The 111612-nt window shown below is 60.0% G+C and carries 108 protein-coding genes (2 of these 108 running past the window's edge); 63 read left to right on the top strand and 45 right to left on the bottom strand.

The annotated features are described in order from the left end of the window. Positions 1–662, bottom strand: partial view of a DMT family transporter gene (locus tag PSH86_RS17515; RefSeq protein ID WP_305483844.1) — the 5' portion only. The gene continues 295 nt to the left of window position 1, outside the view; the window shows 662 of its 957 coding nt (coding positions 1–662); its start codon is at positions 660–662; its stop codon lies beyond the left edge, outside the window. Positions 663–736: 74 nt separating this feature from the next. Here PSH86_RS17515 and PSH86_RS17510 point away from each other — a divergent pair, with 74 nt between their 5' ends. Then, on the top strand, positions 737–1591 hold the full coding sequence (locus tag PSH86_RS17510) for a LysR family transcriptional regulator (RefSeq protein WP_109753076.1): 855 nt from the start codon (positions 737–739) through the stop codon (positions 1589–1591). Positions 1592–1634: 43 nt separating this feature from the next. On the opposite strand, the gene PSH86_RS17505 is transcribed toward PSH86_RS17510, so the two are convergent. Beyond that, on the bottom strand, positions 1635–3341 hold the full coding sequence (locus PSH86_RS17505; RefSeq protein ID WP_305490371.1) for an amidase: 1707 nt from the start codon (positions 3339–3341) through the stop codon (positions 1635–1637). A 244-nt stretch (positions 3342–3585) separates the two neighbouring features. On the opposite strand from PSH86_RS17505, the gene PSH86_RS17500 reads away from it, so the two are divergent. Genes PSH86_RS17500 through PSH86_RS17470 form a run of 7 tightly spaced genes read left to right on the top strand, consistent with a single transcriptional unit; the run spans position 3586 to position 9880 of the window. After that, positions 3586–4263, top strand: a complete 678-nt coding sequence (locus PSH86_RS17500) for a thermostable hemolysin (protein WP_109753075.1) — start codon at positions 3586–3588, stop codon at positions 4261–4263. Then, entirely contained in the window at positions 4253–5734 is a 1482-nt protein-coding gene (locus PSH86_RS17495) for an AMP-binding protein (RefSeq protein WP_305483843.1), read from the top strand. Before PSH86_RS17500 ends, PSH86_RS17495 begins: the two co-directional genes overlap by 11 nt. Then, entirely contained in the window at positions 5731–6405 is a 675-nt protein-coding gene (locus PSH86_RS17490) for a TenA family transcriptional regulator (protein WP_305483842.1), read from the top strand. The genes PSH86_RS17495 and PSH86_RS17490 overlap by 4 nt, the downstream gene beginning before the upstream one ends. Further along, a complete protein-coding gene (locus PSH86_RS17485) occupies positions 6392–7201 on the top strand; it encodes an SDR family oxidoreductase (RefSeq protein ID WP_163858338.1) in 810 nt (269 codons plus the stop codon). The genes PSH86_RS17490 and PSH86_RS17485 overlap by 14 nt, the downstream gene beginning before the upstream one ends. Then, on the top strand, positions 7198–7842 hold the full coding sequence (locus PSH86_RS17480; protein ID WP_305483841.1) for a tetratricopeptide repeat protein: 645 nt from the start codon (positions 7198–7200) through the stop codon (positions 7840–7842). Before PSH86_RS17485 ends, PSH86_RS17480 begins: the two co-directional genes overlap by 4 nt. An 11-nt stretch (positions 7843–7853) precedes the next feature. Continuing rightward, the gene (locus PSH86_RS17475; protein ID WP_305483840.1) at positions 7854–8516 is read left to right on the top strand and encodes a response regulator; all 663 of its coding nucleotides are present in this window, start codon (positions 7854–7856) and stop codon (positions 8514–8516) included. Further along, complete coding sequence (locus PSH86_RS17470; protein WP_116832602.1) at positions 8513–9880, top strand: ATP-binding protein; 1368 nt, start codon at positions 8513–8515, stop codon at positions 9878–9880. The genes PSH86_RS17475 and PSH86_RS17470 overlap by 4 nt, the downstream gene beginning before the upstream one ends. A 20-nt stretch (positions 9881–9900) precedes the next feature. On the opposite strand, the gene PSH86_RS17465 is transcribed toward PSH86_RS17470, so the two are convergent. From PSH86_RS17465 to PSH86_RS17455, 3 genes are all read right to left on the bottom strand, one after another. Then, on the bottom strand, positions 9901–10320 hold the full coding sequence (locus PSH86_RS17465; protein ID WP_305483839.1) for a YeeE/YedE family protein: 420 nt from the start codon (positions 10318–10320) through the stop codon (positions 9901–9903). 2 nt (positions 10321–10322) lie between these two features. Continuing rightward, complete coding sequence (locus PSH86_RS17460; protein WP_109753067.1) at positions 10323–10757, bottom strand: YeeE/YedE family protein; 435 nt, start codon at positions 10755–10757, stop codon at positions 10323–10325. Between the two features lie 251 nt (positions 10758–11008). Continuing rightward, entirely contained in the window at positions 11009–11932 is a 924-nt protein-coding gene (locus tag PSH86_RS17455; protein ID WP_305483838.1) for a universal stress protein, read from the bottom strand. A gap of 418 nt (positions 11933–12350) precedes the next feature. Here PSH86_RS17455 and PSH86_RS17450 point away from each other — a divergent pair, with 418 nt between their 5' ends. Next, positions 12351–13262 carry a universal stress protein gene (locus PSH86_RS17450; protein WP_116832600.1) on the top strand — a complete coding sequence of 304 codons (912 nt, stop codon included), beginning with the start codon at positions 12351–12353 and terminating at the stop codon, positions 13260–13262. A 56-nt stretch (positions 13263–13318) separates the two neighbouring features. Here PSH86_RS17450 and PSH86_RS17445 read toward each other — a convergent pair whose 3' ends face one another. Further along, the gene (locus tag PSH86_RS17445; protein ID WP_176687702.1) at positions 13319–13882 is read right to left on the bottom strand and encodes a GNAT family N-acetyltransferase; all 564 of its coding nucleotides are present in this window, start codon (positions 13880–13882) and stop codon (positions 13319–13321) included. Positions 13883–14220: 338 nt separating this feature from the next. Here PSH86_RS17445 and PSH86_RS17440 point away from each other — a divergent pair, with 338 nt between their 5' ends. Beyond that, a complete protein-coding gene (locus PSH86_RS17440) occupies positions 14221–14925 on the top strand; it encodes a phosphoribosyltransferase (RefSeq protein ID WP_109753064.1) in 705 nt (234 codons plus the stop codon). 179 nt (positions 14926–15104) lie between these two features. Then, positions 15105–15872, top strand: a complete 768-nt coding sequence (locus PSH86_RS17435) for an EAL domain-containing protein (RefSeq protein WP_305483837.1) — start codon at positions 15105–15107, stop codon at positions 15870–15872. 96 nt (positions 15873–15968) lie between these two features. Here the strand turns inward: PSH86_RS17435 and PSH86_RS17430 are convergent, their stop codons facing one another. Next, on the bottom strand, positions 15969–17312 hold the full coding sequence (locus tag PSH86_RS17430; RefSeq protein ID WP_305483835.1) for an OprD family porin: 1344 nt from the start codon (positions 17310–17312) through the stop codon (positions 15969–15971). A 36-nt stretch (positions 17313–17348) separates the two neighbouring features. Continuing rightward, positions 17349–17771: an AraC family transcriptional regulator gene (locus tag PSH86_RS17425; RefSeq protein WP_305483833.1), complete on the bottom strand. Its 423-nt coding sequence runs from the start codon at positions 17769–17771 to the stop codon at positions 17349–17351. Between the two features lie 274 nt (positions 17772–18045). Between PSH86_RS17425 and PSH86_RS17420 the strand changes: the two genes are divergently transcribed. The 7 genes from PSH86_RS17420 to PSH86_RS17390 all read left to right on the top strand — a co-directional run bounded on the left by PSH86_RS17420 (position 18046) and on the right by PSH86_RS17390 (position 25819). Continuing rightward, positions 18046–19035, top strand: coding sequence for an MBL fold metallo-hydrolase (locus tag PSH86_RS17420; protein ID WP_305483831.1), 990 nt, complete (start codon positions 18046–18048; stop codon positions 19033–19035). Between the two features lie 293 nt (positions 19036–19328). Beyond that, positions 19329–20060, top strand: coding sequence for a GntR family transcriptional regulator (locus PSH86_RS17415; protein ID WP_109753059.1), 732 nt, complete (start codon positions 19329–19331; stop codon positions 20058–20060). A 132-nt stretch (positions 20061–20192) separates the two neighbouring features. Beyond that, on the top strand, positions 20193–21482 hold the full coding sequence (locus tag PSH86_RS17410) for an MFS transporter (protein WP_305483828.1): 1290 nt from the start codon (positions 20193–20195) through the stop codon (positions 21480–21482). 28 nt (positions 21483–21510) lie between these two features. Further along, the gene (locus PSH86_RS17405; protein ID WP_305483827.1) at positions 21511–22341 is read left to right on the top strand and encodes an amidohydrolase; all 831 of its coding nucleotides are present in this window, start codon (positions 21511–21513) and stop codon (positions 22339–22341) included. 193 nt (positions 22342–22534) lie between these two features. Further along, the gene (locus tag PSH86_RS17400) at positions 22535–24718 is read left to right on the top strand and encodes a PAS domain S-box protein (RefSeq protein WP_305483825.1); all 2184 of its coding nucleotides are present in this window, start codon (positions 22535–22537) and stop codon (positions 24716–24718) included. Then, positions 24715–25116 (top strand): response regulator, encoded by a 402-nt coding sequence (locus tag PSH86_RS17395; RefSeq protein ID WP_305483823.1) that lies wholly within the window; start codon positions 24715–24717, stop codon positions 25114–25116. Before PSH86_RS17400 ends, PSH86_RS17395 begins: the two co-directional genes overlap by 4 nt. 259 nt (positions 25117–25375) lie before the next feature. Then, complete coding sequence (locus PSH86_RS17390) at positions 25376–25819, top strand: HIT family protein (RefSeq protein ID WP_109753053.1); 444 nt, start codon at positions 25376–25378, stop codon at positions 25817–25819. A 23-nt stretch (positions 25820–25842) separates the two neighbouring features. On the opposite strand, the gene PSH86_RS17385 is transcribed toward PSH86_RS17390, so the two are convergent. Next, entirely contained in the window at positions 25843–26700 is an 858-nt protein-coding gene (locus tag PSH86_RS17385; protein ID WP_109753052.1) for a LysR substrate-binding domain-containing protein, read from the bottom strand. A 242-nt stretch (positions 26701–26942) separates the two neighbouring features. Between PSH86_RS17385 and PSH86_RS17380 the strand changes: the two genes are divergently transcribed. The 9 genes from PSH86_RS17380 to metC are packed head-to-tail and all read left to right on the top strand — an operon-like array spanning position 26943 to position 37099. After that, positions 26943–27785 (top strand): transporter substrate-binding domain-containing protein, encoded by an 843-nt coding sequence (locus tag PSH86_RS17380; protein WP_116832592.1) that lies wholly within the window; start codon positions 26943–26945, stop codon positions 27783–27785. Positions 27786–27839: 54 nt separating this feature from the next. After that, positions 27840–28691 (top strand): transporter substrate-binding domain-containing protein, encoded by an 852-nt coding sequence (locus PSH86_RS17375; RefSeq protein WP_116832591.1) that lies wholly within the window; start codon positions 27840–27842, stop codon positions 28689–28691. Then, positions 28688–30112, top strand: coding sequence for an FAD-binding oxidoreductase (locus tag PSH86_RS17370; RefSeq protein WP_109753049.1), 1425 nt, complete (start codon positions 28688–28690; stop codon positions 30110–30112). Before PSH86_RS17375 ends, PSH86_RS17370 begins: the two co-directional genes overlap by 4 nt. Next, a complete protein-coding gene (locus PSH86_RS17365) occupies positions 30109–31320 on the top strand; it encodes an aminotransferase class I/II-fold pyridoxal phosphate-dependent enzyme (RefSeq protein WP_109753048.1) in 1212 nt (403 codons plus the stop codon). Before PSH86_RS17370 ends, PSH86_RS17365 begins: the two co-directional genes overlap by 4 nt. Beyond that, a complete protein-coding gene (locus tag PSH86_RS17360; RefSeq protein WP_305483817.1) occupies positions 31317–32051 on the top strand; it encodes an amino acid ABC transporter permease in 735 nt (244 codons plus the stop codon). The genes PSH86_RS17365 and PSH86_RS17360 overlap by 4 nt, the downstream gene beginning before the upstream one ends. Further along, positions 32041–32829: an amino acid ABC transporter permease gene (locus PSH86_RS17355; RefSeq protein ID WP_305483816.1), complete on the top strand. Its 789-nt coding sequence runs from the start codon at positions 32041–32043 to the stop codon at positions 32827–32829. Before PSH86_RS17360 ends, PSH86_RS17355 begins: the two co-directional genes overlap by 11 nt. Next, positions 32816–33652 carry an amino acid ABC transporter ATP-binding protein gene (locus PSH86_RS17350; RefSeq protein WP_109753045.1) on the top strand — a complete coding sequence of 279 codons (837 nt, stop codon included), beginning with the start codon at positions 32816–32818 and terminating at the stop codon, positions 33650–33652. The genes PSH86_RS17355 and PSH86_RS17350 overlap by 14 nt, the downstream gene beginning before the upstream one ends. A gap of 30 nt (positions 33653–33682) precedes the next feature. Further along, positions 33683–34282 (top strand): cysteine dioxygenase, encoded by a 600-nt coding sequence (locus PSH86_RS17345; RefSeq protein ID WP_025569695.1) that lies wholly within the window; start codon positions 33683–33685, stop codon positions 34280–34282. Positions 34283–34327: 45 nt separating this feature from the next. Further along, positions 34328–37099, top strand: coding sequence for a cystathionine beta-lyase (gene metC / locus PSH86_RS17340; RefSeq protein WP_305483813.1), 2772 nt, complete (start codon positions 34328–34330; stop codon positions 37097–37099). 60 nt (positions 37100–37159) lie between these two features. Here the strand turns inward: metC and PSH86_RS17335 are convergent, their stop codons facing one another. The 5 genes from PSH86_RS17335 to PSH86_RS17315 all read right to left on the bottom strand — a co-directional run bounded on the left by PSH86_RS17335 (position 37160) and on the right by PSH86_RS17315 (position 42289). Beyond that, the gene (locus PSH86_RS17335) at positions 37160–37879 is read right to left on the bottom strand and encodes a sulfotransferase domain-containing protein (RefSeq protein ID WP_109753043.1); all 720 of its coding nucleotides are present in this window, start codon (positions 37877–37879) and stop codon (positions 37160–37162) included. After that, the gene (locus PSH86_RS17330; RefSeq protein ID WP_305483810.1) at positions 37872–38831 is read right to left on the bottom strand and encodes a hypothetical protein; all 960 of its coding nucleotides are present in this window, start codon (positions 38829–38831) and stop codon (positions 37872–37874) included. Before PSH86_RS17330 ends, PSH86_RS17335 begins: the two co-directional genes overlap by 8 nt. A gap of 3 nt (positions 38832–38834) precedes the next feature. Continuing rightward, positions 38835–39746 (bottom strand): hypothetical protein, encoded by a 912-nt coding sequence (locus PSH86_RS17325; protein WP_109753041.1) that lies wholly within the window; start codon positions 39744–39746, stop codon positions 38835–38837. Positions 39747–39859: 113 nt separating this feature from the next. Continuing rightward, a complete protein-coding gene (locus PSH86_RS17320; RefSeq protein ID WP_109753040.1) occupies positions 39860–41143 on the bottom strand; it encodes a hypothetical protein in 1284 nt (427 codons plus the stop codon). Between the two features lie 54 nt (positions 41144–41197). After that, positions 41198–42289: a hypothetical protein gene (locus PSH86_RS17315; RefSeq protein WP_305483808.1), complete on the bottom strand. Its 1092-nt coding sequence runs from the start codon at positions 42287–42289 to the stop codon at positions 41198–41200. 770 nt (positions 42290–43059) lie between these two features. On the opposite strand from PSH86_RS17315, the gene PSH86_RS17310 reads away from it, so the two are divergent. Next, positions 43060–43578, top strand: a complete 519-nt coding sequence (locus tag PSH86_RS17310) for a hypothetical protein (protein ID WP_109753038.1) — start codon at positions 43060–43062, stop codon at positions 43576–43578. A gap of 22 nt (positions 43579–43600) precedes the next feature. Here PSH86_RS17310 and PSH86_RS17305 read toward each other — a convergent pair whose 3' ends face one another. After that, entirely contained in the window at positions 43601–44392 is a 792-nt protein-coding gene (locus PSH86_RS17305; protein ID WP_305483805.1) for a helix-turn-helix transcriptional regulator, read from the bottom strand. Between the two features lie 138 nt (positions 44393–44530). On the opposite strand from PSH86_RS17305, the gene PSH86_RS17300 reads away from it, so the two are divergent. Together PSH86_RS17300 and tssI are read left to right on the top strand one after the other, a co-directional pair. Continuing rightward, complete coding sequence (locus PSH86_RS17300) at positions 44531–45634, top strand: polyamine ABC transporter substrate-binding protein (RefSeq protein ID WP_305483803.1); 1104 nt, start codon at positions 44531–44533, stop codon at positions 45632–45634. Positions 45635–45782: 148 nt separating this feature from the next. After that, the gene (tssI, locus tag PSH86_RS17295; protein WP_305483801.1) at positions 45783–47111 is read left to right on the top strand and encodes a type VI secretion system tip protein TssI/VgrG; all 1329 of its coding nucleotides are present in this window, start codon (positions 45783–45785) and stop codon (positions 47109–47111) included. A gap of 222 nt (positions 47112–47333) precedes the next feature. Here tssI and PSH86_RS17290 read toward each other — a convergent pair whose 3' ends face one another. After that, positions 47334–48302 carry an AraC family transcriptional regulator gene (locus PSH86_RS17290; protein WP_025569590.1) on the bottom strand — a complete coding sequence of 323 codons (969 nt, stop codon included), beginning with the start codon at positions 48300–48302 and terminating at the stop codon, positions 47334–47336. A gap of 101 nt (positions 48303–48403) precedes the next feature. Between PSH86_RS17290 and PSH86_RS17285 the strand changes: the two genes are divergently transcribed. Further along, on the top strand, positions 48404–49654 hold the full coding sequence (locus tag PSH86_RS17285) for an MFS transporter (RefSeq protein WP_305483798.1): 1251 nt from the start codon (positions 48404–48406) through the stop codon (positions 49652–49654). Between the two features lie 63 nt (positions 49655–49717). Here PSH86_RS17285 and PSH86_RS17280 read toward each other — a convergent pair whose 3' ends face one another. Then, on the bottom strand, positions 49718–50059 hold the full coding sequence (locus PSH86_RS17280; RefSeq protein WP_305483796.1) for a helix-turn-helix domain-containing protein: 342 nt from the start codon (positions 50057–50059) through the stop codon (positions 49718–49720). A 73-nt stretch (positions 50060–50132) separates the two neighbouring features. Between PSH86_RS17280 and PSH86_RS17275 the strand changes: the two genes are divergently transcribed. Further along, complete coding sequence (locus PSH86_RS17275; RefSeq protein ID WP_025569596.1) at positions 50133–50702, top strand: carboxymuconolactone decarboxylase family protein; 570 nt, start codon at positions 50133–50135, stop codon at positions 50700–50702. Positions 50703–50766: 64 nt separating this feature from the next. Continuing rightward, the gene (locus PSH86_RS17270) at positions 50767–51303 is read left to right on the top strand and encodes a dihydrofolate reductase family protein (RefSeq protein ID WP_163858362.1); all 537 of its coding nucleotides are present in this window, start codon (positions 50767–50769) and stop codon (positions 51301–51303) included. Positions 51304–51312: 9 nt separating this feature from the next. Here the strand turns inward: PSH86_RS17270 and PSH86_RS17265 are convergent, their stop codons facing one another. The 8 genes from PSH86_RS17265 to PSH86_RS17230 form a co-directional block, all read right to left on the bottom strand. Further along, on the bottom strand, positions 51313–53079 hold the full coding sequence (locus PSH86_RS17265; protein ID WP_305483793.1) for a S8/S53 family peptidase: 1767 nt from the start codon (positions 53077–53079) through the stop codon (positions 51313–51315). Positions 53080–53176: 97 nt separating this feature from the next. Continuing rightward, positions 53177–53743 (bottom strand): hypothetical protein, encoded by a 567-nt coding sequence (locus PSH86_RS17260; RefSeq protein ID WP_163858366.1) that lies wholly within the window; start codon positions 53741–53743, stop codon positions 53177–53179. Between the two features lie 38 nt (positions 53744–53781). Beyond that, positions 53782–54075 carry a hypothetical protein gene (locus PSH86_RS17255; protein ID WP_163858367.1) on the bottom strand — a complete coding sequence of 98 codons (294 nt, stop codon included), beginning with the start codon at positions 54073–54075 and terminating at the stop codon, positions 53782–53784. A 47-nt stretch (positions 54076–54122) separates the two neighbouring features. Next, a complete protein-coding gene (gene arsH / locus PSH86_RS17250) occupies positions 54123–54857 on the bottom strand; it encodes an arsenical resistance protein ArsH (protein ID WP_176687718.1) in 735 nt (244 codons plus the stop codon). A gap of 296 nt (positions 54858–55153) precedes the next feature. Beyond that, positions 55154–55315, bottom strand: coding sequence for a DUF2986 domain-containing protein (locus tag PSH86_RS17245; RefSeq protein ID WP_163858372.1), 162 nt, complete (start codon positions 55313–55315; stop codon positions 55154–55156). A 35-nt stretch (positions 55316–55350) separates the two neighbouring features. After that, positions 55351–56274 (bottom strand): hypothetical protein, encoded by a 924-nt coding sequence (locus PSH86_RS17240; RefSeq protein WP_163858374.1) that lies wholly within the window; start codon positions 56272–56274, stop codon positions 55351–55353. Between the two features lie 154 nt (positions 56275–56428). Beyond that, a complete protein-coding gene (locus tag PSH86_RS17235) occupies positions 56429–57895 on the bottom strand; it encodes an FAD-binding oxidoreductase (protein ID WP_305483792.1) in 1467 nt (488 codons plus the stop codon). Continuing rightward, positions 57892–58509 carry a YebB family permuted papain-like enzyme gene (locus PSH86_RS17230; protein ID WP_233459518.1) on the bottom strand — a complete coding sequence of 206 codons (618 nt, stop codon included), beginning with the start codon at positions 58507–58509 and terminating at the stop codon, positions 57892–57894. The genes PSH86_RS17235 and PSH86_RS17230 overlap by 4 nt, the downstream gene beginning before the upstream one ends. A gap of 113 nt (positions 58510–58622) precedes the next feature. On the opposite strand from PSH86_RS17230, the gene PSH86_RS17225 reads away from it, so the two are divergent. Beyond that, the gene (locus tag PSH86_RS17225) at positions 58623–59357 is read left to right on the top strand and encodes a helix-turn-helix transcriptional regulator (RefSeq protein WP_163858376.1); all 735 of its coding nucleotides are present in this window, start codon (positions 58623–58625) and stop codon (positions 59355–59357) included. Positions 59358–59397: 40 nt separating this feature from the next. Here the strand turns inward: PSH86_RS17225 and PSH86_RS17220 are convergent, their stop codons facing one another. Together PSH86_RS17220 and PSH86_RS17215 are read right to left on the bottom strand one after the other, a co-directional pair. Continuing rightward, positions 59398–60426 carry an alpha/beta hydrolase gene (locus PSH86_RS17220; protein ID WP_109753014.1) on the bottom strand — a complete coding sequence of 343 codons (1029 nt, stop codon included), beginning with the start codon at positions 60424–60426 and terminating at the stop codon, positions 59398–59400. A 25-nt stretch (positions 60427–60451) separates the two neighbouring features. Then, positions 60452–60934, bottom strand: a complete 483-nt coding sequence (locus PSH86_RS17215) for a cyclophilin-like fold protein (protein ID WP_370873680.1) — start codon at positions 60932–60934, stop codon at positions 60452–60454. 89 nt (positions 60935–61023) lie between these two features. Here PSH86_RS17215 and PSH86_RS17210 point away from each other — a divergent pair, with 89 nt between their 5' ends. From PSH86_RS17210 to PSH86_RS17190, 5 genes are all read left to right on the top strand, one after another. Next, positions 61024–61917, top strand: coding sequence for a LysR family transcriptional regulator (locus PSH86_RS17210; RefSeq protein WP_109753012.1), 894 nt, complete (start codon positions 61024–61026; stop codon positions 61915–61917). A gap of 306 nt (positions 61918–62223) precedes the next feature. After that, positions 62224–62706: a formate dehydrogenase subunit gamma gene (locus PSH86_RS17205; protein WP_109753011.1), complete on the top strand. Its 483-nt coding sequence runs from the start codon at positions 62224–62226 to the stop codon at positions 62704–62706. After that, positions 62700–64259 (top strand): NADH-quinone oxidoreductase subunit NuoF, encoded by a 1560-nt coding sequence (locus tag PSH86_RS17200; RefSeq protein ID WP_305483791.1) that lies wholly within the window; start codon positions 62700–62702, stop codon positions 64257–64259. The genes PSH86_RS17205 and PSH86_RS17200 overlap by 7 nt, the downstream gene beginning before the upstream one ends. Beyond that, complete coding sequence (gene fdhF, locus PSH86_RS17195) at positions 64256–67132, top strand: formate dehydrogenase subunit alpha (RefSeq protein WP_305483790.1); 2877 nt, start codon at positions 64256–64258, stop codon at positions 67130–67132. Before PSH86_RS17200 ends, fdhF begins: the two co-directional genes overlap by 4 nt. Further along, a complete protein-coding gene (locus tag PSH86_RS17190; RefSeq protein ID WP_109753008.1) occupies positions 67129–67350 on the top strand; it encodes a formate dehydrogenase subunit delta in 222 nt (73 codons plus the stop codon). Before fdhF ends, PSH86_RS17190 begins: the two co-directional genes overlap by 4 nt. 92 nt (positions 67351–67442) lie before the next feature. On the opposite strand, the gene PSH86_RS17185 is transcribed toward PSH86_RS17190, so the two are convergent. The 4 genes from PSH86_RS17185 to gcvA form a co-directional block, all read right to left on the bottom strand. Further along, on the bottom strand, positions 67443–67973 hold the full coding sequence (locus PSH86_RS17185) for an AidA/PixA family protein (RefSeq protein WP_163858383.1): 531 nt from the start codon (positions 67971–67973) through the stop codon (positions 67443–67445). A gap of 272 nt (positions 67974–68245) precedes the next feature. After that, a complete protein-coding gene (locus tag PSH86_RS17180; protein WP_305483789.1) occupies positions 68246–68764 on the bottom strand; it encodes a cysteine hydrolase family protein in 519 nt (172 codons plus the stop codon). Positions 68765–69470: 706 nt separating this feature from the next. Continuing rightward, complete coding sequence (locus tag PSH86_RS17175; RefSeq protein WP_163858387.1) at positions 69471–69932, bottom strand: GNAT family N-acetyltransferase; 462 nt, start codon at positions 69930–69932, stop codon at positions 69471–69473. A 31-nt stretch (positions 69933–69963) separates the two neighbouring features. Beyond that, a complete protein-coding gene (gene gcvA / locus PSH86_RS17170) occupies positions 69964–70884 on the bottom strand; it encodes a transcriptional regulator GcvA (RefSeq protein ID WP_305483788.1) in 921 nt (306 codons plus the stop codon). Between the two features lie 106 nt (positions 70885–70990). Here gcvA and PSH86_RS17165 point away from each other — a divergent pair, with 106 nt between their 5' ends. Then, entirely contained in the window at positions 70991–71599 is a 609-nt protein-coding gene (locus tag PSH86_RS17165; protein WP_163858391.1) for a LysE family translocator, read from the top strand. A gap of 10 nt (positions 71600–71609) precedes the next feature. On the opposite strand, the gene PSH86_RS17160 is transcribed toward PSH86_RS17165, so the two are convergent. From PSH86_RS17160 to xylA, 4 genes are all read right to left on the bottom strand, one after another. Then, positions 71610–72746: a sugar ABC transporter permease gene (locus tag PSH86_RS17160; protein ID WP_109753002.1), complete on the bottom strand. Its 1137-nt coding sequence runs from the start codon at positions 72744–72746 to the stop codon at positions 71610–71612. Continuing rightward, entirely contained in the window at positions 72747–74303 is a 1557-nt protein-coding gene (gene xylG / locus PSH86_RS17155) for a D-xylose ABC transporter ATP-binding protein (protein WP_109753001.1), read from the bottom strand. Positions 74304–74487: 184 nt separating this feature from the next. Further along, on the bottom strand, positions 74488–75489 hold the full coding sequence (gene xylF / locus PSH86_RS17150; RefSeq protein WP_116832573.1) for a D-xylose ABC transporter substrate-binding protein: 1002 nt from the start codon (positions 75487–75489) through the stop codon (positions 74488–74490). Positions 75490–75637: 148 nt separating this feature from the next. Next, complete coding sequence (xylA, locus tag PSH86_RS17145) at positions 75638–76954, bottom strand: xylose isomerase (protein WP_249015110.1); 1317 nt, start codon at positions 76952–76954, stop codon at positions 75638–75640. Between the two features lie 154 nt (positions 76955–77108). Between xylA and PSH86_RS17140 the strand changes: the two genes are divergently transcribed. The 3 genes from PSH86_RS17140 (at position 77109) to PSH86_RS17130 (ending at position 80165) form a co-directional block, all read left to right on the top strand. Continuing rightward, the gene (locus PSH86_RS17140) at positions 77109–78296 is read left to right on the top strand and encodes a XylR family transcriptional regulator (protein ID WP_305483787.1); all 1188 of its coding nucleotides are present in this window, start codon (positions 77109–77111) and stop codon (positions 78294–78296) included. A 243-nt stretch (positions 78297–78539) separates the two neighbouring features. Then, positions 78540–79667: a saccharopine dehydrogenase family protein gene (locus tag PSH86_RS17135; protein WP_109752997.1), complete on the top strand. Its 1128-nt coding sequence runs from the start codon at positions 78540–78542 to the stop codon at positions 79665–79667. A 3-nt stretch (positions 79668–79670) separates the two neighbouring features. Beyond that, on the top strand, positions 79671–80165 hold the full coding sequence (locus tag PSH86_RS17130) for a DUF2269 domain-containing protein (protein ID WP_109752996.1): 495 nt from the start codon (positions 79671–79673) through the stop codon (positions 80163–80165). Here PSH86_RS17130 and PSH86_RS17125 read toward each other — a convergent pair. Then, the gene (locus tag PSH86_RS17125) at positions 80162–80647 is read right to left on the bottom strand and encodes a thiol-disulfide oxidoreductase DCC family protein (protein WP_109752995.1); all 486 of its coding nucleotides are present in this window, start codon (positions 80645–80647) and stop codon (positions 80162–80164) included. The two genes, PSH86_RS17130 and PSH86_RS17125, sit on opposite strands and share 4 nt — an antisense overlap. Positions 80648–80759: 112 nt before the next feature. On the opposite strand from PSH86_RS17125, the gene PSH86_RS17120 reads away from it, so the two are divergent. Continuing rightward, positions 80760–81638, top strand: coding sequence for a hypothetical protein (locus tag PSH86_RS17120; RefSeq protein WP_305483786.1), 879 nt, complete (start codon positions 80760–80762; stop codon positions 81636–81638). On the opposite strand, the gene PSH86_RS17115 is transcribed toward PSH86_RS17120, so the two are convergent. Beyond that, positions 81635–81871: a hypothetical protein gene (locus PSH86_RS17115; RefSeq protein WP_163858401.1), complete on the bottom strand. Its 237-nt coding sequence runs from the start codon at positions 81869–81871 to the stop codon at positions 81635–81637. The two genes, PSH86_RS17120 and PSH86_RS17115, sit on opposite strands and share 4 nt — an antisense overlap. A gap of 150 nt (positions 81872–82021) precedes the next feature. Here PSH86_RS17115 and PSH86_RS17110 point away from each other — a divergent pair, with 150 nt between their 5' ends. After that, the gene (locus PSH86_RS17110; protein WP_305490370.1) at positions 82022–82363 is read left to right on the top strand and encodes a hypothetical protein; all 342 of its coding nucleotides are present in this window, start codon (positions 82022–82024) and stop codon (positions 82361–82363) included. A 105-nt stretch (positions 82364–82468) separates the two neighbouring features. Here PSH86_RS17110 and PSH86_RS17105 read toward each other — a convergent pair whose 3' ends face one another. After that, entirely contained in the window at positions 82469–83371 is a 903-nt protein-coding gene (locus PSH86_RS17105; protein WP_305483785.1) for a LysR family transcriptional regulator, read from the bottom strand. Between the two features lie 92 nt (positions 83372–83463). Here PSH86_RS17105 and PSH86_RS17100 point away from each other — a divergent pair, with 92 nt between their 5' ends. The 4 genes from PSH86_RS17100 to PSH86_RS17085 all read left to right on the top strand — a co-directional run bounded on the left by PSH86_RS17100 (position 83464) and on the right by PSH86_RS17085 (position 87143). After that, complete coding sequence (locus tag PSH86_RS17100; RefSeq protein WP_370873817.1) at positions 83464–84471, top strand: aldo/keto reductase; 1008 nt, start codon at positions 83464–83466, stop codon at positions 84469–84471. A 108-nt stretch (positions 84472–84579) separates the two neighbouring features. Then, positions 84580–85374, top strand: coding sequence for a DeoR/GlpR family DNA-binding transcription regulator (locus PSH86_RS17095; protein ID WP_109752991.1), 795 nt, complete (start codon positions 84580–84582; stop codon positions 85372–85374). 131 nt (positions 85375–85505) lie between these two features. Beyond that, on the top strand, positions 85506–86432 hold the full coding sequence (locus PSH86_RS17090; RefSeq protein WP_305483783.1) for a Gfo/Idh/MocA family protein: 927 nt from the start codon (positions 85506–85508) through the stop codon (positions 86430–86432). Positions 86433–86447: 15 nt separating this feature from the next. Beyond that, positions 86448–87143 carry a tRNA (adenine(22)-N(1))-methyltransferase TrmK gene (locus PSH86_RS17085; RefSeq protein ID WP_305483782.1) on the top strand — a complete coding sequence of 232 codons (696 nt, stop codon included), beginning with the start codon at positions 86448–86450 and terminating at the stop codon, positions 87141–87143. Positions 87144–87319: 176 nt separating this feature from the next. On the opposite strand, the gene PSH86_RS17080 is transcribed toward PSH86_RS17085, so the two are convergent. The 4 genes from PSH86_RS17080 to PSH86_RS17065 form a co-directional block, all read right to left on the bottom strand. Further along, on the bottom strand, positions 87320–87697 hold the full coding sequence (locus PSH86_RS17080; RefSeq protein ID WP_116832565.1) for a hypothetical protein: 378 nt from the start codon (positions 87695–87697) through the stop codon (positions 87320–87322). Between the two features lie 57 nt (positions 87698–87754). Then, a complete protein-coding gene (locus PSH86_RS17075) occupies positions 87755–88480 on the bottom strand; it encodes a CPBP family intramembrane glutamic endopeptidase (RefSeq protein WP_305483781.1) in 726 nt (241 codons plus the stop codon). A 90-nt stretch (positions 88481–88570) separates the two neighbouring features. Further along, complete coding sequence (locus PSH86_RS17070; protein ID WP_109752986.1) at positions 88571–89341, bottom strand: class I SAM-dependent methyltransferase; 771 nt, start codon at positions 89339–89341, stop codon at positions 88571–88573. A 333-nt stretch (positions 89342–89674) separates the two neighbouring features. Next, complete coding sequence (locus PSH86_RS17065) at positions 89675–90919, bottom strand: acyl-CoA dehydrogenase family protein (RefSeq protein ID WP_176687732.1); 1245 nt, start codon at positions 90917–90919, stop codon at positions 89675–89677. A 377-nt stretch (positions 90920–91296) separates the two neighbouring features. On the opposite strand from PSH86_RS17065, the gene msuE reads away from it, so the two are divergent. The 7 genes from msuE (at position 91297) to PSH86_RS17030 (ending at position 98394) form a co-directional block, all read left to right on the top strand. Next, the gene (gene msuE / locus PSH86_RS17060; RefSeq protein ID WP_109752984.1) at positions 91297–91860 is read left to right on the top strand and encodes an FMN reductase; all 564 of its coding nucleotides are present in this window, start codon (positions 91297–91299) and stop codon (positions 91858–91860) included. A 39-nt stretch (positions 91861–91899) separates the two neighbouring features. Next, entirely contained in the window at positions 91900–92997 is a 1098-nt protein-coding gene (sfnG, locus tag PSH86_RS17055; RefSeq protein WP_305483780.1) for a dimethylsulfone monooxygenase SfnG, read from the top strand. Positions 92998–93011: 14 nt separating this feature from the next. Then, positions 93012–94172, top strand: a complete 1161-nt coding sequence (locus PSH86_RS17050) for an AMP-binding protein (protein ID WP_176687733.1) — start codon at positions 93012–93014, stop codon at positions 94170–94172. A gap of 13 nt (positions 94173–94185) precedes the next feature. Then, a complete protein-coding gene (locus PSH86_RS17045; protein WP_109752981.1) occupies positions 94186–94968 on the top strand; it encodes an ABC transporter ATP-binding protein in 783 nt (260 codons plus the stop codon). 67 nt (positions 94969–95035) lie between these two features. Then, positions 95036–95917, top strand: a complete 882-nt coding sequence (locus PSH86_RS17040) for a branched-chain amino acid ABC transporter permease (protein ID WP_109752980.1) — start codon at positions 95036–95038, stop codon at positions 95915–95917. Positions 95918–95928: 11 nt separating this feature from the next. After that, positions 95929–96996 carry a branched-chain amino acid ABC transporter permease gene (locus tag PSH86_RS17035; RefSeq protein ID WP_116832562.1) on the top strand — a complete coding sequence of 356 codons (1068 nt, stop codon included), beginning with the start codon at positions 95929–95931 and terminating at the stop codon, positions 96994–96996. Positions 96997–97068: 72 nt separating this feature from the next. After that, a complete protein-coding gene (locus tag PSH86_RS17030) occupies positions 97069–98394 on the top strand; it encodes an ABC transporter substrate-binding protein (RefSeq protein ID WP_109752978.1) in 1326 nt (441 codons plus the stop codon). A 62-nt stretch (positions 98395–98456) separates the two neighbouring features. Here the strand turns inward: PSH86_RS17030 and PSH86_RS17025 are convergent, their stop codons facing one another. Further along, entirely contained in the window at positions 98457–99560 is a 1104-nt protein-coding gene (locus PSH86_RS17025) for a sigma-54-dependent Fis family transcriptional regulator (RefSeq protein ID WP_109752977.1), read from the bottom strand. A 309-nt stretch (positions 99561–99869) separates the two neighbouring features. On the opposite strand from PSH86_RS17025, the gene PSH86_RS17020 reads away from it, so the two are divergent. The 3 genes from PSH86_RS17020 to PSH86_RS17010 all read left to right on the top strand — a co-directional run bounded on the left by PSH86_RS17020 (position 99870) and on the right by PSH86_RS17010 (position 103727). Further along, positions 99870–101129: a serine hydrolase gene (locus PSH86_RS17020; protein ID WP_305483779.1), complete on the top strand. Its 1260-nt coding sequence runs from the start codon at positions 99870–99872 to the stop codon at positions 101127–101129. Positions 101130–101246: 117 nt separating this feature from the next. Next, positions 101247–102584, top strand: coding sequence for an alginate export family protein (locus PSH86_RS17015; RefSeq protein ID WP_305483778.1), 1338 nt, complete (start codon positions 101247–101249; stop codon positions 102582–102584). Between the two features lie 39 nt (positions 102585–102623). After that, positions 102624–103727: a polyamine ABC transporter substrate-binding protein gene (locus tag PSH86_RS17010; protein ID WP_305483777.1), complete on the top strand. Its 1104-nt coding sequence runs from the start codon at positions 102624–102626 to the stop codon at positions 103725–103727. A gap of 51 nt (positions 103728–103778) precedes the next feature. Here the strand turns inward: PSH86_RS17010 and PSH86_RS17005 are convergent, their stop codons facing one another. Beyond that, entirely contained in the window at positions 103779–104390 is a 612-nt protein-coding gene (locus tag PSH86_RS17005) for a TetR/AcrR family transcriptional regulator (RefSeq protein WP_109752973.1), read from the bottom strand. Between the two features lie 521 nt (positions 104391–104911). Between PSH86_RS17005 and gabP the strand changes: the two genes are divergently transcribed. The 4 genes from gabP to PSH86_RS16985 all read left to right on the top strand — a co-directional run bounded on the left by gabP (position 104912) and on the right by PSH86_RS16985 (position 111057). Continuing rightward, positions 104912–106312, top strand: a complete 1401-nt coding sequence (gabP, locus tag PSH86_RS17000) for a GABA permease (protein ID WP_116832559.1) — start codon at positions 104912–104914, stop codon at positions 106310–106312. Positions 106313–106620: 308 nt separating this feature from the next. Further along, the gene (locus PSH86_RS16995; RefSeq protein WP_109752970.1) at positions 106621–108342 is read left to right on the top strand and encodes a type I secretion system permease/ATPase; all 1722 of its coding nucleotides are present in this window, start codon (positions 106621–106623) and stop codon (positions 108340–108342) included. Further along, entirely contained in the window at positions 108335–109705 is a 1371-nt protein-coding gene (locus PSH86_RS16990; protein ID WP_109752969.1) for an HlyD family type I secretion periplasmic adaptor subunit, read from the top strand. The genes PSH86_RS16995 and PSH86_RS16990 overlap by 8 nt, the downstream gene beginning before the upstream one ends. A gap of 2 nt (positions 109706–109707) precedes the next feature. Beyond that, entirely contained in the window at positions 109708–111057 is a 1350-nt protein-coding gene (locus tag PSH86_RS16985) for a TolC family outer membrane protein (RefSeq protein ID WP_249015100.1), read from the top strand. 539 nt (positions 111058–111596) lie between these two features. Here PSH86_RS16985 and PSH86_RS16980 read toward each other — a convergent pair. Further along, on the bottom strand, positions 111597–111612 hold the 3' end of the coding sequence (locus PSH86_RS16980; protein ID WP_305483776.1) for a putative Ig domain-containing protein. The gene runs 5597 nt beyond the window's last position; 16 of the gene's 5613 nt are visible here — the last part of the coding sequence; its start codon lies off the right edge, out of view — the gene reads right to left on this strand; its stop codon occupies positions 111597–111599.

The raw sequence follows: 111612 nt of genomic DNA, 5'->3' as shown, positions 1-111612 counted from the left end.
AGGCTGCTATGGGCGCCCTCGACCAGGGCGAAGGCAAGGCCTGACACGCAACATTGCAACCACAGGTTGGGCAGCAGGCCCAGTGATTGTTCGGCGGTCAGATCCTTCTGCCACAGGGTCGCGACGGCGAGCGAGAGCATGCCAAGCAGCGGCAGCCCATAGGCCCACAACGGCGCGTTGCCCCACGCCAGCGCGCCCTGGGTCACCAGCATGGCACCGAGCAGACCGATGAGCAGGCCGACCCAGACCTGCCAGGCCAGTCGCTGTCTGAGCACGCCCGCAGCCAGCAGCGCCAGGCCCAGAGGCAATAGGTCGGCGACCAGTGCGGCCAGGCCCGCCGGTACACCCAGGGCAATGCCTTGGGTGATACCGGCCAGGTAGCCCGCCATCGCCAGCAAGCCGATGCCGGCATTTTTCAACAGCACCACACCTGAGGTTCGGCGTAGCTCCCTGGCGACGAAGGGGAACAGGACAAGTGTGACCACCACGCAACGCCAGAACACCACCAGCAGTGCTGGCGCGTAATCGATGGAAAAGCGCGCGCCGATGAAACCGGAGCTCCATGACAGAAGCAATGCGGCCTCGAGTAACGGCAATGGAATCAGCCAATACCAGGCGGGCCTGGGCAGGGACGTGCATGTCATCGATTTATTCGGGTTCATGACCACAGGCTACGAAACCCGGCTAATCTAATAAATCAAAATGTAATGCATCAGTCATTCACGAAGATTGAATCATGACGGCCATACTCGATATCGACTTGATACGGACTTTTCATGCGGTGGCGCGGATCGGGAAATTCAGTGCGGCGGCAGAACAACTGCACAAAAGCCCGGCGGCGGTCAGCGTGCATATCCAGCGCTTGGAAGCGGTCGCTGGCGGGCGGTTGCTCAATCGGGACAATCAGTCGGTATCCCTCACCGCGTTGGGCAAGCGTTTGCTCGTGGCGACCACGGAACTGCTGAGCACCCATGACCGGGTGCTGGCCGACCTGCACGGAACCCGTTTGGCCGGACGCATCACTTTGGGGGTGCCGGATGAATACGCAGACCATGTCATCCGCGACATCCTCCCGACGTTCGCCGCCGCGTGGCCTAACGTGGTGCTGGAGCTCAAGACCGCGCCAAGCTACGCGCTACGTGACCTGGTGCAGCGCGGCAAGCTCCAGGCAGCGGTCGTCGCGCAGCCGAAGGGGCCGTTGAGCGCAGAGGCGCAAGTGCTGGTTTCCACCACGCCGGTCTGGGTCGGTCCGGTCCACACGACGGTGGCCTCGATGGAGCCGCTGCCGCTGGCCGTGCATGCGGCGCAATGCCCTTATCGGCAAGCGATGATGGAGGCCCTGAGGCAAAGCGGCCGCAGGATCCGAGTCGTCCTGGAAAGCCCCTCCACCCAGGCCGTCAAGGCGTGCGTGGAGGCCGGGCTGGCGATCAGCCTGATAGACCGTGCGCGGGTGACGGATGCCATGCGGATCCTCGAAGACCTGCCGGTTATCGCGGAGCATGAGGTGGTGTTCATGCGCTCCCTGGCGTCACACGAGGATGAAGCCGTGAGCCTGCTATCTCGTGCGATGCAACAGTATTTTCGACTGTAGACCGGTGTGGGGGGCTGCACAGCAGCCCTCCACAATGAACGGATCAAGCCGACAACGGCGGCGTCCGAGGCGGGACCAGGCGTTTGGAGCCCGTCGCTTCAAACGCCGAAGCCAGTTGCAACAGCCTCGAATCATCATAGGCACGGCCAGCAAACGTCAGCCCGACGGGCATGCCGATGTCCGCCATGACGCCCATCGGCACGGTGACCGTGGGCACGCCCAGGTGGCGGATGGCGAGGTTGCCGTTGGCGACCCAGATCCCGTTGCTCCAGGCGATATCGGCAGACGTCGGGTTGACGTCCGCATCCGCCGGCCCGACATCGGCCACGGTTGGGAAGATCACCGCGTCCAGGCCCAGCCGCTGCATCCACTCTTCCAGATCGATTCGACGCGTCTCTTCAAGCCCGCGCAAGCCGTCGGGCAGGGAAGGGATCTGGTCCCAGGGCGTAATGCCCCGTTGGGCCATCTTCACGTATTCATCCATGCCGGCGGCCAGATCGTCTTCCCGGTTGGGCAGGGTGCCCGGGTCGTGGGGGAAGATTTTCGGGCCGTCGACGTCGGCCAGGCGATTCAACTTCGGATCACCGTTGGCCCGCAGGAAGTCATCGAATGCCCAGGCCGACAGGTCCCACAATTCGTGGTGCAGGAACTCCTTGGAAACCAGGCCGCGAGTGAATACCGTCGGTGCGCCGGGACGATCGCCCTCGCAGTTGGATACCAGGGGGAAATCCACCTCGACCACTTCGGCACCGCAGGCCTCAAGGGCCTTGCGCGCTTGCTCCCAGAGGTCGATCACCGAAGGCCGGGTGACGATCCGCTGCCCCGTCGGGCCGCCAATGCCGGGAGTTGGGGCCGTGCCCGCTTCAGGATCGGCGTTGATGTACATCCGAGGCACGCCGAACCGAACGCCTGACAGCGCGGCTGGGCTGCTGGCAAGGCTCGGATACGAGACAGGACGAACCGAGGCGACGCTCGGAATCGGCACCCAGGGTTGCAGGCGCCACAGGTCGCCACGGGTGTCCGGGTCATCGGCTACCACCACGTCCAGCACTTCGAGCAGGTCGGCCATGGTCCTGGCGAAGGGCACGACGACGTCCATCGTCGGCGTCAGCGGCCAGTTGCCACGCACCGAGATCACGCCGCGCGACGGCGTATACGCACACAAGCCATTGTTCGACGCCGGACCGCGTCCGCTCGACCAGGTTTCTTCAGCAAGGCCGAACGCCGCGAAACTGGCGGCGGTTGCCGTACCCGCACCATTGGAGGAACCCGAGGCAAAGGGCGCGGTGAGGTAGTTACCGTTGTATGGGCTCTCGGCACGGCCATAGACCCCGCGCTGCATGCCGCCGTTCGCCATGGGCGGCATGTTGGTCTTGCCCAGGCAGATGGCCCCGGCGGCGCGCAGCCGCTCGATGGTGAACGCATCGCGATAGGCAACCAGGTCCTTGAACGCCGGGCTGCCGGACGCCGCAGTGAGCCCCTTGACCAGGTAACTGTCCTTGGCCGTATAGGGAATGCCGTCAAGCGGACCCAGGGTCTGGCCGTTGGCCCGACGGGCATCGCTGGCCTGGGCCTCCTTCAATGCGTCGGGGTTGCGAACTACCACCGCGTTGAGGGCCGTGGGCGTGTCGGGGCCGTCGTAGGCATCGATCCTGGCGAGGTAGGCCTGGACAAGCGCCACCGCCGTCGTCTGGCCCGACTCCAGCGCAGCGCGCAATTGGGCAATGGAGGCTTCGGTGATTTCGATCATGTTGTTAGCGCCGCGGCAGAGGGATGGCGGGGTGTTCGGGTCCATTGAAGTTGCTCCTGACACTTCAGGTCATCTCAAAGTGGATATTTATCGGTCTTTGCCACTGTACTACGGAATAACAATAAGGGGCAGCTCAGATTTGGCAGGGCTGTTTCTTCAACGAGCGCAAATTTGTCACCTTCAGACTTCGTTAAGAAACGGCCCCGATACTTTCTCCCAATAGCCCGAGGGAGAACCTTGACCCATGCCCGATTTCGACTGGAACATCCACTTGCCGCTGGCCTTTGGCGACGCCGGCCCACCAGTGCGCCACTTGCACCGGGCCCTGCCGGGACAACCTCGGCGAGCTGAGTTCGAAGCGTTCATCCAGCAGCGTTTTCGCCAGGTCCATGGCGCCGATATTCGTCACTTCATGCCGGAGCTGTTTGGCCTCGACGATGTCCACGGCACGCTCTGCGCAGCGGCTGGGGTGCGCCGGGCCGCACAGGGGCCGCTGTTCCTCGAACGTTACCTGGACAGTTCCATCGAGCCTTTGATCAGCGCCGCCGCCGAGCGTCCGGTGGACCGTGCCGGCATCGTCGAGGTGGGCAACCTGGCTGCCAACGACACGGGAAGCGCCCGACTGAGCATCATTGCGATCACTTATCTGTTGGCCATGGGCGGCCTGGAGTGGGTCGCGTTCACCGGCAACATCGGCCTGGTCAACAGCTTCCATCGCCTGGGGCTCAAGCCTGTAACCCTGTGCCCGGCCGACCCGCAGCGTCTCGGCGAGGATCGCCACCTCTGGGGCCGCTACTACGAGAGCCAGCCATGGGTTCATGTCGGGAATATCCGCGCCGGTTTCATTCATCTGCGCAATACCGGCCTGTTCAATCGCCTGGGATTGCCGACGGACCTTGGAGAAACCAGCCATGTCGCCTGAGATGGAACGATTCAAGCGCACCCTGCGCGGTCACGCTGAACGCAGGGGCCATGTCGTGGCGCTGTGGGGCGACGGCTCGCAGCTCGACTACGCAACGCTTTATTCCGAAGTGGTGTACCGCCAGCAACGTCTGCGCGATGAACACATCAGCGTTGTCGCCCTGGCCCTGGACAACGGTATCGAACTGATGCTCTGGGACCTTGCCGCACTGTTCGAAGGGCTGACCTGCGTCATCCTGCCCGGTTTTTTCAGCCAGGCTCAACGTCGGCACTGCCTGGAACAGAGTCAGGCCGAGCGGGTGATTGCCGAGCCTGCGTTCGAAGCGGAGCTGCAAGCCGCCGGATACCAGCACGGCGGTGAATTCTGGCGGCGGCACTTCGACGGGACAAGCCGCCTGCCGGCGGGCACCGCCAAGCTGACGTTCACCTCCGGTACCACCGGCACCCCGAAAGGCGTTTGCCTGAGCGCCGACAGCCTGTTGCGGGTAGCCCGTGAACTGGAGCAGGCCAGCCAACCGGTCGAGGTCCGGCATCACCTGGCATTGCTGCCCCTGGCGATTCTGCTGGAGAACCTTGGCTGCTACGCGGCGTTGTATGCCGGAGCCAGGCTGAGCCTGCCCAGCCAGAAGACCCTCGGCATCCAGGGTGTCAGCGGGGTCGACCCCACGCGCCTGCTGGGGTGCCTGGCCGAGCGTCGGGCGCACAGCCTGATCCTGGTTCCGCAACTGCTGTTGATGCTGGTCACGGCCGCCGAACAGAAGATGTTCAACCCGCACATCGTGCGATTCGCCGCCGTTGGCGGGGCACGGGTGTCCCACGATCTGTTGCAACGGGCCCAGCGGGTTGGCCTGCCGGTGTTTGAAGGCTATGGGCTGTCGGAGTGCGCCTCGGTGGTCTGTCTCAATCGGCCCCAGGCTCATCGCGCTGGCAGTGTCGGCCAGCCTCTGCCCCATGTGGAGGTCCGCCTGGCCGATGACGGCGAAGTCATGATCAAGGGCTCGACCCTGCTGGGTTACCTGGGTGAGCCCCTGCACACCAGCGAGTGGTGGCCCAGCGGTGACCTGGGTGAATTCGACGAAGACGGTTTTCTTTACCTGCGCGGTCGCAAGAAGCACCAGTTCGTGACCAGTTTCGGTCGCAACGTGAACCCCGAATGGGTTGAAGCCGAACTCACCCAGGGCGGTGATATCGCCCAGGCCTTCGTTTATGGCGAAGCCTTGCCCCATAACCATGCGCTGCTCTGGCCCGCCCGCGCCGATTGCACTGATCAAACCCTGGAACTGGCCGTGGCCAAGGCCAACGACACGTTGCCCGATTACGCCCGAGTCCATCGCTGGACGCGCCTGGATCAACCCTTCAGCGCTGCCAACGGCATGCTCACCGCCAATGGCCGGCCACGCCGGGATGCCATTGTCGAGCATTACCGGGCGCAGCTCACTTCATCTGTCTTGTCCGAGGAGTCCCCGTCATGAGTTTTTTTGACACGTTGCAAGAAGTCACCCAGCAAGAGCGCCAGACCCTGTTCAATCTGCCGATCATCCGTGATGCCCTCGACGGCCAGGTCAGCCTGGCCAGTTACCGGGGATTCCTGATCCAGGCGTATTACCACGTGCGCCATACGGTGCCGTTGATGATGGCGTGCGGGGCGCGCCTGCCAGCGCAACTGGAGTGGCTGCGCAAGGCCGTGTGCGAATACATCGACGAAGAGTACGGCCACGAGCAATGGGTGCTGGATGACATCGCCGTGTGCGGTGGCGATAAGGATGCGGTGCGCAACGGCCAGCCATCGTTGCCCATCGAGCTGATGGTCAGTTACCTCTATGACTTGATTGCCCGGGGCAACCCGGTGGGCCTGTTCGGCATGGTCAATGTGCTCGAGGGCACCAGTATCGCCCTGGCGACCCATGCCGCCGACAGTATCCGCCAGCGCCTGGAACTGCCGCCCACGGCGTTCAGCTACCTCAGCTCCCATGGTTCGCTGGACATCGAGCATATGCAGACCTATCGCGGCTTGATGAACCGATTGGACGATCCGGCGGACCAGGCTGCGGTGATCCACGCCTCCAAGGTGGTGTACCGGTTGTACACCGACATGTTCCGGGGTTTGCCTCGTGACGGGGAGCATGAACATGCGCCTGTGTGATGCGCGTGTCGTGCTGACGGGGGCCAGCGGCGGAATCGGCCAGGCCATCGCCGCCGCCTTGTGCGCCAGTGGTGCGCGGGTGCTGGCCGTGGCCAGGCATCGTGAAGCCTTGCAGCCCTTGCTGGAGCGCTACCCGCAGCATTTGTTCTGGGTCGGTGCCGACCTGACCTTCCTGGCCGACCGACGCAAGGTACTGGTCGCCGCCGAGGCCCAGGGTGGCATCAACCTGCTGATCAATGCCGCTGGCGTGAACCACTTCGCGATGCTCGAACAACTCGACGACAGTGAAATCAACGCCATGCTGGCGTTGAACATCAGCGCGCCGATCTGCCTGACCAAACTGTTTTTGCCGCTGCTCAAGCAGGCCGACAGCGCGATGGTGGTCAACGTCGGTTCGACCTATGGATCAATCGGCTACCCGGGCTATGCCAGCTACTGCGCGAGCAAGTTTGCCTTGCGCGGTTTTTCCGAAGCCTTGCGCCGGGAACTGGCCGACACCCGTGTCGGGGTGCTCTACGTGGCGCCCCGGGCCACCCGTACCGCGATGAACAGCCCGGCGGCCGATGCGCTCAACCAGGCGCTCAAGGCCAACGTCGACGACCCGCAAACCGTGGCGACCGCAGTGGTCCACGCCATCGTCGGTGACCGTCGCGAACTCTACCTGGGTTGGCCCGAACGCTTTTTCGTCGGCCTCAACAGCCTGCTGCCCAACCTGGTGGACCGAGGCCTGCGCAAGCAGTTGCCGCTGGTCCGCCGCCTCAGTCACAAACCCGAAAACGAGCACCTCAAGCCATGAAGCAAATCCTCGCTTGCCTATTGATCGGCACTTTGAGCCAAAGCGTCTGGGCGTTGGAGGCTGCCGACCAGCAACGCCTGGGCGACATCCAGCAGAACTGGGCACACATTCAATACGAGTTGCCCGAGGGCCAACGGGCCGAGGCGTTCGAAAAACTCGCGACCCAGGCCGCGACGTTCAAGCAGGAGCGCCAGTCGCTGGCCGAAGCCTGGATCTGGTCTGGCATCGTCAACAGCAGTTGGGCCGGGGCCAAGGGCGGGCTCGGTGCGCTGGGCAAGGTCAAGGAAGCCAAGGGCGACCTGGAAAAAGCCCTGGCCCTGGACGCCAAGGCCCTGCAAGGGTCGGCTTACACCAGTCTTGGCGCACTCTACGACCGGGTGCCGGGCTGGCCCCTGGGTTTCGGCGATTCGGACAAGGCCGAGCAGTTGCTCAAGCAGGCCTTGCAACTCAACCCGAACGGCATTGACAGCCTGTACTTTTGGGGGGATCACCTCTACCGTCAAAAACGTTACAGCGAAGCCAGGGCGGCGTTGCAAAAAGCCTTGCAGGCAGCGCCGCGGCCGGGTCGGGAAACGGCTGATGCCGGGCGCCGCAAGGAGATCGACGCTTTGCTGGTGGATGTAAACAAGCAACTGAACTGACAGGAGCGGGTGTGCGTTTATTACTGATCGAAGATGACGTGGCCTTGGGCGAAGGCATCCACCAGGCCCTGAGTCGTGAAGGCTATACCGTCGACTGGTTGCAGGACGGCAGCAGCGCCTTGCATTCGCTGCTCAGTGAAACCTTCGACCTGGCGGTACTCGACCTGGGTTTGCCACGGATGGACGGCCTGCAAGTGTTGCGGCGCTTGCGTGACAGTGGCTCCAACCTGCCGGTGCTGATTCTTACCGCCCGGGATGCCACCGAGGATCGCATTGCCGGGTTGGACGCCGGGGCCGACGATTATCTGATCAAGCCCTTCGATCTGGCGGAACTCAAGGCCCGGCTAAGGGCCTTGTTGCGCCGTAGCGCCGGCCGCGCCCAGGCGTTGATCGAACATGCCGGCATCAGCCTGAACCCCGGCACCCAGCAAGTCAGTTACCAGGGCAAACCGGTGGCCCTGACGCCCAAGGAGTATCAGTTGCTCCATGAACTGCTCTCGCCGCCGGGCCGCGTCATGACCCGCGATCATCTGATGCAGTTGCTCTACGGCTGGAACGAGGAGGCCGAGAGCAACACACTGGAAGTGCACATCCATCACCTGCGCAAGAAGTTCTCCACCGACCTGATCCGCACCATTCGCGGTGTCGGTTACCTGGTGGAGGAGCATCGATGAGTTCGATCCGGCGTCGCACCCTCACGTTGATTCTCGGCCTGCTGTTCCTTGGCCTGTTGATCATCACCGTATTCAACCTGCATGACAGCAACCACGAAATCGCCGAGGTCTACGATGCCCAGTTGGCGCAGAATGCCCGGTTGTTGCAGGGCGTGATGCGCATGCCGATGGCGAGCAAGGAGCATGCCGAGCTGTATCAGGCATTCAATTCGGCGTTGGGGCAGGCGGTGCCGAAAGTCGACGGCCATCCCTATGAAAGCAAGATCGCCTTTCAAGTCTGGAATTCACAAGGTTCGGTGCTGGTGCATACGTCCAGTGCGCCGTCTTTTACCTCGCCGCCGAGTGCGCCCGGTTTCAGTGAGATCGTGGACCAGAAGAACCGTAAATGGCGGGCATTCGTCCTGGACGATGCGCAATATGGCTTGAAGATCTGGGTGGGTGAGCGCGACGACGTGCGTGCCGACCTGGTCGACCGGATTGTCCGTCACACCGTCGTGCCCAACCTGATCGGCAGCGTTCTGCTGGCCGCGGTGATCTGGCTGGCCATCGGTTGGGGGCTCAAGCCCCTGGTCGATATGGCGGCCAAGTTGCGCGCCAGGCATCCCGGCTCACTTGAACCCCTGCAAATGATGCCGCTTCCTACCGAGCTTGAGCCCATGCAGGCGGCACTCAACCGTGTATTGGCGCAGATCCAGGAGGTGATGGGTCGTGAGCGGCGTTTCATCGCCGACGCCGCCCACGAGATGCGCACGCCCCTGGCGGTGCTGCGGGTGCATGCGCAGAACCTGATGGAGGCGGGGAGCGAGCAAAGCCGGCGCGAGTCCTTGGAACACCTGATCGCCGGGGTCGATCGCACCACGCGCCTGGTCAATCAACTGCTCACCATGGCGCGGCTTGAACCGCAGACAGGCGTTCCGACGCCTGCGGTCATCGACCTGCCGGCCACGGTTCGTGCGAGCCTGGTTCAACTGACTCCCTGGTTGCTGAGCAAGGGACTCGAGCCGGTGCTGGATGTCAGCGAGAATATCGGCCCGGTTCGCATCGACCCGGTGGCCATCGACATTGCCTTGAACAACCTGGTGACCAACGCGGCCAATTTTTCTCCGGCCAACGGCACGATCACCGTACGGCTGGCCAGGAAGGGCGACCACTACGAGCTGTCAGTCGAAGACCAGGGGCCGGGTATCGACGAGGCCGAGCGTGAGCGGCTCTTCGAGCGGTTCTACAGCCGTGGCAACGATCAGGGGGCCGGGTTGGGGCTGACGATCGTACGCACTATCGCCGAGCGCCTGGGTGGTCAGATCCGGCTGGAGAATCGGGCCGAAGGCGGGTTGTGCGCGACCTTGGAGATTTGTCGCTTTTAGCACCTATCAACGATTTTGCCTCAGTGGCCCCGTCGGTTTTCCAATACCGTGAACAGCATCATGCCGGCCAGCATGGCCAAGGCGAATACGATGGCTTGCCAGTGACCGGTCAGCAGCATGGCCACGGCGGGGCCTGGGCAGATGCCGGCGATGCCCCAGCCGATGCCGAACACCAGGCCGCCGCCGATCAGGCGTCGGTCCAGTTCACGCTTGGCCGGTAATTGCATGGGACTTCCCAGCAACGAGTGGCTGCGCTGGCGTGCCCAGGTCAGCGGGACAATGGCGGTGCCAATCGCGCCGATCATCACCAGGGCCAGGGAAGGGTCCCAGGCACCGGCCAAGTCCAGGAACGCCAATACCTTTCTCGGGTTGGTCATGCCCGCCAGGAGCAGGCCGAAACCGAACAGCAGGCCGGCCATGAACGCCGTGAGTTTGAGCATGTTCAGCCCCCCAGCAAGTGACGCAGGACAAACACTGTGACGAAGCCGCTGAACATGAAGCAGGCGGTGGCTACCATGGAGCGCGGCGAAAGCCGCGATAGGCCGCACACGCCATGACCACTCGTGCAGCCTGAACCGTAGCGGGTGCCGACGCCGACCAACAGGCCCGCGAGGATGAGACCCAACACGCCGCTCTGGAATTCGATCGGTGGAAGGCTGGCAAACACCCCCCATAAAAGTGGCGCGACCAGCAGGCCAAGGAGAAACAGCGCTTTCTCACTGATGCCCTCGCCACCCCGTTGCAGGAGGCTGCCAATCAAGCCGCTGACGCCCGCGATGCGCCCATTGGCGACGACGAACAGACTGGCCGCCAGGCCGATCAGCATGCCGCCTGCAAGGGCGGACCATGGCGTGAAGTTGAGCCAGTCGATGTTCATGGCGCTTCTCAGGCAAAAAGTGATTGAGGCCGAGCGATTCGGGCATGTACCGGGAGGATAGCCGACAATGCATTTGAGCACTGGGGGCTACAGGCTTGTTCCCGATGCGGGTGCGGCAGGCAAGGGCTCGGACAAGCGCAGTCGAATCCTTGCGCAGGCAACGCGTGCCAAGCCTCGGCGAATGTGGTGCCCGAGCGTCTCATCGAGCAAGGAGTCCCATGCCCGCGGGTCAGTCATTGCCGATCACGCCCTCAGCCGACCTGCTGCGGTGCGACCACCCACACGCTGCAGGGCATCTTGTACAGCAGGCCTTCCACGGTACTGCCGATCAGCTTGTCCAAGCTGCCGTAGCGCACGCGCCCCATGACAATGACATCAATGTCATGGGATGCGGCGTAGCTGGCCAACACCTTGGCCGGGTCTCCCATGATCATGCGCCGTTGGTCCGGGGCGATGCCGTTGCGTTCGGCCAGTGCATCGAAGGCCGCGCCCTGGGATTCGTAGAGCTGGCGGGCCAGGGTCGAGGAGAAGAACAGCGAGCCGTTGCCATAACCGTATTCGGCGGCGGTAATGGACGAGAGGTCATAGGCGTAGATGACTTCCAGCGTCGCGTCGCAACTGGTGGCCAGCTTGTTGGCTTCGCTCAGGATCCGTTCATTGAGGCCTTCGTAACGCCCGTCCTGATGAAACGGATCGATGGCCGCCAGGATCTTGCGCGGACGAGCGTGGACGACCTTGTTGACGAAGTGCAGGGGAACTTCGCATTCGCGCAGCAGATGCACGTCCAGCGGTGTGAACATCAATCGGGAAAACCAGGACTCAGGATCCACCGACTTGATCAGCGCATCCATGGGCGCTTCCTTGAGGTGGACCAGGATCTCCTGCAAGGGGCGCTCGACCCACGTTACTTCTGTCGTGACCTCGATACCGAGTTTGCGCAGCGGCCTGGCCTGTTCCTCCAGCCAGTGCCGATGGCGCTCAATGTAGCCCAGGCGCATCTGCTCCAGTGCTTGCTCGTTGACCAGGCCGGCCGTGGCCAGGCCTTCGAGGTAGTCAAACGCGACAATATGCAGCGCGGCGCCTTCGGCCTTGGCCAGCGCGGCCGCCCGGTCGAACGCCGGGCTGTGTTCCATCAGTGGCGAGACGACCAGCATCAAGCGTGATTGCGTAGACATGACAAACCTCTCGGGCAAGGACCTGTTGGCACCGGGCGAGTGTTCGCGCGGCGTGGTGTCTGTCATTGATCATGAGCGCCACGGCGCCTGGTAACTTGATTTGCATCAAACACACTTCAAAGCGTGCATCGAAGGCCGCGGCGGCGAGTCAATCGCGCTATGTTTGAGTATGAACAGTCGCCTCAGGTCATGAGCGCAACCGGCTCTGGCCCCTGGATCAGTGGTGGGCGAAGTTTCGCCGGGTATGTGATCCCCGGCCAGGTGCTGGCAACGTTGGCGATGTGGGCGGGGCTGTTGCTCCCCTGTTTGTCAGCCTGAATGATGGCCGTTTGATGAAGATCAAGTCCTGTCCCTGGCAGGCGTCCATTCTGGAACCCTCAATCCTTTAAGTGGCTGTCGCCACGTGCCGAGGTGTTCCATGTCCCAGACTCAACGTTTGTTGCTATTGGCCCCTGACGCCATGATCCGTACGCCGGCGTTCGACCGCGCCACCGAGTTGGCCCTGGCGCTGGACCTGCCCCTGCACATTGTGGCGATCGACTACCTGGAGCTGCTCTCGGTGGCCGGCCTTTTCGCCCCGGAGCAGGTCAGGCTAGCGCGTGAGGGCTACCTGGAAACCCATCGCCATTGGCTCTGGCAACAGGCCGAACTGGCGCGCCGGCACGGCGTCGAGGTGACCTGTGAGGTAGTTTGGAGCAAGGATGCCTTTCAAGCCTTGCAGCAATACGTCAAGGAGATGCCGATGGCCTTGATCATCAAGGATGCGCAGCCGGAACCGGCGATGAAACGGGTTTTCTTCACGCCCCTGGACTGGCGTTTGCTGCGTGACTGTCCCGTGCCGGTGCATCTGGTCACGGACTCCCGTCACCCCCGGCCTCGGCGGGTCCTGGCGATTGTCGACGTGCTGCGCAGCGAAGAGCAGGACCTGGTGTTCAACGACCGGATCGTCGACGCCGCCGTCAAACTGGCTGAACAATGCAACGCCCAGGTCGAGTTGCTGCACGCCTTCGATTGGACGGCCGTCTACGCCGCAGATATGGGCATTGGTGCGCTCCCTCTCGCCACCGGGCTCTACGAAACATTGGGCCAGGCGCAGCATGAGGTGTTCGAATCCCTGGCCGAGCGGCATGGCGTCTCGCCACAGCAGCGCCACTTCATCGAAGGGGCGCCGCTGAACAGCATTTGCACGTTCGCCGCCGATCACCAGGTTGATGTCATCGTCATGGGTACCACGGCGCATCGTGGCCTGGACAGGCGCCTGGGCACCACCGCCGAACTCCTGCTGCAACGGGCGCCTTGCAGCGTATTGGCGATCAAGCCGCAAGCATGATGGGATCAACACTGGCGCGAAGCCGTACCAAGGCCTCGCGCCAGCGTACTGGTTAGCTAGATGTAGAGGCGGTGAATGACCTGGCGGGGGTCGTCGGGATCGCTGTGGGTTTCAAAACCCAGGCTGTGGGCCAGGTCCCGCATCGGGGCATTACTGGCGGCGTCGACGGAGTACATCTGGCGCAAGTCGTTTTTACGCGCGGCGTCGATCAGATGTTCCATCAACAGCGTTCCCAGCCCCAGATGCTGCCAGGGGTCGGCGACCGTCACCGCGCACTCGCATTCGTGTTCCTGGGTCACGCAATAGCGGCTGACCCCGATCTCGATCAACTCGCCGTTGTCATGGACCAGGGCGATGTAGGCCATGCGCGTCTTGCAGTCGACTTCCATCAACTGATCGAGCAGTGCCGCGCCTGGTTCGTTGATCTGGGCCAGGAAGCGCATGTGCCGGGACTCCGGCGACAGGCGCATGATGAAGTCGTACTCGCGCTGGCGGTCCTGTTCCCGAAGCGGTCTGATCAGCACATGCCGGCCGTCCTTGAGTGCCTGGATCCAGTGCTTGCCGCTGATGCTGGCATACAGGGCAGCGGCGCGTTCGTTGTGGTCTTTGACAGTGAGCATGGTGCGATCCTCCCTCGGATGTGCACGTGCGGTGCGGTAAAAAGCTAGGTAATCGGTACTGTTCTACGCCCGCCACGGCGAACGATTCTGATCTGGATCAGTGCCTGGGTATCCGTCCGTCGATTGGCCCGCGCTTGATTCCGATCAAACCGCTTGAGCGCTTACGCTCGACTTCACCGCCCGTCAGGCCAATGGGCAGGCACAGTTCAAGTGCGCTGCAATTGCAAGCGCAGCAGGCACGCTCCTCCAAGACTCTTGAGATAAAGGGGGGGGGCAGGGGAACCTGAGGATGTGTTCGCAACGAAACGACAGGCACCATCGCCTGGGGAGGCTTTCCAATGACTCAGAGTCCCTCATTGCAAACGGTCTTGAAGAACCGATGCGCCGCAGGACAAGGGCTGGTGGAACATTTGCTCAAATACGCTCAGAGGCCTGAGGTGATCATCCTGGCCTTGCCTCGCGGTGGAGTTCCGGTGGCTTACGAGGTGGCCACTGCCCTGCGGGTCGATCTGGACCTGATGCTGGTACGCAAGCTGGGCGTGCCGTCCAGGCCTGAATTTGCCATGGGCGCCATTGCCGGCGGCGGCATACAAATCCTGAATGACGATGCGCTTCGTGCTCATTCGATCGATCAAGCCAGTTTTGACGCCGTTGTCGCGCGGGAGACCCAGGAGCTGTCGCGGCGTGAGCAGGCGTATCGGGGCACTCGTCCATCTATGCAGCTCAAGGACCGAGTGGTGATCCTGATCGACGATGGCCTGGCGACCGGGGCTTCGATGATGGCGGCGATCCACGCGGTGCGAATGCAAGCCCCTTCGCGCATCGTCGTCGCCGTGCCGGTTGGTCCGCTTGAAACGGTGGAGGCGCTGCGCAGCGAAGTGAATGAGGTGATTTGCCCGCTTATGCCTGACTGGATGGGTTCAATTGGCTATTGGTATGAGGACTTTTCGCAGACCTCGGATGAAGTCGTTGTCGATTTGTTGGCGCGAGCCTGGCAGCGAGAGGCCCATGACCGCCATTCCAGCCGCTCGCCAGTTCCATAAAGGAGGCCCCTCGAAGAAGTTGCAGTGCCGCCGCTGGGCGCTTGATCGGTAAGAGCGGGGCAAAGTCTTCAGGGGGCAGGGTCTGCCTTTCCAATAGGCCCATGTTCATTCAGTGAGGATGGCTACACTTCTGTGCAGCGGCAAAGACATGCCATTACCACCACGGAAGACTGATCACGATGAAAGGCTCTGCGTTCCAATCACTCGGTTGCGCCGAGTGCCGTAACCATGAGGCGCTGGGATTTGATTTCACCATGGCCTTCCAGCCGATCTTCAATGTCCGAACGCGCGCGGTGTTTGCCTATGAGGCGTTGGTCAGGGGCGTCAATGGCGAGTCGGCAGGCTACATTCTGGGGTTGGTGAACGACGGCAACCGCTACCGATTCGATCAGGCATGTCGCGTGAAGGCCATCGAAGAAGCGGCAAGATTAGGCATTCTGGACATCCCCGATTGCTTGCTGAGCATTAACTTTCTGCCCAACGCGGTGTACCGGCCCGAGACCTGTATCCGGGCCACCCTGGAAGCTGCGCGCCTGACAAATTTCCCGCGGGACAGGCTCATGTTCGAAGTCACCGAAGGCGAAAGGGTGGACGACCCGGATCATCTCAAAGCCATTTTCGCGGAGTATGAGCGTCAAGGCTTCACGACTGCCATTGACGATTTCGGTTCTGGCTATTCGGGCCTTAACTTGCTGGCCATGTTCCAGCCCCAGGTGCTGAAGATTGATATGGCGTTGACCCGCACTATCGATCAAGACCCCGTCAAGCAAGCGATCGTTGAAGGCATCATCCTGGTCGCCAGGCGCCTGGGGATTCTGGTTATCGCCGAAGGTGTCGAGACCCGTGCGGAAAGCTCGACGCTATCAGGCATGGGGGTTGAACTGATGCAGGGGTATCTGTTCGCACGGCCTGAGGTCGGACGGCTTTCGGCTGGCAGCTTTGATTAGTTTTTTTGCGATTCCAAGGATATCAGTTGTCAGAAAGCACCATTGGAAGGCAACAGGACGCCGCCGCACTACAGCAGTTCTTCCACAGCGCTAACGTCAGAACGGCCCCAGCTTGAGCGGGTACTCAATGACGATATACAGCCGGTCGATGTCATCGCCGCCCTGGCTGCTGTTGGCGCGATGGGTGACATGGGACAGTTGCAACGACAGGTCCTTGGCCGGGCCTGACTGCACGATGTAGTGCAGGTCCAGATCGCGCTCCCAATGGCGTCCGCCGTCCCCCTGTTGTGGACGGTAGTCGCCGGTGTCGCTATCGAACGGGTTGTAGGCACCGCCTTGGGGGGCATGGCTGCCATCGATCCCGCGTCCAGTCACATAGCGGGCCATGAAGCGCAGGCCGGGGATGCCCAAGGTGCCCAGGTCAAGGTCGTAGCGCGCTTGCCATGAGCGCTCGCCGGGGCCGTTGAAGTCGGCATATTTGATCGAGTTGGCCAGGTAGATGGAGTCGCCGCCGACGAAATCGAAGGGCGTGTCGCCGTTGATTTTCTGATAGGCCAGGGTGAACGCCTGGGCATTGAGCCGGTATTTGCCGCTCAGGCTATAGGCGGTGGTGTCGATAGTCCCGGCGACGGCTTTGCCATAGTCGCGGGTGTGGTAGAGGTTGCCGTCGAGGAACAGCTCGCCAAGCGTAGTGTGCAGGTTGGCGTAGTACTGGCGCCAGGTATCGCTCAGTTCGGAGGCATAGAGCGCACCGCCGAGGGCTTGGCCGGTGAGCAAGTCGGCGCCGATGAAATCGATGGCGCCGTGGCGCGTCGTTGCGCCATAGCCGGAAAAATCGCCCTTGCTGGTCGAGGCGTCCTGATTCTTGAACGCGCTGAAGTGACCCGCTTGCAGGTTCACCCCTTCGAACTCGCGGCTGGAGAGCAGCAGGCCGCTGGCGTATTCCGGTTGCAGGCGCTTGTCTGCGGTGTCGAATACCGGACTTTCCACGGTCATTTCGCCGACCGCCAGGGTGGTGCGAGAGGTGTTGAATTTCAGCGCGCCACCCGCGCTGGAATACTGGTCTTCGCTTCGCCCATCCTCATCCAAGGGCAATAATCCCGTTCCGGAGTGTCCCTTGCCGCCGTCCAGTTTCAGACCCAGGAATGCGTGGGCATTGATGCCTACGCCGATCGTACCGGGAGTGAAGCCGGACTCGAACGAAGCGATGAGGCCTTGGGCCCATTCCTGTTTGTAGCTTTTGCCAGCTGGGGCTTGGGTGCGATAGTCATTGTTGAGGTAGAAGTTGCGGCTGAGGATTTCAAGCCTTGCCCCGTCCAGAAAGCCAGGTGCGCTTTGTGCGGGTTCTGCCGCCATCGCCGACGCGGTGCTGCCTGTGAGCACGGCGAGCAGCCAGAACGGTTTCAAGGTAGCGGTTGAGTATTGTGGTGCAGGCAACATGCTTCGTTTCCGTGTGAGATGGGCGGGCGAAGGGGGCTACGCACAGCCAGGTGTGTAGGGTTGAGCACGCAATTGCCGGCAACGCCAGGCAAATGGATTGATGCCTTCGCTGTGGGTGAAGATGTGGCAAAAGTGCGCCTGATCGCAGAACCCGCATTCCAGGCTGATTTGCGTCAGGGTCAGGTCGGTCTCTCGGATCAGTTGTTTGGCCCGGGCGATGCGCTGGCTACGGATCCAGGCCTGAGGGGACTGACCGGTGCTGCACTTGAAGGCTCGGGAAAAATGACTGCGGGACAGGGCGCAGGCCTTGGCCAGTTCAGCGATTTCCAGGGTGTCGCTCAGGCCGTCGAGAATCATTTTCTTGACCAGGCTTTCGCGCCAGGGAGACAAGCCACCAGTAGTGGATTTGCGCGTTGGATTGATGGGCGCCTTGACGGTGGTGTGCGATGGATGAGCCATGACTAAGATTCCGTGTCAGTGGGAAATGCCCGGCGCACCGTACGGTGGGCTGGCAGCTTCCCGCTTGAGAAAACAGGTCTGAGCAGAGGGCGTCATTCTTGGACGCGGAGCGCGGGCATGCGAGTTAAACGTTGTTAATTGCGTTCGGGTGCGGCGCCGAGCGCGCACTCATTCAGCACATGGCTGCAATTTTTGCGCTGTGAGGCGAGTGCATGATGACCTTCTCCGGCTGGCGTATGGGTGGCCGTTCTTCCGACTCGATCAAGGTGAAGGTATGAAGCATTCTCTGGTGTGCGCACTGCGCGGAGCGGGCCTGGCATTGGCGCTGACATCGTTGGACGCCCTGGCCCAGGCGCCGCTGCAGGCCACTCAAGTTCCCGGTTATTACCGCCTGGCGGTGGGCGACTACGAAGTGACGGCGCTGTTCGACGGCTACAACGATCTGTCGCCCAAGCTGCTCGAAGGCCTGAGCCAAAGCCAGATCCGCGCCTTGCTCGCCCGTCGCTCGATTGAAACACCGGGAGTGCAGACCGCGTTCAATGCTTTTCTGGTCAATACCGGTCAGCAACTGATCCTGGTGGACACCGGTGCCGGTCAGTGCATCGGCGCCACGGCTGGAATGCTCTCGGCGAACATGCAGGCCGCCGGTTATCGTCCGGAGCAGGTCGATGCCATCCTGCTTACTCATTTGCATCTGGATCACGTGTGCGGGCTGGTCGACGACAAGCAGCAACCGCTGTTCGCCAACGCTACGGTCTATGCGGCGAAGGCAGAAGCCGATTACTGGCTCGATCCCCAGGCGATGGCCAAGGCACCCGCCGGTGCCCGGGAGTTCTTCAAGATCGCTCAGGATTCCACCGCGCCTTATGTGGCAGCCGGCCGCTTCAAGACCTTCGCCTGCGGCCAGTCACCGCTGCCCGGTGTCGATGCCGTGCTGGAGCCAGGGCACACGCCGGGTAGCACCACGTACCGCTTTACCTCCCAAGGCCAGAGCATCCTGTTCATGGGCGACCTGGTGCATAACCTGGCGGTGCAGTTCGAGCATCCCGAGGTATCGATTCGTTTCGATGTCGACAATAAACGGGCGATCAAGAGCCGGGCCAAGGTGTTCAACGAGGCAGCCACCGCCAAGACCTGGGTGGCGGCAGCACATCTGCCGTTTCCAGGCATGGGGCATATCAGTGCAGTGGGCGGGCACTTCCAGTGGGTGCCGGTCGAGTATGGGCCTTATCAACGGGCAGCCAAGGTGCCGATGATCGAATGAAATCCGATTGCTTGCGCCGATAAAACAGGCCTTGCTTCACTGCCGGAACAATAATCGATCTTCAACACCCGAGAGTCGGCGTCAGCGTGTTTCGACCTGAGCCCTGACGTCGACCCAATGTCGGTAATTAACCCCCACCCAACCTGACTACCACTCGCCACCGTGACGGGTAGAGCAGAGTGCTGGCCATTTGTCAGCCAGCTAGCCCGCGCATTCTTGACAATCCATCTACTTGGGCAAATACTCGCGTCCATATTCATATATATGACTAGATAACAAGGTGAATAAGGTCGATGAAAGCTCTCTCCAGCGATGTCCGTCTGCCGCTCTATCAACGTTTGCGCGACCAATTGGCCGAGCAGATCGCCAATAATCGCTGGCGCCCGGGGGAGGCGATCCCGACTGAGGCTGCGTTGTCGGCGGAGTATCAATTGTCCACCGGTACTGTGCGCAAGGCTGTCGATGCGCTGGTCAGCGAGGGCATCCTGGAGCGTCAGCAAGGGCGCGGTACTTTCATTCGTCGACCGCAGTTCCAGTCGTCGCTGTTCCGTTTTTTCCGCTTTCAAAGTGCATCGGGCGAACGTCGGGTTCCCGAGAGCCGCATCCTGTCCGTGGAGCCGGTGGCCGCGCCTTCGGCGGTGGCCCAGGCGTTGGGGCTGCCGGTGGATGCACCGGTCATCCGCATTGTGCGGGTGCGTCTGCTGGAGGTGAAACCGGTGCTCGCCGAGGAAATCTGGCTGCCCCGTAGCCGCTTCCAACCCTTGCTCGAGATCGACCTGAGTCAACAGGGCCCGCTGCTCTATCCCATCTACGAAGAAACCTGTGGCCAGGTCGTCGCCTATGCCGAAGAAACCCTTACCGCCGAATCGGTGAATGAGGTGCACGCAAGATTGCTGCAGGTGCCGGTCAACAGCCCTGTGGTGGTGATCGAACGCCTGGCACGTGACTACGCCGGCAATCCCCTGGAGTGGCGACGCTCTCGCGGGCATGCCGAGCACTTCCGCTACAGCGTGGAAATTCGCTGACGCGGCCCGGCTAGGGGCGTCCAGCGGCGAGTGGGTCGCCGCTGTCTTTATCGTTTTGTTTGCCATGACTGGCCCTGTAGCGGCGCGGTTCGCTCTCGGCTGCCTTTCGTTCCACTTATAAGGATAAGAAGCATGTTCAGTTGGTATCGCCAAGTCACTGCGCGGGAGCGCAAAACGTTTTGGGCCTGTTTCGGCGGATGGTCGCTCGACGCCTTGGAAGTACAGATGTTCGGCCTGGCGATACCGGCGCTGATCGCCGCGTTCGCCCTGACCAAGGGCGATGCCGGGTTGGTCAGCGGCGTGACCCTGGTCACTTCGGCCCTGGGCGGTTGGGTCGGTGGGACGCTGTCGGACCGCTACGGTCGGGTGCGCACGTTGCAATGGATGATCTTGTGGTTTTCGTTCTTCACCTTCCTGTCGGCGTTCGTCACCGGCTTCCACTCGTTGTTGATCGTCAAGGCGCTGCAGGGCTTCGGGATCGGCGGGGAGTGGGCCGCCGGTGCGGTATTGATGGCCGAGACCATCAATCCCAAATACCGCGGCAAGGTCATGGGCACCGTACAAAGCGCTTGGGCGGTGGGTTGGGGGCTGGCGGTCGGCGTCTTCACGCTGATCTACTCCCTCGTGCCGCAGGACATGGCCTGGCGGGTGATGTTCGTCGTGGGCCTGCTGCCGTCGTTCCTGATCATCTGGGTGCGGCGCAACGTTGAAGAGCCCGACAGTTTCCAGCGCCTGAAAAAAGACAACGTCATTCCCCAGCGTTTCTTCAAATCCCTGGCCGGTATCTTTCGTCCCGAATTGATCCGTGTGACCTTGTTTGGCGGGTTGCTGGGGCTGGGTGCGCACGGCGGTTACCACGCCGTGATGACCTGGCTGCCGACTTTCCTCAAGACCGAACGCAACCTGTCGGTGCTCAACTCCGGCGGCTACCTGGCGGTGATCATCTTCGCCTTCTGGTGCGGCTGCGTGGTCAGTGGCTTGTTGATCGATCGCATTGGTCGTCGGAAAAACATCGTGTTGTTCGCGCTGTGCTGTGTGGTCACCGTGCAGTGCTATGTGTTCCTGCCGTTGACCAACACCCAGATGCTGTTCCTGGGGTTCCCGCTCGGCTTCTTCGCGGCCGGTATTCCGGCGAGCCTCGGGGCGTTTTTCAACGAATTGTACCCGGCGGATGTGCGCGGCGCCGGCGTGGGGTTCTGCTACAACTTCGGCCGGGTGCTCTCGGCGGTGTTCCCGTTCCTGGTCGGCCACATGAGCGATTCCATGTCCTTGGGCTCGGCCATTGGCATCGACGCCGGGATCGCCTACGGCGTGGCGGTGATCGCGGCGCTGTGCCTGCCGGAAACCCGTGGCCGCAGCCTGGAAGCCACTGTTGCATCTGCGCCTGTGGTTGAGCGTGACAGCCAGGGCGCCCGGGCCTGATTTTCCTTATTGTCGATAGATGAGCCTCATGCCTGATACCTGTACTAAACCGATCACCGGCATTGACTGCCACGCCCACGTGTTCAGCCGCGAGCTGGAGCTGGCCGCTGTCCGGCGCTACACACCTGACTATGACGCCACGCTCGCTCAATACCTGAGCCACCTGCACGCCCATGGCTTGAGCCATGGCGTGTTGGTGCAGCCGAGCTTTCTCGGCACCGATAACCGCTACCTGCTCGCTGCGCTACGGCAAGCACCGGAGCAGTTGCGTGGCGTCGTGGTTCTGGAGCGGGACGTCAGCCGCGCCGTGCTGGACGACATGGCCCGGCTGGGCGTGGTCGGTGTTCGCTTGAACCTGATGGGCAAAGCCTTGCCTGATTTTCGCGACGTCGCCTGGAACGGTTTTTTGGGTCACCTCGCGGAGCTGGATTGGCATGTCGAGTTGCATGCGAACCTGGCGGACTTGCCGGGGCTGATCGGTCAGCTGTTACCGTTTGGCATCCGTTTGGTGGTCGATCACTTCGGTCGCCCGGATGCGCGTGTGGGGCTGGATCAACCTGGCTTTGCCCAATTGATGGAGCTTGGGCGAGGCGGGCAGGTCTGGATGAAGGTGTCCGGCATCTATCGACTGGGCGCAACGGCCCCGCAGAACCTTGAATTCGCTCGCGCCTCGTTGACGTTGCTGGAACAATCTTTCGGTCCCGAGCGCCTGGTGTGGGGCAGCGACTGGCCGCACACGCAGCATGAAGAAAGTGTCGGCTTTGAAACGGTCATGGGGCAGTTGCGCGCATTGCAGTGTTCGGCGTCACTGATGCATGCGTTAATGGTTCAGGCCCCCCAGGCATTATTCAGGTTTTGAGGTGCAAGGCCTGTGACGTCGAGTTTTCCTGAACTCGCCCGGTGAATAGGGATCTAGACTCCATTGAAGCCCTGTGAGCAGTAGCCGTATCCGTCTCTAGAAGGATTTGCGCGCTGGAAGCATCGGCCCAGGCTATGGCGGCCGGGGCGCTGGACAGCGAGGGCGTTTCAGCCAGGCGGTTTGAGGAAGACTGATGTCGAACATTGAAGAGCTACCCATGGAAGCGTGCACGGCAAGCGAGTATGAAAGCTTGATCGCGATGGGGACGAGCGCGCTCGATGCCATTCCTGGTGCGGTGTACCTGTGCGATCGCCAGGGTTGGCTCGTGCGGTACAACAGTGAGGCGGCCGAGCTGTGGGGAAGGGCGCCAGTACTCGGAGAGAATGGCGCCCGTTTCTGCGGTGCCTATCGTCTGTTCCTGACCGACGGTACGCCGCTGCCATTCGAACACTGCCCGACCGCCTTGGCGCTCAATACCGGCATAGCCTCGCGCAACCAGGAAGTGCTCATCCAGCGCCCGGATGGCTCGCGCTTCGTGGCGCTGATGAACATCCGCGCCCTCAGGGATCGGCGCGGCGTCGTCCAAGGGGTGATCAATTGCTTCCAGGACGTCTCGGCGCATCACGCCATGGCCGAGGAGCTGCGGCGCAAGAGTGCCGACTTGGAAGACTTTTTCGAAAACAGCGCCGTGGGCCTGCATATCGTCAGTGGCGAGGGCATCATCCTGCGCGCCAACAAGGCGGAGCTGGCGCTGCTGGGTTATCCGGCGCAAGAATACATCGGGCGGCACATCACCGAGTTTCATGTCGACGAACCGGTTATCGGCGACATCCTCACCAAACTGGGCAGTGGCGATTGCCTGGAGAGCTATCCGGCGCGCCTGAGGGCGAAAGATGGCTCGATCAAGCATGTCACGATCACCTCGAACGGGCGCTTCGAGGACGGAAAGCTCTTCAACACCCGTTGTTTCACCATTGACAGAAGCTGCGTCCATGCGGCCGAGGCGGCACGCCAGGAAAGCGATGAGCGGCTTTCGGCGACCTATGAGGCGGTGACGATCGGGATTTCCGAGGTCGATATCGATGGTCGCTTGCTCCGGGTGAACGATGCCCTGTGCAACATGCTGGGGCGGTCGCGCGAAGAGCTCCTGTCGATGACGTTTCTGGACTACACCCACCCGGACTGTATTCAGCAGGATGCCGGGTTGTACGCCCGCCAGGTGGCCGGTGAGCTGGAGAACTACGTGCTACGCAAACGCGCCCTGAAGCCCGATGGCGAAGTGGTTTACCTCGACATCCACAGCTCGTCAGTGAGGGACGCCAACGGTACGTTTCGTTATGGCGTGCGGGTGTTGCAGGACGTCACGCTGGCGCGGCGGATGGAAAACCAGGTCCGCGAAAGCGAACGGCACATGCGCAATCTGCTCGAAGCCTTGCCTGCCGCGGTGTACACCACCGACGCCGAGGGGCGCATCACGTTCTTCAATCGCGCCGCCGTCGAGTTGTCGGGGCGCACGCCGCAGTTGGGCGAGATGTGGTGTGTGACCTGGAAACTGTTCAATACGGACGGCAGCGCACTTCCCCACGATCAATGCCCGATGGCGGTGGCGCTGAAGGAAAACCGGCCGATACGCGGCGTCGAGGCGGTTGCGCAGCGGCCGGATGGCAGCCATGTACCGTTCACGCCGTTTCCCACGCCGTTGCATGACGCCGATGGAAATCTGGTGGGCGCCATCAACATGCTGGTCGATATTTCCGAACGCAAACAGGCGGAAAACCGGCAGAAGACGCTGATCGATGAGCTCAATCACCGGGTCAAGAACACCCTGGCCACGGTGCAATCCCTGGCGGCCCAGACCGCGCGCAATGCAGAGGATGCGAAAGACGGCTACAGGCGTTTCGAGGCCAGGCTCCTGGCGTTGTCGCGGGCACACGATCTCTTGACCAAGCGCCATTGGGGGCAGACTCCGCTTCACACCCTGGCCCTTGAAGTGCTGATGCCGGTCTTTGGCCATGAACCTGGCCGCGTCGTGATCGAAGGTGCTTCTGCGGACGTCGGTACCCGGGTGGCGCTCAATCTGACGATGACCCTCAATGAACTGGCGATCAACGCGCTTAAATACGGGGCCATGTCGGTCGATACGGGGACGCTTTCAGTTACCTGGCACCTGCAAGCCCAGGCAGACGGAACGCTGCTGACCCTCGACTGGCGTGAACAAGGCGGGCCGCCCGTGTCACCCCCTGGACGGGAAGGGCTGGGTTCTCGCTTGATGAAGCGCTGCATCGAGCGTGACCTGGCCGGCAAGTTCGACCTCATCTACGCTCCGCAAGGCGTTTGCTGCCGCTTTTCGTTTCTGATTGGAGTATCTGGGGCATGACCCCATTTGCTGAGGTCAGGGTGCTGGTCGTCGAGGACGAAGGCGCGATTGCCCTGTTGATCGAGGAAATGCTGGAAGAGCTCGGATGCGAGGTGGTGGCGTCAGTCGCCCGGCTCGCTGCGGCACGTGATATAGCCGGTTCGGTGCAGGTTGACCTGGCGATCCTGGACGTCAACCTGGCTGGCGAGCGTGTTTTCCCAGTGGCCGAAATTCTTCGCGGTCGCAATATTCCCTTTCTATTCAGCACCGGATACGGCGCCAGCGGGCTGTCCGCCGAATATGCCGGGTGCCCGGTTCTGCACAAACCGTTCTCACAAAGCGAGCTGCAGCAGAAAATTGCCGTTACGCTGGCGGGCGCTCGCGACAGCGACTTGGCCTTCAGCTCCGATGCCAACTGACCCGGCGCTATCGCGAGCAGGCTCGCTCCCACAGTTTTTTCGAGTACTCGCAAAAGTCGTGTCCGGCCCAAATCCCTGTGGGAGCGAGCCTGCTCGCGATAGTGGCGGCACAGCCAACATCACAGCCGACTGATGCAACACTATCGCCAGCAAGCCCAGCCCTGACTTTCAAACCGGCCTCTACGAGACGTTGCCTCTGGACTGTGCTAAATCTCTACCGGCAGCCCACCAACCGCTATTACCCATTGAAGGAGTGATCATGAGTCTCCACGGTCATTACGATCCGCAGAACATCTTTGCGCTGATCCTTCGCGGCGATGCGCCGTGCTACAAGATTTACGAAGACGCCGATGTGATGGCCTTCCTGGATATTTTTCCTCAATCGCGCGGCCATGTCCTGGTCATCCCCAAAGGCTCCCAGGCACGCAATATCCTTGAGGTCGAGCCCGCTGTCCTGGGCGCGATGATATCTGCCGTGCAGCACCTGACGCGGATCATCGTGGACGAGTTGCAGCCGGACGGGGTCCAGGTCGCGCAGTTCAATGGAGCCGTGGCCGGGCAAACGGTCTATCACATTCACATGCACATCATTCCACGCTGGGAAGGTGAGGCGCCCGGTGTGCATGGCAGGGGCAAGGCTGATCCCGCAGAGCTGGAAGCACTCCAGGCTCGTCTGGTCGAGCGCATTCGCTCAGAGGCGTGATAGCGCGCGGGGCACGGGTCGCATCAGTTGCCGTGCCCCTGGCTGTTGCGGACCAACTCATAAGCCCGGCGTACCAATGGATTGACAGTATTCGGTCGAATCCACAGGTGATAGGTCACGTCCGGTAGCCGCGGTAAACCATCGTTTTCTCCCAATACCCGCATATCCGGCCCGAGCATTTCCATGCTGCGGGGCGTGACGCCCAACCCTGCGCGGGTCGCGGCCTTGATGCCGATCAGGTTCGAGGCCAGGTAGGCCTGGCGCCAGGGGATATTGGCGCGTTCGAGCGCCTCGAGGGCATAGCGGCGATAGATGCTGGGTTCGTCCACCAGGATCAGCGGCAACGGCTCGCCGGGATTGTGAAGGTACTGGGCCGAGCAGATCCACCATACCGGCGAGGTGCGCAAGGCGAAGCCTTCGAGGCTGGGATCCTGGCGGGTGGAAATGATCATGTCGACCTTGCCGCGACGCAGGTCGTCCATCAGGAACGGGCTGCGCCCGACATCGATCTCCAGGCGCAGGCGCGGGGCCGAGCGGGCGATGTGGCTGAGGATCGGTGGCAGGATGGTGTCGGCGATGTCGTGGGGCGAACCGATGCGCAGTACACCACTGAGGCTGCTCTCTCGCAGGGAACTGAGGACGTCATCGTTGAGCGATAGCATCTGCCGCGCATGCCTCAGCAATTGCTGGCCCGCTTCCGTCAGCTGTTTTTGCCGCCCGCGCTTTTCGAACAGGCTCACCCCGACCTGTTGTTCCAGGCGTTGCATGTGCTGGGTCACCGACGATTGCGTGCGGGACAGTTGGGCGCCCGCTTCGGCGAAGCTGTGGTGGTCGACCACAGCGATGAAGGTGCGCAGTAATTCGAGATCGAGGGTCGACATGGCGATTGCTTCATATCAAGGGTGCAAACCTAAACATTACAGAATTTTATGAATTGATGGGAAGAATGTGGCTCGTGGCTTTCTGTGGGCCAATAAAATAGCGGTTATGCGTTTTTTGCCTGAAAGCCAAACCTTTGAAGTTATAACGATATTAGATATTTGAATTTCCTTTGCCTTCGGGGGATACCTAGGATGCCCACTCATCAGGCCGGGGGACGCCGGCCATTCATGAGGGGAAATCCATGTTGCTCGAGCGCTCACCCGTAAAACGATTGCTGCCTGTCATGCTGGGCGCCTTGATCTCATTGTCGGCCGTCGACAGCGTCCGGGCCGATGCCACCCTGGACAAGATCGAGCAACGCCACGAACTGGTGGTCGGCGTGCTGCTGTCCGGTGGTCCGTTCGGTGGCATCGACCCCGCCACCCAGAAACCGCGTGGCTTGAACGTCGACCTGGCCCAGGAATTGGGTCGGCAACTGGGCGCCGAGGTGCAATTGGTGCCGGTATTGCCCGCCAACCGCGTGCAGTTCCTGCAGCAGGGTAAAGTCGATGTGCTGATCGCCAATATGGAATGGACCGCCGAGCGCGGTGAAATCCTCGGGTTCGTGCCCACGCCGTTCTACCGCGTCGGTGGCACCGCGGCGGTACTCAAGGACAGTACGATCAGCCGCTGGGAAGACCTGAAGAATCAACCGGTGTGCACCTCCCAGGGCAGCAGCTATATCAAGCCGCTCACCGAGTTGGGCGTCGAGATCAAGGCCTTCAAGAGCTCCTCGGAATCACTCCTGGCGCTGCGGGGCAACAACTGCGTTGCCGCGGTGCACGACGCCACGCTGATCAATCCGCTGATTGCCGACAATGCCGAATGGCAGGGCTACCGCGCCCTGAGCCCGGAGTTGAACCCGGCACCCTCGGTGATCTGGACGCGCAAGGGCGAGAGCGATACCCAGGCCAGGCTCGATCCGATCATCAAGCAATTGCACCGCAGCGGCTGGCTGATCGAGGCCCAGACCCGTAACCGCATCACGCCGGCGTCACCGGCCTTGGTGGAGTTGCAGAAACAGTTCCAGGCCAACGGTGCCTGAGGACCGTCGCGCCTGCTTTTCTCTCCCAACGACCGACGCTCAAGGTAATCACCCATGACTTCATTTTTCACCCCTCGAACCCTGGTCAGCCTGTGCCTGGCATGCTCCATCGGATCGGCTGCCAGCCTGGCCCAGGCCGATGCCACGCTGGACCGGATCGAGCAACGTCACGCGATCAGCGTCGGGGTGATGCTCAGTGGCGCGCCCTTCGGCACGATCGACCCCAAGACTGGCGAACACCTGGGCTACAACGTCGAATTGGCCCAGGGCATCGGCAAGGCGCTGGGCGTGGAAACCCAGACCGTATCGGTCCTGGCGCCAAACCGCGTGCAATTCCTGCAACAGGGCAAAGTCGACATCCTGATCGCCAACATGCAGTTCACCGAAGAGCGCGGCGAGATTCTCGACTATGTGCCCACGCCTTATGAGGAGGTTGGTGGCGCGGCGTTGATTCGCAAGGGTTCCGGCATCAGCCAGTGGGCCGACCTCAAAGGCAAGCCAGTGTGCGTGTCCCAGGGCAGCAATTTCATCAAGCCCCTGCAGGAAACCTATGGCGCACAGATCAAGGCTTTTCGCAGCCAGTCCGAGTCGCTGTTGTCGTTGCGCGGCAATGGCTGCGTGGCCGCGGTCCATGTGAGTCCGACCCTGCATGCGCTGCTGAGTGAAGACGAATGGGCCGGCTATGAAATTCCGCTGCCGGGGGATCTGATTCCGTCGAATTCGGTGATCTGGCTGCGCAAGGGCGAGCACGATACCCAGGCGAAACTCGATGCCATCGTGCGCGACTGGCACCGCAGCGGCTGGCTGATCGAGTTGGGCGAGCGTACCGGCATGGCGCCGTCCCAGGCCCTGCGTGATCTGCATGCCAAGTACAGCAATGCCGCCCCCCTGGCCGCGCAACCATGAGCCAGTCGTTGTTTGCGGCGTTGCAGGCATTGGTGGGTGCCAGGCATGTGCAGAGCAGTGAAGAAGCCGCGCCGTACCTGACGGACAAGCAGGGCCGTTACGTCGGCCAAGTGATTGCCGCGGTACACCCGGCCAGCACCGAAGAGGTGGCGGCGGTGGTCCGGGCTTGCGTCGCGACCGATACGCCCGTGGTGGTGCAGGGCGGCAACACTGGACTGATGGGCGGCGCCACCCCGGACGCCAGCGGTCGCGCCGTGTTGCTATTGCTCGACCGAATGAATCGGGTACGTGCGGTGGACACCGACAACGACACCCTGACTGTCGAGGCGGGCTGCATCCTGCAAACTGTCCAGGAGGTTGCGCGTGCGGCCGGTCGCTTGTTCCCTCTGAGCCTCGGCGCCGAAGGCAGTTGCACCCTCGGCGGCAACCTGGGGACCAATGCCGGCGGCACCGCAGTGCTGCGCTATGGCAATACCCGCGAACTGACCCTGGGCCTGGAAGTCGTGACCGCCCAGGGTGAGATCTGGAACGGCCTGCGCGGCTTGCGCAAGGACAATACCGGCTACGATCTGCGGGACCTGTTTATCGGCAGCGAAGGCACGCTGGGCATTATCACCGCCGCGACCCTGAAGCTGTTTCCACTGCCCAAAGCCCAGGCCACCGCGCTACTGGCGTTCGACTCGTTGGAGCAGGCAGTGGCCTTGCTGTCTCACGCCCGCGCCGGTTTTGGGGCCAGCCTGACGGCCTTCGAGTTGCTCAGCGCCGGGTGCCTTGCATTGTTGCGCGAGCAGTTTCCCGACGGTCCGCGGCCATTCTCCAATGCTCACCAGCCTTGGTTCGCACTGTTGGAACTGTCCGATAACCACAGTGAAAGTCATGCACGGGAAGTCTTCGAACAGGTGCTGGGCGAGGCCTTCGAGCAACACCTGCTGGCCGATGCGCTGATCGCTGAAAACCTCGTCCAGAGCCAGGCGTTCTGGCGACTGCGGGAAAACATGAGCGATGCGCAAAAGCGCGCCGGGCGCAACATCAAGCATGACATCTCGGTGCCGATTTCCCAGGTCGCGGCATTCGTTGCCCATACCGATGCGCTGCTGCAACAGCATTTTCCCGGCGTGCGGCACTACACCTTCGGTCATCTGGGCGACGGCAACCTGCATTACAACGTTGCCCATCCGCTGGGTTCCACGGTTGACGCGCACATGGCCCATTACACCGCGCTCAGCCAACTGGTCCACGACAGCGCCCATGCCCACGGTGGCTCGATCAGCGCCGAACACGGTATCGGCCAGCGCAAGGTTAATGTGCTGGGGCGCTACAAAAGTGCGGTGGAACTGGACCTGATGCGTCGGATCAAGCAGGCGCTGGATCCGCGCAATCTGCTCAATCCGGGCAAGGTGCTGGAGGACACGCGGCCATGACGCTTTACCTGTCCAAACGCGTGCAGCGGGTCTCGCTGTCAGCCAATGCCGCCGCCAAGTCCCGGGCCACGGCCCTGCGTGAGGCCGGTCGCGACATCCTCGACCTGACCACCGGCGAGCCGGATTTCGATACGCCGGTGCACGTCAAGCAGGCCGCCTACGCCGCAATTGCGGCCGGCGCCACCAAGTACACGCCGACGCCGGGCGTAAGGGCCTTGCGTGAGGCCGTGCAACACAAGCTGCGCACGGAAAACCAGCTGGACTATCCGCTGGCATCCATCGTGATTGCCAACGGTGCGAAACAGATCATCTTCAACGCCTTCGCCGCGACGCTCGATGACGGCGACGAAGTGCTGGTACCGACGCCGTACTGGCCGTCCTTCCCGGACAGTGTGCGTTTCAATGGTGGTGAACCGGTGTTCATCGAATGCGGGCTGGACCAGGGCTGCAAGCTCACGCCGCAACAACTGGAGCAACACATCGGCGAGCGTACGCGCTGGCTGATCCTCAACAGCCCTGGCAACCCCAGTGGCGCGGTGTACAGCGAGGCCGAACTGCAAGGCCTGGCCCAGGTACTGCGGCGTCATGCCCACGTGCTGATTCTGCTGGATGAGCTCTACGAGCACATTCGTTTCGACGGCCGTCCGGTCCAGGGCTTGCTCAACGTCGCGCCCGATCTGCAAGCGCGCTGCCTGCTGGTGGGCGGGGTATCGAAAACCTATGCCATGACCGGCTGGCGCATCGGTTTCGGTGCCGGGCCGCAAGCGTTGACCGATGCCATGACGGTGGTGCAATCGCAATCCACTTCCGGGGCTTCCTCGGTCGGCCAGGCGGCGGCGTTGGCGGCGTTCGAGGGTGGGCTGGATTTCCTCGCGGAACAGGTTGCGGCTTATCGTCAACGCCGTGACGTGCTGGTGAGTAGCTTGCGCAGTGTCGAAGGCCTTGAAGTCCTCGAGCCTCAAGGTGGTTTTTTCGTATTTGTGCGCTGCGCCGGGTTGTTGGGGCGCTACCGCCCGGACGGCCAGCGTCTGGAGCACGATACCGACGTTGTCGAGTACCTGCTGGACGAGGGCGTCGCTGGCGTCGCGGGCGGTGCTTATGGCTTGTCGCCGTGGTTTCGCCTGTCCATCGCCACGGCGACCGCAACCGTTGCCGAAGCGGGCCGCCGAATTGCCCATGCTTGCGGCCGATTGAGGGGCGAGCGATGAGCCATTGGCTGGAGCAGTTCGTCCATTGGAGCGCCGGGGTCGGCCTCAACTACAACTTTTTGCTCGATGCCTATCAGCGCGGCACGCTGGAGCAGGGCGCGTTGACCACGGTGTTGTTGTGCCTGTTGACCATCGTCGGCAGCCTGCTGGCGGGCGTCGGCCTGGCGGCACTGTTGACCTCGGGCAAGCCCTGGCTCGCCAGGCCGGCGCGGGTGTTCATCGAAGTCACCCGCAATACGCCGACCCTGGTCCAGCTGTATTGCGCCTTCCTGGTGCTGAACATGCTGCTGACCGAGGCCGTCGGTGCGGCCAACCCGCTGACACCCTTCGCCTGGGTGGTGATCGTGATCTCGCTGCACAAGGGTGCGTTCCATGCCGAAGCGCTGCGGGCCGGCATCGAGGCGGTGCCTGCGGTGACCCTGGAGGCCGCCAGTTCGCTGGCCTTCGATCACCGCCAATTGTTATGGAACGTGCAACTGCCCCTGGCCCTGCGTTTTGCCTTGCCGTCGCTGATCAATAACCTGATCGACCTGGTGAAAATGACCGCCGTGGCCTCGGCCATTGCCGTGGGCGACATCACCTACGCGGCCATCATGATCTGGACCCAGAGCGATAACGTGCTGGAGCTGATGATTCTGATCCTGGGGTTTTTCGGCCTGCTGAGTTTCACCGTCAATTGCGTGGGGCGCTACCTTGAAGCGCGCCTGAGGATGCCCGGCTATGGCCATTGATTCGTCCGTCATCGTGCCGCTGACTTGGCCGCGTCGACATTTCGGCAAGGTGCTGCTGAGGATCGGAGCGCTGTCCTGGCTGGTGTATTTCGCCCCGCACAGCCCGGTGTTCAAGGCCTTGTTGCAATGGTCACCGGCCCTGGCCGCAGGCTTCGGCCAGAATATTCTCATCAGTCTGCTGGCCATTGGGCTGGGTTCTGCCGCGGGGTTGGTGGTCGGCGCCATGGTCCTGTCGCCCCTGCGCTTGCTGCGCTGGCCGGCACGGATCTGGGTGCAGGTCTTGCGCAACGCGCCGTGGCTGGTGCTGATCTATTTCACCACCTATGTGTTCCCGTTCGAGATTCGTATCGGCCACGGCTATGTCTCGTTTCCCGACTGGATCAAGGTCACCCTCGGCCTGGCGTTGCCGGCCAGTGCCAACGTCGCGGAAATCTTCCGGGGCGCGATTGCCTCGATCCCCAGTACTCAATGGGAGGCCGCGCGCTCCCTGGCGTTCACCCGTGGGCAGATTTTCCGCTCGATCATCCTGCCGCAGTGCTTCAAGCGCATGTTGCCGCCGTGGATGAACCTCTACGCGGTGATCACCATGGGCACCGCGCTGGCCTCCCTGGTGGGCGTGCATGACGTGATCGATACCGCGCAGATCGCCAGCAATACCGTGAACCTGACCGGCTTCACCGTGGTGATCTACCTGAGCCTGCTGGTGCTGTTCTTCGCCTATTGCTACCCGATTTCCCGCCTCACCCAATACCTGGAGCGACGTTATGCCTTCTACTGAAACCGTCGCCGAACCCCTGGTCAGCCTGCGCGACCTGCACCTGTCGTTCGGCAGCAACCCGGTGCTCAAGGGCATTGACCTGGATGTGCGCCGTGGCGAGGCCGTGTCGATCATCGGTCCGTCCGGCTCGGGCAAGTCGACGATCCTGCGTTGCATTACCGGCCTGTTACAGCCCCAGCGCGGCAGCATTCGCGTCGGTGCCACCGAAGTCCACACCCTGGCCCAGGAAGCCCAGCGCATCGAATTGCGCAAGCGCGTGGGGTTTGTGTTCCAGCAGTACAACCTGTTCCCGCATCTGTCGGTGCTGGAGAACCTGGTGATCGCACCGCGCAAGGTCCTGGGTCGCAATCGGGCCGACGCCGAGAAAGACGCCCGCGCCTTGCTCGCCAAGGTGCGCATGGAGCACAAGGCCGATGCCTACCCGGGGCAGCTCTCGGGCGGCCAGCAACAACGGGTGGCGATTGCCCGCGCCCTGGCGATGCGTCCGGAGCTGATTCTGTTCGATGAAGTGACCTCGGCCCTGGACCCGGAAACCGTCGGCGAGGTGTTGACGGTGATTCGCGAGCTGACCGAAGAGGGCATGACCTGCGTGCTGGTGACCCACGAAATGCGCTTCGCCGAGGAGATCAGCGATGTCGTCTATTTCACCGAGAACGGTGTGATCGTCGAGCACGGTAGCGCCGCGCGGATTTTCCAGCACCCCACCAGCGAGCGCACCCGGGAGTTTCTGCGCCATGCCTTGGGTGACCCAGGGCGGCGTCTGCCCAACGCCGATGATCCGTACCTGTTGACCAACCTGAGTCGCTACAGCCTGTCCGTTTAATTGTCTGTTCTGAACAATGGAGCCTGCCCCATGAGCGTGTTTAGCCGTCCCGATGTCATCGAAGCCTTCCTGCAGAAAGTACGCGTCATCCATCAGCGCGGGGTCGATCGTGCCGCGCTGACTGAAATCGTTGGTCTGTTGGAAGGTCTGGCCGAGCGCCGCGACCTGTTCAACTTCGAAACCTTTCCGGCGCCGGTGCCGGGGCAGGGCAGCACCGCGTTCCGCTACCGCCTCAATGACGATGGCGACACTCCGACGTTGTACCTGAACTCGCTGCTGCCGGGCAAAAGCACGATCCCTCACAACCACGAAACCTGGGCGATTATCAGTGCTATCGAGGGCCAGGAAATCAACTACGTCTACCAGCGCGACGACGAGGGGCGTGAACCGGGTTACACCACCCTGCACCTGGAAAAAGAAGTGATCGTGCAGCCCGGCACCTCGATTTCGTTCCTTGGGGAAGATCTGCATGGCATTCGGGTCGCCGGAGAGCAGCCGACCCTGCATTTCCACCTGTATGGCTTGCCGCTGGAGTCGCTCAATGGCCGTTATGGAGTCGAGGCCGATGGGCGGATTCTCAATTACAACGCCTCGCAAATGGCCCCGTCGATCAAGGCCTACGCCCACTGACGCCACCTCGTGCTCCAGTCACTCCATTTTTCCAGCGGGACTCCCATGAGCCAGACCATAACTCCCGGACAACTGCAGCAGTGGTTGTTCGATGGGCAGGAAATCGCCCTGTTTGATGTGCGCGAGCACGGCCAGTACGGCGAAGCCCATCTGTTTTTCGGGGTGAACCTGCCCTATAGCCGATTGGAGTTGGAGGCGCGGCGGCTGGCGCCCAACCCTCGGGTGCGGTTGGTGATCTATGACCAGGATGGCGCGGACCTGGCGGTGCGAGCGGCACAACGCCTGCAAGCGCTGGGCTACATCAATGTGTATAGCCTGGAGGGCGGCGCCGACGGTTGGCAGGCAGCCGGCTATCAGCTGTTTGCCGGTGTGCACGTACCGTCCAAGGCCTTTGGCGAACAGGTGGAGGCCGTCCGGCATACGCCTCACGTCAGCGCCCGTCAACTGGCGCAATGGCAGGCCCGGGGTGAGCCCTTGGTGGTACTCGACGGCCGACCGTTGGAGGAGTATCGCAAGATGACCATCCCCGGTTCGATCTGTTGCCCGAATGGCGAACTGGGCTACCGCGTGCACGACCTGGTACCGGACGAGCAGACCCCCATCGTGGTCAATTGCGCGGGTCGAACCCGCAGCATCATCGGCGCCCAGACGCTGATCGACCTGGGGCTCAAGAACCCGATCTATGCCCTGGAGAACGGTACGCAAGGCTGGTACCTGGAAGACCTGCAACTGGAGCATGGTAGCGAGCGCCGTTATGCCGACCAGGTATCGGCCGCTACATTGCCGGCGCAGCGCTTGGCGGCGGCACGACTGGCCGAACGGGCCGGCGTGCCTACCGTCGAGGCTACTCAGGTCGAGCAGTGGGCTGCGGACGCTGGGCGCAGTCTTTTTCTCTGCGACGTGCGCACCGCTGAAGAGTTTGCCGCCGGCACGCTGCCAGGAGCACAACACACGCCGGGCGGGCAGTTGATTCAATCCACCGACCTGTATGTTGGCGTACGCCAAGCGCGGGTTGTGCTGTTCGATGACGACGGCGTGCGCGCACCGATCATCGCCAGTTGGTTGCGGCAGTTGGGGCATGAGGCTTTTGTATTGTCGGGTGGGCTGAGCAGTGGCTTTGCATTACCGGTTCCAGCAGTCGTCGCGCCTGAAAAACTGCCGCTGATCAGCGTGCGGGCCTTGGCCGATGCCCTGAAGGATGACACGGTGGCATTGATCGACCTGCGCTCGAGCAGCGCCTATCGCAAAGCGCATATCGCCGGCGCGCGTTGGTCGATCCGGCCCTTGCTGGCCGCCGCGCTGGCAGATGAACGACGGCCAGTGGTGCTGGTGGCCGATGATTCCCGGCTTGCCGCCCTGGCGGCGCTGGAGCTGCCGCACACGGCAGTGCGCTGGTTGGCCGACGGCGTGGATACCTGGCGTTCGGCAGGCCTTGCATTGCAAGAGGGTGCCCAGACGCTGGCAGATGAACAGTGTATTGATTTCCTCTTCTTCACCCACGACCGCCACGCTGGAAACAAGGACGCGGCGCGCCAATACCTGGCCTGGGAAATCGGCCTGCTGGCACAGATGAGCGCAGACGAAGTCGCCAGCCTGAAGCCGCTGCAACCAGGGTCGCAAAGCGTTGTCGGTGGGCTGGATCGCACCCGCCTGGTCCAGGGCGCGCGCCCGGAAAAAGGCAGCGGTGCCCGCTCGGTCAACGTACCGGTCAGCCGCCTGAGCACGGTGCTGTTCGACAACCTGGCACAGATGCGTGACGCCCGTTCCCGGCGCGACAGCGAGCGAGTCCTGAGCTATGGCGCCCGGGGCAATCCGACGGCCTTCGCCCTGGAAGACCTCGTCACCGAATTGGAGGGCGGCTATCGCACTCGTTTGTTTGGCACTGGGTTGGCTGCCGTGGCGCAAACCTTCCTGGCCTACCTGCGACCTGGCGATCATGTACTGATCACCGATGCGGTGTACGCACCGGTACGGCGCGTGGCCCGGGACTTCCTCGAAACCTTCGGCATAGAAGTCGACTACTTCGCCCCCGACGGCAGCGACCTGCCCGGACGGCTGCAAGCCAACACCAAAATGGTCTACACCGAAGTGCCCGGTTCATTGCTGTACGAACTCTGCGACTTGCCGGCCATTGCCGCACTCTGCAAGCCGCGGGGCATCCTGCTGGCAGTGGACAATACCTGGGGTTCGGGCGTGCTGTACCGGCCACTGACATTGGGCGCCGACATCTCGATCATGGCCCTGACCAAATACTTGAGCGGCCACAGCGACGTGGTCATGGGCAGCGTTTGCACTCGGCAGGAGGCTTGGCCGGCACTGGCGGCCATGAGCGACACTTTCGGCAATACCGTCAGTCCCGACGACGCCTATCTTGTCCTGCGCGGCGCCCGCACCCTGGCGCCTCGCATGGACATGCACGAGCGACAGGCGCTGGAAGTCGCCCATTGGTTGCAGGCACAACCGCAGGTGAAGCGCGTCTTTCATCCAGCCTTGCCCGACCATCCTGGTCACGCCCTTTGGCAGCGGGATTTCAAGGGCAGCAACGGCTTGCTGTCCTTTGAGCTTCGCGAAAATGACGACACTTACCTGGAGCGATTCATCGACGCCTTGCAGGTGTTTGGGTTGGGTGCATCCTGGGGCGGGTTTGAGAGTTTGGTGACTGTCGCTGATACCAAGGACCGGCAACGTGCCGAGGATCGGGCGTTGAATCCGGTGGTGCGCTTGCATGTTGGGTTGGAGGATGTCGAGGTGTTGGTCGAGGACCTGCGGCGGGGGTTCGCACAGGCCGCTTTCGAGCCGCTCACACCCGACCGTTGAGCCTGGAAGCACTGGGGGCACAACCACACCCAGGTTGTGCGCTCCACTTGTTTGAACCTGCTAAACGCAAGCATTGCCAGATAACCTGGGCTTCAGGTTATGTAGGTTTTCATAATGCGACACGGCAACCTTCAGCTTTTTTTTGTCGAAAGAAAATGTTCTCTTTTCTATGTGTTCAGCCTTGTATTCCTGGCTACTAAGCGCTTTTTTGAGCAGTCCGGATACTTGAAAACCAGGTGGATCGTTCGGTTTTATGTATTGGTCGTACTGATCCGGGAGGGACACGCTGCCCATGGCCTTTCTGATTAAATTTATTTTATTACGGCAGTCTGCTTCATCTTCCAGGATTAAAGAAACCGAATCCATTTCCTGAAGATATTTTGTATGCATTCGCACTGTGTTGTCATAGGCTTGCGAGAGGCGTATTGCTGCCTCATCCGGGGTAACTTTAAAAGAAGCAATCCATGAGGACAAACAGTCGACAGGGTTGCGAAGAATAGTGATCAGCAGAATTTTCTTTAGGCTGAGGTTATTCGCCAAAATTTCTACTGGATCATAGGTTGCCTCCGAAGCAAGGTATGGGCCAAAGGCCTCCTTTAGCACCAGCCGTTTGCCAACAAAATCTCTAAGTGAAATTTTTGGATCAACTTTCATGTGTTCACATCTTAAAATGTGTTTTAACGGTTGAAAGATTCCTATGTAGTGAGAGGATGCGAGTGCGTTAAAGAGAAATGTGGTGCCACTTCTGCAGGGGCCAAGAATCAGCACGCAATCATACATTTAATATCTCCTTCTCAATCTGATGCGTTAAGCCCTCTAGATCAGAATAACTCCAGTCGATAGAAACAGTGCTTACCTTCTCAAGCAGCGAGGCCAGAGGGAAATCTTGTGGGGCACTAAAGCCTAGCCATTTGGGACGTTGGGGATCTATTGGAGAAAGCATCTGGCTCGCAACGATTTCCGCCGGTGATGAATCGCTTTGAATACGGGTCGGAAGAATTATTTTCTTTAGGTACACCGGTTTTTTTTGTATGCGCGATGGATCTACGTGTTCGGTAACACGTACAACTTCTTTTTTTGTGCTGCCGGGGATGACCAAGCGGATCTCTTCAAACCAACCTAGAACCTTGAATCCTTCCCCGTTTGGAATGACAGGTAATCTGTCATTGGTAAGGTAGCCCACGCCGGGTATCTGGAGAGATTGGAGCAGACTTGTTGTTTTGCCTTGGCCTTTTTCCCCGATGAAACAGAACCCGTAATCTGCGAAAGAGACAGCAGAGGCGTGGAGTATTGCTCCACCCTGGCGCTCTATCTCAGTAACAATAAGCTGTTTCAACAAGCGCTGAAAATCCTTGGCGAATGAACTGTTGTTGCGATACTCGACTTCAATGGTGTTTTTGTCTATTGAAAATAACGTTCCGGAAATGGGATTGTAGATTGTACGAGAGGTATCGGAGCTGTACTTTATAAGACCAGTACCAAAATCACTTATGGCGTTATCGGTAAGGGGGTTGAAAAAAATGATTTCTGACCAGTCAGAGAAATTGGCTTTAAAGTCAGAGGTGTTTTGGCGTAGGTTTATTTTATAATCGAAGGCGTCGTGGGGAACCTCGCTAATGGACAGGAATGGGAAAAGGTTCGTTTTATAGAGTTCTAGAAAGGCTTGTTTTTCTGTGGAAGAATCAAAGGTTACGAGAAAAATAAATTCATCATAATAGTTTAGGTATAACATGATTTACGCCACCTTGTAGTTGGATAGTTGATCGAGGTGCATATCTATGAATTGCATGAGGCAGCTGTCACTGCAATGCAGATTTTTTCCCATCAGTGGCACGCCAATAAAGTAGCTGGAGCCTCCCGGGGTTACAATGCAAACCTCGGAGTGAGTCACTTTGCAAGTGCTTTCGTTTAAATTAGACAAGGTTTGCATGATCGCCAATGCGCATGAGTAGGAAGAGCTATTGACGACAGTATGGTATCTCTGGATTTTCCACCATTTATGGATGTCATTCTCCATGAATGTGGAGTGTAACTTCTCAAAATTGCCATTGCTCACATAATCGTCCTGCTGGTTGCGAGCCTCAGAGTAAACATCTGTAGACTTGAATCCATCAAACAGAAGTTGCTGATGAGTATTGAAATAACACTGCTCGTTCAGGTTGTGTGCACCCATCACAAAATCGACATGGGGGCACTGGAATTTCAGGCGATTGAAATCATTTTGAACGCCAACACCTACGATGAAGGAGTCGAGCCTCTCCCCTAAATAGGTGCCTAATAATGTTGTTGGGTTGGTGACCAAAATTACGTTTTTATGATTCAAGAAATCCAAGTAGGGGTCAATGACTTCCTTGTTGAGTTGGTACAGATCGCTTTTTCCGCTTCCTCGACTGGTTCGTTTTCCTGCGATCAGAATAACAGTGTCGGATTTCTGAATTGCTTGTGGAGATCGACAGATTTCAAAACTGACCAGATTGTCCTGGAAACTAGCGCGGAGCTTGCATTCTTGCTCGTAGCTTTCAGCGTAAAATGCGATCGAGAATTTATTGGCTGTTTTCAGGAAAGAAACCAGTGTTTGGCCTACTTTGCCCGTGCCGCCGATGATGCAAACTTGTTTGACTGGGTATCCTTCCCTGAGTAACTTCATGTTTATCCTTTGTCACAGGCTGTAGGGATTCGAATTTTCAAACTTTACAAATGCCAAGCTGATGACGTTGTGCACGGTTCGGAGCACTCATAAAAAGTACCGTTAGAAAATGTCTACAGCGATGGCTGTAGTTGTTTTGCTTGGAAATAGTGTACGTTGGCACCTAAAAACAAGAAGCTCAACAGGTAGCAGAGCGAGTAAGTGGTTAACAAGGTGGATCCAGGCATGCTTGAGTCAGCGTACCTAAAGATATAGCCCACATAGCCTATGTAAACGACGGCGTTCATGACTATTTGAGTGATGATCGTATTGCCTAGCGCTCGGATGTGGGCTGATACGAGCATCATCAGGCTTGTGCAGCAAAACATGAAAATCAGGCTGGGGTTCAACCAGGGGTCTGCTTTATACATGTGAGCAGTAACGCCAAAAAGCTGACCGATTTCAATGCCCCATACTGCAAGGATGGCGATAGGTATAAACATGCTAAGAGCGAGGTAGCGAAAAACCATCGACGAAAGACCGGGTTTGCCATTTCTGGATACGTAGATGCTGTGAATCTGAGTAAAGGCTGAAACCGGGATTATTAATAAGGTTGTTATGCTCACGGCAATTGAAAAAATAGACACTAAGTCTTTGTCAATTAAAAATAGTTTTTTGTTTGCCATGAAAAATGCGAGTCGTTGGGACGCGAGACCAAGCCCGTTGGGGCCTCCAATTATAAAAAGGTGTCGAAGTACAGAATGATTGAAGCTGAGTTGCCAAAGCTTGAGAGTGCTGCTTTTATAGAGGTAGTAAGCCAGTTCCAAACATTCGCAGCCAAGCATGAGGTATGCAATGGTGAGCGAATAATTTTCTTTGTCGCTCAGTACGAATGCCGCGCCTGAAAAAAACATGAAAGGACAGAAGTTCATGAGTCGGGCGATGCTGCTGCTGTTGCCTTTTACGTGAGCTTCAAAATAGGCGTTAAAGAAGCTTGTAAGGATGTAGATCGAGATATAAATAAGGTACACATAGCAAAATGTCAGCGCCTTATAGTTTTTGGACAGACTGTCTATTTCACGATCGGATGTGATTGTGATCAGGTAACAAGCGGCTGCTACCAAGAATGAACAGGCAACGACCAAAAAAAAGGATGACATGAAGATATTCTGACGCGTGCGTCCTCCCTCCAGTGACAGATTTCCCACCGCCCTGAACATGAAAGTGACAACAGTCGCAGGAAATATAAATGCTGATGTGATGTAGCTGAAAAAGGCGAATTCATCGAAGTTTTTGTTTGCGACTAAAATTCCGGCAAATGCCATGCTGACAAAGGGGAAGAAACGATTTGCAGAAAACTTGATTATGCTGGAGTAGTAGAAGTTTGCATAACTTTGGTCCGTGGCAGCTGCTTTCATTTGTCGCGAATCCATTTTCAAATGATCTTGTACCGATAAGCCGCAGGCTGGTAATTATATCGCTCTATCGATTTTGTGAATTTCAAATGAGCGCGAACTGATGGCCTTGGCTGCGGCCAGTGCATCTAAATACTCAAGGCAAATGTTGTCAGGTAATTTCAGGTGCTCTCTGGCACTGTCAATAATAACGTTCACTGATTGCGCGTTGTTTATTAATGCCCAAAAAAGTGCGGCCGAGCTTGGGAGCTCTAATATCGCTTTAGACTCGATCGTGAGGTACCATCTTGACATATGAAGCATGACGCGAGCGTCCGGATTTTTCAGAATCAACGGTTCATCATTTTCTTGGTCAGTGTCGATCAGCCGGGATTCAACAAAGAAAATTTCTTCCGGCACGATATCGGCAAGGATTTTGTAATCCGTGACCATTTGATGGAATTTCTTGACAGAGTTTAAGTATTTTTTACTTTCAACTGTCGATGAAATTGGAATGGAGGAGGCGAGTTCAAGAAAACGACGGAACCCAAGATGATTCTCTCCCAGGTATCGAACTGCGTAGCGTACATGCCATTTTTCCAGGACTGATGTCGATCCGTGTATTGCCAGAAGTACACTGAGACTGTGCCTGAGTGCTTTATGCGCGCTGAAGAGTGCTGAGCGCGTGTCATCAACCAACTTGAAGCCATGCGATACCTTGAGTTCACGCTCAGCGTTGAGCAAAGCTAATTCAGCGAGCCTGGTCCTGAATGTGACGACATCAAATTCTTTTTTTATACTGTCGAATGCGGGTTCTCCACTAAGGGCAATACCGGAATACACTCTATGGCAAATTAGCATTTCATAAGCGCTAACAGACGCGAGGTTTTCACCTTTTGAAATGATGTCCATTATTCTGTGTATTTTTGAGAGCGGAATTTTCGTGAGTTCTACAGGACGCTGGAGTTCCGAAATCAAGACTTCTTCCTCTGTGCAGTTATCAAATACTGCATAGATGTCGTAATCGGAATTGGGTGTAGAGATTCCTTCCGGGATGGAACCCGATAGAAAGCTGAAAATGGGTTGCGCCGTTGAGTGGAAATAGTCGTTGACTAAGTTTTTTAAGGCGTCAAGCTCTTCAATAGAAATGTCTGCTGATGTTTGTTGCATGACATACCTCCCTGTATTACTCAGTCCCATCAGCCGAAACCATCGGTGATTTTTAATGCTTGCAAGGCTGTAGATTCTAGTGAGGTTCGTGCACTTCCATGTGCATAGGCTATCCCTGCTTTACTAGTGACTACGCCGTGGCTTATTAAGCCACGCCGCCACCGCCACCACCGCCGCCACTTTTGGTGAAGGCAGCAGATGCACTGATGGCTTTCTGCTCTTGTGCACTGAGTACACGAATTGTCGTCGTCATAGCCTAATTCCTTCTAGTAAGGTTTTGTTCGAAGCAAATTACTTCGAGCCCAAAACCTAGTCTTGGACAAAACATTTGTCAAACATTGAAATATAAAAAAGTTAAAACTTTTTTTTGAAGGATATGTGCTGGCGCGCTGGGCGATAATTATGATATGTGTCCTGGTAGTGTTACGTGGCCATCATTTGTAAATTGTATTAAATATGTAATCGGCAGGTCCGCTGATTGTTATGCCTGGTGCCTCATATGCCTTGATTTTTAAAGAATTATGACTGTTGCAATAAAGTATTTAAGGTTGTCAAATGAAAACATTGATATGCGTGATACAAATCAATGATTTCGAATTCATAGCCAAGGGTGCTCGGTGGTACATGCCAACCTCAATGCACACGGCCCCAGCGCTTTGGCGAGCAAGGTTGTGCGCCTCCCCACAAAATCTATCGACAAGTGGCTACCAAATCCCGCTCCAACCGCTACCATTGCGCGCTGACCTCCCGACACCTCGGATTTCACTTTCATGAAATTGCGCCTGCTGACCGCTGTCTTGTTTTTCACCTGTACCCTGACTCACGCCGCTGAATCAAAACCCGTTCCGAAAGCCTTGGAAGAACAGATCGGGCACCTGGTAGCACTCATCAAGGACAGCTATGCCACCGGCTATCCTGAAGCGACGCTGGTGCAGACGCTGGATACCGGCGAGGACAGCCAGGTCACTCTCGCGGTCTTCACCGTCGAGGGGTTCGGCATGGGCAACAACTACAGCCAATACCTGGCGGCCTTTACGCCCGAAGAGAACGAAGAAGGCGTGCCGCATTACAGTCTGTTGGACGTGATGCGCATCGGTGGCGACAGCTGGCGTGCCATCGACAAATTGGATGCCAAGTTGGTGAGCGACCCGACGGGTGAGCAGACCCTGATCGACATTCCCGTGATGGAGAATACCGACGACGATGCGCCGAATTTCCCAAGCAAGGCTTCCGTGATTCACCTGTCCCTGGAAGGTTCACAGTCACTGCGATTGGTGGAGAAAAGGTAAGCCTCTCAGTTCGGTCGGATTTTCAATTTGTAGCGGGAATATTCTGTTTTGGCATGAAAAATCGAGCAAACAGCTCAGATTGTGACTTGATATTCAATTTTGCGTAAATGTTGCGGCGGTGAACTTTTATGGTTTCCGCCGAGAGGGAGAGCTTTCCAGCTATTTCTTTATTGGAGAAGCCGCTGAGTAATAAGCGGAGTACGTCACTTTCGCGTGCTGTTATTTGTGTGCCAAGCTGGTTGACCGTTTCTGGCCACAAAGGCGGCTCAGTCAGAGTTTTTTCTTCGTCAATTTCAAAACCCATGCGCTGATGCATCAATGCAGTCACCCATGGCTTGATAATGTCGAGCATGGTTATTTGTTCTTGGCTAAAGCGGGCTTTGCTGCCGATGGAAATGCATAACGTCCTATCGGCGTCGAGCTGGACATTGTACTGTGCTTCATCCATGGAGATGTATTGTGCAAAATACTGATGATAATACTCGGTCTCCAGAAAATACTCCGGTGCAATATCCAATAGATGAAAGAAGCCGCTCTGTGGGTTCTCTCGGTTGGCTATATAAAATGGATCCAGTAGATAAAGCCCTTTCACATAGCGATGAGTGAATGCATCAATCTCTTCCGCATCGGCTACCTCGGGAAGACTGACGACCTGCACGTGTTGACTACTGAAAATCAATACAACCCAATTATCGATCTGGACATATTCATTTAATGTGCGGACCAGCGAGCTCCAGAATTCCGGACGGTTCAGTTGCATGATCAGCTTTCCAATCGATCGATGCCAAGCCAGGCTGTGGAGGTCAAACGGCATTTTCTACCCCTTTAGGGTTAGGGATTCTTCGGTCAAGGGTAAGTATTCGTAGGTATTTACTATTTAGTCGCACCCGGTATATTCGCTGCCAGGGTTTACGATGGCCATGAGGGCATATCGTCTTGACAAGGATGTTGCATGAGAAAGTCACATTTGCGAACCATTTTTTCGGCCACGCTTCTCTGTGTAGGGATAAGTACATCAGTGGCGGCGGTAGAGCCTGGGATGTATCTGTATAACTGGTTCGGGTTGCTCGCGCCGGAGACGCCAAAGGAGTTTGAGCAGGAAACTGGCACGAGCGTGCACATGGATGCGTTCGACAGCGCAGAAATCATGCAGAGCAAAGTCATGGCTGGGCGCACGGGATACGACGTGGTCGTGGCGACCTCCAATGTGTTGCCAAGCCTGATCCAGGCAGGAGTCCTTCAGCCTTTGGATCGTAATCAGCTGAGTAACTTTTCACATATCGACCCTGATATCTTGTCCCAACTCGCGGTCAATGATCCTGGTAATCGCTATGCTGTGCCCTATTTATGGGGTACTACCGGCATTGGCTATGACATTGACAAAGTCAAAGCGGCATTGGGTGATGATGCTCCGGTGAATAGCTGGGATCTGATCTTCAAAGAGGAAAACATCAGCAAGCTTCAGTCGTGTGGTGTGGCAATGCTTGATTCTCCCAGTGAGATCATTTCGATTGCTTTGAATTATCTGGGACTTCCTAGTAACAGCAAGAATCCGCAGGATTACCAAAAAGCTCAAGCCCTGCTGTTGAAAATCCGCCCCTACGTCCTCTATTTCGATTCGTCCAGAATCGACGCCGACCTGGCTGACGGCAATATTTGTGTCGTTGTGGGATGGGCCAATGGTGCCCTTGCTGCACAGGCCATCAACGAAAAGGCCAACACGGGGCGCAAGATTACCTACAGTCTTCCTCGCGAAGGCGCGCTGTCCTGGTCGGAGAATCTGGTACTGCTAAAAGATGCGCCCCATCCCAAGGAGGGGTTGGCGTTCATTAATTATATGTTGCGACCGGAAATTATCGCCAAGACCTCAAACCACACGCTGTACCCTAACGCCAATAAAGATGCCGCTGAATTTGTCGAGCAGAAGCTGCGAGATAATCCTTGGATTTATCCAGATAAAAAGACGATCGCTACACTCATTCCTCTTGAGCCACTGCCGTTGAAACTGGAGCGAATCCGCACGCGGATCTGGACCAAAGTGAAGAGTGGTGTGTGAGCTGACTTTTTGATGTCTGGAAAGTAAGACGTAAACACCGATATAGAGGGGCGCTGGGCTGCTGGGTTGATATCTGTTAATTCATCAGTCCGGCATTAACCAGTGTCTTCCGGTCCAATGCGCCGCCTTATGTAAAAAGAGAACAGCGATGTTCAGCCCAGTCAATCAAACGTATTTCAGTTTGACAATCGACGGTTTCGAGCACGATTTTCAAGTGCTCGCATTCACTGGAGAAGAGGCGATCAGCAGGCCTTATCTCTTCAACGTGGAGTTTGTTAGCGAACGGTCTGACCTGGATCTCGAAAATCTCTTCGACAAAGAAGCTTTTCTGGCGTTAGACGCGAAGGGTAGCGGCATTCATGGACGAATCTATCACATCGCTCAAAGCGGTCATGGCCAGCATTTGACATGTTACAGCCTGGCGCTGGTACCGCACCTGTCCTACTTGCGCCACCGCATCAGCCACAGGATCTATCAACAGTTCGCGGTGCCGAAAATCGTTGCCTTGATATTGGAGGAACACGGCATCGTGGGCGACGCCTATCGGTTTCATCTTGAGGCAACCTACCCGGAGCGTGGCGACTGTACCCAGTACGACGAAACGGATTTGCACTTTATTCAACGCTTGTGCGAAGAGGAAGGTATCCACTTTCACTTCCAGCACAGCGCTCAAGGTCATGTGTTGGTTTTTGGTGACGATCAGGCGGTTTTTCCCAGGATCGGACAGCCCACCGCCTATCGGCAAGAGCGCGACAGGATGTCCAGCGAGCCATTGATCAAGCGCATCAACCTGCGTCTGGGACAGCTCACCAGTCGTATCTCGCAGCGCAACCATGATGTCGAGCAACAGCTGGACGTTGAAGAAGATGGCAGGCTGGAGCGTTTCACAGGTCATGAGCACGGCAAACAGATACGTCTTCGTGCTATGGAGCGTCGCCATGCAGCTTATCGTCAAGCCGAAGGGCAGAGTGACCAGGCTCGGTTAGCCAGCGGCCATGTGCTTGAACTCTCAGGCCATCCACGCCAGGAGTGGAACGCCCTATGGCTACTGACTAAGGTCATCCACGAAGGCCGGCAGCCACAAGTAATGAATGAGGACGTCGCCAGTGGCAACACTGCGAACGAAGATGACGTCCATCAGGGTTACCGCAACCGCTTTATCGTTCTTCCATGGACTGTTTCCTATCGTCCGTCGTTGGCCCACAAAAAACCTCGGATGCCAAGTAACCAGACCGCTGTAGTCATCGCTCTGGAGGACGAAGAGATCCAGAATGATCGGCACTTCGCAAGGATCAAGGTCAAGTTCCCCTGGGACCGCGAGGATAGATTTGACGACAAGAGCCGTTGTTGGCTGAAGAGGGGCTCCGACTGGTGTTGTGAGATTGGGCCGCCCCGGACGGGTATGGAGGTAATGGTCACATTTCTTGAAAACGACCCCGATCAGCCGCTGGTCAGTGGGTGCTTGTGTTGTCGTTAAGGGCGTCCTGCCGCTGCTTTGCTTAGGGGCACGGTTGATACTGCTGAGCATCAGCTTTTGGGCCAGACTCCATCATTCCTACCGGCCGACTTCGGCCAGAAGCGGACGGTGGGAATCTAACCTAATGCGCCTGCTATTCCTGGTCATTGAACGAAGAGGAATAGTCTGGTTATGGGGAAAATCAAAGAGTTGGATGAGCTCACCCACCACTTCCGCTCGGCTTCAGGAAACAGCGGACTGCCTCGACTGACGACTCAATCCAGGCGTCTTGCCGGTAATGCGCTTGAATGCGCGGCTGAAAGCGGCCTGAGAGGTATAGCCCAAGCGCTGCGCCACCTCTTCAATCGGTAGTCTTTCGAGCGTCAGCCACTGGCTCGCAAGCCGCATCCGCACTTCGGTGACGTAGCGTAGCGGGGCCATGCCAATCGTCATTTGGAAACGGTCGGCGAAGACCGAGCGCGAGGTGTTGCATTGCTCCGCCAGCTGAGCAACGGTCCAGTCGCGCCCCGGTTGTTGATGCAGTGCCAGAAGTGCATTTGCCAAGCGTGGATCGCGCAATGCGGCGACCAGGCCAGAGGCATTGCCGCAGGCGCACTCCACCCAACCGCGAACGACCATGGCGGCCACCACGTCGGCCAACCGCGCGAGGATGCCGGCGAAGCCGATACGTGCGGCGCTGACCTCGCGCTCCATGGTGGTCAGGATAGGCACCAGCCCGGGGTAACGCTGGCCACCGGCATCAATCAGCATCAGGCCCGGCATCAGCCGGCCAAGGCCATGGATACTGCCCAGTTCAAACTCCATGCAGCCACTGAACAGAACGGTGGTTGGCGTGGGGCTGGCATCGGTTCCGGTATCCACCGCGCTGACGGCATCACCAAGGGGGGCGCCGTCTAGACGGTCGATGTCCTGAACAGGCACGTCCGTATGGGAAAGCAACTGATGGGCCGCGCCATGGGCGATGAAGATGGCGTTGCCGGCAGTCAGCGCATACGTTGTCCCGTCTTCCATCTGCAGCACCGCATTGCCGACCGCCAGAAAGTGGAACCAGGCATGCCCCGGTTTGGCCGCGAAGCCCAGGCCGAAGGTTGGACCGGCTTGGATACGCCGGTACTCGACGCCACGCAGGCGCATGCCGCGCAACAGCTCATTGATGAGATCCGAGGAGAGAGCAAACTGATCTGTAGGCATGGTCAGGTGTTTCGGTCAAAAAATCGAGGTTTTCGATCATAGATCATCCAGTTTCTCGCGCCTAGACTGCGAGTCGCGATTAAGATTGGGAGATCCGTGCAATGACTGACTGTGTTTGTAATGGCGTATCCGACAGCCGTCCCGGCGTCGGGCTGGATGTGGAACCTGCAACCCCCGCGTGGATGGCAGTCTTCTCGTTGGCTATGGGGGTGTTCGGATTGCTGACCGCTGAGTACCTTCCGGCCAGCCTGTTGACGCCGATGGCTACCGATCTGGGTGTGTCCGAAGCGCTGGCTGGCCAGGCGGTAACGGTGACAGCAGTGGTGGCACTGTTCGCTGGCCTGCTGGTGCCAGGCCTGACCCGCGGTATCGACCGTCGCTGGGTGCTGCTGGGTTTTTCCACGTTGATGATCGTATCCAATCTTTTGGTCGCCGTTTCCTCCAGTCTCGCGGTGCTACTGGTGATGCGTATCTTGCTGGGTATTGCCCTTGGCGGGTTCTGGAGCATGGCGGCAGCGGTGGCGATGCGCTTGGTACCGGGGGCTTTGTTGCCCCGAGCGCTCTCGATCATTTTCAGCGGCATTGCCGTCGGTACGGTGGTTGCGGTCCCGCTGGGCAGTTACCTGGGCGGGCTATATGGCTGGCGCAGCGCGTTCTTTGCCGCGGCGGCGGTAGGTGTGGTGACCCTGGCTTTCCAGTCGTTCACGCTGCCACGCCTTGCGCCGCGCACACCGGCACGCCTGCGCACTGTACTCGAGGTGTTGCAGCGCCCGGGTATCGCCATGGGTATGTTCGGTTGTGTGCTGGTGCACAGCGGCCACTTCGCGATGTTCACCTATGTTCGGCCATTCCTCGAGGGCACTACCGGCATTGGCCCGCAAGGGCTGTCGCTGATGCTGCTGGGTTTCGGTGTGGCGAACTTCGTCGGCACGTTGTTGGCCGGGTGGCTGCTTGAGCGTCGTCCACTGGCCACGCTGGTGTTGATGCCCGCGCTGGTGGGCGTTGCAGCGCTGGCGTTGGTGCTGTTGCCGGCCTCGGTGCCGGGGCAGGCGGTACTGCTGGCGATCTGGGGTCTGGCCTTTGGTGGTGTGCCAGTGGCGTGGTCGAACTGGGTCGCCAGCGCAATACCCGATCAGGCGGAAAGCGCCGGGGGCATGGTGGTGGCGTCTGTGCAGTCGGCCATCGCAACAGGCGCCGCCGCTGGCGGTGCGATGTTCAGCCTCGGTGGCAGCGCAGGCGTATTCGTAGCGGCGGCCGTGCTGATGCTGCTGGCCGCGTTGCTGATTGCGTTGCGTGTGCGAGTCCCTTCTATCCGTGGCAGTGCCCAGGCCAGGCCGGCGCTGCACCTTTGACTGGGGGCAGTCGCGTTCACTTGCCGGAGGCCAGGACCTCATTGATGCAACGAACCGGGTTGTTCAAAATGAATAGAGTTCCGGCTCCAGGCAGTCTGCCCATTTGCCCGCAAACCGGTAGAGAGGCATGAATGCCTCCGATAGCTCCAAGCCAAGTGGTGTGAGGCTGTAGCCGCTGTCGACTCTCTCGACAATGCCCGCGTCGCGCAGCTCATTGATTCTGCTTTGCAACACGGTGGGAGAGATGTCTCCCGCCGCACTTCTTAAAGCCCTGGAACTCATGGCGCCATCACGCAGTTCCCAAAGGACCCTTAGCGTCCATTTTTGTCCGAGTAAGTCCAGGAGCGCCATGATTGGCCGGCGTCCCTTGAGTATTGATGAAGCGCAGCCGTGGTTATCATTCATCGTTATTGACCTTGCTTGCTACATATTCAGTAGCGATTATCCTTGCTACATATTTGATAGCGGAGGATACGCGATGTCACGAATCAAAGCACTCAATGAACCCTACCCAGACGAAGTCAGGGCGGATTTCGACAAGATAATGGGAGTAGGGGTACCGCCTCTCGTTCTATTCTCGACCGTTGCATGCAGTGATCGCGCGTGGCGAAAATTCAAGGGAGGTTCGCTGCTCGATGGCTCTCTGCTGAAGCTTCGCCAGAGAGAACTCGTCATCAATAGGGTTTGTGCTCGCACGGAGTGTGAATACGAATGGGGGGTGCATGTGATGGCCTTCGCACAGGCCGCCGGGCTTACCAGAGAAGAGGTCGCCGGCACATTGGAATATCCCCTTCGCCCAGGGCTGTGGCGCGAGGAAGAGGCCGCTCTGCTGATCGCGATCGATGCGCTTCATGACCGAGCAGCGTTGAGCGATGAAGAGTTCTTGGCCCTCAGAAAGCATTTCGACGACGATCAGATCCTGGAAATTCTAATGCTCGCGGGCTTTTACCGTACGGTCTCCTACATTGCGAATGGCCTTTTATTGCCGCTGGAGCAAAATGCTGCGAACTTCAGTGAATATCGGAAAGGGAGGCCAGCCGAACATTGATGGGTTCTGGTCGAAGTCTCTCTCGCGTCCAACCGATATACGCGCTTTCAACAAGGAGTCCCAATTGCCCACCGCCCACGTTTTCATCGCCACCAGCCTGGATGGCTTCATCGCCCGGCCCGACGGCGACATCGACTGGCTTCTACAGCGCGACGATCCATCCGAAGACCACGGCTATTCAGACTTCATCGCCGACAAGGACGTCATCGTGATGGGGCGTGGGAGCTATGAGAAGGTACGGACCTTCGACACCTGGTTCTACGACCGGCCCGTGGTGGTGGTGTCTGAGCAGTTAGCCGATTCGCCAGTGCCCGAGGTGTTGAGGGGCAAGCTGCGTTTCTCCAGCCTGGCACCCAAGGATTTGATGACGGAGCTGGCAAGCCAAGGCGTGCAGCGCGTCTATGTGGATGGCGGACAGGTGGTGCAGTCGTTCCTGCGCGATGGCTTGGTCACCGATATGGTGATCACCACCGTTCCCGTGTTGATCGGCTCGGGGCTGCCGTTGTTCGGGGGGCTTGGGCGGGATGTGGATTTGCAACTCGTATCCAGCCGCAGCTTTCCTTCGGGGCTGGTGCAGTCCACCTACCGATTGGTCCCATGACCCGCCGACTCAGCGTACACGGTCGCGGCTTTGCACCGCCAGGTCCAGGGCCTTTTGCATATCCAACCGTGCCGAGCGGCCGACGTCTTTGTCGTTTAGCTGGTAGCGACGCTCCGACGGCAGGATGGGCGCGGTGAGGTCTTCGGCGTCCATCTGTTCGAAGTCGTGGTTGTCGCCGATGGTCATGGCGCTGCGGCGTAGCAACATGCGCAGTTGTTCGGGTTGCAGTTGCGGGTTGATGGACAGCATCGCCGCCAGCAGGCCCGCGACCATGGGGGTGGCGTAGGAGGTGCCGCAATGCACTGCGCTGTCCTGGTCGGCGCTGGTCGTCGAGGCGTGGGCGCAAGCGGCGGCGGTGATGTCGACGCGCATGTCGATGTTCGAGGAGCTGCGTTTGACCGCATAGGCCGGGTCGTCGACGCCGACGTCGGTGCGCTCGCTGCGCTGGTGCCCGCCGACCACCAGCAATTGTTCGGTGATGAAGGAGGAGGGCAGGCGGTATTCATCGCTGCCCGAGAACGAAGATCCATTGCCGGCGGAGTTCACCACGATCACGTCAGGATGTTCCTTGCGCAGCCAGAGGAAAAACTCCTCCAGTAGCTCCTCGTAACCACCCATGGCGATGCCCGAGCGCAGCAGCGAGTCGACGTCATCGCCCTTGATGTCTTTGGCGCCGACGCGGTGGATGCCCCAGCTCCAGTTCAGCACGCGCACGCCGTCTTCCACGAGGTTGACCGAGGCGGCGATATTGGCGGTGATCCCGGCATCGGAATTGCGTTCGACGATGACCTCGAAGCCACCACTGGCCTTGTCCAGGCCACGGAGGAAGCCGGTGTTACCGCTGTCGTCCCAACGTGCGGCGAGGATGCCGGCGACGGTCGTGCCGTGGTTGTCCGGCTTGTCCGCGTCGCGCGCGTAGACACAGGTGCGCGGGGGCGAGCAGGCGCCGACGTTGTCTGCGAAATCCGTCGTGTCGAAATCCACATCGCGCTCGATCAGGCCGATGCGCACCGGTTGCGGTTGGATGGGTGGTTGTCGCCCGGGGATACGGCGTTGGTAATAGTTCACCGCGTCGAGAAAGCGATTCGCGGCCCACTCATCGGAGTCCAGGGCTGGCTTCTGCGGTTCTTCAGGATGGGCCGCGGCCTGCTCGGTTTCTTCGGCCGAGGACTCCTCGATCACCACAGCATCCACGCTGGTCTCGCTGCCCAGGCGCAGCACCAGGGCGTCGCGCTGCACCAGGTCCTTGGCCGGCAGGCGCAGCTGATACAGATTCAGGGGCGAGATGCTGCCGACCACTTTCGCTCCGTACTTCTGGGCCAGGCGCTCGGCTTCCTGACGGCCATCACGGTCCTCCTCGATCAGCACGCTGACCAGGTCGACGTAAGTGGTCAGGCCGTCCATGTTCTTCGCCACTTCGTCCGGCCCGGCAGCCAGCACGTGACTGTTGCGCAGGGTCAGCCAGGCGGCATTGCTGGCGCGCGGGCCGTCCTGCAGCCAGAGTGGGCCGCTCTGGTAATTGGCGCCGTCCAGGCGCAAGCGCAGGTTTTCCCCTTCACGCTGGACCGCATCTGCGGGTATCGTCTTGGCGCCCAGGTTCAATTGCGGCGTTCCGTCTCCCAGCCCGCGTACGGTCAGGCACCAGTCCTGGTGCTGGCTTTCCAGCAGGTCGCCGCAACGTTTCAGGTTTTCCAGGCGCAGCGGTTCCGGCGCGGCGGCCGCTGTGCCGGCATTGAACGTGAACAACGTGGCGAGGGCAGCGAATCGTAGGAGCATGAGCCAGGTTTCTTTGCCGAGGGTCTTGTTGCTCCGACTGTTACGTCGCTCGCTTCGTTCAGCGGGATAACGACACTCAGCGAGTACCCGTTCCGGTTCAGAAGCTTTCGAGCCGCACTTCAAGACCCGCGTGCCGTGCGAGTTCGATCATGGCTTCAACCTGGTCGGCATTGGCGATGAAGCCGATATACTCGTCGCCACCGGAGTTCAGGTGCAGATAGCGTTTGTCGAACGCCGCCAGCCATTGGTCGAGATTGGCCAGCGTCTCCGACATCGACAGCGTGCCCTCATGGCGGTAGGGGTAAATTTCTTTCACCCCGCTGGCGCTGACCAGATAGGGCGCCAGATATTCGAAACCATCAAAGCCGTTCCAATCGACGCCTAGCAAAGCCAAGTGTTCGAGCTTCTGGCCCCGGTCTGCATCCAGCACACCGTCCACCAGCGCGGTGGCCGGCTCCTGGCCCGAGCCGTAAATGCGCAGCACGCGCCTGACCAGCCTGGCACGTTCGGCTTCTGGCATGCGGGCCAGTAGGGCTTGCGTGAACGTCTTGAGTTCGGCGCGATAAGGATGCAGCTCCCGCATGATCGCCGCGTCGCTGACGGTCGTTTCCTCCGGTGGAGGCAAGGTAAAGCGGCCACCGAACAAGCGATCAAGAATGCCCATTCCCTTTCCTTAAGTCGTCCATTCTTTCTAGCCAACCGTTATACGCGCTCAACGTGAACGCGATACTTGATGTCCCGATCAAAATGATCTTCTGGGTTTTCGTAAGCTTCAAGCTTTTCCAGGAACCCTGCTTGCTCAAGGATCAGCAAATCCTCAAGGGTCCAATCAAACGGGAAGTCGCTGGAAAAGCTTTCACCCTGGTACTCAACCCAGTGAAAAACCGGGAAGGGCAGGTAACCGAGCCACTCTGATCGATAGGTGATCTCGTCGGATTCGCTACTCGTTACCACGGCGCGGATCTTGTGTTTGATAGCTTCTTGACGTTCATCCATGGTGTTTCGATCCTGACTGTTTACCACTGGCGTCCCAACCACCGCGCCTAGATAGACCTCTGGTTAACCCGCTTGGAGAGCGCTTCGGCGCTTTCCTTGCGCTCGGAGTAGCGGTCGACCAAATAGTTTTCTCGGCCGCGCACCAGCAAGGTGAACTTCATCAGTTCCTCCATGACATCGACAACCCGGTCGTAATAGGACGATGGCTTCATGCGCCCGGCTTCGTCGAACTCAAGGAAGGCTTTGGGCACGGAAGATTGATTGGGGATCGTGACCATGCGCATCCAGCGACCCAGCACCCGAAGTTGGTTCACCGTGTTGAAGGATTGCGAGCCGCCGCACACCTGCATCACCGCCAAGGTCTTGCCTTGCGAAGGGCGAATCGCACCCAGGGCGAGCGGGATCCAGTCGATCTGCGCCTTGAACACCGCCGACATCGAACCATGGCGTTCTGGCGAGCACCAGACCTGGCCTTCCGACCACATCACCAGGTCGCGCAGTTCCTGCACCTTGGGGTGATCGACGGGGGCATCGTCCGGCAGCGGCAGCCCGGAGGGATCGAAGATTGCGATTTCGGCGCCCATGAGCTCCAACAGGCGTGCCGCTTCGCGGGTCAGCAATTGGCTGAAGGAGCGCTCGCGGGTTGATCCGTACAGTAAAAGTATGCGCGGTTTGTGCTGTGGCTCTGCGCCCTTTGCGAGCTTTTCCGATGTGGGTGCATCGAAGAGCGACAGGTCAAGATTTGGAAAGTCATTCGGGTTTTCGCTGGAGGACTCGGTCATCACAAATCTCCAATCCGGAACGTGAACAGGACTTGCATGGATGGCTCCTGCCGCTTTTGGCGGACATCAAGGGCTCAAGTGCAGAGCCGAAAGAGTGATCGATATATGGATGCGTGCATATTCGTATTTCCATATATTTATCGCAAGTCGCAATTATCTGACTGCCTGGGATTTTACTGATGGCAGATGACGACAAAGGGGAGGGGCGGCAGCCTGGAGCCAGCCCGGCAGAACTGAAGCTCAAGCTTGAGATCAGCAGCGAGGCGCAGCGCTTCAGAGGAGGGTGGTGATGTGGATCAGCTTTCCGCGGGCGTGATGGGCGCATCACTGGCTTCAGCCGCCAGTTTCAGTCGGTCGGCTTTGCTGATGTATTGATTCTTGCTTTTGGGCGCCAGCTTGGCACTGGCCTTTTTGGCGTTAGCCTTCAATAACTGGTTTATTTTCTTGCGGCGATTCATGTCGTTTTGCTCAGCGTGTCAATGTTTGGATGGTATCAGCTTTCCGTTTTCTCAGGATTTTTCCTGATGTTGGCAACGGGCTTCACCCGGCGCTCGATGATGATCGAGTCATTCGGAATCTCCAGCCGGATCGCCGTTTCCTCGGTGCGCATTTCAATGAGCGTCGAGTTGCCCACACCTCGGAAAATCACCGTCGCATTTTCAAAGCGTTTGTAATTTTCCAGCGGGGAATCCTTAGGGGCTGGCAACAGGTTGGCATAAGGTGGTTTCACCAGAATCGTGGCCCTTTCTATGCGTATTTGCGCGAAGCGCATGGCCGCTTGCAGCAAGTCCGAGGTCACGCCTCCCATGAGCAGGGGCGTCAGCAGGATGACACAGACAATCATCGCCCTGGTTTTCTTCAAGGGTTTCATTTCAGCATGGGGCTTGTGCTCAGGATGCTCTGGACCGGTGACTTCAAGCGCTGCTTTTATTTTCTTGTTCTGCTCCAGATAGGCTGAGTAAACGATGTACTGAAAAACGGGCAGAAGGATAAGCGGGATGTGTTCCAAGGGGCTTCTGCGGGTAAGGAAATAAATGGTCACTACGCCGCATATTCCAAAAAACACCGAGAAGAACGTAATTTTCGGTCGCTTGAATTCCAGTATGTTTTTTTTACCGGTGACTTTTCCATGTAGCCAGGCGAAACCTCTAAGCACGGGAATGAAAAATGGGGAAAGCAGCACCCCGGCCGCCGTGACGGAAACTGAAAAATAAACACACACCAGCCCAAAGCAAAATGCCGCGACCAGAAATAACAAGCTGTCTCCAATCGAGACGCCTTGTGGGTAATGGCCGTTGCTCAATAGGTAACTGACGATGCACGTGCCGCCGATCAGTAATCCTATTTTTGCTGACAGAGAGAGAAGCTTTGTAGCGATCTCAATCTGCTTTTCGAGTCCCGTGGTTGCTTCCTGCATCACCCAATCTCCTTGATATTACGCATAGGATGGTCGTTACCTGACTCATCGCTCTGTGGGTAGCATAGTGATGATTTTGCTTCTTGTGGCGAGGCGGCAGCCGAGGTCTGTCGCGGGAGAGATCCGTGGACCTGGCCCCCGTCCTCCGGCCACGCTATCCCACGTAATACTTATCCCAAAGCTTGTTCCGGAATCGTTTCTGCGGATCGAACCGCGCCTTGAGTGCGAACAACCGTTGCGCCCCGGGATAGGCCCGCGAGAACTGTTGTCGCGTTGCATGCAACTGATAGGGCAGGTAGTAGGTGCCCCCAAACGCCAGGGCAATATCGATCAGTTCGCGTGTCCATACGCCGACCTTCTCGCGGTCGGCCACGCCAACGTGTTGCCAGTAATAAAGTACGAATGAAAAGACTTCCTCCCGTGCCCAGGACAGGCACGAGTCAGGGGTGGGTGGCGCGTGCCGGATGGAAATGTTGATGGCATCGACGTCATGCACCTTGAGTAGATCGGCCATTTGCATGACAAACGCGTTGAGGTGGGCCACCGGTACAAAATATTCCTGCAACGCGTAGGTGCTATTGCGGGTAGCGATCGGTCCGAGGGAGGCGACGTCCCGGCTGGCCTCGTAATTACGGCGTACCACCGGGTGGCTGAGGTAGCGTAATGGATCGACCACATCCTTGCGAAGCAACGGGCCGCCGGGGAGTCTGGCCACGCCCCACATGATGGTTTGATCGAATGTGTACGATTGCCCCGGTGCAACCAGCCGATCTTCGACGGTCAGCGCTTTTTCCGTGGCGTACCAGGTGATGGCGGTGGCCTGGTCAAAGTTGGGCGGCGCCAGATCGGCGTTGTGCAGGATTGCCTGATCGTTTCCGCGGATCTGCTCATTGAAAAATTTAGGGTAATCGGCAACCGGCATGTGGTGTACCTGGCGTTCCATCGTGACGTTGGATGCCAGCTCCAATTCGATTTCTGTGATGACGCCCATCCCGCCATAGCCACCGATGGTTGCGTGAAACAGGTCGGTATTTGTGGTGCGAGAGGCTTCCACGACTGAACCGTCGGCGAGCACCAGTTGCAAGGCGCATACCGAGTTGCTCATCGGGCCGGCACTGACGTAACGCCCATGAGCGTTGACTGACAGCGCCCCGCCGACGGTGAAGTTGGCGTAGCTCTGCATGATCTTTACCGAAAGATCGTCTGGGTCGATGACGGTTTGAAGGTCGCGCCAGCGCATTCCTGACTGTACGCGTATGACCTTTTGCTCAGGTGAGTAGCGGATGACTTGATTGAACTGACGCATATCGAGGTGCAGGCTGTCTTCGGTGGCAATCTGTCCACCCATGCTGTAGCGACCACCCCCGATGCTCACCGGGCCTGCCCACAGGGCCAACGCCTGTCGGATCTCATCGGTGGTGCGCGGAGCCAGCAGGCGATTCACCCAGACCGGGTTGAGTCGTGTCACATCGTTGACCAGGACGCCCGAAGAGGCTGCCCAGGACGACCAAGGCGACAGCACGCCGAAGGCAACCCCGGTCATGCCTGCCTGAAGCAGGCTGCGCCGGGTGAGACAGGGCGACGATCTTGAAGGGTCAAACACCTGTGCATCGTTGGTCATGCGGTGTCACTCAGTTGTGAATCGAAAATGACACGCACGTCCGGGCTTTGAAGCAGGCTGGCCGGCGTGACGGTACGACGTCGCCAAGGAATTCGGCCGAAATACCACAGCCGCCAGAAGGCCAGGTTCGGATCGGCATTATCTTGCAGCAAGGTCGCGAACGTCTCCACCTCACCGAGCTGGAGGTTCGTCGCTTCATCGATCACCTCACGCACGAAACGAGAGCAGAACTGGCGCCGCGAGCTTATGTTGAAGCCGGTGTCATAGAACGTACCCAGCCGATGATCGGCGGCGTTCTGAAGCGCCTTGCGTTGCGTGTCGGTGAGTGGCCGCGTGAGCCTCGCCACTGTGCAGCGTCCATGCTCGGAGCGCTTGATAAACCGGGTGAGCGAGGTGGTGCGCGAAAGCGGAAACGTGCTTTCTGCAATCAACGGCTCACCACCATGGTTGTCGACCACCACACCCACATGGTTCGTCCATGAGTTCGTCGCATTGGCGACTTCCAGGAAGGGCCGCGCGGTGACCCGGATGAACACCATATCGCCAATCTGCAGATCGACCATGGATGGTCCGCCTGATGTTGGAGAAACGTGCGCTGCATTTTTGCTGAACATGCTGACCTCTCGGCTCTGTTGAGCTTCAAGCATGGGGAGGTGGTTGCGTAATTCGCAACTTGTTCGTGCGTATTTCGCTAAGCTGATACCAACGGTATCGGATATCAATACTTATGACCCAGATTACTCAACTCATCTCCACCCTGAAGCAACGCCTCAAGGCCGCCGGCATGACCTATCGGGACGTTGCCCAAGCGCTCGACCTGTCGGAGCCCAGCGTTAAGCGTTTGCTCGCCAGCGGTCGCCTGACGCTCGAACGCCTGGCCCAACTCTGTGAGTTGCTGGGCCTGACGATGGCGGAATTGCTTCAAGAGGCAGAGCGGTCGGCCCCACGCCTGCAGATGCTGACGCGTGAGCAGGAAGCGCAACTGGTCTCAAACGAAAAGTTATTGCTGGTGGCGGTGTGTGCGCTGAATCACTGGTCACTGGAAGACATGGTGTCTGCCTACTGCGTGTCAAAAGCCGAGTGCATCAAGCATTTGTTGGTGTTGGAGCGGATGGGCCTGGCGGACCTGAAGCCGGGAAATCGCATCAGGTTGCTGGTCGCGCGGGATTTCGATTGGCTGCCGGACGGCCCTATCCGAGGGTTCTTCCTGCGACAGGGTTTACCGGATTTCATGGCGAGCCGATTCGACGTCCCCGATGAAACCCTGCACTTTGCCCATGGCATGCTGACCCAGCCCGCTTACGCCCAGTTGCAAGTCGACATCCACAAGTTGCGCAGCAAACTGGCGGCGCTTCATAACGAATCGTTGACCGCGCCGCTGTCCGAAAAACGTGGGACTGCGCTGTTGCTGGCGATGCGCGTTTGGGAGCCGCAGGTGTTCAGGCAGCTTAAGCGGGGGTAGATCGATAGGTCACTTGTGGATGAATCGACTGGGCCAGGTATTACTTCAGGGCGCTCTGGAAGAAGGTCGTCAATTTGTCGAAAGGAATGAGGTTGACCCTGTCGTAAAGATCGACATGCCCGGCGCCGGGGATGATGACAAGTTCCTTCGGCTGACCGGCGAGTTTATACGCTTGCTCGCTGAACTCCCTGGAGTGTGCATCGGCTCCGGCAATGAACAACATCGGATGAGGCGAAATGGTCTCGATGTCATTGAGCGGGTAGAAATTCATGAACTTGACGTTGCTGGTCAGCGTCGGGTGCGTGGTCAGGTCTCTGGACGAGCCGGATGGCGTGAACTCGCCGCGCGGGGTGCGGTAGAAGTCATAAAACTCACGTTGGATAGGATGAGTATTGTCGTCCAACTGATGCACCGTACCGCTGGTATAAAGCGTTTCGCCGCCTGCGAACTCCACATTACGTTGTTGTGTGGCTTGGGCGATGATCGCCCGGCGTTGTTCGAGCGTTTGGGAATGCTTCAATCCATTGCGATTGACGCCACCCATGTCATACATGCTCACCGTTGCGATGGCTTTCATGCGCGGGTCGATCTTGGCTGCGCTGATCACGAAGCTGCCACTGCCACAGATGCCGATGGCGCCAATGCGCTCCTTGTCGACGAAAGGCTGGGCGCTGAGAAAGTCCACTGCGGCGCTGAAATCCTCGGCATAGATATCCGGCGAGACGGCATTGCGCGGGCGCCCCTCGCTTTCGCCCCAGAATGACAAGTCCAGGGAGAGGGTCACGAAGCCTCTTTCCGCCATTTTCGTGGCATAGAGGTTCGCGCTCTGCTCCTTGACCGCGCCCATCGGGTGGCCTACGACAATCGCTGGATTTCTTGTCTTGCCATTGAGTTTCTTCGGAATGAACAGGTTGCCTGCCACGTTCATTTGATATTGGTTCTTGAAATTGACCTTCTGTACGGTCACGTCGTCGCTGGAATAAAAGTTATCTGCGCCGTTGGACATATCGGCTCCTATTGCTGAGAGGGAACAGACGAGAAGGGTGAGTAAAACGATGATCTTTTTCATTGGGAATCCTGTTGATGCGGAGTCATCAGTGTTGGGAAAACGTCACTTGCACATCCCGCCGGCCCAGCGCTTGAGCCAGTTTCGCGGTGGCGTCCACTTGCCCCAGGCGCGTGTAGGCGTAGGTCGAGTTGAAGTTCGTATAAAAGACGACCAGGGTGTCCGTGCCGTACAGCATCAGGTCGCCATTGCGGATCGCTCCCGGTTTGCTGGCTTCGGCAGGCAGCGCTTGGGGAAGGGGGGCGTATTTCTCGTTGCGGTTGAGGTCGCTCATCTCCAACGTCAGCGGCAACAACGTGACAAACGCGCGGGCGGCAGCGTTGTCGGCCAAGGTGATGGCGAAGTGTTGTTCGCCGACGGTCATCCACATCGCCATTTTCTCCCCTTTTGAAGACGCCAACGCGGCACCATTGATCGTTGCGTAGCCGCCAAGCACGAGCATTACCGTCAGCAAACCGAGCCGGGCCGATCTCATCGCAACGGGGCATTTGTTTCTGTTCATAGGGTTCATGGTGACTTGGGAGCAGTTATGCGACTAGCTAATGAGTGCTTAACAAGGCTATAAGCAGGGCTAATCAATCTGCTTGAAGTGCTGTTGCCATGGTCAAAAGAAACCTTAACGATCTGCTGTCTTTCGTCACGGTGGCGCGCGAAGGCAGCTTCACGCGAGCTGCCGGGACGCTGGGGGTCTCACAATCTGCACTGAGTCAGGCGATCAGGGGCCTGGAAGCACGCTTGCAGATCCGATTGCTGACGCGGACCACCCGCAGCGTTTCGCCGACCATTGCCGGTGAAAGGCTGTTGCAGGCCATCGGTAATCGTTTCGATGAGATTGAAGCCGAACTGGATATGCTCACGGACATGCGCGACAAGCCCGCTGGCACCGTACGCATCACTTGCGGCGATCATGTCCTGCGCACGACCCTGCTGCCCAAACTGGTCGGGCTGCTACACGATTACCCGGACATCAACGTCGAGTTCGATGTCAGCTACGGATTTCGAGACATCGTGGCGGATCGCTTTGATGCAGGCGTGCGCCTGGGCGATACCATCGACAAGGACATGGTTGCGGTCCCTATCGGCCCTGCGTTGCGGATGGCTGCGGTGGCTTCGCCAGCGTATTTCGCCACTCGCACCGTTCCCGAGCATCCGCGCGACCTGATGATCCATCGTTGCATCAACCAGCGTATGCCGACCTCGGGTGGGCTTTATGTCTGGGATTTCGAGCGGCGAGGCAAACAGGTGAACGTGCGGGTAGACGGCCAGCTCATTTTCAACACGTCGACTCATATCGTGCAGGCGGCGGTGGCCGGGCTGGGCGTTGGCTACCTGCCTGAGGAGGAGTTTGAACCCCATCTGCAAGAGGGGCGGCTGGTGCGCGTGCTCGAAGATTGGTGCCCGCCGTTTTCAGGCTACTATTTGTACTACCCCAGTCGGCGGCAACCTTCGCCTGCATTTACGTTGGTTGCCAATGCATTGCGCCAAGCCCATTAAGGGCGAGTGACCGTTCATAAGCGGATCCGGCGTATGTCTATCGAGTTCGGGCAACGCTGATTCACGGCTACGGCTTTCAAGTAGTCGCTTTCAGAACACGTTTCGTCGTCCATGTGCAATCGCCAACCCCCGGGAGTGGCAAGCTGTGAGGATGCCCCGGACCAGGTGCGCCAAAGACACCTGGCCGGAGAGCGAGAATGGCGATCGGATGTGCCACGCTACCGTGACGTGGGCCGGACGCCGCAGCCAAGACTCCGGACGGCTGCCGCTATGCAGCGGTGGCGTTCGAGATGCCGAGGTACGTTTATGCCTGATGAGACGCTTCACCTGCCTTTGATCCATAGCGTGCTTGCGCGCGAAAAGGACACCCCCGGTGCCTTGCTGCCGATTCTCCATGCCATCCAGGCCGGCTGCGGATATATCCCCGACAATGCCGTCCCGGAGATCGCCCACGCCCTGAACCTCAGCCTGGCCGAAGTGCGTGGGGTCATCAGTTTCTACCACGATTTCCGTACCACGCCGCCGGCGCGCCATACCCTGCGCCTGTGCCGGGCCGAATCCTGCAAGAGCATGGGCGCCGAAGCCCTGGCTGCGCAGTTGCGTGAGCAATTGGCGCTGGACGATCACGGCACCAGCGCCGATGGGAGCATCAGCCTGCGGCCAGTCTATTGCCTGGGCGCCTGCGTCTGCTCGCCGGCCCTGGAGCTGGACGGGGAGTTGCATGCCCGGATCACGCCCGAGCGTCTGCGTCAGTTGGTCAATGACTGCATGGAGGAGGGCGCATGCTGACGCTCTGTATCCCCCGCGATTCGGTGGCCCGTGCCGTGGGCGCGGACAAGGTGGCCGATGCGTTGGCTCGTGAGGCTGAACGTCGGCAGCTGCCGCTGGAGGTGTTGCGCACCAGTTCCCGTGGCCTTTATTGGCTGGAACCGCTGGTGGAGCTTGAAAGTGCCGGTGTCCGGCTGGGTTTTGGTCCCGTCACACCGGCCGATGTGCCGAGCCTGCTGGATGCGCTGGCAGGCGATCCCGGCAGCCATCCGCTGGCCCTGGGGCCGGTGGAGGACATTCCTTATCTCAAGAGCCAGCAGCGCCTGCTGTTCGCTCGCGCCGGCATCACGCAACCGCTGTCCCTGGATGACTACCGTGCCCGAAGCGGCTTCCTCGGCCTGGCCCGGTCCATCCAGATGGATGGCGCGGATGTCGTCGCCAGCGTGCTGGATTCCGGCCTGCGCGGTCGGGGCGGGGCGGCATTCCCGGCGGGCATCAAGTGGCGCACCGTGCGCGATGCCGCGGGGGTACAGAAGTATGTGGTGTGTAACGCCGATGAAGGCGACTCCGGTACGTTCGCCGACCGCATGTTGATGGAAGGCGACCCCTTCCTGCTGATCGAAGGCATGATCATCGCCGGCATCGCCGTAGGCGCGACCATGGGCTACATCTACGTGCGCTCGGAATACCCGGCCGCCATCAGCACGCTGAACGAAGCGCTGGGCATTGCCCGTGACGCCGGTTACCTGGGGGCGAACGTGAGCGGCAGCGGCTGCGCCTTCGACATTGAGGTTCGTGTGGGGGCGGGTGCCTATATCTGTGGCGAGGAAACGGCGCTGCTGGAGTCCCTGGAGGGCAAGCGCGGCACGGTTCGCGCCAAACCGCCACTGCCTGCCATTCAAGGCCTGTTCGGGCTGCCGACGCTGGTGCATAACGTGGTGACCCTGGCCTCGGTGCCGATCATCCTGGAGAAGGGTGCGCAGTTCTATCGCGACTTCGGCATGGGCCGTTCCCTGGGCACGATGCCGTTCCAACTGGCCGGTAACGTCCGTCACGGCGGCCTGGTGGAACGTGCCTTCGGCCTGAGCCTGCGCGAATTGGTGGAAGGCTATGGCGGCGGTACCGCCAGCGGTCGCCCGCTGAAGGCTGCACAGGTGGGTGGGCCGCTGGGCGCCTGGGTGCCGCCTGCGCAATTCGATACGCCGCTGGACTATGAGGCGTTCGCCGCCATGGGCGCGATGCTCGGCCATGGTGGCGTGGTGGTGGCCGACGACAGCCTGGACATGGCCCAGATGGCCCGGTTTGCCTTGCAGTTCTGCGCCGAGGAATCCTGCGGCAAGTGCACGCCATGCCGGATCGGCTCCACCCGTGGGGTGGAAGTGGTGGATCGCTTGATCGCCAGCACGGAAGTGGGTGCTCGTCAGGAACAGGCCCTGCTGCTGCAGGAACTGTGTGACACCCTGCAATACGGTTCGCTCTGTGCCCTCGGTGGGATGACCTCCTACCCTGTCGCCAGCGCCCTCAAGCATTTCCCCGCCGACTTCGGTCTGGCGACCACGGAGGCCGACCAATGATCAACATCTTCGACCCCAGCACCGATATCGACCTGGGCACCCCGGCACGCGACAGCGACGTGCAGGTCAGCCTGACCATCGACGGGCGCGAAATCAGCGTTCCCTCCGGCACCTCGGTCATGCGTGCCGCCGCCTTGCTCGGCACCACCATTCCCAAGCTCTGCGCCACCGACAGCCTGGAAGCCTTCGGCTCCTGCCGCATGTGCCTGGTGGAGATCGATGGCATGCGCGGCTATCCCGCTTCCTGCACCACGCCGGTCACCGAAGGCATGGTGGTTCGCACGCAAACCTCCAAGCTCGCCACGCTGCGGCGCAACGTGATGGAGCTGTACATTTCCGACCACCCGCTGGACTGCCTGACATGTCCGGCCAATGGCAACTGCGAATTGCAGACCGTGGCGGGGCAGGTGGGCCTGCGCGAGGTGCGCTACGGCTATGAAGGTGCCAACCACCTGGCCGAGGCCAAGGACGTTTCCAACCCGTATTTCGACTACGACCCGAGCAAGTGCATCGTGTGCAGCCGCTGCGTGCGCGCCTGCGAGGAAATTCAGGGCACCTTCGCCCTGACCATCAGCGGGCGCGGTTTCGATTCCCGGGTGGAGGCGGCCGGCGGTGACAATTTCCTCGATTCCGAATGCGTGTCTTGCGGTGCCTGCGTGCAGGCGTGTCCGACGGCGACTTTGATCGACAAGAGCGTCGTGGAGATCGGCCAGCCGGAGCGCAGTGTCATCACCACGTGTGCCTACTGCGGCGTGGGCTGTTCGTTCCGTGCCGAGATGAAAGGCGAACAACTGGTGCGCATGGTCCCGGACAAAAATGGCCAGGCCAACCATGGCCACTCCTGCGTCAAGGGCCGCTTTGCCTGGGGCTACGCCACGCATCCAGACCGCATCACCAAGCCGATGATCCGCAAGCACATCAACGACCCGTGGCAGGAAGTCAGCTGGGACGAGGCGGTCACTTACGCCGCCAGCGAATTGCGCCGGATCCAGCTCAAGTACGGGCGCGACTCCATCGGCGGCATCACCTCCAGCCGCTGCACCAACGAAGAAACCTACCTGGTGCAGAAACTGGTGCGCACCGCGTTCGGTAACAACAACGTCGACACCTGTGCCCGTGTCTGCCATTCGCCCACCGGTTACGGTCTCAAACAGACCTTGGGCGAGTCCGCCGGGACCCAGAATTTCGACTCGGTGATGAAGGCCGACGTCATCCTGGTGATGGGCGCCAACCCCACTGACGCGCACCCGGTGTTCGGCTCCCAGCTCAAGCGCCGCTTGCGCCAGGGCGCTCGTTTGATTGTCATCGACCCGCGCCGGATTGACCTGGTGGATTCACCCCATGCCCGCGCCGACCTGCACTTGCAACTGCGCCCGGGTACCAACGTGGCGATGCTCAACGCGCTGGCCCATGTGATTGCCACCGAAGGCTTGATAGACCAGCCTTTTGTCGAGGCGCGATGCGAGGCGGCGGACTTCGCTCGCTGGCGTGATTTCGTCAGCCTGGCGGAAAACTCCCCCGAGGTCCTGGGCCCGGTGTGTGGTGTGCCTGCCGAGCAGATCCGCGCCGCCGCACGGCTCTACGCCACCGGCGGCAACGCGGCCATTTACTACGGCCTCGGCGTCACCGAGCACAGCCAAGGCAGTACCTCTGTCATGGGCATCGCCAACCTGGCCATGGCGACCGGCAACATCGGTCGCGAAGGTGTCGGGGTGAACCCGCTGCGTGGACAGAACAACGTCCAGGGTTCCTGCGACATGGGCTCGTTCCCTCACGAGCTGCCGGGCTATCGGCATATTTCCAACGAAACGGTGCGCGCCCAGTTCGAACAGGCGTGGAACGTGACCTTGCAACCTGATCCGGGCCTGCGCATTCCGAACATGTTCGAGGCGGCCCTGGACGGCACTTTCAAGGCGCTTTATTGCCAAGGCGAGGACATTGCCCAGAGCGATCCCAATACCCAACACGTGACTGCCGCCCTGAGCGCCATGGAGTGCGTGGTGGTGCAGGACATCTTCCTCAACGAGACGGCCAAGTTCGCCCACGTGTTCCTGCCGGGCAGTTCGTTCCTCGAGAAGGACGGCACCTTTACCAACGCCGAACGCCGCATCTCCCGCGTTCGCAAGGTGATGGACCCGTTGGCCGGCAAGGCCGACTGGGAAGCCACCATCGCCCTGGCCAACGCCCTGGGCTACAAGATGCACTACAACCATCCTTCGCAAATCATGGATGAAATCGCCCGCCTGACGCCGACGTTCAGCCGCGTCAGCTACGCCGAACTGGAGCGTCATGGCAGCCTGCAATGGCCTTGCAACGATGCTGCGCCGGACGGTACGCCGACCATGCACATCGAGCAGTTCGTGCGCGGCAAGGGTCGCTTCATGCTCACTGGCTACGTGCCCACCGAGGAGAAGGTCAACAACCGCTATCCGCTGCTGCTGACCACCGGACGCATCCTCAGCCAGTACAACGTCGGCGCCCAGACCCGGCGCACCGACAACGTGGCCTGGCACGAGGAAGACCGGTTGGAGATCCATCCGACCGATGCCGAGAACCGGGGGATTGTCGATGGCGACTGGGTCGGTATCGGCAGTCGTGCCGGGCAGACCGTACTGCGGGCGAAGGTGACCGAGCGAGTGGCGCCGGGTGTGGTCTACACCACGTTCCACTTCCCTGAATCGGGCGCCAACGTGATTACCACCGACAACTCCGACTGGGCCACCAACTGCCCGGAATACAAGGTGACGGCGGTCGAAATCGTGCGGGTCAGCCAACCTTCGGAATGGCAGAAACGCTACCAGGCGTTCAGTGATGAACAGGGGCGCCTGCTGAAGGAACGCCGCCATGCCGAGAAAGCCGAGGTGCGTCGATGAGTTCTGAAAGCCTGATCAAGATGGCCAACCAGATCGGCCAGTACTTCGCCAGCGAGCCGGACAAGGCAGTGGCGGTGCGTGGCGTGTACCAGCACATCAAGAGCTTCTGGACGCCGGCCATGTGTCGCGAGTTGATGGCCTGGCAAACGAAACATCCCGACGCGGTCCTGCACCCGTTGGTGTTGGCGGCATTAATGGAGTTTGAAAAAGCGGCTTAGTCGTAGGAGCAAAGTCCTGTAGAACCTGCACAGCCCCGACCGGCGCTCTCGTCAACGACGAAGGGAATCGGCCGGGGCTGCGTGCGTTTCAGTTATTGGTTATTGACGGTGACATAGGGGTCCCAAGTGTTGGTCGGGCCAATCTGGTTCAGGTTACGGTCCAGTAGAACGAAGTAGATTTGGTACCAGAGCTTTCCTGGGCTCAGCGCAGTGGACTGCCAGAAGGTATAGGTCACATCGGTTTTGGCGATACCGCCGGGGGCACCGTTGTCCAGATAGGGCACAGGGATGCCGGGGATGTTGAACGGTGTCGGTTTGGAAATGGTGCCCTTGTAATCACCGCCCTGGTGAGGGTCGCCGATCTCGATGTCTTTGATTAATGCGATGCGGTCGAAATTGCGCGACAGCGTGGTGGCGCGCCAGCGAATGATGTCGCCGGGGTTTACATCGAACCACAACTCGTTACCGCCTTCGCCTTCGCCGCTGCTGATGTTGGCGTGGCTGTCGATGGCGCTGCGGGTCACCAGCATGGCAATCGCACCGCCTACGTCATTGGGATGGGCGAGCAGGTAGTCGGCGTCAACGTTGACGAGCACATCAATGGTTTGGGTCGCTCCAGACATTTTGTTGCTCCTTGAGGGTAATGACATTGAAGACCGCGCCTACAAAGGCGTCCGGGCCACCCGGTCCGTGGGTGCGGTCTCGAGAGGAACGATAGGTGATGGCTTTGTAGTGTCAAATTTCGAATTCTTGACGCTGGCGAAACGGAGCGAAGCGCAGCACAATCAAGGCTTTGATTTACCTTTGTCATAGTCGATCTCTTAATGGATTTTTGGTTGTTTTCTGGTGAGTGAGTGGGCAAAGGCGCACGGACGTTGTCGGTGATTGCTATGGATTAGAAACTCCACTCTTGAGCGTAAACAACTCGGCAGAAAGGGCCGGCCAGTGTTGCGTTGTGATGGGCGATGATCATTTCTGCCGCCAATTCAGGGGTGTCGATGCACGTATGCCCGTCGGCGATCAACACCACATCGAAGCCCAAGTCCCGGGCCGCGCGGCAGGTGCTGTCGACACAGTATTGGGTCTTCATTCCGGTGATGACCACGCCGTCAGCACCACAGGCCGTTAAGCGATTGCCCAGGTCGGTCATGGCAAAAGCATTAGGGCGTCTTTTTTCGAAGATGACCTCGTCGCCTTCCAACCGCAGTTCTTGCACCAATTGCGTCAATGGACTTGCCGGTTCGATGGGCGAGCCGGGTGGCCCGACATGACGCGCCAGGAAAATCGGTGCACCGGCTTCGCGAGCCTTGATCAACAGGCCATTGAGCGTGTTGAGCAGCGCTTCTCCAGCCCAGGGTTTATCGGAGCCATGGAACAACCCAACTTGCATATCGAGAATCAACAGAGCATGCATGGTGCTTTCCTTGCGTTTGGGCCAGCGACGCAAGGGCAAAAGAAAAGGCCCTTACCATCGCTGGCGGGCCTTTGGGATTCGTGTATTGCTAACTCACGACACCTCACGACCCGCCTTGGCGGTCGTGGTTGTGGTGGTCGAGGCAATCTTTGGAAGGTTCATGGTGCTGACAGTAGCTTCACACCTTCGGGTTTGGCAAGCGTGTTCCCCGGGACGCGAATCTCTTGTGGCAAGGAGATTTATCCCCGCTGGGCTGCGCAGCAGCCGCAAAACCGGTGCCTGCGGTATACCTGGCGAAATAAGGTGCCTGGTTTGGGGCCGCTTCGCAGCCCAGCGGGGATAAATCCCCTCGCCACAGAGGTAAATTCCTACGAGATTTTCGGACCGATTTTTGCCGCTACCACTGGAGTGCATGGCTTTCTGTGGGAGCAAAGCTTGCTCGCGATGCAGACACCTCGGTTCCCCGGAAGACCGCGTCGTCTTCATCGCGGGCAAGCCTTGCTCCCACAGGAACAGGGCTCCCACAGGAGGCTTGCGGCGAGTATTTTCAGATTTTTCTAGCGACAGCCGCGAAAAAAAGCCCTGATATCCTCCGCCAACAACTCAGGCAGCCTTGCGTTCAGCAGGCGGTGCCGAAGCTCCTCGAGGGCGCTGTCGGGAATGTCGATGGCGAAAGGCTCGATGAGCCTGCGTGTTTTCGTCCTGATTACCCAACATCTGAAAATGATATGACATGGGTCGCAAAATCATCTTCTACCGGCCGAAATCCGCAGCGAAGGTAAAAGGCTGCGCCTTCCGGTGTATCCGTGGACAAACGCACCACACTGAAGCTTTGCGCTGCATACCCAAGAAGCCGCTGCACTAACGCTTTCCCCACATGTTGACCCCTTGCTGCACGCCAGACGTATACCCTACGCAGCCTGCCGATATCCGCCCCGGCATAGGGATCATTTGACAGGCCACCAATGGCAACCAGCTGCCCATTGCTGAAAGCTCCAAAAAGACCCTCCCCGGGTTGATCGAACCGATTGGAACCGTCTTTCCAATCAGCAATCAGGCGCGTGAGAAACCTGAAACCTTCCGTTATTGCCTGCGCTTCTAGCAGCAGAATTTCCGGGGGAAGTGCTGAGATCTGACGTATCGCGAGTTCATCCGTTGGTGTAATCATTGGAGATCCATCTGACTGAACAAATCGAGCATCAAAAACCGGCATCGATTCTAGATGTCGCGGCGGCTGCATCTTGCTGGATCTGAGAAAACAACCAATCAACAAAAACCTGCGTCTCAGCCACCGTATCCCTGGACACCCCGCAGTAATAGCGGGCTAGCGGCAGGCGCAACGACGGCAGTGGACAGGTCAGGCGCCCGTTGGACAAATCCCTGCCCAGCAGCGAAACCGGACACAACGCTACGCCCAGCCCATCGACGGCGGCCTGCAGCACGAGGTGCATGTGATCGAATTGCAGGGTCGGCAGGTTGTTCAATGGCTCGATCCCTGCGTGTTCCGCCCAGTCTTGCCAATCGCTGCTGCGCGTCCTGCCCGACAACAAGGTGTGCCGGGGCAGGTCGTGGACGTTTTCCAATGGCACGCTTTGCAGCAACGACGGTGCGGCGACCAGCAGCAGGTCGTCTTCCAGCAACACCGTGGGCTGTACATGGGGCGACCAGCCGGCGTGCCCGCGACGGATGACCACGTCGAACGTTTCCCGTAACGGATCGGGAGGCCGGGTGCTGGTGACGACGTCGGGCTTGATGTCTGGATGGAGCGCCATGAAGTCGGGCAGTCGCGGGATCAGCCAACGCACCGCGAAGGAGGGGCGCACGTTGATGGTCACTTTGCGCTGGGCCGCACTGCGTTTCAGTGCGGTGGCAGCGTTGGCGATCTGGGTCAGTGCCTCGCTGACTTGTTCGTAAAAAGCCCGCCCGGCGGGCGTGAGCACAGACTGGCGGGTTCGACGTTCGAACAGCGGCACGCCCAAGCGCTCTTCGAGCAACTTTACGTGACGGCTGACGGCGCTGTGGCTGACGTGCAGCTCTTCGGCGGCGCGACTGAAACTCTGGTGGCGAGCGGCAGCGGCGAAGGCTCGGACGGCATTCAACGGGGGAAGGTTGGCAATCATGTGTCTAATTTAGTCACATATGAAGCGCAATTAAAGCGTTTGTCAGCGCCCCGGTGCCACGCCACCCTGAAGGCCGCAACGATAGCCTTCAATGGTGGAGTGATGCATGGCCGGTTACGGACTTTTTCTGATCCTGGCGACCCTGACGGTGTTAAGCCCGGGGCCCGGCGTGGTGCTGACGATTTCCAATGCCTTGCGCCATGGCTGGCGCGGAGCGCTGCCGGGCATCTTCGGTATCGCGTCGGGTGCGTTTGTCGTGGCGGGTATTTGCGCCAGTAGCCTGGGGTTGATCCTGGCGGCCTCGGCGACGGCCTTTACGGTGCTCAAGTACATCGGGGCGCTGTACTTGTTGTACCTGGGCATAAAGATGTGGCGTACCCAGCGTTTTATCCCCGAACTCAAAGCCACGTCGCCGCGTCCATGGCGGCGATTTGTCGAAGCGTTGTCAATCCAGTTGTTGAACCCCAAGGCGGGTTTTTTCTTCCTGGCTGTCTTTCCCCAGTTCATCAAGCCGGTGGGTGATTACTACAGCCAATTTTTCTTGCTGGTGTCGTCTTACAGTTTGCTCGTCGTATTGGTGCATTGCGGCTATGCCCTGACGGCCCAAGCCGCAAGAGGCTGGCTCTCCACGAACAAGGGCGCCAGGGTGGTCGGCAAACTGTCGGGCATCACCTTCCTGTGCTTTGGTGTGTTGATGGCGTCTGCGAGCAAGTGATGCATTCAGATCAACGCCGCCCCGTGCGCGTACTCACATCCACCCACACCGCCAGCACCAGAATGCTGCCCTTGACGATCATCTGCCAATAACTGTCGACATCGAGCATGGACATGCCGTTGTCCAGGCTGGTGATGACCAGCGCGCCGAGCAGGGCGCCGTAGACAGTGCCGGAGCCGCCGCGCATGGAAGTACCGCCGATGAAACAGGCGGCGATGGCGTCGAGTTCGCCCATGTTGCCCGCCGAGGGCGAACCGGCGGCCAGGCGCGCGGTGTTGACCACGCCAGCGAGGGCGCACATCACGCCCATGATGCCGAAGATCCACAGCTTCACGGCCTGTACGTTGATGCCGGACAGGCGTGTGGCTTCCATGTTGCTGCCTACCGAATAGACCCGTCGGCCAAACACGGTCTGGCTGGTGACATAGCTGAACACGCCCAGCAGGATCAGCAGAAGCAGCACCGGTACCGGGATGCCATCGTAGCTGTTGAGGGTATAGACGAACCCGGCCAGCACCGCGCCGATCAGCACCACGCGCAATACGTCACGCACCAATGAGTGCGCCGCCAGGCCATGCAGGGCACGGTTGCGTCGCTGTTTCCAGGTCAGGAACAGGGTCAGGGCGAACAGCAGGATGCCGAGCCCGGTCCCGACCGTGTGCGGCAAGTAACCCTGGCCGACGTACACCAGATCCGGTGACACCGGGGCAATGGTGGTGCCGCCGGTCACCCCTAGCAGGATGCCGCGAAAGGCAAGCATGCCGCCCAGGCCGACGATGAACGACGGGATACGTAGGTAGGCGGTCATGTAGCCGTTGCCCAAGCCGATGACCAAGCCGCACAGGGCCACCAGGCTCAGGTTCGCCAGCAGCGGAATGTGATAGACCACGTCGAGAATCGCCGCCAGACCACCGAGCAAGCCAAGCAACGAGCCCACCGACAAATCGATCTCGCCACTGATGATCACCAGCACCATGCCGCAGGCGAGGATCCCGGTGATGGACATCTGCCGCAGCAGGTTGGAGAGGTTGCGCGGGGTCACGAACCCGCCGTCGGTCTGCCAGCTGAAGAACAGCCAGATCACCGCCACGGCGATCACCAGGGCGAGCATTTTGTAGCGGCTGAAAAGTTGTTTGACCTGATTCATCTACGCGGACTTCCGATCATTATTGTTATGGCCATCGGGCTGGCTGAGTGCGGCGGCGAGCACCTGTTCCTGAGTGAGTTCGTGGTTGATGAAGTCGCCGCGCAACTGGCCTTCGCCGATCACCAGCACGCGGTCGGATACCCCCAGTACTTCGGCCAGTTCCGAGGAGACCATGATGATCGACACGCCTTCGGCCGCCAGCGCGCCCATCAACTTGTAGATCTCATACTTGGCGCCGACGTCCACGCCGCGGGTCGGCTCGTCGAGAATCAGCACGCGGGGTTTGGTCAGGAGCATTTTCGCCAACACGGCTTTTTGCTGGTTGCCGCCGGAGAGGCTGGTGATCGGCAGGAACGGGCTCGCGGTCTTGAGGTGCATGCGCGAGATTTCCTTGTCGATGCTGCCCAGTTCGGCTTCGGCGTCGATGCGGGTCAGTTTCGAGTAGTTGTCCAGCACCGCCAAAGTGATGTTCTGGCCGACGCCCAAGTCCGGGATGATGCCTTGGCGCTTGCGGTCTTCGGGGACCATGCACAGGCCGGCGCGGATCGACTTGAGGGGCGTGCGCGTGTCGATTTGTTGGCCGCCCAGCCAGACTTCGCCTTCGTAGCGCCCGGGGTAGGCGCCGAACAGTGCCGAGACCAGTTCCGTGCGACCGGCGCCGACCAGCCCGGCGATGCCGAGGATTTCCCCGCGCTTGAGCACGAACGAAATGTCGTCGACTCGTTTGCGCTTGGGGTTGTCGACGTCGTAGCAGGTGAAGTGGCGTGCTTCGAAAATCACCTCGCCGACCTCATGGGGTTCGGTGGGGTAGAGGTTGCTCATTTCTCGTCCGACCATCTGGGTGATGATCTTCGGAATGTCCATCTCGGTCATCGCGGTGGTGGCGATGTGTTTGCCGTCGCGGATCACCGAAATGGTGTCGCACACGGCGGCCACTTCATCGAGCTTGTGGGAGATGTAGACGCAGGCAACGCCCTTGGCCTTGAGGTCGCGGATGATGTCCAGCAGCACCTCGATTTCCGAACGGGTCAGGGCCGAGGAGGGCTCATCAAGGATCAGCAGCCGTGCCTGCTTGTTCAGTGCCTTGGCGATTTCCACCAATTGCTGGTAACCACCGCCGTACTGCGAAACCGGTAGCGAGACGTTCATGTCCGGCACCTTGAGTTCACGCATCAAGGCTTCGGCGCGGTGGATCATCGCCGGGTAGTTCATGCGCCCGCCGGGCAGCGTCAGCTCGTGGCCCATGAAGATGTTTTCGGCCACCGACAGGTCGGGGACCAGGGTCAGTTCCTGGTGAATGATGACGATCCCGGCGGCCTCGGTTTCGCTGATGGATTGTGCCTTGAGCGGCTGGCCGTCCCAGAGGATTTCACCGTCCCAGGTGCCATACGGATAGACCGCCGAGAGGACTTTCATCAGCGTCGATTTGCCGGCGCCGTTCTCGCCGCACAGGCCGACGCACTCACCCGGTCGGACCTTGATGTCGATGCCATTCAGGGCTTTGACACCGCCAAAGGTTTTGACGATGCCGTTCATTTGCAACAGGTAGTCGGACATGGCGAGGGCTCGAATAAAGAGGGCTCAGGCATCACCCCGATGCCAGTCAAGTCACAGGGCATGTGGGAGCGAGCCTGCTCGCGATGGCGATGGGTCAGCTGGCATCAATAGTGGATGTGCTGCCGTCATCGCGAGCAGGCTCGCTCCCACAGGATCTTTGCTTAACCAAAGATCCGGGCTTTGGTCACTGCCCGGCGATCTGCGCCTTGGTGTAGAACCCATCCTTTTCCAGCAGGTCGATGTTGTCCTTGGTCAACGGTGTCGGGGTGAGCAGGATGGTATCGACCTTTTTGCTACCGTTGTCGTATTGCGAACTGAAGCTGGGTTTCTCGTTACGCGCCAGTTGCACCGAGAGCTTGGCGGCTTCGGAGGCAATCAGTTTCAGCGGCTTGTAGACAGTCATGGTCTGGGTGCCATCGATCACGCGCTTGACTGCGGCGAGGTCGGCATCCTGGCCGGAGATCGGTACCTTGCCGGCCATTTTCTGCGCGGCCAGGGCCTGGATCGCGCCGCCAGCGGTGGCGTCGTTGGAGGCGACGATGCCATCGATTTTGTTGTTGTTCCGGGTCAGGGCGTTTTCCACGATGCTCAAGGCTTCGGTGGGGTTCCATTCCTTGACCCACTGTTGGCCGACAACCTTGATGTCACCCTTGTCGATGGCCGGTTGCAGCACTTTCATCTGGCCTTCGCGCAGGACCTTGGCATTGTTGTCCGTAGGGGCGCCGCCGAGCAGGAAGTAGTTACCCTTGGGCGCCGCTTTCAACACGCCGCTGGCCTGCATCTCGCCGACTTTTTCGTTATCGAAGGAGATGTAGGCGTCGATGTCGGCGTTGAGGATCAGGCGGTCATAGGACACCACCTTGATCCCGGCCTTCTTGGCTTCGGCGACGGCGTTGGTCAGCACGGTGGCGTTGAACGGCACGATGACGATCACATCGACGCCACGGGAGATCAGGTTTTCGATCTGCGAGATCTGTTTCTGCTCGTTGGCATCGGCCGACTGGACGAAGACCTTGGCGTCGAGTTTTTCCGCCGCCGCGACGAAGTAGTCACGGTCCCGCGACCAGCGTTCCAGGCGCAGGTCATCGATGGAGAAACCGATCTTCGGGTGGGCCGCATCGGCCATGACCGGGAGAGACAGGAGGGCGAGGGCGCCGGCGAGTAACGTGCGTTTGAAGGTTTTCATGGTGGTGCGTCCTTTTATTGTTGTTTGAAAGACACTGCCTGACGATGAGCGTGATACCGGGGTAGAACTGTAGAGCGTTGCAGGGCGCCGTGGGCACAGATTTGTCGCGAGAATGTAACAGCCCCTGTGCCCCGAACATCGCCCGTTGTCAGGGGTAGATAAACCGATTGACCACGTTTTCGAGCATCTCCTGGCGACCGCTGACGGCCTGGGGATTCAGCTCGTGGGTGAAGGCATGCTCGGCCAGTGATTCAAGACTGAAATCACCGGCCAGTACCGCCTTGCCAAACGGTTGCTGCCAACCGGCGTAGCGCTGATCCTTGAACTGTTGCAACCGGTCGTTCTGCACCATGGCCGCCGCGCGTTCCAGAGCCAGGGCAAGAACGTCCATGGCGGCGACGTGGCCGTGGAACAGGTCGAGTTCGTCCACGCTCTGGCGCCGGACCTTGGAGTCGAAGTTGAAACCACCATTGCTGAACCCCCCGGCCTTGAGGATTTCGTAGGTGGCCAGGGTCATTTCCTCGACGCTGTTGGGGAACTGGTCAGTGTCCCAGCCGTTCTGCGGATCGCCACGGTTGGCGTCGATGCTGCCGAAAATTCCCAGCGAGACGGCGGTGGCGATCTCGTGATGGAAGCTGTGCCCGGCCAGGGTGGCATGGTTGGCTTCGATGTTGACCTTGATCTCGTTTTCCAGGCCGAACTGTTGCAGGAAACCGAACACCGTGGCGCTGTCGTAGTCGTACTGGTGCTTGGTCGGCTCCTGGGGCTTGGGCTCGATCAGCAGGTCGCCCTTGAAGCCGATCTTGTGTTTGTGCTCGACCACCATGCGCATGAAGCGGCCCAACTGTTCGCGCTCGCGTTTCAAGTCGGTATTGAGCAGGGTTTCGTAGCCTTCACGACCGCCCCACAACACGTAGTTGGAGCCTTTGAGGCGCTGGGTGGCGTTCATGGCGCTGAACACCTGGGCGGCGGCGCAGGCGAACACTTCCGGGTCTGGGTTACTGGCGGCGCCGGCGGCAAAGCGTGGGTTGCTGAAACAGTTGGCGGTGCCCCACAACAGCTTGATCCCGGTCTCTTCCTGATGGCGCTCCAGGTGGTCGATCATTTGGGCGAAGTTGTTACGGTAGTCCTTCAGCGAACTACCTTCCGGGGCGACATCGGTGTCGTGGAAGCAGTAGTAGTCGATGCCCAGTTTGGAGAAGAACTCGAAGGCCGCTTCGGCTTTGCCGATAGCCAGCTCCATTGGATCCCCGGTGCGCTGCCATGGGCGTTTGAAGGTGCCGGCACCGAACACATCCGAGCCCGGCCAGACGAAGGTATGCCAGTAGCAGACCGCCATGCGCAGGTGCTCGCGCATGGGTTTACCGAGCACCAGTTTGTTGGCGTCGTAGTGGCGGAAGGCAAGTGGCGAATCGCTGGCGGAGCCTTCGTAGCGAATCTTGTCGACACCGGGGAAGTACGGCATGTGCAATTTCCTTTTTATTCTTGGCGGTGTCCCGATACTAACGCCGGCCCTATGGCTGCTGATTATGAAAATCACCAACGGGCCGTTCGATTTTGAGTATTGAGATTCGCTGGCTGCACGCCTAGTCTGTGCTCATCGGCCCAGGGTTAAACCAATGAAAACCGTCCCGCCCGTTCACCGCATTGCGCTCCTGTTCAACGGCAGCAAGATCTACGACCGCGGCATCATCAGTGGCATCGGCAACTACCTGAGCAGCACGCGCGCGTCCTGGGACTTGTTCCTCGAAGAAGATTTTCTCTGCCGCTTGAAAGGCATCGAGCGCTGGCAAGGTGACGGGATCATTGCCGACTTCGACGACCCGCTGATTGGCGAGGCACTGGCCGGGATCAAGCTGCCGGTGGTGGCGGTGGGTGGTTCGTATCAGGATGAACGCGCTTATCCGAAGGGCATTCCCTATGTCGCCACCGACAACGAAGTGTTGATGAAGTTGGCCTACGAGCACCTGGTCGAGGCCGGGTTGACCCGTTTTGCCTGTTTCAGCCTGCCTGAAGCACAAGCCAATCGCTGGGCCCAGGAACGGGAAAAGGCCTTTTACCGGCTGATGCAGCGTGATGGTCTGCACGCCGAGGTCTATCGCGGCATGGGCACCAGCGCACCGCTCTGGGACAGCGCCGTCGAACAGCAGATCGCCTGGCTGCAAAGCCTGCCCAAACCCATCGGCATCATCGCCGTCAGCGACGCGCGCGCCCGGCAGCTGCTGCAAGCCTGCCTGACCGCCGGGATCGCCGTGCCCGAGCAAGTGGCGTTGATTGGCATCGACAACGACCCGCTGACCCGCAGCTTGACGCGGGTGCCGCTGAGTTCGGTGATCCAAGGCACCGAAACCATGGGCCGCACCGCCGCGCGCCTGCTCCATCAAATGCTGCACGGCATGCCGTCCACGGGCACACAGATTCTGATACCGCCGGATGCGATCAATGTGCAGGTTTCGAGCCTGCACCAGCCGTTGGGCAATCCTTATGTGATGCAGGCAATGCTCTTCATCCGCCAATACGCCTGCCAGGGCATCAAGACTGCCCAGGTGGCGGCCTATGTGGGCGTGTCGCGCTCATCGCTGGAATCGCACTTTCGCAAGGAGCGCGGCTGTAGCGTCCACGACGAAATCCTGCGCTTCAAACTGGCCGCTGCCGCCAACGGACTGGAAAACACCAACTCGCCGATTGCCGACATTGCCCAGAATTGTGGCTTCAAATCGGCGCAGTACCTGCATACGGTGTTTCGCCGTGAGTTTGGCTGCACGCCTCGGGAATATCAGCAGGGAGCCAATACGGCCACTCACTGACCCACGGCCGAACCGCTCTTGTGGCGAGGGGATTATCCCCGCTGGGGCGCGAAACGGCCCTGAAACCTGGCAGCCTGGTGTGTCAGGTTGATTGAGTGGATAACATTGGAGCTGCTGCGCAGCCCAACGGGGATAAATCCCCTCGCCACAAAGGCACGGTGAGCCACTGCCACAAGGGGTACACCATCGAGTCTTCCTTGTGGCAAGGTTGCTGGCTTCATCGAATATTTAGGGAAGGATTGAATGACGCTCAGGGTGATGGTGGTCGGCGGGTATGGAAACTTTGGCAGTATCGTTTCCAGGCACCTGGTGGTGATGCCAGGCGTAAAGTTGGTGATTTCAGGACGCGACACCCAAAAACTGCAGCGCAAAGTCGATGAGTTGAAGGCTCAATCGGGCACTGTGTGTGAAAGTTGGTGCGGCGACGCCATGGGAGCGGGCTTCAAATCTGTCCTGGGCTTGATGAACATCCAATTGGTCATCCATACCGGTGGCCCATTTCAAGGGCAAGCCTATGCCGTTGCCGAGAGCTGTATCGACGCGGGTGTGAACTACTGTGACCTGTCCGATTCCAGAGCCTTCGTCACCGGCATTAGCGCACTCGACGCCCGGGCAAAACAGGCAGGCGTCGCGGTCCTTAGTGGTTGCAGCTCAGTGCCGACGCTCTCGGCCGCCCTCATCGATCAGCAGCGGCATCGCTTTAAGCGTATCGACTCGATTGAGCATGGTATTTCCTCTTCGGCCAAGATGCCGGGGTTATCCACCGTCGAAGGCGTTCTCGCCTACGCAGGCAGGCCGATCAAGCAACTGCGGGATGGCCGGGTACATGAGGTCCTGGGGTGGCAGGATCTGACGCTTCGCAGAATGCGCTATATGGGGACCCGGGTACTGGCCAATGTCGACGTGCCGGACATGGATATCTTCGCCAGCCGCTATGGTGCCCGGACCCTGAGCTTCAAGGCCGGCTCAGGCCTGAAACTCGGCGGCATTGCCAACTATCTGCTGGCCCAGGCAATGAGGATGGGGGTGGTGCGTGACCATGCCCCTTGGGCCACCAGGCTTCATCGGTGGGGGCTCTGGTTCGAACGATTTGGCGATGGCAAAAGCGCAATGTACATCGACGTCCAGGGCATCGGTGTCGATGACGAACCGCTGTCGATGAACGTGCAGCTCACCGCCATGAATGACAAGGGGCCAGAGATTCCCAGCTGCGCAGCCGTTGCCTTGGCGGCAAAAATCAGCCAAGGGTATCTGCCCGAACCCGGTGCTCGGGCCTGCGTGGGTGAAATCACCGTGGACGAATACATGGCTGCTATCAACGACCCCGAAAACTTGAGCCTGTCCGTACACTTCTCTGACGAGCAGGGCTGACAGATGCTCTATCTTTGCCTGAAGTACCTCCACATCATTGCTGCCATTTTCCTTTTCGGCTTCGGCATGGGGTCCTATCTCTACCTGATCGCTGCCAGCCGCACCGCCAACCCTCAGGTCATTGCCCACGTGGCCAGGACGGTCGTCCAGTTCGACACTTGGATTACCACGCCTGCGGGCTTTATCCAGATAGCGACGGGCTACCTGCTGCTGAAGCTGGCCGGACTTCCCCCGACCACGGAATGGATAATGACATCGCTGATCATTTTCCTTTGCGTAGGGGCGCTGTGGCTTCCTGTGCTGGTGCTCCAGAAGCGCTTATACGTGATGGCTTCGAGCGCAGTTGGAGACGGGCGCGCGCTCGATGATCGATACTCATCCGTGTATCAAAAGTGGTTCTGGATGGGCGTCTTTGGCTTTTTGGGGATGTTTGTCATCGTGCTGATCATGGTGACGAAGATGACGCCACGTCAGTGGATCGAGCTTCTGACGGGCTAAGTACCGATCCGTTCCACCGGATTGATCCCAAGCGTGGGAGCCTTCAAGAAACGGCCTTCATGATCCGGGCTCGGCAAAAGGCAAACGTCGTACTTGCCAAACAGCCGATATCGATTCAGGGCAATGCGATCATAGGCCCAATCCCGAAGCCTGCGGGGGACGTAACGCAGCAGTTTCACCGAGCGCCAGGCCCAGGGCAGTAGGGCAACGATTTCAAAAATCGCCTCCGAACGCACCCAGTAATGCCGATCTCGAACCACAGCCATGGTGTCGAACTGCTGCAAGGGCAGGCCCGCCCAAGCCAGCAGCGCTTGCCCTTCGGGTGATTGTACGGAGGCCAACCGCACGCGTCGGGCGTGGTCATGGCGGATCAGGAACTTTGCCCAGCCATTGCACAGTTTACAAACGCCGTCGAACAGGACCACTGTCTCGCCTGGCTCGAGCAAGGGCGCGGGTGAGGGGCGAGTTTGGGAGATGGGCATGAATGTGTGTCTACATGGCGCCTGGTTACCCGGATAATACGCGTGTTCCAGCGTCAAAGGGCGCCCCGAAGGGTTGCTCGACCATGATGATTTCAAGGGCATGATCCGATCCATGAGCGATGACACTTACACCCTGTACATGCGCTTCCAGACCCCCGATCCTGGCATCGGCCCCCGGGAGCAGGCGCCGATGCTTGCCCAGGAACAGGCCTGGGCGCGTGAGCGTGCGACCATGCATCGCTTCAGCTGGATCGAGGTGCTGGTGCCGCCGTTGTGCCTGGGTCCGGTATTGCCGGGCATCGTGTTTTTGCTGGGGCTGCTGGTCTATCAAGGATTATCCGCCTCAGGCGTCGACCTCGACCGGATCGCCGGGGCCTCCCTTGGTTGGCTCGTGCTTGCCACCTTGCTGTTCATGGCTGCGTGGATCCTGCACAACTTCCTGCGCGATAAGCGCGACCCGACCAAGCGTTATTGGCAATCGATGCCTGATCAAGGGGTGGTCGAGCTCGAACACCATACCCTGGTCTGCGGCATCAGCCTGTGGTCCAACGACTATGATCCGGACTGCAACACCCTCATGCAGTGGTCCAACGACAAGTTGAAATGCGTGCAAGACAGCGGTGTGTCGCAGTGGATCCTGGCCAAGACGGCGGCGGGACACTGGCTGGTGCTCAAGGAGCAGTATCCGGGCGACTTCAGCTACGGGCGGGTAGGGCAAATGCCGGCACCGGACAAGCTGCTGCAACCCCAGCAGCAACTGGCGATTGCTTTCGCCCCCGGCACGAACCTGCAGCTGGGCCGGCGTTTCGACGGTGCGCCGATGCCATTGGTGGATACGCCGTACTGGATGTCTGCCGATGAGCTCAAGCGCTTGGAAGAGGCCGCCCATCACTGGAATTTTCTACCGCCGAACCGCTATGGGGTGGTCAATGACCAGGATGCGGCGTGGGTGCAACGTTTGGTGAGCAGGGCGCATCCAGCCGGGCGCTAAAGCCACGTATCCACCACCCGCCGATCCAGTTCCTCCCAATCCGCCATGCCCAATACCCGAGTGGTGTTCAACCCGCGCAAATAACCGCGCAGTTGATTGGCCGTGTCCCGCTTGAGCTCCGGGTCGGGTTTGGTGCTGCTCAACAACACGCTTTCGTACTGGATCAGGTACTCAGCCACCCGCTCACGGAAGTCGGGCAATACCGCGTCGCGAATCAGATCAAATGTTCTCATGGCCATACCTCATCAATTGTTCTCGGCTTGCAACTATTGCTAGGAGTAATAGTGACCATTACCAAATGCAAGTTCTGCTTTGCCGGCAATCATTGGAAAATCAGCGCCATCGAACACGCAGCTCACTATTTTTATTTTCAGGACCCGACCATGCGCCGTTTATTTTTGCTTCCCCTGGCGTTTTCCCCGTTGTTGCTGGCCGGTTGTGCCTCGGTGCCAAACGACCCGACCCTGACCTTGCAGACCAGCAAGACGCCGGCCCAATACGCTGAATGCGTCGTACCGAAATTGCAGGGCAGTGCCTTGAACCCGATGGTCTCGCAAACCCAGCGCAGCTATCGCATCGTGGTGCCGAGCAAAGTCGCGGCGGACAACGTGCTGGAAGCCTACAAGGCCGGCAGCGGCGGCAAGGTATTCATCTACGAGCGGCATTTGCTGGCCTCCAACCTCCTGCCCTCGAGTTTTGAACGCGCTGCACAGGAATGCATCTGACCGGCCCGTAAACGTTTTTTACCGTGCTCCTTTGGTTGGCCGCAACCAACCAATTCCCTTGCCCCGCACCGCATTCGGTCGCGGGGCTTTTTTTGTCTGCTGGTTTCAGGTTCGCCAATCATCCGCCCGAATGAATTCGATGAGCGCTTTGAGGGCCGGTGGCACATGGCGGCGGCTGGGGTAATAAAGAAAAAAACGGCTTGGTGGGGCTTTCCACTGCGCAAGCAGTTCCGTGAGCTGCCCATTGCGGATGTCATCGCGCACCAGTTCCTCGTAGACGTAGGCAATCCCGGCGCCATCTTTTGCTGCCTGGATCATCAGCCCATCGTCTTCAAGAATGAGCGGACCGGTGACGGACAAGCGGATCGGTTGCCCATCCGCCTGATACTCCCAGGCATAGAGTTTGCCGCTGGGAAAACGCCGGGCGATACAGGCATGGTCGAGCAAGTCCCGTGGAGCCTGGACGATGCCCTGTGTGCCCAGGTAAGCCTCTGAAGCGACGGTCACGAACGATTGAGGAGGGCCGACAGGGACCGCGATCATGTCGCCGGCCAGGCTTTCGCCAAAGCGCACGCCCGCGTCAAACCCCTCGTCCACGATGTCGGTCAAGCCATCATCGGTGACCAGGTCCAGTTGAATACGGGGATACCTGGCCACGAATGGCGCGAGCACCTTCGCAAATACCGCCCGCGCCGCCGGACGCGCCACGTTGAGGCGAAGCTTGCCGGCGGGCACTTCCTGCATCGAGGTCAGCTGCGCCAGTGCATCGGCAACCTGTTGCAGGGTAGGGCCCAGCGTTGCCAGCAGTTGGTGACCGGCCTCGGTCGGAGTCACGCTACGCGTGGTGCGGTTGAGCAGCCTGACACCCAGGCGTGCTTCCAGTGCCCGCAGCGCATGACTCAACGCTGAGGCCGAAACGCCACGCTCGTCGGCGGCCTTGCGAAAACTGCGATGGCGAGCGACGGCCGCAAAGGCGTCCAGTTCGGAAAGATCAGGGTGCTTATTCATGAATGCTGTTCATTAGTTCAAGCGGGATTGCCCATCTTATCGTCGTGAGATCGCTCGCCGATACTGCCCACATCATCTGTGGAGAACTCGCTATGCAAAAGAATCGCCTTGGATCATCGGATTTACGGATTTCGCCCATTGGCCTGGGAACCTGGGCGATTGCTGGTACCGGTTGGGAATACAGCTGGGGGGCGCAGGACGACGAGGACAGCCTGGGCGCCCTTGAATATGCCGTCGAGCGCGGTGTGAACTGGATCGACACGGCGGCGGTTTATGGCTTGGGCCATGCCGAGCAATTGGTCGGGCAACTGTTGCGTCGGGTGCCGGCTTCGCGGCGTCCGTTGGTATTCACCAAGGGCAGCCTGGTCTGGGACCCGGTCACCAAGGCGATCTCGCACTCGCTGGCGCCCCAGTCGCTGCTCGCCGAGGTCGATGCGAGCTTGCGTCGGCTTCAAGTCGAAACCATCGATCTTTATCAGATCCACTGGCCGGCCTTTCCTGCCGACGGCAGCAGTGAAGGGATCGAGAGCGCGCTTTCAGCGTTGGCCACCGCCCGTGAACAGGGGAAAATTCGTGCTATCGGCGTCTCCAATTTCGACGTTGCGCAACTCGAGCGGGCGCGGGCGGTGACCGAGATCGTGTCACTCCAACCGCCTTATTCCGCCTTGATGCGGGACATCGAGGACGCCGTCCTGCCCTTTTGCGAGCAGGCCGCAATGGGGGTCCTGGCCTATTCCACCCTTCAATCGGGGCTGCTTTCCGGCAGCATGACGCGCGAGCGCATCGCCCAATTGCCCGACGATGATTGGCGCAAGGCCCGAAGCGCGGACTTCCAGGAGCCTCGCTTGAGCGCGAACCTGGCGCTGGTCGAGGTCTTGGCCGGTATTGGTGAACGGCACGGGGTGAGTGCGGCGGCAGTCGCCATTGCCTGGGTGTTGCGCAAACCAGTGGTCACCGGTGCCATCGTCGGTGCCCGCCGCCCCGCGCAGGTCGATGGGTTGGTTGCCGGTTCACAGCTGCGCCTCAGCGCCGAGGAAATTGACGAGATTCAACCTTTCCTGCCTTCGGGTATGGGCACGAATGTCCCAGGGGTAGCTTGACCTTCATCGTGCAACCGCTTGGTTGAGCGGGTTTGACGCCTCGCTGCATAACCGGCACTATTTGCTCGTTTGTGATCATTAGTGCTCGTTTATGCAGGTTGTGATGTCATGACTTCTCCTCACGAAACGTTCCCCGGCGAACGCCAGCAATTGATCAGCCAGCGTCTTGCCCGGTATGGCCGGGTGATCGCGGCCGACCTTGCCAGCGAATTCAATGTATCCGAGCACTCGATACGGCGTGACCTGGGCGCACTGGCGGCGGCGGGGGTGTGCAAGCGCGTTTATGGCGGCGCAATACTCTTGCCCGCTGTCGAAGGACCGTTGGACGTACGCGTGCGCAAAGACCCGGCGCGCAAGGGCAGTCTCGGCCAAGCGGCCGCTGCGCTGCTGCGCGCGGGCCAGCACGTCTTCATTGACGTCGGCTCAACCAACCTGGCGGTGGCCTGCGCCATCGATCCGCAACTTCCGTTGACCCTCACCACCAATTCGCCGCTGATTGCGGTTCAGTTGATGAAGCTGCCCCGCGCCGAGGTCATCCTGCTGGGTGGCCGCTTGAGTCCAAACGCGGGTGGTGTGATCGGGCTGACGGCTGTCCAGCAATTGCGCCAATTCAGTTTCGACGTGTGTGTCCTCGGCGCCTGCGCCATTGATCCGGACAATGGCGTCACTGCGTTCGGCCTGGATGACGCGGAGTTCAAGCGCGCGGTGGTCGCGGCAAGTGGGCAAGTGATCGCGGCGGTGACCAATGAGAAGCTGTCCAGCGTAGCCCATTACCAGGTGGCCTCCTGCGAAGAAGTCGCCACCCTGGTGGTGGAGCACGACGCGCCGCGTGAACGACTGGAGCCCTTCTTCGGCCGGGTGACCAACGTCGTGACGGCGGCCCGTGAACAGCGACGGACCTGACGTCTTTGCCGCACCGCTGTGGCCAAATTGCGCAGGACAATCGCATGGATACTGCCCGATCCCCATTGTCCACCGGACGATTTGCGTCTAGTTTGCTGCCCGATCACAAGTACAAAAATCAGGAGTCATCGATGCAACCGATTCGTCTCGGTCTGGTGGGCTACGGCAAGATTGCCCAGGATCAACACGTTCCAGCCATCCACGCCAACCCCGCGTTCCAACTGGTAGCGGTCGCCACGCAAGGGCAGCCTTGCCCCGGAGTGGAGAATTTCCGGTCCCTGGGCGAGTTGCTCGAGAACGCTCCGCAGGTCGACGCGATTGCGTTCTGCACGCCGCCACAAGGTCGCTTCGCCCTGGTGCAACAGGCACTGGCGGCGGGCAAGCATGTCCTGGTGGAAAAGCCGCCGTGCGCCACCCTGGGGGAAGCCATGGCGTTGGTGGAGCAGGTCCGCGAGCAAGGCGTCAGCGGCCTGTTCGCCTGGCATTCGCGCTACGCGCCGGGCATCGAGGCCGCCCGTGACTGGCTGGCGAGTCGCACCTTGCACAGCGTGCTGATCGACTGGAAGGAAGACGTGCGCAAGTGGCACCCCGGCCAGGCGTGGATCTGGCAACCCGGTGGCTTGGGCGTCTTCGATCCAGGCATCAATGCCTTGTCGATTGTGACCCATCTGTTGGCGCTGCCGCTGTTCGTGGAATCCGCCGAGTTGCGCGTACCGAATAACTGCCAGTCGCCGATTGCCGCCAGCATCAAGATGGCCGACCCGCGCCACCTCGATATCCGTGCGGAATTCGATTTCGACCATGGTCATGACGAACTCTGGAGCATCGAGATTCGCTGCGCCGAAGGCGTCCTGCGCCTGGACAACGGTGGTGCACTGTTGAGCATCGACGGCGTACGCCAGGCCGTATCCGAAGAAGGTGAATACGCTGCGGTGTATCGACATTTCCAGCAACTGATTGCCGATAAAACCAGTGACATGGACCTGCAGCCGTTGCGGTTGGTCGCGGACAGCTTCTTTGTCGGCAGTCGGACGGCGGTCGAGCCGTTCTACGATTAACCCAAGGAACTGCAGTTGAACGAACAGACATTGTCCATGCGCCTGGAGCGTGTCGCGGCGCATATGCCGGCAGGTGCGCGCCTGGCCGACATTGGCTCGGATCACGCCTACTTGCCGGTGGCCTTGCTGCGCCGTGGCGTCATCGCGGCGGCGGTGGCCGGCGAGGTGGCGTTGACACCGTTTCGCGCCGCCGAACGCACCGTGGGCGAGAGTGACCTGGAGCGGCAGATCAGCGTACGCCTTGCCAATGGCCTGGCGGCGATCGAGCCGGAAGATGGGATCACTGCGATCAGCCTCTGTGGCATGGGCGGCGAGACGATCCGCGACATCCTGGACAGCGGCAAAGCGCGGTTGAGCGGGCAGGAGCGGCTGATCCTGCAACCCAACGGCGGTGAGCAGCCACTGCGCCAATGGTTGATGGAAAACGACTACCGCATCCTCTGCGAGGAGGTGCTGCGGGAAAACCGCTTCTACTACGAAATCATCGTCGCCGAGCGCGCCGGGCCGGTGACGTACACCGCCGAACAGCTGTACTTCGGCCCGCTGCAGATGCAAGCCCGCACCCCAACCTTCCTGGCCAAGTGGCAGCGCCTGCTACGCCAGAAGCAAAAGACCCTCACCAGCTTCGCCAAGGCGCGGCAAGCCGTGCCGGAAGAGAAGCTGCAGGACGTTGCGCGGCAGGTCCGGTGGATCACCGAGCTGTTGGCTTGAGTTGATTGAGGTGGATGTGCCGACGTCATCGCGAGCAGGCTCGCTCCCACAAGAGGTTCTGTGGTGAGCCGGAATGCTGTGAACACCCGCAATTCCCTGTGGGAGCGAGCCTGCTCGCGATGGGGGCATCAGTGACTTCACTGATCTGAGAAATATCGCGTTCTTCGGCTGCCCGTCTATCGACCCACTACCGGGTAGTGCTTGATGCGACACGGATGTGAGTGGCCGTCGCCTTTACAGATGCCATCCAGGTAGCGGTAGTCGACCTGTACCGACTGTCCTTTCGCGGGCCATTGTCGGCGGGGGAGCGTGGCTTGGTAGTCCGGGGTTTCCGGGGTGAAGGTGAGCGACGAGCCTTGCACTGGACACTCCACCGAGGAGGACTTCGGCGTGACTTTCACAATCTGCGCCTGGAGCTGCGGATAGGGTTGTTTCAGCACCTCGACGATACGCAGCTCCATGTGACAGATCTGCCAAGTCGAGGCCTGGACGGGTTCGCACAGGAAGGGGAGCGTCAAGGCAAGCAGTCCGAGGCCTGCTATGTGAGTGTTCATTATTGCCCTTGTTTGAAGTGCTGAGGTTCGTGAATCATAGCCTCGCCTTTGGCTGACTCAACCGTAAAGCCCCATCAGGGCGAAAGACTTGTCAGTGGTCAGCGCGACAATTTCGGCCAGCGAATGCAGGAGCACCGGCACCAGCAGGCCACCGCTGACCACTCTGGCGACGGCGAACACGCTTCCACAGGCGAAGATCAACACGACAGTTATCCAATTCCCGTATTGGATGTGCATGCCGGCGAAGACGGCTGAGGTGACGATGATCGCGATCCATGTCCAGGCACGGCTGTTCTCGTAGGGAAACAGTCGCAACATGTAATGACGGAAAAACAGCTCTTCGGCGATGGGCGGCAGTACGATCAGCGAGGCGATCTTGAGCGTGGCCTGCCAATTGTTGAGTCGGTCCAGAAGCTCGGCCATGAACACTTCTCGCGGCAGCCCCAGCACGAGGATGGCAACCCCGAAAAGCAGGTAGGACCCAATGATGCCAAGCGCACCCCACTTGAGCGGTTTGCCTATGCAGTGACCACGCCATTGAGCACGCGCATCGGAGCGGTATTGCCAGGCGAAAAGGGCGAGGAGAACGAGCGCGGTTATACCGGAGGTGGTGGTGAACGTCAGGTAGGCCTGCATGTCTGCGGGTACGAAAAGGACCTCGGGCACTGCTGCCAGGAAGACTATCAGGGTCGCAAGCACAAACATCCCGAGCCGGGGAAAGAAGCGGTAGGGCGATAAAGTGGCAGCGGGAGCAAACTCAGGGGCAGCACAAAGATTCGTCACAGTCACTCCATGAGTGCAAGGAAAAAAGCATGATGCCAGTATTTTGAGGGCGTCAGGTACGAGTTCCCGCTGAGTTGATGGCGTCGTGATTCAATCCAGGCGGCGACATGAATAAGCGTGGGTCTGATAAGGGAACTCAATGTGCTTGCGCCCGCGTAGCGCCGGATGGTTTTGAATCAAGGCCAGTAGTTGATCCGCTACCTGTTTTTTCCCTGCGTCAGGCAGCGCTGCGATGAAGCTCACTGACAGAAAGCGATCCAGGATGACCGTCTCGGGGCTGCCTGCGTGGGTGTAACTAAAACAGGTCAGTTCGGGCTCCGAGAAGTAACGTCCGTTGAAGGGGCGTCGCCAGTTTCCAGTATGAAAGCGTGGGGTATCGCCTTCGAAGGGGGTGATGATTTTAGTGATGTCGGCCACCCAGTCCACTGACTCATCACGCACGTTCCAGATCAGGCCGAGTCGGCCGCCCGGTTTGAGTACTCGGTGAATCTCCTGGAGCGCGGTTTCATTCGCGAACCAGTGGAAAGCCTGGGCGCATACGAGCGCCTGCGCCGCCCCTGCCTCAAGGGGAATGGATTCGGCCGTTCCTTCCAGAATCCTGGCGTTCGGTAAATGTTTGGCAAACTCGATTCGCATCGCCTCGACCGGTTCGATGGCGATGGTATTGATCGTCATTGAGTCCAGCAGGCGAGTGAACTTACCGGTACCGGCTCCTAGCTCAATGACTGTCGATCCTGGGCTGATTTGCAGTGTACTGCTGAGCCATGCCTGTATTTCGCTTGGGTAGTCTGGGCGACCTTGGGTATAGGTGCCGGCTTCTGCTGAGTATCCTATCTGAGCGGCCTTATGGATAACTGTCATCTTCAGCGACCCTTCGGGTGGATGGGGGTAGATGGATTATGCGGTGTGTTCAGGTCGTCAGCTAGTTGATCCTTTTTTGTGCCTGGTCTCACGCGCTTGCGTTGGGGCAGATGGCTTGACTCACCCACATGGGTTACAAATCAGTTCACGCACATAGGTAACAGTTTTTAACTGGCAGGCTCGCTCTCACATGGATTTACGGGCGTTCACAGTCTCTGGACGCAACACAAAACCTGTGGGAGCGAGTTGCTCGCGAAGACGTCAGCACAGCCGATATCATCAGCCAACTGACCCTCCGTTACCGCAGCAATGGATATACACCAAACTACCTACTCAAAGCTGCTTCGACCCCCCGCCAATCTGCCAGACATACGGCGGCTCCGTCCCATTGATTTCCCAATCACCAATAATGCGCTCCTTGTAGATCAACGGATTGTGCGAAGCCGCGGTGCGGGCGTTGCGCCAGTGGCGGTCGAGGGCCTTGCTGGTGCTGGTGGCCGAGGCGCCAAGGGCATTGAACAGGTCGCTGGTGGCGCGTAGTACCAGGTCGGAGATGACCACCTGGGCCTGGGCCGACTCCAGTTCGGCGGCGATGTTGGCGGTGTGTTCGGTCTCGGCGTTCTGACTGAAGCGGCTTTCATAGGCGCGCTGGGAGGCGCTCGCGGCTCGCAGGGCGGTGGCTTCGGCGGCATAGACCTGGGCCGAAGCCTTGCCGATCACTTGCTGCACCTGCACGTCCTGGCTCACTGCGCTGGCATTGCCGGTGCTGAAAATCCGTGTGCGTTTGCGCACTTGTTCGGTGATGTCGTGGACCGCGGCGCGGCCGGCGCCGGTCAGCACGGCGAGCAAGACCAGTTGATAGAACGCAGTCTGGTATTTGAAACGGGTAGAGAAGTCGATGAGGTTTTCCGCCTCGACCAGTGCATTCTCGAACAACGACGTCCCGCTGCCGGTGGTGCGTTGGCCAAAGCCGTCCCAGTCATCGCTTTGCTTGACGCCCGGCTGGTGCACGCGCACGGCGGCAATCACGTCGGCACCATTGTCGTCGCGCTGGGCATACACGTCGATCCAGTCGGCGAAGATACTGCCGGTGCTGTAGTACTTGGTGCCGTTGACGACCCATTGATCGCCTTGCCGGGAAACCCGGGTAACCACTTCACCGATCTTCACGGCGCCGACTTCAGTCCAGGCATTGCCCACCAGTTCCCCCTCGACGAAGCGCTTGAACCATAGGTCCTGTGGGCTGCTGGCGTGGGCATTGAGGCGGTCCTCGACAAATGCGAAGTGCCCGCGCAGCGCCTGGGGCAGGTTGGAATCGGCTTCGGCCAGCTCGATCAGCAGTTGCAACAGCTGCGGCAACGAGGCCCCGGCGCCGCCATATTCGACTGGTACGCGGATGGCACCAAAGCCTGCTTCCTTCAGCCATTTCACCTGTTCGAAGGGCAGGCTGCGCGTCTGCTCACGCTCCAAGGCGCCGGCCTGGATGCGCGCAAAGATCGGCCGAAAGCGTTCGGCCAGGGGCTCATAGTCGGTGCCGGTGGAAAGAATCGGTGGCAGGTGTTGTTGCTGTGCGGTCATGGCGATGTTCCTTCTTACTGACGAGTAGGCGGGCAGGGGAGAAACCTGCCGTTGCCAGTGGCCATTGCACAGTCCATGCCCGAGGCCAAACGCCCGTGAATACGGGGCTTGAACTGGGTTCATCAACGAAAGAGCTGCCCTTGCTGCGGACAATCTGTTGCGCAACTGTGTGCCGGGCAACAGTTGTTGCCACGAACCTCGACGCACCGGATGTTCGCCAGCCAACAGTGGATCAACAGCTTGTCCGTCGAGCGACAGCGAAGTGATTGGGCTGTTCTTCTAATTAATTGATTATTAAGGAAATATCTAGATGGCACGGTTGCTGCTCTATCCCTTGTGCAGACGCTGAGGTGGCGTCTCCAGGCATGGGGTAAGCGATGAGCAAGCAATTCAAAGTGGTGGCGGTGTCAGGCAGCGTGCAGCACCCGTCACGCACACTGGTCCTGCTCCAGGCGTTGGTGGAGCGGCTCGGGCAGCAACTGCCGATCGAGCTGCGCTTGATCGAGCTGGCCAAGGTCGGTCCACAGTTCGCCGGGGTGTTGCGTCGCGAGGCGTTGCCGGCTGCCGTGCAGGATGATTTGCAGGCCATTGAATCGGCCGATTTGCTGATTGCCGCCAGCCCTGTCTATCGGGCCTCGTACACCGGCCTGTTCAAGCATCTGTTCGATTTCGTTCATCACGAAGCCCTCAAGAACGTGCCGGTGCTGTTGGCCGCGACGGGGGGCTCGGATCGCCATGCCTTGATCATCGATCACCAGTTGCGGCCGCTGTTTGGCTTTTTCCAGGCCCTCAGCCTGCCGGTGGGGGTCTATGCCAGCGAAACCGATTTCACTCACTACCGGATCTCCAGCCCACAGGTGCTGGAGCGTATCGAGCGCGCCGTCGAGTCGGCGTTGCTGAGCCTGGTCCCGAGCGCCCGACGCGACGCCAGCGCCGCTTGACCAATTTCTTCTTTCAAAACGAGCCGTGGAGTACATGCAATGAGCCAGGACACGATCAAATTTGCCTACTGGGTGCCCAACGTCAGCGGCGGGCTGGTGGTCAGCAAAATCGAGCAGCGCACCGACTGGGGCATCGACTACAACCGCAAGCTGGCCCAGATCGCTGAAGCGGCCGGTTTCGACTACGCCTTGTCCCAGGTACGCTTTACCGCCGGTTACGGCGCCGAATACCAGCATGAGTCCGTGGCGTTCAGTCATGCCTTGCTGGCCGCCACCACGCGGCTGAAAGTCATTGCGGCGGTGTTGCCGGGACCATGGACGCCGTCGGTGTTAGCCAAGCAGATCGCAACCATCGATCAGCTGACCGGCGGCCGGGTTGCGGTCAACATCGTGTCGGGCTGGTTCAAGGGCGAGTTCACGGCCATTGGCGAGCCGTGGCTGGAGCACGATGAGCGCTATCGCCGTTCCGAAGAGTTCATCACCGCGCTCAAGGGTATCTGGACCACCGACAACTTTACCTTTCGCGGTGACTTCTACCGCTTCCATGACTACACCCTCAAGCCAAAGCCGTTGCAGCAGCACCCGGAAATCTTCCAGGGCGGTAGCTCACGTGCCGCCCGGGACATGGCCGCCCGTGTCTCCGACTGGTATTTCACCAATGGCAATACCGTCGAGGGGATCAAGGCCCAGGTCGACGACATCCAGGCCAAGGCCGCGGCCAATAACCACAAGGTCAAGGTCGGAGTGAACGCGTTCATCATCGCCCGCGACACCGAAGAGGAGGCGCGTGCGGTCCTTGCCCAGATCATCGACCAGGCCGACCCCGAAGCGGTCAATGCCTTCGGCGATGCGGCGAAACAAGCCGGCAAGTCCAGCCCGGAAGGTGAAGGCAACTGGGCCAAGTCCAGCTTCGAGGACCTGGTGCAGTACAACGACGGCTTCAAGACCAACCTGATCGGCACGCCGCAGCAGATCGCCGAACGCATCGTCGCGCTCAAGGCCGTGGGGGTTGATCTGGTGCTCGCAGGTTTCCTGCATTTTCAGGAAGAAGTCGAGTATTTCGGTCGCAAGGTCCTGCCGCTGGTGCGTGAGCTGGAGCAGCGCAAAGCGGCAGCCAAAACGGCGGCAGTCGCTTAGGCGCGGGAGGCAGCATGGGCACCTTCACCGACACCGCCGTTGCGCTACCAGCCAGCTTGCCCCAGTGGTTGCAACAACAGGCGCAGCGGCATGGCGCGGATGTCGCGCTGCGCCACAAGCACCTGGGTGTCTGGCAGGAGTGGACCTGGGGGCTCGTGGCCGACGAGGTGCGCCGTTTGGCGAGCGCCCTGCAAGCCCGCGGTTTTTCCACGGGGGCGAGCCTGACGATCATCAGCCGACCCAGGCCGCAGGCATTGCTTGCGGCATTGGCTGCGCAGTGGCTGGGTGGCGTGGCGAGCCTGTTCGACCCGTTGGAGGCACGGGCCGAACAGGTGCAACTGCTCGGCACATTGCAGCCGGATTTCGTTCTGGTCGAGGGCTTGGAAGAAATGCTGCGTCTGCGTGCGGCGCAGGTGAACCCGAGCGTGCTGGTTTACCTCGACAAGCGTGGCTTGTCGGATTCGATGCCATTGGCGCAAGCGCTGGATTACGCCGCGTTGGTTGCCGAGCGGCCCACCGACGAACTGGCACCGCAAGGGCAAGTGCTGCAAACAGCGTTTGTCTTTTATCGCGGGGCGGGGCAGGCAATTGAAGAGCAGCGCGTCAGCCACGCCGAGCTGCTGCAGGAGGGCCAGCGGTTGGTGACGCGTGAAGGCCTGGGACGGCAAGAAGAGGCATTGGCCGCACGGGCGTTCGCCTCGGGCGGACAAGCCCGCTATTTGCTGGCGCCGTGGTTGATCGCCGGTTTTCGCCTGAACTTTCCGGAGAATCTGGCGACCCGTGATCGCGACCGCCGCGAGCTGGGCCCGACATTGGTAGCCGGGACGCGTGAAACCTACGAGCGCTTGTACCGTTATGCGTTGGAGCGTTTGCCGGAGTCGGGCAGTTGGTCGCGCCGGCTGGTGGATTGGGCGTTGGCGGCCCAGCCGGGGCTCCTGCAAAGGCAACTGGGTAACTGGCTGGTTCGTCGGCCCTTGCGTGATGTGCTGGGTTTTTCCCGGACCCATGCACCGCTGCTGGTGGGGGATGCCTTGCCGCCCGAGACCCAGGCGTTTTTCCAGGCGTTGGGTATCCGGGTTCGCCAGTGGGGCGATACAGCCCACTGGGAAGCGCCGACGAACCTTGTGAAGCAAATCAACCCTGACTGGACCGGGCTCCAGTCGCAACCGGCCTGAGAGGAAACACCCCATGACGCAGACGGCCGCCACGCATTTGCTGGAGCTGGAACATATTTCACTGTCATTCAAAGGCGTCAAGGCGGTCACGGACATCAGCTTTCGCGTTGCCACTGGTGAGATCTGCGCCTTGATCGGCCCCAACGGTGCCGGCAAGAGTTCGCTGCTCAATGTCATCAGCGGTGTGTACCACGCCCAGGACGGACGCATCCGTTTCGATCGACAGGAGCGGCGCCGGATGCGCCCCCACGATGTGGCGGTACGCGGCATCGCCCGGACATTCCAGAACATTGCGCTGTTCAAAGGCATGAGCGTGCTCGACAACGTGCTCACCGGACGCAACCTCAAGCGTCGCAGCAGCTGGGTCGAGCAAGCGCTGCGCATCGGTCGCGCCCGGGCCGAGGATGATATCCAGCGCGAAGCGGCTGAACGCGTCATCGCGTTCCTGCACTTGCAGCCCTGGCGCGATGCGGTGGTGGGTACGTTGCCCTATGGCTTGCAGAAACGGGTCGAGTTGGGCCGGGCGCTGGCGGCGGAGCCTCGGCTGTTGTTGCTGGACGAGCCCATGGCTGGGATGAACGCCGACGAGAAACAGCAGATGAGTCGCTTCATCGTCGATATCAATCGAGAACTGGGCACCACCGTGGTGTTGATCGAACACGACATCGGGGTGGTCATGGACATCAGCGATCACGTGGTGGTGCTCGATTACGGTCGCAAGATCGGCGACGGCTCGCCCGAAGACGTACGGCAGAACCCCGAGGTCATTTCGGCCTACCTGGGCACTCGCCACTGACACCTGACATTCGACGCCTTCCCGCCAGGGAGGGCAGGCAAGTTGCGCCCGCAGAACAGGAACAGCTATGGAATTTTTCTTTGAAGTATTGATTGGCGGGTTGTTGGCGGGGGTGATGTATGCCCTGGTGGCCATCGGTTTTGTACTGATCTACAAGGCCTCCGGTGTGTTCAATTTCGCCCAGGGCGCGATGGTGCTGTTCTCGGCGCTGACTTTCGTCAGCCTGTTGGAACGCGGTGTGCCGTTCTGGCTGGCGTTCGTCATCAGCCTGGCGGCCATGGTGCTGATCGCCGTGGCGGTGGAACGCGTGGTTCTGCGCCCGTTGGTCAACCGCTCGCCGATCACGCTGTTCATGGCCACCCTCGGGCTGTCCTACGTCATCGAAGGCTTCGCCCAGGCACTGTGGGGCACCCAGGTGCACGGGCTGGAACTGGGCATCAGCGACGAACCGCTGGAACTGGGCGGGATGTTGTTGTCGCAGTTCGACATTTTTGCCGCGCTGACGGCGGCGTTCCTGGTGTTGCTGTTGTCCTGGCTGTTCAACAAGACTCGGCTCGGGCTGTCGTTGCGGGCGGTGGCCGATGATCCATTGGCAGCGCTGGCCGTGGGCATTCGCTTGCAACGGGTCTGGGTGGTGGTCTGGGCGGTGGCGGGGTTTGTCGGGCTGGTCGCCGGCCTGCTCTGGGGCGCTCGCCTGGGCGTGCAGTTCTCGCTCTCGCTGGTGGTGCTCAAGGCCTTGCCAGTGTTGATCATCGGCGGCTTCACCTCCATCAGCGGCGCGATTGTCGGCGGCTTGATCATTGGTGCGTCGGAGAAGCTGGCGGAGGTTTACCTCGGGCCCTTCATCGGCAGTGGCATCGAGAACTGGTTTCCCTACGTGCTGGCGCTGCTGTTTCTGCTGGTGCGTCCGGCGGGACTGTTTGGCGAGCGGGCGATCGAACGGGTTTAGGGGAGCGCATCATGTTTTATCGAGAAGCAGGCCAGTTCAACACTCGTTATGCCCAGGACCGTCGGGTCTTCGCGCTGCGCCAGGACCGTCACGGGCTGGCCGCGTTGCTGCTGTTTGCCTTCGTCGTGGTGCCCTGGCTGGGCAATGACTACTGGTTCAGCGCGATCCTGATTCCGTTCCTGGTGCTGTCCCTGGCCGGGTTGGGGCTCAATTTGCTCACCGGTTATGCCGGGCAGTTGTCCCTCGGTTCGGCGGCGTTCATGGCGGTGGGGGCCTTTGCCACCTACAACCTCGAAGTGCGGGTCGCCGGCTTGCCGTTGCTGGTCAGCATTGCCCTGGGTGGCTTGACGGCAGCGCTGGTGGCATTGCTGTTCGGCCTGCCGAGCCTGCGCATCAAAGGTTTCTACCTGCTGGTCTCGACCCTGGCGGCGCAGTTCTTCGTGACCTGGGCGCTGACCCGCTTCAGTTGGTTTTCCAACAACAGCGCCTCGGGCGTGATCAGCGCGCCGCGCCTGGAAGTCTTCGGCGTCAACCTGGATGCGCCGGCCGGCCGCTATCTGTTGACCCTGGGCGTGGTGGTGGCGCTGTTCTGGCTGGGCAAGAACCTGGTGCGCAGCGAGCTGGGGCGCAACTGGATGGCGGTGCGCGACATGGACACCGCCGCAGCGGTGATCGGTATTCCATTGGCGAAAACCAAGCTGCTGGCGTTCGCCATCAGTGGCTTTTTCCTCGGAGTGGCTGGCGCGCTCTGGGCCTTCGCTTACCTGGGGACAGTGGAGCCCCATGGCTTCGACCTCAATCGCTCGTTCCAGATCCTGTTCATCATCATTATCGGTGGCCTCGGCAGCCTGCTGGGCAACTTTCTCGGCGCGGCCTTCATCGTGCTGTTTCCGGTGTTGCTCTCGAACCTCGTGTCGCTGCTGCCCGGCGGACTGGTGGACGCCGGCCAGGTGGAAAACCTGCAGAAGATGATATTCGGCGCCCTGATCATCCTGTTTCTGATCAAGGAACCAGAGGGCCTTGCGCGCCTCTGGCAGAGATTTCGCCAGCGCGCACGGCTGTGGCCGTTGCGCTACTGAGCGAACCGCACAACGCGGGTTTGCAGTTCCATTTTGTTGGCTCATCCATGGCTTCATAACAAGGAAAATCCGATGTTCAAACGATCATTCGCCAGCAGCCTGGCGCTGGCCCTGAGCCTCACCGCCGCGGCCTTCACTGTTCAGGCGGACAACGAACAATACTTCCCGCTGCAAAGCTATCGCGTCGGCCCTTATGCGGCCGGTGGCACGGGTTTTTTCGGCGGCTTCATCGACTACCTCAAGTACGTCAACGCCAACGGCGGCGTGAACGGCGTCAAGCTGACCTGGAGCGAGTGCGAAACCGAATACGTGGTCGAGAAAGGCGTGGAGTGCTACGAACGCCTGAAGAAAGGCTTGAACGGCGCACCCGCGGCGGCCACCAACCCGCTGTCGGTAGGTATTGCCTATGCCACGCTGGAACGCTCGACGGCCGACAAGCTGCCGCTGATCACCATCAACCACGGACGCACGGATTCCACCGATGGTAGCGTGTTTCCCTACGTCTTCCCGTTGCAGTTGAACCCCTATTCGGAAGTGTCGGCGATCATCAACTACATCGGCCAGCGCGCCGGCGGGCTGGACAAGCTCAAGGGCTTGAAGATCGTCACCCTGTATCACGGTTCGCCCTACGGCAAGGAAACCAATGAGGTCCTGCAAACCCTGGCCGACAAGTACGGCTTTACGCTGACCCTGCTGGAGGTGCCGCACCCGGGCAACGAGCAACAGTCGCAATGGCTGAATATCCGTCGGGAAAAACCCGATTGGGTGATCCTGCGCGGTTGGGGAGTGATGAACCCGGTGGCGCTGAAAACCGCGCAGAAAGTCGGTTTCCCGGCTGACCACATCATCGGCAATATCTGGAGCAACTCCGAAGATGACGCCGCGCCGGCAGGTGCCGCGGCCAAGGGCTTCATCGCCATCACCACGCACCCCTCGGGCACCGATTTCCCGGTGTTGCAGGGCATCAAGAAACAAGTGGTCGACGCCGGCCAGGGTGACCTGGCCGACCCCAAGCGATTCGGCACGGTGTATTACAACCTCGGCGTGGTCAACGGCATCCTCAACGTCGAGGCGGTGCGCATTGCCCAGCAGAAGTTCGGCAAGCAGCCGCTGACCGGTGAGCAGGTGCGCTGGGGGTTCGAGAACCTCAAGCTCGACGACGCCCGACTCAAGGAACTGGGGGCGCTGGGCCTGGTGCAGCCGTTGCAGTTGTCGTGCTCGGACCATGAAGGCGGGGGCGCGGTGCGCTTCCAGCAATGGGACGGCAGCCAGTGGAAGCTGATCAGTGACTGGGTGCAGGCCGACCGCGCCTTGCTGCGGCCGATCATCGAAGCGTCTTCGCACCAGTACGCCCGGGAAAAAGGTATTACCCCACGCGATTGCAGTAAGGAGTCCTGAGTACCCGTCGAATAGTTTTGTGGCAAGGGAGCTTGCTCCCTCGCCACGGAACCCCTGGTAGCTCAGGTCGACAGATTGATCACCTGGCCATCCTGCGTGCTCAGTGCCGGGCGGCGTCGATTGACCACCAGCTCGCCAATCCTGATCAGCAACGTTCGCGTGACGTTTCGGCTCAGGCCCAACAGGCTGGCGGTGTGGACTTGGTTGCAGTTGGCATATCGATAGGCCGCGCGCAACAGCTCGGCCTCGACCTTTTCATACAAATCGCCATGCTCCTGCTCGAGCAGTTTCTCAAAGGCTTTGTGCAACAGCTCCTCCGCACTTTGAGGCGTAGATTGCGGTGGGTTGTCCTGGCGTTCGATACGAAAGTTCGACAGATGCAAGTCCTGCGCGCCGATCACGTTGTGGCGGCAAATCAGCAGTGTGTGGTGGATGACGTTTTCCAGCTCGCGGATATTCCCCGGCCAGGAATAGTCGAGCAATTTGCGCTGGGCCTGGGCATCCAGCGTCACTTCGCCGTGCCCGAGCCGGCGGCTGTACTCCGTAATGAAGTGGCGTATCAGCGGCAGGATGTCACCGGGGCGTTCGCGCAAGGGCTTGAGCACCAGGCTGACCACGTTCAGGCGGTAATAGAGGTCTTCGCGAAAGTGCCCGGCATTGATGGCTTTTTCCAGCTGCACGTTGGTGGCCGCCAGCACGCGCACATTGATCTTGATGCTCTTGCGCGAACCCAGCCGGACCACCTCGCGCTCCTGTAGCACCCGGAGCAGCTTGACCTGGATCGGCAACGGCAAATCACCGATTTCATCCAGGAACAACGTCCCGCCGTCCGCTTCCTCGAACCAACCGGCCTTGGCCGTCAGCGCACCGGTAAAGGCGCCTTTTTCATGGCCGAACAGCTCGGCCTCCACCAGGGTCTCGGAAAACGCGCCGCAGTTGACTGCAACGAACGGCTTGTGGCGACGAGCGCTGAGGTTGTGCACGTGGCGCGCCACCAGTTCCTTGCCGGTTCCGGTCTGGCCGATGATCAGCACGCTGGCGTCACTGGGCGCTACTTGTTGCAGGTGAGCCAGCAAAGCGCGGGAGGTGGGGTCTTCGAAGACCTGGGCCGTGGCACGAATGGAAGTGGCAAGGCCAGGGGAGGGAGGTAGCGTTAGAAGCTGCATGACGGTGGCCCGTTAATGAGATTGCCGTGACTGAAGTTGGGCGTGCCATCGCTCCTTGATGACAACACCGCAGGAAGCCATTGGGCTTAAGCTGTAATTTAAATGATCTAAAAAATATAAAACAAATAACCTTTAGTTATTTGCTTAGGGCTATGTCCGCAAGGATGCAACGCTGGACTGATAGCCCTGGTAGCGATAATGGCAATAAATCGAAGGTACGGTAAAAAGTTTTATTGACTAAAAAATAACATCGAGTAATTATTTCCCTGCATCTGCTTTCACGCAGAGTCATTTCGCAGGGGCAACCCGATGAATCAGAACACCGCGCCTTCATTGGCCTGTCTTTACGTCGAGACTCACGAGTCGTCTGACACCCACACGGCGCCTTCGCTCATGCAAGGTTTTCCCGCCGAACCCCACCGCCGCGTCACCTGGCACAACTGGATGAGCCCGCCGTTCAACCAATGGGGCTTCCGCAACCTGGCCCGCTTGCGTCCTTCCATCGACGTGCAGGCCGGCACCGGGCCGGTCAGCGCCTTCAAGCAGGCGCTCCAGCCGCTGGATGAGCTGCACTTCGACAGCGAGTGTGGCTTGAGCATCAGCGTGATCGACCACCTGATTGCCAGCCAGACCGATGCTTTCCTGGTCCTCAAGGGCGACACCGTACTGTTCGAGCGCTACTTCAACGGCCAGCGTCCCCGGGACCGGCACATCATGTTCTCGGTGACCAAGTCGCTGATCGGGGCGTTGGGCGAGCAACTGGTCTGCGAAGGCCTGCTGGACCCGACGCTGACGGCCGCACACTACGTACCGGAATTGACGGGCAGCGCGTTCGGCGATGCGACCGTGCGCCAGCTGTTCGACATGGCGGTGGCCGTCGATTACAGCGAAGTCTATGAGGATCCGGACTCAGAGAGTTCCCAATACGGTTACGCCTGCGGTTTCCAGCCGGCACCGGCGCAGTACACGACGTTCGAATCCCTCTACCAGTACTTGCCTTCACTGCGCAAACGCGGCAGTCACGGTGGCTTTTTCCATTACGTGACGGCCACCACCGAGGCGTTGGCCTGGGTCATGGAGCGGGCCTCTGGCAAGGCTTGCCACCAGTTGCTGCAGGCAGTCTGGAGCCAGTTGGGCTGTGAGCGTGACGGCTATTTCCTGGCCGACCCCTGGGGGCGCAGCGTAGCCGGTGCCGGGTTCAGTGCGACCTTGCGTGACATGGCGCGTTTCGGTCGCCTGTTGGCCAACGATGGTTGCCAGGACGGGCGACAACTGCTCTCGGCCGAGGCGCTCGCCGGTATCGCCGCCGGGGCCGATCCGGCGATCTACGCCGCATCCCCCGACTTCTCGAGCTGGACCCCTGGCGCGTCCTACCGCAGCCAGTGGTATGTCTTCAACGACCACAGCCACGCGCTCATGGCCGGTGGCATCCATGGCCAATACCTGTTCATCGACAAACCGTCCGGCGTGGTGATCGTCAAGCAGTCGTCCCTGGACGATGCCGTCAGCCCATTCGACGGCGACAGCGTGCGCATGCTGCGTGCCATCGCAGCGCACCTGACGCCCTGACTTCATCCGATAACCACAAGAGTCTTGCGTTCCGCTCACCTGGCCTAGCCAGGTGTTGGCGCGGTTTTGCGCGCCTTTCACTGCCCTGTAACAACAATAATCACACAGGAGCTCCATATGGTTTCCATGACGCGTTTGTCCCGAACGTTCCTCATGCTCGGGTTACCCTTGACCGCCCAGGCTGCATGGGCGGGCCACACCTTCGAGGAGGGCAACCTCAAGGGTGAGGTCAACTTGAGTGCCGGTGGCGCCATCCTCTCTACCCGCAACGTCAACTTTGGCGGCGGCGTGGTGGATATGCGCAGCGGCAAGAATCGCGGCACGAAAATCGACTGGCAGGAGTTCTACGTCAAGCCAGGCGTCAAGTTGGAATACGCCGTGCAGCCGGATTTCAGCCTGCTGGCCGGCGGCTCACTGGTGGGGGCGACCACCTTCGGTGATGGCGATGCCGGTGGCTTCACCCGCAGCTCCGATGGCAAGGTGTCGACCGAAGAGTTCTATGGCGGTTTCCGCGCAGGGGAGTGGACGGTGACGGGCGGTCGCCAGAACTACATGATCGGCAACGGTTTCATCGTGATGGATGGCAACCTCGACCAGTTGAACGACGGCGCCTATTGGCTCGCCCCGCGTACCGCCTTCAAGGATTCGGCGGTGGTCGCCTGGGACCATGGCGCGCTGAAAGTCCAGGGCTTCAGCCTGGGAACCGACAGCGACCTGGGGGACTTTCGCATGAGCGGCGCGAACCTGGACTACAACCTCGACGACCAGGTGACGCTCGGGGCCACGGTGTTGAAGGTCAAGGCCATGGGACCCAAGGGCAGTACGTTACCGCGCCGCCGCGATGGCATGCTGGTGTACAACGTGCGGGCCTTGAACGCCAAGCTGCCAGGTATCCCGGACCTGACCCTCAACGCCGAATATGCCCTGGAGCGAGGCAATGGCGAAGGCGTGGACTACGATGCCGAGGCCTGGTACGGCCAGGCCGATTACACCTTCAGCACGCTGCCGCTGACCCCGGTCATTGGCTACCGCTACGCGAGTTTTTCCGGCGACGACAACCTCACGGACAACCGCCAGAAAGCCTGGGATCCGTTGAGCAAGGGCTTCGTCGACTGGAGCACCTGGCTGATCGGCGATGTCGTCGGCAACTACCTGCTGTTCAACAGCAACGAAAACGTCCAACAGTTCTCGCTCAAGACCCACCTCAACGAAACCCTCACCCTCGGTGCGATTCACTACCAGTTCTGGCTCGACGAAAAAAACTACATGGGTACCGCCGTCAGCGACCGGCGTTTTGCCGACGAGAGTGTAGTCTTCCTCGATTGGGCACCGTCGAAGTCGCTGTCCACCTCACTGTCCTATAACTGGGTCAAGCCCATGGCAGCGGCCAAGCAGGTCTTCGGCGACGACCGGAAATTCAGCGCGCTGGAACTCTACTTCACCTACCGCTATTAAGTGCCGCGAGCCTTCGCGGCCGCGCTGGAGTGTTTGATCATGAGTACGTTTTTGCGTAACACCTTGCTGGGCGCTGTTGTTTCGATGCTGATCAGTGGTGCGAGCCTGGCCGAAGAGCGGACGGTGCGAATCTACAATTGGATCGAGTACCTGCCGCCGGAAATCCTCAAGAGTTTCCAGGAGGAAACGGGTATCCGTCCCATCTACGACGTCTTCGATAGCGTCGAGACCTTGGAGTCCAAGCTCCTGACCGGCAACTCCGGGTATGACGTGGTGTACCCGAGCAGTTCCAACGTCAGTCACCTGATTGCCGCCGGTGCCGTGCAGCCCCTGGATCGCAGCCAGTTGCCGAACTGGCAGCATCTGGATCCCGAGTTCATGAAGTCCCTGGAAGCGGTAGGCGATCCAGGCAACCGTTATGCGGCGCCGTATCTGTGGGGCACGACCCTGATCGGCTACAACGTCGACAAGGTTCGGCAGGTGCTCGGCGCGGATGTGCAAATGAACACCTGGGACATCCTGTTCAAGGAGGAGAACATGGTCAAGCTGGCCAGTTGCGGCGTGGGTCTGCTCGACGCCGCCAACGAGATCGTGCCCATTGCCTTGCACTACGAAGGGCTGGACCCCAATAGCCAGAAACGTGAGGACTACCCGAAGGCGCAGGCGGCCATGCTCAAGGTTCGCCCCTACATCACCTATTTCAATTCGTCACGCTACGGCATGGACCTGGCCAACGGCGAGATCTGCGTAGGGGTGGGCTGGTCGGGCGGCGTGGCGTTGGCCAAGCGACTGGCTGAAGACGCTGGGAAGGGAGTCAAGGTGGAAATGGCGCTACCCAAGGAGGGCGCACCGATGTGGTCGGACGTCATGATGGTGCCCACCAATGCGCCCCATGCTACGGAGGCCTACGCGTTCATCAACTACATCTTGCGTCCGGATGTCATTGCCCGGATCAGCAACAAGATCGGTTACCCCAACCCGAACAAGGACGCCACGGCGTTGGTCAATGCTGAAATTCGCAACAACCCCGCCATGTATGTGCCGGACGAGGCGCGCAAGACCCTGTTCGCGTTGGAGCCGGTGCCGGCCGCCGTGGAGCGGGTCCGCACCCGTACCTGGATCAGCATCAAGACCCATCAGTGATCAGCGTGACCCGGCGCTGCGGCGCCGGGTCCGTATCGGTGGGTGACGCCCTCAGGCGCGCATGCCCAGGAAGAGCAGTTCGGTGATACGCCGGACCTGGGTGGAGTGGGCCTCGATATCCGGCTGTTCCTGGTTGACCAGCCTGAACAGCTGTAAGTGCGAATAGTCGTTCAACAGGAACGCGGCGAGGTCGACGTCCAGATCAGCGCGCAACTTGCCAGCCTCTTGCAACTCCCTGATCAGCCCGCTGATCTCGGCCCTGAGCGCATCGTTCATGGCGCGATAACCTTCGGGCAACCCGTTGTCGCCACCGAACAGGATCAGCGGCAGCAATTCGCGCCAAAGGCTTGGGTGCATGACTTCCAGCGCATAACCGGTGAGCAACCGCTCCAGATAACACAGCGCTTCGACCGGATCCTCGATTTCAGGCATCTGGCTGCGGGTGTCCGTAAGTGCGCGCTGGTCGGCGTCATGCAGGATTTCGAGGATGATTTCCTGTTTGTTGCCGAAGTACTTGAACACGGTGGGAGCCGATACGCCGGCCTGGTTGGCGATCTGTTCGATGGTGGTGTTCTGGAAACCCTGGCGTTCGAACAGTTCGACCGCCGCCTTGCTGATGGCTTGGCGGCGTTCGGCTTTTTGACGTTCACGCAGTCCGCTCACGGGAGGTCCTTGTCATTGAAATAAAAAAGAGGCGACCGGAGCAATGCCAGCCAGTTGCAGATCAACCTGTGGGAGCGAGCCTGCTCGCGATTGCACTGAAGCAGCCAACATTGACGTTGACTGACACTCCGCAATCGCGAGCAGGCTCCCCCACCGGTGTTATGGCGGATAGCAATAGCACCTGATGCCCCACGCAAAATACTTAACCCAGTAAAGTTTTTAAAGGGTTTATTTCGTTTACGCCCCTCAAGGACTTGGCTGAATGCCACGGTCCAGACGCCTGGCAAGAGGCAAAACGCCATGCCCCACGTGGCGACATCAGGCACAGAGGTGGCGCGTTCAGGTAACTGACTGGGGAGAAAACACAGGTAACGTGGCGCGACTTTTCACCGCAAGTGCGCACGTTCGCCCAGGGTGGATCAACACAACCAAGCGGTCTCGCTTTCAGGAGGAGCGGGAAAACCAGCAACACCGACTGTCCCTGCGCGCGCCTCAATGTTCGATCACAAGAGAATAAGAAAATGACCAGCCCCAGCTTCAAGGATTCGAACGGCCATTTGGCACAGGGCTTCAAGCCTCGTCACGTCACCATGCTCTCCATCGCCGGGATCATCGGTGCCGGTTTGTTCGTCGGATCGGGCCATGCCATCGCCGCCGCCGGCCCGGCTGTCATGCTGGCCTACCTGTTCTCCGGGCTGTTGGTGGTCCTGGTCATGCGCATGCTGGGTGAGATGGCGGTCGCCAATCCGGACACCGGCTCATTCTCCACCTATGCCGACCAGGCCATCGGACGCTGGGCAGGCTTCACTATTGGCTGGCTGTACTGGTGGTTCTGGGTGCTGGTGATTCCCATCGAAGCGTTGGCCGCTGGTCATGTACTCAACCAATGGTTTCCCGCCGTCGATGCCTGGCTGTTCGCCTCGGTATCGATCGTCCTGCTGGCCGTGACGAATCTGTTCAGCGTCTCCAAGTACGGCGAGTTCGAGTTCTGGTTCGCCATGGCCAAGGTTGTGGCGATCATCGGTTTCATCTCCCTGGGTTTCGCGGTGCTGATGGGGTGGATACCCGAGCGTGAAGCCAGCGGCCTGAGTCGGTTGATGGAGGAGCATGGCGGGTTCGCCCCCAATGGTCTGTCGGCGGTGGTGGGTGCGTTCATCACCATCATGTTCAGCTTCATCGGTACGGAGGCGGTAACGATCGCCGCCGCCGAATCCGATAACCCTGCGCGGAACATTGCCAAGGCCACCCGTTCGGTGATCTGGCGTATCGGTGTGTTCTACCTGCTGTCGATCTTCGTGGTCATTTCCGTGGTGCCCTGGAACGATCCGCTCCTGGCTTCAGTGGGTTCCTACCAGCGGGCCCTGGAGCTGATGAATATTCCCCACGCCAAATTCCTGGTGGATGTGGTGGTACTGATCGCCGTGGCCAGTTGCATGAACTCTTCGATCTACATCGCCTCGCGGATGTTGTATTCCCTGGGGCGCCGTGGCGATGCGCCAAAGGCCGTGAAGGTCACGTCCTCGGCCGGTGTGCCACGGTCTGCGGTGATTGCCAGTACCGTGTTGGGCGCGGGTGTCACTTTGTTCAGCTACTTCATGCCCGCCGGCCTGTTCCAGTTCCTGCTCGCCAGCTCCGGCGCCATCGCCTTGCTGGTGTACCTGGTGATCGCTATCTCGCAACTGCGCATGCGCCGGATGTTGCAACGGCAGAATATCGAGCTGCCTTTGCGCATGTGGCTGTTCCCCTGGCTGACCTGGTTGGTCATCGTGTTCATCTCGGCGGCGCTGGCGGTCATGATGGTCACGCCCGAGCATCGGAGCGAGGTCAGTACCACCCTCGGCCTGGCGCTGGTCATTTCCTTTATCGGCCTGTTGACGTCGCGACATTCGCCCCAGCCTGAACAGGTTGCATCCCTCGGTTAACCGTGCCGTTTTTACCCTGTTGACGCCACGTTACTGGCGTCAACAAAACCTCGTTTTGGGCCTGTTCAGGACGCAATAACCTCCGTCCTGAAGCGCGGCCCGCCCGCCTGTCACCCACTTGCAAGCCCACCCCTGCGAACCGGCACTAACCGGCGGCTGCGTTGTCAGTAATTGGCGCCTGTAGGGATGAGGATCGCCCCTGATGACAGCACGCCGACTGGATTGATTTTTTCTCGAACAGCCTCGGGAAAAAAGCCTCGCGATGGATTGCGTCCTGGACCGACCATTTCTATTGCAGGCGATTTCCCATGGGGTTTCTACTCGATCCGCGTCATGACATCGATGCTGCCTTACTGAGCTATCGCCGGGTGTTCTGGGCCCTGGCATTGTTCAGTGGCGTGATCAATCTGTTGGTGCTGGTGCCGTCGCTCTACATGATGCAGGTCTACGACCGGGTCCTGACCAGCCGCAACGAAACTACCTTGTTCATGCTCACGTTGATGGCCCTGGGGCTGTTCATGTTCAGCGCCCTGATCGAGTGGGTGCGCGGCGAGGTGATGATTCGCATGAGCGCAGGGCTGGACGAAGCCTTGGGCGAACGGATTTTCGACGCCGCCTTCGCCCGCAGCCTGCGCGAGCACAACGCCAATCCGGCGCAGGTGCTCACCGATCTGGCCACGCTGCGGCAGTTGATTACCGGGCAGGGCCTGATTGCCTTGCTCGACGCACCCTGGCTGCCGATCTTCCTGCTGGTGGCGTTCATTTTTCACCCCTGGTTTGGCGTGCTGACGCTGGTGCTGGCGCTGGTGCTGATCGGCCTGGCGCTGTGGGGCGAACTGGCGACGCGAACACGGCTGGGGGAGGCCAATCGGCTGGGGGTGCAGTCGTCCATTTATGTGAACAGCACGCTGCACAACGCTGAAGTCATCCAGGCCCTGGGCATGCTCGGGCCGCTGCGTCAGCGGTGGAGCCTGTTGCAGCAACGGATCATTGCCGCCCAGGCCCATGCCAGCGACCGTAGCGCGCGTATCACCTCGACGACCCGTTTCGTGCGTATCTCCGGGCAGTCCCTGGCGCTGGGGTTGGGCGCCTTGCTGGTACTTGAAGGCCAGCTGTCGGCGGGCATGATGATTGCGATGTCGCTGTTGCTGGGGCGGGCCCTGGCGCCCGTGGAAATCGCCATCGGCTCGTGGAAGCAATTCAACGCCGGACGCCAGAGTTACCAGCGCCTGAGTCAACTCTTGGCCCAGCATCCGCGCGAACGCCTGCGCATGCCGTTGCCGCCACCTACCGGCGCGGTGCGCCTGGAACAATTGTATGTCGGCCCGCCGGGTGCTTCGCAGCCGATCCTGCGCGGCATCAATTTCAGCCTCGCCAAGGGCGATGTGCTCGCGGTGGTCGGGCCCAGCGCCAGTGGTAAATCGACATTGGCGCGGGCCTTGGTCGGGGTCTGGCCGGCCATGGGCGGGTCGGTGCGCCTGGACGATGCCGAGATCAGCCAATGGTCCCACGACGCCTTGGGCCCGTACCTTGGATACCTGCCACAAGACATCGAGCTGTTCGACGGCACGGTCGCCGACAACATTGCCCGCTTCGGTGAGCAGGACGCCGACAAGATCATCGCCGCCGGGCGTCATGCCGGCATCCACGAGATGATCCTGCGGTTTCCCAAGGGCTACGACACGCCGCTGGGGCCCGGCGGGCTTGGCTTGTCCGGTGGGCAAAAACAACGCCTGGGCCTGGCTCGCGCGCTTTACGGACGACCATCGCTGATCGTGCTCGATGAACCCAACTCCAATCTCGATGACGCCGGGGAGCTGGCGCTGGTACAGGCCATCAATGCGCTCAAGACGGCCGGCAGCACCGTGGTGTTGATTACTCACCGGCCCAGTGTACTGGCGGTGGTCGATCACATCCTGGTGCTCAAGGACGGTACTCAACAGGCGTTCGGCCCACGGGACCGAGTGCTCAAGGCATTGATGCCGGGGCCAAGGCCGGCCGCGGTCAGGGAGGCTGGCGAAGATGCGTGATCTGATCCCCGAGGCACAGACCTACAGCGAGCACGGGCTGAGCGTGCGCAGCACCACAACGCTGCCCAGCGCCAGTACCGACGCTGGAAGCGCAGCACGTTATGGCGTCGGATTCCTGGTCCTGACCCTGGGTGGTTTCCTGCTCTGGGCCTGCCTGGCGCCGCTCGACCAGGGCGTGGTGGGCAGCGGCACCGTGGTGGTGGCGGGGGAGCGCAAGGCCGTCCAGTCGTTGGTCGGTGGGGTGGTGGAAAAGCTGCTGGTCAGCGATGGCGACCGCGTCACCCAGGGGCAATTGCTGGTACAGCTCAACACGGTGCAGGCGCAGTCGCAACTGGACGTGACCCTGGGCAAGCTCCTCAATGATCGCAGCATCGAGGCGCGCTTGATTGCCGAGCGCCTGGGCAGCGCCGAGATCCAATGGCCCGCCGAACTGCTGGCCCACGCCGACGAGCCACGGGTCAAGGCGGCCATGGCCTTGCAGAGCCAATTGTTCATCACCCGCCGCGCGGAGCTGGGCAGTCGTTTGCAGATCATCGAACACGAAGCTGCGGCCTTGCAGCAACAATTGCTTGGCTATGAAGGCGTCAAGCGCAACTACGATGCGCAGATGCGTTTCCAGCAGCAGGAACTCGAAGGCCTGCGGGACTTGGCCCGCGAAGGCTACGTTCCACGCAACAAACTGTTCGAGGCCGAACGCAACGCGGCCCAATTGGCGGGACAGATCGCTTCTGGCGTGGGCGATGTCGGCAGGACTCGCCAGGCGATCAACGAAAGCCGGCTCAAGGCCTTGCAGGCACAACAGGAATTTCGCCGCGATGCAGAAACCCAGCTCAGCGAAGTGTCTGCCGAGGCGGCCGGCTATGCCGATCAGATTCGTGCCTTGCAGTTTGAAGTCGACAACGGTGCGATCCGTGCGCCAGTGGCCGGGCAGGTCATGGATGTGAGTATTCATACGGTCGGCGGCGTTGCGCAGGCCGGGCAAACCCTGATGCAGGTGGTGCCGCTGGATGCGCCGATGGCGATCACGGCCCGTTTCGAGCCGCTGATGGCCAACAAGCTGCGTCCGGGTCTGCCGGTGCACGTGCATTTCACGGCGTTGCAACGGGTGGACACCCCGACGGTCACCGGAACGGTGACGACGGTGTCGGCTGACCAGTTGATCAATGAGCAAACGCACCAGCCGTACTTCTCCGCCAAGGTCGAGATTCCCGCCGACACCGTGGCTGCGTTGCAGAGCGCCGGCTTGCTGGTACGCCCCGGCATGCTCGCCGATGTCACGGTGGTGACCGGAGAACGCACCTTGATGAATTACCTGATGAAGCCTTTGCGTGAACGCTTGCTTGCAGCCTTCAAGGAGGAATGAGCATGGTCGACCGTGGCCGCTACCGTTTGCGTGTGTTGCTAAGCCTGTGTACCGGATGGGCGGCGATCAATCCCGTGTGGGCTGCCGAGGGGGGCCTGAGCCTGACCGCCGCCTACGATGCCTCGCGCCTCAACGATCCGACCGTGCAATCGGCGGCCCACGCCTTCGAAGCTTCACGCCATGAAGAGGACATCGGTCGCGGTGGGCTTTATCCGCAGGTGTCGCTGACTTCGCGCTACGGCTACGGCGGGCGCACCGACGGCGGCGATGACAGCACTTACGTCAACAGCAACGATTACCAGGCGAACAACGTGACCCTGGCGGCGCAGCAGCCGCTCTACGACAAGGCACGCTGGGCGGCGTACCAGGAAGGCAAGGCGCGGGGACAATTGGGCACCCGGGTGTTCGACGTGGCCGGCCAGACCTTGTATGACCGGGTGGCAAAGGGGTATTTCGAGGTCGCCCGGGCCGAGAATGAGATCAAGCTGATCCAGCAGCAAAAGGCGGCCATCCAAGGCTTGGTCATCCAGAGCAAAAAATTGTACGAGGGCGGCCAGGGCGCGATTACTGATATCGACGAAGCCCAGGCGCGGCTCGACCTGGTGCAAGCCCAGGAGGCTGAAGCCCAGGCGCGCCGGGTGGCGGCCTTGCGGGCGTTGTCCGGGCGTGCCAGCGTGCCCATCGATGACATCCTGCCGATGCGTGAAGAACTGGCCGCCGGCAGCCCGATCCCGCCGGAGCAGGACCTGCCGTACTGGACGGCAATTGCCCGGGAGGCCAGCCCCGAGTTGGCCGCCCGGCTGGCGGCGGTGAAAGTCGCCGAGGCCCAGGCTGACAGCCAGCGCGCCGGGCACTATCCAACCTTGTCGCTGACCACCCAGTTGACCCGCCGGGAAACCCGTCAATACCAGGAACTCGACCCGCGCCAGGACACCTACTACGTCGGGGTGCAGTTGGACATTCCGCTGTATCGCGGCGGGGCGGTACGAGCCTCGGTGGCCAAGGCCGAGGCGCAACTGGCCGGCGCCCAGTCCGACTACGATGTGCAGCGCCAGCAATTGGCCGAGGACATCGAGGCCGATTACCTGGGTGTCGTAGCCGGGTTTGCCAAGAGCAAGGCGATGCAGCGGGCGGTTGAGTCCAACCAGCGAGCACTGGCCTCGACGGAAAAAGGCTTCCAGGGCGGCGTGCGCTCCACGGTGGACATCCTCGATGCCCAGCAGCGGCTGTTCCAGGCCCGTCGAGACCTGCTCAATACCAAGCTCGACATGCTGCAGAGTTATGTGAGCCTGCACACCCACACCGGCCAGATGAGCCGCGCGGTACTGGAGCAGGTGCAAAGCCTGTTCTAGACAATCCTTATCCCTCGCCACAAAAACGGTCCAGGCCTTGTGCTTGCCTTCAACCTTTCAGGCACAGCACGACCCTCTGTGGGGTTGTCCTGGATTTTTCAGGCACAGCACGACCCCTGTGGGAGCGGGCTTGCTCGCGAAAACGGTGGGTCAGTCAGCACCTTTGTTGAATGTACCGGCGCCATCGCGAGCAGGCTCGCTCCCACAGTTTTGATCTGCGGTTGACCTGGGTTTTTCTGACACAGCACGACCCCTGTGGGAGCGGGCTTGCTCGCGATAGCGATGGGTCAGTCAGCATCTTTGTTGGATGTGCCGGCGCCTTCGCGAGCAGGCTCGCTCCCACATTTTTGATCTGCGGTTGACCTGGATTTTTCAGGCACAGCACGACCCCTGTGGGAGCGAGCTTGCTCGCGATAGCGGTGGGTCAGTCAGCATCTTTGTTGGATGTGCCGGCGCCTTCGCGAGCAGGCTCGCTCCCACAGTTTTGATCTGTCTTGGGTTTTTCTGGTGAATCAAGCCCCCTGCTAGAGGGGCTTTATTCAGGCGGTGAAGTCG

It is taken from the genome of Pseudomonas sp. FP2300, assembly GCF_030687595.1.
Lineage (GTDB): Bacteria > Pseudomonadota > Gammaproteobacteria > Pseudomonadales > Pseudomonadaceae > Aquipseudomonas > Aquipseudomonas bijieensis.
The sequence above is the reverse complement of the archived record's forward strand: the minus strand, read 5'-3'. Positions and strand labels throughout refer to the sequence as shown.

What these genes read in the sequence shown, in the direction of transcription:
- PSH86_RS17510 (WP_109753076.1), top strand. Translation starts at nt 737, where the DNA reads ATGACGGCCATACTCGATATCGACTTGATACGGACTTTTCATGCGGTG.
- PSH86_RS17505 (WP_305490371.1), bottom strand. Translation starts at nt 3,341, where the DNA reads ATGATCGAAATCACCGAAGCCTCCATTGCCCAATTGCGCGCTGCGCTG.
- PSH86_RS17500 (WP_109753075.1), top strand. Translation starts at nt 3,586, where the DNA reads ATGCCCGATTTCGACTGGAACATCCACTTGCCGCTGGCCTTTGGCGAC.
- PSH86_RS17495 (WP_305483843.1), top strand. Translation starts at nt 4,253, where the DNA reads ATGTCGCCTGAGATGGAACGATTCAAGCGCACCCTGCGCGGTCACGCT.
- PSH86_RS17490 (WP_305483842.1), top strand. Translation starts at nt 5,731, where the DNA reads ATGAGTTTTTTTGACACGTTGCAAGAAGTCACCCAGCAAGAGCGCCAG.
- PSH86_RS17485 (WP_163858338.1), top strand. Translation starts at nt 6,392, where the DNA reads ATGCGCCTGTGTGATGCGCGTGTCGTGCTGACGGGGGCCAGCGGCGGA.
- PSH86_RS17480 (WP_305483841.1), top strand. Translation starts at nt 7,198, where the DNA reads ATGAAGCAAATCCTCGCTTGCCTATTGATCGGCACTTTGAGCCAAAGC.
- PSH86_RS17470 (WP_116832602.1), top strand. Translation starts at nt 8,513, where the DNA reads ATGAGTTCGATCCGGCGTCGCACCCTCACGTTGATTCTCGGCCTGCTG.
- PSH86_RS17465 (WP_305483839.1), bottom strand. Translation starts at nt 10,320, where the DNA reads ATGCTCAAACTCACGGCGTTCATGGCCGGCCTGCTGTTCGGTTTCGGC.
- PSH86_RS17460 (WP_109753067.1), bottom strand. Translation starts at nt 10,757, where the DNA reads ATGAACATCGACTGGCTCAACTTCACGCCATGGTCCGCCCTTGCAGGC.
- PSH86_RS17455 (WP_305483838.1), bottom strand. Translation starts at nt 11,932, where the DNA reads ATGTCTACGCAATCACGCTTGATGCTGGTCGTCTCGCCACTGATGGAA.
- PSH86_RS17450 (WP_116832600.1), top strand. Translation starts at nt 12,351, where the DNA reads ATGTCCCAGACTCAACGTTTGTTGCTATTGGCCCCTGACGCCATGATC.
- PSH86_RS17445 (WP_176687702.1), bottom strand. Translation starts at nt 13,882, where the DNA reads ATGCTCACTGTCAAAGACCACAACGAACGCGCCGCTGCCCTGTATGCC.
- PSH86_RS17440 (WP_109753064.1), top strand. Translation starts at nt 14,221, where the DNA reads ATGACTCAGAGTCCCTCATTGCAAACGGTCTTGAAGAACCGATGCGCC.
- PSH86_RS17435 (WP_305483837.1), top strand. Translation starts at nt 15,105, where the DNA reads ATGAAAGGCTCTGCGTTCCAATCACTCGGTTGCGCCGAGTGCCGTAAC.
- PSH86_RS17430 (WP_305483835.1), bottom strand. Translation starts at nt 17,312, where the DNA reads ATGTTGCCTGCACCACAATACTCAACCGCTACCTTGAAACCGTTCTGG.
- PSH86_RS17425 (WP_305483833.1), bottom strand. Translation starts at nt 17,771, where the DNA reads ATGGCTCATCCATCGCACACCACCGTCAAGGCGCCCATCAATCCAACG.
- PSH86_RS17420 (WP_305483831.1), top strand. Translation starts at nt 18,046, where the DNA reads ATGAAGCATTCTCTGGTGTGCGCACTGCGCGGAGCGGGCCTGGCATTG.
- PSH86_RS17415 (WP_109753059.1), top strand. Translation starts at nt 19,329, where the DNA reads ATGAAAGCTCTCTCCAGCGATGTCCGTCTGCCGCTCTATCAACGTTTG.
- PSH86_RS17410 (WP_305483828.1), top strand. Translation starts at nt 20,193, where the DNA reads ATGTTCAGTTGGTATCGCCAAGTCACTGCGCGGGAGCGCAAAACGTTT.
- PSH86_RS17405 (WP_305483827.1), top strand. Translation starts at nt 21,511, where the DNA reads ATGCCTGATACCTGTACTAAACCGATCACCGGCATTGACTGCCACGCC.
- PSH86_RS17400 (WP_305483825.1), top strand. Translation starts at nt 22,535, where the DNA reads ATGTCGAACATTGAAGAGCTACCCATGGAAGCGTGCACGGCAAGCGAG.
- PSH86_RS17395 (WP_305483823.1), top strand. Translation starts at nt 24,715, where the DNA reads ATGACCCCATTTGCTGAGGTCAGGGTGCTGGTCGTCGAGGACGAAGGC.
- PSH86_RS17390 (WP_109753053.1), top strand. Translation starts at nt 25,376, where the DNA reads ATGAGTCTCCACGGTCATTACGATCCGCAGAACATCTTTGCGCTGATC.
- PSH86_RS17385 (WP_109753052.1), bottom strand. Translation starts at nt 26,700, where the DNA reads ATGTCGACCCTCGATCTCGAATTACTGCGCACCTTCATCGCTGTGGTC.
- PSH86_RS17380 (WP_116832592.1), top strand. Translation starts at nt 26,943, where the DNA reads ATGTTGCTCGAGCGCTCACCCGTAAAACGATTGCTGCCTGTCATGCTG.
- PSH86_RS17375 (WP_116832591.1), top strand. Translation starts at nt 27,840, where the DNA reads ATGACTTCATTTTTCACCCCTCGAACCCTGGTCAGCCTGTGCCTGGCA.
- PSH86_RS17370 (WP_109753049.1), top strand. Translation starts at nt 28,688, where the DNA reads ATGAGCCAGTCGTTGTTTGCGGCGTTGCAGGCATTGGTGGGTGCCAGG.
- PSH86_RS17365 (WP_109753048.1), top strand. Translation starts at nt 30,109, where the DNA reads ATGACGCTTTACCTGTCCAAACGCGTGCAGCGGGTCTCGCTGTCAGCC.
- PSH86_RS17360 (WP_305483817.1), top strand. Translation starts at nt 31,317, where the DNA reads ATGAGCCATTGGCTGGAGCAGTTCGTCCATTGGAGCGCCGGGGTCGGC.
- PSH86_RS17355 (WP_305483816.1), top strand. Translation starts at nt 32,041, where the DNA reads ATGGCCATTGATTCGTCCGTCATCGTGCCGCTGACTTGGCCGCGTCGA.
- PSH86_RS17350 (WP_109753045.1), top strand. Translation starts at nt 32,816, where the DNA reads ATGCCTTCTACTGAAACCGTCGCCGAACCCCTGGTCAGCCTGCGCGAC.
- PSH86_RS17345 (WP_025569695.1), top strand. Translation starts at nt 33,683, where the DNA reads ATGAGCGTGTTTAGCCGTCCCGATGTCATCGAAGCCTTCCTGCAGAAA.
- metC (WP_305483813.1), top strand. Translation starts at nt 34,328, where the DNA reads ATGAGCCAGACCATAACTCCCGGACAACTGCAGCAGTGGTTGTTCGAT.
- PSH86_RS17335 (WP_109753043.1), bottom strand. Translation starts at nt 37,879, where the DNA reads ATGTATGATTGCGTGCTGATTCTTGGCCCCTGCAGAAGTGGCACCACA.
- PSH86_RS17330 (WP_305483810.1), bottom strand. Translation starts at nt 38,831, where the DNA reads ATGTTATACCTAAACTATTATGATGAATTTATTTTTCTCGTAACCTTT.
- PSH86_RS17325 (WP_109753041.1), bottom strand. Translation starts at nt 39,746, where the DNA reads ATGAAGTTACTCAGGGAAGGATACCCAGTCAAACAAGTTTGCATCATC.
- PSH86_RS17320 (WP_109753040.1), bottom strand. Translation starts at nt 41,143, where the DNA reads ATGAAAGCAGCTGCCACGGACCAAAGTTATGCAAACTTCTACTACTCC.
- PSH86_RS17315 (WP_305483808.1), bottom strand. Translation starts at nt 42,289, where the DNA reads ATGCAACAAACATCAGCAGACATTTCTATTGAAGAGCTTGACGCCTTA.
- PSH86_RS17310 (WP_109753038.1), top strand. Translation starts at nt 43,060, where the DNA reads ATGAAATTGCGCCTGCTGACCGCTGTCTTGTTTTTCACCTGTACCCTG.
- PSH86_RS17305 (WP_305483805.1), bottom strand. Translation starts at nt 44,392, where the DNA reads ATGCCGTTTGACCTCCACAGCCTGGCTTGGCATCGATCGATTGGAAAG.
- PSH86_RS17300 (WP_305483803.1), top strand. Translation starts at nt 44,531, where the DNA reads ATGAGAAAGTCACATTTGCGAACCATTTTTTCGGCCACGCTTCTCTGT.
- tssI (WP_305483801.1), top strand. Translation starts at nt 45,783, where the DNA reads ATGTTCAGCCCAGTCAATCAAACGTATTTCAGTTTGACAATCGACGGT.
- PSH86_RS17290 (WP_025569590.1), bottom strand. Translation starts at nt 48,302, where the DNA reads ATGCCTACAGATCAGTTTGCTCTCTCCTCGGATCTCATCAATGAGCTG.
- PSH86_RS17285 (WP_305483798.1), top strand. Translation starts at nt 48,404, where the DNA reads ATGACTGACTGTGTTTGTAATGGCGTATCCGACAGCCGTCCCGGCGTC.
- PSH86_RS17280 (WP_305483796.1), bottom strand. Translation starts at nt 50,059, where the DNA reads ATGAATGATAACCACGGCTGCGCTTCATCAATACTCAAGGGACGCCGG.
- PSH86_RS17275 (WP_025569596.1), top strand. Translation starts at nt 50,133, where the DNA reads ATGTCACGAATCAAAGCACTCAATGAACCCTACCCAGACGAAGTCAGG.
- PSH86_RS17265 (WP_305483793.1), bottom strand. Translation starts at nt 53,079, where the DNA reads ATGCTCCTACGATTCGCTGCCCTCGCCACGTTGTTCACGTTCAATGCC.
- PSH86_RS17260 (WP_163858366.1), bottom strand. Translation starts at nt 53,743, where the DNA reads ATGGGCATTCTTGATCGCTTGTTCGGTGGCCGCTTTACCTTGCCTCCA.
- PSH86_RS17255 (WP_163858367.1), bottom strand. Translation starts at nt 54,075, where the DNA reads ATGGATGAACGTCAAGAAGCTATCAAACACAAGATCCGCGCCGTGGTA.
- arsH (WP_176687718.1), bottom strand. Translation starts at nt 54,857, where the DNA reads ATGACCGAGTCCTCCAGCGAAAACCCGAATGACTTTCCAAATCTTGAC.
- PSH86_RS17245 (WP_163858372.1), bottom strand. Translation starts at nt 55,315, where the DNA reads ATGAATCGCCGCAAGAAAATAAACCAGTTATTGAAGGCTAACGCCAAA.
- PSH86_RS17240 (WP_163858374.1), bottom strand. Translation starts at nt 56,274, where the DNA reads ATGCAGGAAGCAACCACGGGACTCGAAAAGCAGATTGAGATCGCTACA.
- PSH86_RS17235 (WP_305483792.1), bottom strand. Translation starts at nt 57,895, where the DNA reads ATGACCAACGATGCACAGGTGTTTGACCCTTCAAGATCGTCGCCCTGT.
- PSH86_RS17230 (WP_233459518.1), bottom strand. Translation starts at nt 58,509, where the DNA reads ATGTTCAGCAAAAATGCAGCGCACGTTTCTCCAACATCAGGCGGACCA.
- PSH86_RS17225 (WP_163858376.1), top strand. Translation starts at nt 58,623, where the DNA reads ATGACCCAGATTACTCAACTCATCTCCACCCTGAAGCAACGCCTCAAG.
- PSH86_RS17220 (WP_109753014.1), bottom strand. Translation starts at nt 60,426, where the DNA reads ATGAAAAAGATCATCGTTTTACTCACCCTTCTCGTCTGTTCCCTCTCA.
- PSH86_RS17215 (WP_370873680.1), bottom strand. Translation starts at nt 60,934, where the DNA reads ATGAACCCTATGAACAGAAACAAATGCCCCGTTGCGATGAGATCGGCC.
- PSH86_RS17210 (WP_109753012.1), top strand. Translation starts at nt 61,024, where the DNA reads ATGGTCAAAAGAAACCTTAACGATCTGCTGTCTTTCGTCACGGTGGCG.
- PSH86_RS17205 (WP_109753011.1), top strand. Translation starts at nt 62,224, where the DNA reads ATGCCTGATGAGACGCTTCACCTGCCTTTGATCCATAGCGTGCTTGCG.
- PSH86_RS17200 (WP_305483791.1), top strand. Translation starts at nt 62,700, where the DNA reads ATGCTGACGCTCTGTATCCCCCGCGATTCGGTGGCCCGTGCCGTGGGC.
- fdhF (WP_305483790.1), top strand. Translation starts at nt 64,256, where the DNA reads ATGATCAACATCTTCGACCCCAGCACCGATATCGACCTGGGCACCCCG.
- PSH86_RS17190 (WP_109753008.1), top strand. Translation starts at nt 67,129, where the DNA reads ATGAGTTCTGAAAGCCTGATCAAGATGGCCAACCAGATCGGCCAGTAC.
- PSH86_RS17185 (WP_163858383.1), bottom strand. Translation starts at nt 67,973, where the DNA reads ATGTCTGGAGCGACCCAAACCATTGATGTGCTCGTCAACGTTGACGCC.
- PSH86_RS17180 (WP_305483789.1), bottom strand. Translation starts at nt 68,764, where the DNA reads ATGCATGCTCTGTTGATTCTCGATATGCAAGTTGGGTTGTTCCATGGC.
- PSH86_RS17175 (WP_163858387.1), bottom strand. Translation starts at nt 69,932, where the DNA reads ATGATTACACCAACGGATGAACTCGCGATACGTCAGATCTCAGCACTT.
- gcvA (WP_305483788.1), bottom strand. Translation starts at nt 70,884, where the DNA reads ATGATTGCCAACCTTCCCCCGTTGAATGCCGTCCGAGCCTTCGCCGCT.
- PSH86_RS17165 (WP_163858391.1), top strand. Translation starts at nt 70,991, where the DNA reads ATGGCCGGTTACGGACTTTTTCTGATCCTGGCGACCCTGACGGTGTTA.
- PSH86_RS17160 (WP_109753002.1), bottom strand. Translation starts at nt 72,746, where the DNA reads ATGAATCAGGTCAAACAACTTTTCAGCCGCTACAAAATGCTCGCCCTG.
- xylG (WP_109753001.1), bottom strand. Translation starts at nt 74,303, where the DNA reads ATGTCCGACTACCTGTTGCAAATGAACGGCATCGTCAAAACCTTTGGC.
- xylF (WP_116832573.1), bottom strand. Translation starts at nt 75,489, where the DNA reads ATGAAAACCTTCAAACGCACGTTACTCGCCGGCGCCCTCGCCCTCCTG.
- xylA (WP_249015110.1), bottom strand. Translation starts at nt 76,954, where the DNA reads ATGCCGTACTTCCCCGGTGTCGACAAGATTCGCTACGAAGGCTCCGCC.
- PSH86_RS17140 (WP_305483787.1), top strand. Translation starts at nt 77,109, where the DNA reads ATGAAAACCGTCCCGCCCGTTCACCGCATTGCGCTCCTGTTCAACGGC.
- PSH86_RS17135 (WP_109752997.1), top strand. Translation starts at nt 78,540, where the DNA reads ATGACGCTCAGGGTGATGGTGGTCGGCGGGTATGGAAACTTTGGCAGT.
- PSH86_RS17130 (WP_109752996.1), top strand. Translation starts at nt 79,671, where the DNA reads ATGCTCTATCTTTGCCTGAAGTACCTCCACATCATTGCTGCCATTTTC.
- PSH86_RS17125 (WP_109752995.1), bottom strand. Translation starts at nt 80,647, where the DNA reads ATGCCCATCTCCCAAACTCGCCCCTCACCCGCGCCCTTGCTCGAGCCA.
- PSH86_RS17120 (WP_305483786.1), top strand. Translation starts at nt 80,760, where the DNA reads ATGAGCGATGACACTTACACCCTGTACATGCGCTTCCAGACCCCCGAT.
- PSH86_RS17115 (WP_163858401.1), bottom strand. Translation starts at nt 81,871, where the DNA reads ATGAGAACATTTGATCTGATTCGCGACGCGGTATTGCCCGACTTCCGT.
- PSH86_RS17110 (WP_305490370.1), top strand. Translation starts at nt 82,022, where the DNA reads ATGCGCCGTTTATTTTTGCTTCCCCTGGCGTTTTCCCCGTTGTTGCTG.
- PSH86_RS17105 (WP_305483785.1), bottom strand. Translation starts at nt 83,371, where the DNA reads ATGAATAAGCACCCTGATCTTTCCGAACTGGACGCCTTTGCGGCCGTC.
- PSH86_RS17100 (WP_370873817.1), top strand. Translation starts at nt 83,464, where the DNA reads ATGCAAAAGAATCGCCTTGGATCATCGGATTTACGGATTTCGCCCATT.
- PSH86_RS17095 (WP_109752991.1), top strand. Translation starts at nt 84,580, where the DNA reads ATGACTTCTCCTCACGAAACGTTCCCCGGCGAACGCCAGCAATTGATC.
- PSH86_RS17090 (WP_305483783.1), top strand. Translation starts at nt 85,506, where the DNA reads ATGCAACCGATTCGTCTCGGTCTGGTGGGCTACGGCAAGATTGCCCAG.
- PSH86_RS17080 (WP_116832565.1), bottom strand. Translation starts at nt 87,697, where the DNA reads ATGAACACTCACATAGCAGGCCTCGGACTGCTTGCCTTGACGCTCCCC.
- PSH86_RS17070 (WP_109752986.1), bottom strand. Translation starts at nt 89,341, where the DNA reads ATGACAGTTATCCATAAGGCCGCTCAGATAGGATACTCAGCAGAAGCC.
- PSH86_RS17065 (WP_176687732.1), bottom strand. Translation starts at nt 90,919, where the DNA reads ATGACCGCACAGCAACAACACCTGCCACCGATTCTTTCCACCGGCACC.
- msuE (WP_109752984.1), top strand. Translation starts at nt 91,297, where the DNA reads ATGAGCAAGCAATTCAAAGTGGTGGCGGTGTCAGGCAGCGTGCAGCAC.
- sfnG (WP_305483780.1), top strand. Translation starts at nt 91,900, where the DNA reads ATGAGCCAGGACACGATCAAATTTGCCTACTGGGTGCCCAACGTCAGC.
- PSH86_RS17050 (WP_176687733.1), top strand. Translation starts at nt 93,012, where the DNA reads ATGGGCACCTTCACCGACACCGCCGTTGCGCTACCAGCCAGCTTGCCC.
- PSH86_RS17045 (WP_109752981.1), top strand. Translation starts at nt 94,186, where the DNA reads ATGACGCAGACGGCCGCCACGCATTTGCTGGAGCTGGAACATATTTCA.
- PSH86_RS17040 (WP_109752980.1), top strand. Translation starts at nt 95,036, where the DNA reads ATGGAATTTTTCTTTGAAGTATTGATTGGCGGGTTGTTGGCGGGGGTG.
- PSH86_RS17035 (WP_116832562.1), top strand. Translation starts at nt 95,929, where the DNA reads ATGTTTTATCGAGAAGCAGGCCAGTTCAACACTCGTTATGCCCAGGAC.
- PSH86_RS17030 (WP_109752978.1), top strand. Translation starts at nt 97,069, where the DNA reads ATGTTCAAACGATCATTCGCCAGCAGCCTGGCGCTGGCCCTGAGCCTC.
- PSH86_RS17025 (WP_109752977.1), bottom strand. Translation starts at nt 99,560, where the DNA reads ATGCAGCTTCTAACGCTACCTCCCTCCCCTGGCCTTGCCACTTCCATT.
- PSH86_RS17020 (WP_305483779.1), top strand. Translation starts at nt 99,870, where the DNA reads ATGAATCAGAACACCGCGCCTTCATTGGCCTGTCTTTACGTCGAGACT.
- PSH86_RS17015 (WP_305483778.1), top strand. Translation starts at nt 101,247, where the DNA reads ATGGTTTCCATGACGCGTTTGTCCCGAACGTTCCTCATGCTCGGGTTA.
- PSH86_RS17010 (WP_305483777.1), top strand. Translation starts at nt 102,624, where the DNA reads ATGAGTACGTTTTTGCGTAACACCTTGCTGGGCGCTGTTGTTTCGATG.
- gabP (WP_116832559.1), top strand. Translation starts at nt 104,912, where the DNA reads ATGACCAGCCCCAGCTTCAAGGATTCGAACGGCCATTTGGCACAGGGC.
- PSH86_RS16995 (WP_109752970.1), top strand. Translation starts at nt 106,621, where the DNA reads ATGGGGTTTCTACTCGATCCGCGTCATGACATCGATGCTGCCTTACTG.
- PSH86_RS16990 (WP_109752969.1), top strand. Translation starts at nt 108,335, where the DNA reads ATGCGTGATCTGATCCCCGAGGCACAGACCTACAGCGAGCACGGGCTG.
- PSH86_RS16985 (WP_249015100.1), top strand. Translation starts at nt 109,708, where the DNA reads ATGGTCGACCGTGGCCGCTACCGTTTGCGTGTGTTGCTAAGCCTGTGT.